The 110,540-nt window shown below is 62.9% G+C and carries 116 protein-coding genes and 2 pseudogenes (2 of these 118 only partly in view); 65 read left to right on the forward strand and 53 right to left on the reverse strand.

Going from position 1 to position 110,540, the window contains the following annotated elements:
* The 4 genes from rplI to rpsF form a co-directional block, all read right to left on the reverse strand.
* A protein-coding gene (gene rplI, locus V1293_RS03035) for a 50S ribosomal protein L9 (RefSeq protein WP_334506583.1) crosses the window boundary here: on the reverse strand, positions 1-323 show its 5' portion. The gene continues 277 nt to the left of window position 1, outside the view; 323 of the gene's 600 nt are visible here — the first part of the coding sequence; it begins with the start codon at positions 321-323; its stop codon lies beyond the left edge, outside the window.
* 52 nt (positions 324-375) lie between these two features.
* Positions 376-1,347, reverse strand: coding sequence for a hypothetical protein (locus V1293_RS03040; RefSeq protein WP_334506585.1), 972 nt, complete (start codon positions 1,345-1,347; stop codon positions 376-378).
* Positions 1,348-1,471: 124 nt separating this feature from the next.
* Positions 1,472-1,711, reverse strand: coding sequence for a 30S ribosomal protein S18 (gene rpsR, locus V1293_RS03045; protein ID WP_002711478.1), 240 nt, complete (start codon positions 1,709-1,711; stop codon positions 1,472-1,474).
* Between the two features lie 5 nt (positions 1,712-1,716).
* Complete coding sequence (gene rpsF, locus V1293_RS03050; protein WP_334506587.1) at positions 1,717-2,190, reverse strand: 30S ribosomal protein S6; 474 nt, start codon at positions 2,188-2,190, stop codon at positions 1,717-1,719.
* Between the two features lie 337 nt (positions 2,191-2,527).
* On the opposite strand from rpsF, the gene V1293_RS03055 reads away from it, so the two are divergent.
* From V1293_RS03055 to gmk, 10 genes are all read left to right on the forward strand, one after another.
* Positions 2,528-3,238, forward strand: a complete 711-nt coding sequence (locus V1293_RS03055; protein WP_334506589.1) for a TetR/AcrR family transcriptional regulator C-terminal domain-containing protein — start codon at positions 2,528-2,530, stop codon at positions 3,236-3,238.
* Complete coding sequence (locus V1293_RS03060) at positions 3,235-4,260, forward strand: fatty acid desaturase family protein (RefSeq protein WP_334506591.1); 1,026 nt, start codon at positions 3,235-3,237, stop codon at positions 4,258-4,260. The genes V1293_RS03055 and V1293_RS03060 overlap by 4 nt, the downstream gene beginning before the upstream one ends.
* Before the next feature lie 59 nt (positions 4,261-4,319).
* Complete coding sequence (locus V1293_RS03065; protein WP_334506592.1) at positions 4,320-4,946, forward strand: LysE family translocator; 627 nt, start codon at positions 4,320-4,322, stop codon at positions 4,944-4,946.
* 112 nt (positions 4,947-5,058) lie between these two features.
* Positions 5,059-6,012, forward strand: coding sequence for an ACP S-malonyltransferase (fabD, locus tag V1293_RS03070; RefSeq protein WP_334506594.1), 954 nt, complete (start codon positions 5,059-5,061; stop codon positions 6,010-6,012).
* Positions 6,013-6,033: 21 nt separating this feature from the next.
* Positions 6,034-6,771, forward strand: a complete 738-nt coding sequence (gene fabG, locus V1293_RS03075) for a 3-oxoacyl-[acyl-carrier-protein] reductase (protein ID WP_334506596.1) — start codon at positions 6,034-6,036, stop codon at positions 6,769-6,771.
* A gap of 304 nt (positions 6,772-7,075) precedes the next feature.
* Positions 7,076-7,315 carry an acyl carrier protein gene (locus V1293_RS03080; RefSeq protein WP_008969609.1) on the forward strand — a complete coding sequence of 80 codons (240 nt, stop codon included), beginning with the start codon at positions 7,076-7,078 and terminating at the stop codon, positions 7,313-7,315.
* Positions 7,316-7,412: 97 nt separating this feature from the next.
* A complete protein-coding gene (gene fabF / locus V1293_RS03085) occupies positions 7,413-8,678 on the forward strand; it encodes a beta-ketoacyl-ACP synthase II (RefSeq protein ID WP_334506598.1) in 1,266 nt (421 codons plus the stop codon).
* A gap of 126 nt (positions 8,679-8,804) precedes the next feature.
* On the forward strand, positions 8,805-10,076 hold the full coding sequence (gene mltG, locus V1293_RS03090) for an endolytic transglycosylase MltG (RefSeq protein ID WP_334506600.1): 1,272 nt from the start codon (positions 8,805-8,807) through the stop codon (positions 10,074-10,076).
* 127 nt (positions 10,077-10,203) lie between these two features.
* Positions 10,204-11,091: a YicC/YloC family endoribonuclease gene (locus V1293_RS03095; RefSeq protein WP_334506602.1), complete on the forward strand. Its 888-nt coding sequence runs from the start codon at positions 10,204-10,206 to the stop codon at positions 11,089-11,091.
* Between the two features lie 3 nt (positions 11,092-11,094).
* A complete protein-coding gene (gene gmk, locus V1293_RS03100; RefSeq protein WP_334506604.1) occupies positions 11,095-11,748 on the forward strand; it encodes a guanylate kinase in 654 nt (217 codons plus the stop codon).
* A gap of 18 nt (positions 11,749-11,766) precedes the next feature.
* On the opposite strand, the gene V1293_RS03105 is transcribed toward gmk, so the two are convergent.
* Positions 11,767-12,885, reverse strand: coding sequence for a hypothetical protein (locus tag V1293_RS03105; protein WP_334506606.1), 1,119 nt, complete (start codon positions 12,883-12,885; stop codon positions 11,767-11,769).
* Positions 12,886-14,361: 1,476 nt separating this feature from the next.
* Here V1293_RS03105 and V1293_RS03110 point away from each other — a divergent pair.
* From V1293_RS03110 to V1293_RS03125, 4 genes are all read left to right on the forward strand, one after another.
* Positions 14,362-15,156, forward strand: a complete 795-nt coding sequence (locus V1293_RS03110; protein WP_334506608.1) for an RDD family protein — start codon at positions 14,362-14,364, stop codon at positions 15,154-15,156.
* Entirely contained in the window at positions 15,075-16,139 is a 1,065-nt protein-coding gene (locus V1293_RS03115; RefSeq protein ID WP_334506609.1) for a DUF4339 domain-containing protein, read from the forward strand. Before V1293_RS03110 ends, V1293_RS03115 begins: the two co-directional genes overlap by 82 nt.
* 311 nt (positions 16,140-16,450) lie before the next feature.
* Positions 16,451-17,143 (forward strand): hypothetical protein, encoded by a 693-nt coding sequence (locus V1293_RS03120; protein ID WP_334506610.1) that lies wholly within the window; start codon positions 16,451-16,453, stop codon positions 17,141-17,143.
* Positions 17,144-17,518: 375 nt separating this feature from the next.
* The gene (locus tag V1293_RS03125) at positions 17,519-18,262 is read left to right on the forward strand and encodes an SGNH/GDSL hydrolase family protein (protein WP_334506611.1); all 744 of its coding nucleotides are present in this window, start codon (positions 17,519-17,521) and stop codon (positions 18,260-18,262) included.
* 79 nt (positions 18,263-18,341) lie between these two features.
* Here the strand turns inward: V1293_RS03125 and V1293_RS03130 are convergent, their stop codons facing one another.
* A complete protein-coding gene (locus V1293_RS03130) occupies positions 18,342-18,566 on the reverse strand; it encodes a hypothetical protein (RefSeq protein WP_334506613.1) in 225 nt (74 codons plus the stop codon).
* Positions 18,567-18,843: 277 nt separating this feature from the next.
* Here V1293_RS03130 and V1293_RS03135 point away from each other — a divergent pair, with 277 nt between their 5' ends.
* Positions 18,844-19,218 carry a hypothetical protein gene (locus V1293_RS03135; protein ID WP_334506615.1) on the forward strand — a complete coding sequence of 125 codons (375 nt, stop codon included), beginning with the start codon at positions 18,844-18,846 and terminating at the stop codon, positions 19,216-19,218.
* A gap of 141 nt (positions 19,219-19,359) precedes the next feature.
* Here V1293_RS03135 and V1293_RS03140 read toward each other — a convergent pair whose 3' ends face one another.
* The 7 genes from V1293_RS03140 to lptF all read right to left on the reverse strand — a co-directional run bounded on the left by V1293_RS03140 (position 19,360) and on the right by lptF (position 28,173).
* Positions 19,360-20,418: an alcohol dehydrogenase gene (locus V1293_RS03140; protein WP_334506617.1), complete on the reverse strand. Its 1,059-nt coding sequence runs from the start codon at positions 20,416-20,418 to the stop codon at positions 19,360-19,362.
* 29 nt (positions 20,419-20,447) lie between these two features.
* Positions 20,448-21,308: a 16S rRNA (adenine(1518)-N(6)/adenine(1519)-N(6))-dimethyltransferase RsmA gene (rsmA, locus tag V1293_RS03145; RefSeq protein WP_334506619.1), complete on the reverse strand. Its 861-nt coding sequence runs from the start codon at positions 21,306-21,308 to the stop codon at positions 20,448-20,450.
* A complete protein-coding gene (gene pdxA / locus V1293_RS03150) occupies positions 21,305-22,366 on the reverse strand; it encodes a 4-hydroxythreonine-4-phosphate dehydrogenase PdxA (RefSeq protein WP_334506621.1) in 1,062 nt (353 codons plus the stop codon). The genes rsmA and pdxA overlap by 4 nt, the downstream gene beginning before the upstream one ends.
* Positions 22,366-23,319 carry a SurA N-terminal domain-containing protein gene (locus V1293_RS03155; protein ID WP_442894329.1) on the reverse strand — a complete coding sequence of 318 codons (954 nt, stop codon included), beginning with the start codon at positions 23,317-23,319 and terminating at the stop codon, positions 22,366-22,368. The genes pdxA and V1293_RS03155 overlap by 1 nt, the downstream gene beginning before the upstream one ends.
* A gap of 95 nt (positions 23,320-23,414) precedes the next feature.
* Positions 23,415-25,910, reverse strand: a complete 2,496-nt coding sequence (locus V1293_RS03160; RefSeq protein ID WP_442894203.1) for an LPS-assembly protein LptD — start codon at positions 25,908-25,910, stop codon at positions 23,415-23,417.
* Positions 25,910-27,007, reverse strand: a complete 1,098-nt coding sequence (gene lptG, locus V1293_RS03165) for an LPS export ABC transporter permease LptG (protein ID WP_334506625.1) — start codon at positions 27,005-27,007, stop codon at positions 25,910-25,912. The genes V1293_RS03160 and lptG overlap by 1 nt, the downstream gene beginning before the upstream one ends.
* Positions 27,004-28,173, reverse strand: coding sequence for an LPS export ABC transporter permease LptF (gene lptF / locus V1293_RS03170; protein ID WP_334506627.1), 1,170 nt, complete (start codon positions 28,171-28,173; stop codon positions 27,004-27,006). Before lptF ends, lptG begins: the two co-directional genes overlap by 4 nt.
* Positions 28,174-28,522: 349 nt before the next feature.
* Between lptF and V1293_RS03175 the strand changes: the two genes are divergently transcribed.
* The 3 genes from V1293_RS03175 to V1293_RS03185 all read left to right on the forward strand — a co-directional run bounded on the left by V1293_RS03175 (position 28,523) and on the right by V1293_RS03185 (position 31,199).
* Complete coding sequence (locus V1293_RS03175) at positions 28,523-30,025, forward strand: leucyl aminopeptidase (RefSeq protein ID WP_334506629.1); 1,503 nt, start codon at positions 28,523-28,525, stop codon at positions 30,023-30,025.
* Between the two features lie 15 nt (positions 30,026-30,040).
* Positions 30,041-30,493 carry a DNA polymerase III subunit chi gene (locus V1293_RS03180; RefSeq protein WP_334506630.1) on the forward strand — a complete coding sequence of 151 codons (453 nt, stop codon included), beginning with the start codon at positions 30,041-30,043 and terminating at the stop codon, positions 30,491-30,493.
* 214 nt (positions 30,494-30,707) lie between these two features.
* On the forward strand, positions 30,708-31,199 hold the full coding sequence (locus tag V1293_RS03185; RefSeq protein WP_442894330.1) for a hypothetical protein: 492 nt from the start codon (positions 30,708-30,710) through the stop codon (positions 31,197-31,199).
* A 144-nt stretch (positions 31,200-31,343) separates the two neighbouring features.
* On the opposite strand, the gene V1293_RS03190 is transcribed toward V1293_RS03185, so the two are convergent.
* The 3 genes from V1293_RS03190 to V1293_RS03200 all read right to left on the reverse strand — a co-directional run bounded on the left by V1293_RS03190 (position 31,344) and on the right by V1293_RS03200 (position 33,938).
* Positions 31,344-33,218, reverse strand: a complete 1,875-nt coding sequence (locus V1293_RS03190; protein ID WP_334506631.1) for an ABC-F family ATP-binding cassette domain-containing protein — start codon at positions 33,216-33,218, stop codon at positions 31,344-31,346.
* A gap of 67 nt (positions 33,219-33,285) precedes the next feature.
* The gene (locus tag V1293_RS03195; RefSeq protein WP_334506633.1) at positions 33,286-33,459 is read right to left on the reverse strand and encodes a hypothetical protein; all 174 of its coding nucleotides are present in this window, start codon (positions 33,457-33,459) and stop codon (positions 33,286-33,288) included.
* 206 nt (positions 33,460-33,665) lie between these two features.
* On the reverse strand, positions 33,666-33,938 hold the full coding sequence (locus V1293_RS03200) for a sulfur globule protein precursor (protein ID WP_334506634.1): 273 nt from the start codon (positions 33,936-33,938) through the stop codon (positions 33,666-33,668).
* Between the two features lie 337 nt (positions 33,939-34,275).
* Between V1293_RS03200 and ndk the strand changes: the two genes are divergently transcribed.
* From ndk to V1293_RS03230, 6 genes are all read left to right on the forward strand, one after another.
* A complete protein-coding gene (gene ndk, locus V1293_RS03205) occupies positions 34,276-34,698 on the forward strand; it encodes a nucleoside-diphosphate kinase (protein ID WP_334506635.1) in 423 nt (140 codons plus the stop codon).
* 63 nt (positions 34,699-34,761) lie between these two features.
* A complete protein-coding gene (locus V1293_RS03210) occupies positions 34,762-35,598 on the forward strand; it encodes a TerC family protein (protein WP_334506636.1) in 837 nt (278 codons plus the stop codon).
* Positions 35,599-35,765: 167 nt separating this feature from the next.
* Positions 35,766-38,108 carry a xanthine dehydrogenase family protein molybdopterin-binding subunit gene (locus V1293_RS03215; protein ID WP_334506637.1) on the forward strand — a complete coding sequence of 781 codons (2,343 nt, stop codon included), beginning with the start codon at positions 35,766-35,768 and terminating at the stop codon, positions 38,106-38,108.
* Between the two features lie 213 nt (positions 38,109-38,321).
* Entirely contained in the window at positions 38,322-38,636 is a 315-nt protein-coding gene (locus V1293_RS03220; protein WP_065745037.1) for an ArsR/SmtB family transcription factor, read from the forward strand.
* Between the two features lie 2 nt (positions 38,637-38,638).
* Positions 38,639-39,103, forward strand: coding sequence for an SRPBCC family protein (locus V1293_RS03225; RefSeq protein ID WP_334506638.1), 465 nt, complete (start codon positions 38,639-38,641; stop codon positions 39,101-39,103).
* A 30-nt stretch (positions 39,104-39,133) separates the two neighbouring features.
* Positions 39,134-39,553 carry a GFA family protein gene (locus V1293_RS03230; RefSeq protein WP_334516606.1) on the forward strand — a complete coding sequence of 140 codons (420 nt, stop codon included), beginning with the start codon at positions 39,134-39,136 and terminating at the stop codon, positions 39,551-39,553.
* Positions 39,554-39,597: 44 nt separating this feature from the next.
* Here V1293_RS03230 and V1293_RS03235 read toward each other — a convergent pair whose 3' ends face one another.
* Together V1293_RS03235 and V1293_RS03240 are read right to left on the reverse strand one after the other, a co-directional pair.
* Positions 39,598-40,251 (reverse strand): glutathione S-transferase family protein, encoded by a 654-nt coding sequence (locus tag V1293_RS03235; RefSeq protein ID WP_334506639.1) that lies wholly within the window; start codon positions 40,249-40,251, stop codon positions 39,598-39,600.
* Between the two features lie 67 nt (positions 40,252-40,318).
* On the reverse strand, positions 40,319-41,275 hold the full coding sequence (locus tag V1293_RS03240) for a LysR family transcriptional regulator (protein ID WP_334506642.1): 957 nt from the start codon (positions 41,273-41,275) through the stop codon (positions 40,319-40,321).
* Between the two features lie 121 nt (positions 41,276-41,396).
* Here V1293_RS03240 and V1293_RS03245 point away from each other — a divergent pair, with 121 nt between their 5' ends.
* The 4 genes from V1293_RS03245 to V1293_RS03260 all read left to right on the forward strand — a co-directional run bounded on the left by V1293_RS03245 (position 41,397) and on the right by V1293_RS03260 (position 46,608).
* A complete protein-coding gene (locus tag V1293_RS03245) occupies positions 41,397-42,353 on the forward strand; it encodes a hydroxymethylglutaryl-CoA lyase (protein WP_334506644.1) in 957 nt (318 codons plus the stop codon).
* Entirely contained in the window at positions 42,350-43,567 is a 1,218-nt protein-coding gene (locus tag V1293_RS03250) for a CaiB/BaiF CoA transferase family protein (protein ID WP_334506646.1), read from the forward strand. Before V1293_RS03245 ends, V1293_RS03250 begins: the two co-directional genes overlap by 4 nt.
* 76 nt (positions 43,568-43,643) lie before the next feature.
* Positions 43,644-44,639 carry a Bug family tripartite tricarboxylate transporter substrate binding protein gene (locus V1293_RS03255; protein WP_334506648.1) on the forward strand — a complete coding sequence of 332 codons (996 nt, stop codon included), beginning with the start codon at positions 43,644-43,646 and terminating at the stop codon, positions 44,637-44,639.
* 13 nt (positions 44,640-44,652) lie between these two features.
* Complete coding sequence (locus tag V1293_RS03260) at positions 44,653-46,608, forward strand: aconitase family protein (protein WP_334506650.1); 1,956 nt, start codon at positions 44,653-44,655, stop codon at positions 46,606-46,608.
* 57 nt (positions 46,609-46,665) lie between these two features.
* Here the strand turns inward: V1293_RS03260 and V1293_RS03265 are convergent, their stop codons facing one another.
* From V1293_RS03265 to V1293_RS03285, 5 genes are read right to left on the reverse strand one after another with little or no spacing between them, the layout of a single operon-like run.
* The gene (locus V1293_RS03265; protein ID WP_334506652.1) at positions 46,666-47,115 is read right to left on the reverse strand and encodes a DUF1801 domain-containing protein; all 450 of its coding nucleotides are present in this window, start codon (positions 47,113-47,115) and stop codon (positions 46,666-46,668) included.
* 17 nt (positions 47,116-47,132) lie between these two features.
* Complete coding sequence (locus V1293_RS03270) at positions 47,133-47,591, reverse strand: DUF1801 domain-containing protein (protein WP_334506654.1); 459 nt, start codon at positions 47,589-47,591, stop codon at positions 47,133-47,135.
* Between the two features lie 10 nt (positions 47,592-47,601).
* Positions 47,602-47,823 (reverse strand): hypothetical protein, encoded by a 222-nt coding sequence (locus tag V1293_RS03275; RefSeq protein WP_334506656.1) that lies wholly within the window; start codon positions 47,821-47,823, stop codon positions 47,602-47,604.
* A gap of 46 nt (positions 47,824-47,869) precedes the next feature.
* The gene (locus V1293_RS03280) at positions 47,870-48,301 is read right to left on the reverse strand and encodes an SRPBCC family protein (RefSeq protein WP_334506659.1); all 432 of its coding nucleotides are present in this window, start codon (positions 48,299-48,301) and stop codon (positions 47,870-47,872) included.
* Positions 48,298-48,621 (reverse strand): ArsR/SmtB family transcription factor, encoded by a 324-nt coding sequence (locus V1293_RS03285; protein WP_334506661.1) that lies wholly within the window; start codon positions 48,619-48,621, stop codon positions 48,298-48,300. Before V1293_RS03285 ends, V1293_RS03280 begins: the two co-directional genes overlap by 4 nt.
* Before the next feature lie 292 nt (positions 48,622-48,913).
* Between V1293_RS03285 and V1293_RS03290 the strand changes: the two genes are divergently transcribed.
* On the forward strand, positions 48,914-49,549 hold the full coding sequence (locus V1293_RS03290) for a class I SAM-dependent methyltransferase (protein ID WP_334506663.1): 636 nt from the start codon (positions 48,914-48,916) through the stop codon (positions 49,547-49,549).
* Positions 49,550-49,565: 16 nt separating this feature from the next.
* Here V1293_RS03290 and V1293_RS03295 read toward each other — a convergent pair whose 3' ends face one another.
* On the reverse strand, positions 49,566-49,970 hold the full coding sequence (locus V1293_RS03295; protein ID WP_334506665.1) for a four-helix bundle copper-binding protein: 405 nt from the start codon (positions 49,968-49,970) through the stop codon (positions 49,566-49,568).
* Between the two features lie 201 nt (positions 49,971-50,171).
* On the opposite strand from V1293_RS03295, the gene V1293_RS03300 reads away from it, so the two are divergent.
* The 12 genes and pseudogenes from V1293_RS03300 to V1293_RS03355 all read left to right on the forward strand — a co-directional run bounded on the left by V1293_RS03300 (position 50,172) and on the right by V1293_RS03355 (position 59,694).
* Complete coding sequence (locus V1293_RS03300) at positions 50,172-50,546, forward strand: hypothetical protein (RefSeq protein WP_334506667.1); 375 nt, start codon at positions 50,172-50,174, stop codon at positions 50,544-50,546.
* A 78-nt stretch (positions 50,547-50,624) separates the two neighbouring features.
* Positions 50,625-51,032 (forward strand): FixH family protein, encoded by a 408-nt coding sequence (locus V1293_RS03305; RefSeq protein WP_334506669.1) that lies wholly within the window; start codon positions 50,625-50,627, stop codon positions 51,030-51,032.
* Positions 51,029-52,432 carry an efflux RND transporter periplasmic adaptor subunit gene (locus tag V1293_RS03310; protein ID WP_334506670.1) on the forward strand — a complete coding sequence of 468 codons (1,404 nt, stop codon included), beginning with the start codon at positions 51,029-51,031 and terminating at the stop codon, positions 52,430-52,432. Before V1293_RS03305 ends, V1293_RS03310 begins: the two co-directional genes overlap by 4 nt.
* Entirely contained in the window at positions 52,429-55,623 is a 3,195-nt protein-coding gene (locus V1293_RS03315) for an efflux RND transporter permease subunit (protein WP_334506672.1), read from the forward strand. The genes V1293_RS03310 and V1293_RS03315 overlap by 4 nt, the downstream gene beginning before the upstream one ends.
* Before the next feature lie 61 nt (positions 55,624-55,684).
* The gene (locus tag V1293_RS03320; protein WP_334506674.1) at positions 55,685-56,374 is read left to right on the forward strand and encodes a c-type cytochrome; all 690 of its coding nucleotides are present in this window, start codon (positions 55,685-55,687) and stop codon (positions 56,372-56,374) included.
* A 58-nt stretch (positions 56,375-56,432) separates the two neighbouring features.
* Positions 56,433-56,762: pseudogene (locus V1293_RS03325) on the forward strand (efflux RND transporter permease subunit); the annotation flags it as partial.
* Between the two features lie 137 nt (positions 56,763-56,899).
* Complete coding sequence (locus V1293_RS03330) at positions 56,900-57,457, forward strand: sigma-70 family RNA polymerase sigma factor (protein WP_334506676.1); 558 nt, start codon at positions 56,900-56,902, stop codon at positions 57,455-57,457.
* The gene (locus V1293_RS03335) at positions 57,454-58,098 is read left to right on the forward strand and encodes a DUF1109 domain-containing protein (RefSeq protein ID WP_334506677.1); all 645 of its coding nucleotides are present in this window, start codon (positions 57,454-57,456) and stop codon (positions 58,096-58,098) included. The genes V1293_RS03330 and V1293_RS03335 overlap by 4 nt, the downstream gene beginning before the upstream one ends.
* A gap of 113 nt (positions 58,099-58,211) precedes the next feature.
* Positions 58,212-58,469 carry a hypothetical protein gene (locus tag V1293_RS03340; protein WP_334506678.1) on the forward strand — a complete coding sequence of 86 codons (258 nt, stop codon included), beginning with the start codon at positions 58,212-58,214 and terminating at the stop codon, positions 58,467-58,469.
* 410 nt (positions 58,470-58,879) lie between these two features.
* A complete protein-coding gene (locus V1293_RS03345; protein WP_334506680.1) occupies positions 58,880-59,017 on the forward strand; it encodes a hypothetical protein in 138 nt (45 codons plus the stop codon).
* A 31-nt stretch (positions 59,018-59,048) separates the two neighbouring features.
* Positions 59,049-59,294 (forward strand): annotated as a pseudogene (locus V1293_RS03350) (efflux RND transporter permease subunit); the annotation flags it as partial.
* 232 nt (positions 59,295-59,526) lie between these two features.
* Positions 59,527-59,694 (forward strand): DUF6894 family protein, encoded by a 168-nt coding sequence (locus V1293_RS03355; protein ID WP_334506683.1) that lies wholly within the window; start codon positions 59,527-59,529, stop codon positions 59,692-59,694.
* A gap of 54 nt (positions 59,695-59,748) precedes the next feature.
* On the opposite strand, the gene V1293_RS03360 is transcribed toward V1293_RS03355, so the two are convergent.
* Complete coding sequence (locus tag V1293_RS03360; RefSeq protein ID WP_334506685.1) at positions 59,749-59,952, reverse strand: hypothetical protein; 204 nt, start codon at positions 59,950-59,952, stop codon at positions 59,749-59,751.
* Between the two features lie 57 nt (positions 59,953-60,009).
* Between V1293_RS03360 and V1293_RS03365 the strand changes: the two genes are divergently transcribed.
* From V1293_RS03365 to V1293_RS03380, 4 genes are all read left to right on the forward strand, one after another.
* A complete protein-coding gene (locus tag V1293_RS03365; RefSeq protein ID WP_334506687.1) occupies positions 60,010-60,816 on the forward strand; it encodes a Crp/Fnr family transcriptional regulator in 807 nt (268 codons plus the stop codon).
* Positions 60,817-61,037: 221 nt separating this feature from the next.
* A complete protein-coding gene (locus V1293_RS03370) occupies positions 61,038-61,253 on the forward strand; it encodes a hypothetical protein (RefSeq protein WP_334480189.1) in 216 nt (71 codons plus the stop codon).
* Positions 61,254-61,485: 232 nt separating this feature from the next.
* Complete coding sequence (locus tag V1293_RS03375) at positions 61,486-62,805, forward strand: NAD(P)/FAD-dependent oxidoreductase (protein ID WP_334506689.1); 1,320 nt, start codon at positions 61,486-61,488, stop codon at positions 62,803-62,805.
* Between the two features lie 92 nt (positions 62,806-62,897).
* Complete coding sequence (locus tag V1293_RS03380; protein WP_334506691.1) at positions 62,898-63,509, forward strand: class I SAM-dependent methyltransferase; 612 nt, start codon at positions 62,898-62,900, stop codon at positions 63,507-63,509.
* Positions 63,510-63,526: 17 nt separating this feature from the next.
* Here V1293_RS03380 and ppx read toward each other — a convergent pair whose 3' ends face one another.
* The 4 genes from ppx to V1293_RS03400 all read right to left on the reverse strand — a co-directional run bounded on the left by ppx (position 63,527) and on the right by V1293_RS03400 (position 68,646).
* Positions 63,527-65,029 carry an exopolyphosphatase gene (gene ppx, locus V1293_RS03385; protein ID WP_334506693.1) on the reverse strand — a complete coding sequence of 501 codons (1,503 nt, stop codon included), beginning with the start codon at positions 65,027-65,029 and terminating at the stop codon, positions 63,527-63,529.
* Between the two features lie 12 nt (positions 65,030-65,041).
* A complete protein-coding gene (locus V1293_RS03390; protein WP_334506695.1) occupies positions 65,042-67,240 on the reverse strand; it encodes an RNA degradosome polyphosphate kinase in 2,199 nt (732 codons plus the stop codon).
* 147 nt (positions 67,241-67,387) lie between these two features.
* Positions 67,388-68,065, reverse strand: coding sequence for a chromosomal replication initiator DnaA (locus tag V1293_RS03395; protein ID WP_334506697.1), 678 nt, complete (start codon positions 68,063-68,065; stop codon positions 67,388-67,390).
* Between the two features lie 38 nt (positions 68,066-68,103).
* Positions 68,104-68,646 carry a CDP-alcohol phosphatidyltransferase family protein gene (locus tag V1293_RS03400; RefSeq protein ID WP_028346428.1) on the reverse strand — a complete coding sequence of 181 codons (543 nt, stop codon included), beginning with the start codon at positions 68,644-68,646 and terminating at the stop codon, positions 68,104-68,106.
* Between the two features lie 148 nt (positions 68,647-68,794).
* On the opposite strand from V1293_RS03400, the gene purM reads away from it, so the two are divergent.
* The 4 genes from purM (at position 68,795) to V1293_RS03420 (ending at position 72,669) form a co-directional block, all read left to right on the forward strand.
* A complete protein-coding gene (purM, locus tag V1293_RS03405) occupies positions 68,795-69,868 on the forward strand; it encodes a phosphoribosylformylglycinamidine cyclo-ligase (protein ID WP_334506699.1) in 1,074 nt (357 codons plus the stop codon).
* Entirely contained in the window at positions 69,865-70,518 is a 654-nt protein-coding gene (gene purN / locus V1293_RS03410) for a phosphoribosylglycinamide formyltransferase (protein WP_334506700.1), read from the forward strand. The genes purM and purN overlap by 4 nt, the downstream gene beginning before the upstream one ends.
* 64 nt (positions 70,519-70,582) lie before the next feature.
* On the forward strand, positions 70,583-71,314 hold the full coding sequence (locus tag V1293_RS03415; RefSeq protein WP_334506701.1) for a glutathione S-transferase family protein: 732 nt from the start codon (positions 70,583-70,585) through the stop codon (positions 71,312-71,314).
* A gap of 395 nt (positions 71,315-71,709) precedes the next feature.
* Entirely contained in the window at positions 71,710-72,669 is a 960-nt protein-coding gene (locus V1293_RS03420; protein WP_334506702.1) for an autotransporter outer membrane beta-barrel domain-containing protein, read from the forward strand.
* A 43-nt stretch (positions 72,670-72,712) separates the two neighbouring features.
* Here V1293_RS03420 and rnd read toward each other — a convergent pair whose 3' ends face one another.
* Positions 72,713-73,861 (reverse strand): ribonuclease D, encoded by a 1,149-nt coding sequence (rnd, locus tag V1293_RS03425; RefSeq protein WP_334506703.1) that lies wholly within the window; start codon positions 73,859-73,861, stop codon positions 72,713-72,715.
* A 566-nt stretch (positions 73,862-74,427) separates the two neighbouring features.
* On the reverse strand, positions 74,428-75,900 hold the full coding sequence (locus tag V1293_RS03430) for a protein adenylyltransferase SelO (protein ID WP_334506705.1): 1,473 nt from the start codon (positions 75,898-75,900) through the stop codon (positions 74,428-74,430).
* Positions 75,901-76,092: 192 nt separating this feature from the next.
* On the opposite strand from V1293_RS03430, the gene aspS reads away from it, so the two are divergent.
* The gene (gene aspS / locus V1293_RS03435) at positions 76,093-77,868 is read left to right on the forward strand and encodes an aspartate--tRNA ligase (protein WP_334506707.1); all 1,776 of its coding nucleotides are present in this window, start codon (positions 76,093-76,095) and stop codon (positions 77,866-77,868) included.
* Positions 77,869-77,881: 13 nt separating this feature from the next.
* Here the strand turns inward: aspS and V1293_RS03440 are convergent, their stop codons facing one another.
* A complete protein-coding gene (locus V1293_RS03440) occupies positions 77,882-79,861 on the reverse strand; it encodes a hypothetical protein (RefSeq protein WP_334506708.1) in 1,980 nt (659 codons plus the stop codon).
* A gap of 259 nt (positions 79,862-80,120) precedes the next feature.
* Here V1293_RS03440 and V1293_RS03445 point away from each other — a divergent pair, with 259 nt between their 5' ends.
* Together V1293_RS03445 and V1293_RS03450 are read left to right on the forward strand one after the other, a co-directional pair.
* Complete coding sequence (locus V1293_RS03445) at positions 80,121-82,430, forward strand: NADP-dependent malic enzyme (protein ID WP_334506709.1); 2,310 nt, start codon at positions 80,121-80,123, stop codon at positions 82,428-82,430.
* A 256-nt stretch (positions 82,431-82,686) separates the two neighbouring features.
* Positions 82,687-83,139 (forward strand): DoxX family protein, encoded by a 453-nt coding sequence (locus V1293_RS03450; protein WP_334506711.1) that lies wholly within the window; start codon positions 82,687-82,689, stop codon positions 83,137-83,139.
* Positions 83,140-83,209: 70 nt separating this feature from the next.
* Here V1293_RS03450 and V1293_RS03455 read toward each other — a convergent pair whose 3' ends face one another.
* The 7 genes from V1293_RS03455 to V1293_RS03485 all read right to left on the reverse strand — a co-directional run bounded on the left by V1293_RS03455 (position 83,210) and on the right by V1293_RS03485 (position 90,621).
* Positions 83,210-84,628 carry a TRAP transporter large permease gene (locus V1293_RS03455; protein WP_334506713.1) on the reverse strand — a complete coding sequence of 473 codons (1,419 nt, stop codon included), beginning with the start codon at positions 84,626-84,628 and terminating at the stop codon, positions 83,210-83,212.
* On the reverse strand, positions 84,625-85,218 hold the full coding sequence (locus tag V1293_RS03460; RefSeq protein WP_334506715.1) for a TRAP transporter small permease subunit: 594 nt from the start codon (positions 85,216-85,218) through the stop codon (positions 84,625-84,627). Before V1293_RS03460 ends, V1293_RS03455 begins: the two co-directional genes overlap by 4 nt.
* 72 nt (positions 85,219-85,290) lie before the next feature.
* Positions 85,291-86,367, reverse strand: a complete 1,077-nt coding sequence (locus V1293_RS03465; protein WP_334506716.1) for a TRAP transporter substrate-binding protein — start codon at positions 86,365-86,367, stop codon at positions 85,291-85,293.
* Between the two features lie 173 nt (positions 86,368-86,540).
* A complete protein-coding gene (locus tag V1293_RS03470) occupies positions 86,541-87,098 on the reverse strand; it encodes a dihydrofolate reductase family protein (RefSeq protein ID WP_334506718.1) in 558 nt (185 codons plus the stop codon).
* A 19-nt stretch (positions 87,099-87,117) separates the two neighbouring features.
* Positions 87,118-88,062, reverse strand: a complete 945-nt coding sequence (locus V1293_RS03475) for a polysaccharide deacetylase family protein (RefSeq protein WP_334506720.1) — start codon at positions 88,060-88,062, stop codon at positions 87,118-87,120.
* Positions 88,063-88,219: 157 nt separating this feature from the next.
* Positions 88,220-88,792, reverse strand: a complete 573-nt coding sequence (locus V1293_RS03480; protein WP_334506722.1) for a glutathione peroxidase — start codon at positions 88,790-88,792, stop codon at positions 88,220-88,222.
* An 80-nt stretch (positions 88,793-88,872) separates the two neighbouring features.
* Positions 88,873-90,621, reverse strand: a complete 1,749-nt coding sequence (locus V1293_RS03485) for a L,D-transpeptidase (RefSeq protein WP_334506724.1) — start codon at positions 90,619-90,621, stop codon at positions 88,873-88,875.
* 350 nt (positions 90,622-90,971) lie between these two features.
* Here V1293_RS03485 and V1293_RS03490 point away from each other — a divergent pair, with 350 nt between their 5' ends.
* The gene (locus V1293_RS03490) at positions 90,972-91,520 is read left to right on the forward strand and encodes a CreA family protein (protein WP_334506726.1); all 549 of its coding nucleotides are present in this window, start codon (positions 90,972-90,974) and stop codon (positions 91,518-91,520) included.
* 58 nt (positions 91,521-91,578) lie between these two features.
* Here V1293_RS03490 and V1293_RS03495 read toward each other — a convergent pair whose 3' ends face one another.
* Positions 91,579-91,875 carry a hypothetical protein gene (locus tag V1293_RS03495; protein ID WP_334506728.1) on the reverse strand — a complete coding sequence of 99 codons (297 nt, stop codon included), beginning with the start codon at positions 91,873-91,875 and terminating at the stop codon, positions 91,579-91,581.
* Positions 91,876-92,259: 384 nt separating this feature from the next.
* Here V1293_RS03495 and V1293_RS03500 point away from each other — a divergent pair, with 384 nt between their 5' ends.
* The 3 genes from V1293_RS03500 (at position 92,260) to V1293_RS03510 (ending at position 93,541) form a co-directional block, all read left to right on the forward strand.
* Entirely contained in the window at positions 92,260-92,421 is a 162-nt protein-coding gene (locus V1293_RS03500; protein ID WP_334506730.1) for a hypothetical protein, read from the forward strand.
* Between the two features lie 80 nt (positions 92,422-92,501).
* The gene (locus V1293_RS03505; RefSeq protein ID WP_334506732.1) at positions 92,502-92,912 is read left to right on the forward strand and encodes a hypothetical protein; all 411 of its coding nucleotides are present in this window, start codon (positions 92,502-92,504) and stop codon (positions 92,910-92,912) included.
* Between the two features lie 179 nt (positions 92,913-93,091).
* Positions 93,092-93,541 (forward strand): nuclear transport factor 2 family protein, encoded by a 450-nt coding sequence (locus V1293_RS03510; RefSeq protein WP_334506734.1) that lies wholly within the window; start codon positions 93,092-93,094, stop codon positions 93,539-93,541.
* A 25-nt stretch (positions 93,542-93,566) separates the two neighbouring features.
* Here V1293_RS03510 and V1293_RS03515 read toward each other — a convergent pair whose 3' ends face one another.
* The 3 genes from V1293_RS03515 to pdxR all read right to left on the reverse strand — a co-directional run bounded on the left by V1293_RS03515 (position 93,567) and on the right by pdxR (position 95,580).
* Positions 93,567-93,821, reverse strand: a complete 255-nt coding sequence (locus tag V1293_RS03515) for a DUF6719 family protein (protein WP_334516607.1) — start codon at positions 93,819-93,821, stop codon at positions 93,567-93,569.
* A gap of 14 nt (positions 93,822-93,835) precedes the next feature.
* Positions 93,836-93,988, reverse strand: coding sequence for a hypothetical protein (locus tag V1293_RS03520; RefSeq protein ID WP_190241957.1), 153 nt, complete (start codon positions 93,986-93,988; stop codon positions 93,836-93,838).
* Positions 93,989-94,074: 86 nt separating this feature from the next.
* Positions 94,075-95,580, reverse strand: a complete 1,506-nt coding sequence (gene pdxR / locus V1293_RS03525; protein WP_334506736.1) for a MocR-like pyridoxine biosynthesis transcription factor PdxR — start codon at positions 95,578-95,580, stop codon at positions 94,075-94,077.
* Positions 95,581-95,659: 79 nt separating this feature from the next.
* Between pdxR and V1293_RS03530 the strand changes: the two genes are divergently transcribed.
* Together V1293_RS03530 and V1293_RS03535 are read left to right on the forward strand one after the other, a co-directional pair.
* On the forward strand, positions 95,660-96,382 hold the full coding sequence (locus tag V1293_RS03530; protein WP_334516608.1) for a pyridoxamine 5'-phosphate oxidase family protein: 723 nt from the start codon (positions 95,660-95,662) through the stop codon (positions 96,380-96,382).
* 52 nt (positions 96,383-96,434) lie between these two features.
* The gene (locus V1293_RS03535) at positions 96,435-97,712 is read left to right on the forward strand and encodes an ArgE/DapE family deacylase (RefSeq protein ID WP_334506738.1); all 1,278 of its coding nucleotides are present in this window, start codon (positions 96,435-96,437) and stop codon (positions 97,710-97,712) included.
* 131 nt (positions 97,713-97,843) lie between these two features.
* Here the strand turns inward: V1293_RS03535 and V1293_RS03540 are convergent, their stop codons facing one another.
* Entirely contained in the window at positions 97,844-98,635 is a 792-nt protein-coding gene (locus tag V1293_RS03540) for a cobalamin-binding protein (protein WP_334506740.1), read from the reverse strand.
* 164 nt (positions 98,636-98,799) lie between these two features.
* Between V1293_RS03540 and V1293_RS03545 the strand changes: the two genes are divergently transcribed.
* Positions 98,800-99,198 (forward strand): PaaI family thioesterase, encoded by a 399-nt coding sequence (locus V1293_RS03545; protein WP_334436272.1) that lies wholly within the window; start codon positions 98,800-98,802, stop codon positions 99,196-99,198.
* Positions 99,199-99,200: 2 nt separating this feature from the next.
* Here V1293_RS03545 and V1293_RS03550 read toward each other — a convergent pair whose 3' ends face one another.
* The 3 genes from V1293_RS03550 to V1293_RS03560 form a co-directional block, all read right to left on the reverse strand.
* On the reverse strand, positions 99,201-100,250 hold the full coding sequence (locus tag V1293_RS03550; RefSeq protein ID WP_334506742.1) for a phenylacetaldoxime dehydratase family protein: 1,050 nt from the start codon (positions 100,248-100,250) through the stop codon (positions 99,201-99,203).
* Positions 100,251-100,280: 30 nt separating this feature from the next.
* Positions 100,281-101,294: a carbon-nitrogen hydrolase family protein gene (locus V1293_RS03555; protein WP_334506743.1), complete on the reverse strand. Its 1,014-nt coding sequence runs from the start codon at positions 101,292-101,294 to the stop codon at positions 100,281-100,283.
* A 165-nt stretch (positions 101,295-101,459) separates the two neighbouring features.
* Positions 101,460-102,413 (reverse strand): helix-turn-helix domain-containing protein, encoded by a 954-nt coding sequence (locus V1293_RS03560; RefSeq protein WP_334506744.1) that lies wholly within the window; start codon positions 102,411-102,413, stop codon positions 101,460-101,462.
* Positions 102,414-102,648: 235 nt separating this feature from the next.
* On the opposite strand from V1293_RS03560, the gene V1293_RS03565 reads away from it, so the two are divergent.
* Both V1293_RS03565 and V1293_RS03570 read left to right on the forward strand, forming a co-directional pair.
* Positions 102,649-103,965, forward strand: a complete 1,317-nt coding sequence (locus V1293_RS03565; protein ID WP_334506553.1) for an ISNCY family transposase — start codon at positions 102,649-102,651, stop codon at positions 103,963-103,965.
* Positions 103,966-104,228: 263 nt separating this feature from the next.
* The gene (locus V1293_RS03570) at positions 104,229-104,849 is read left to right on the forward strand and encodes a GNAT family N-acetyltransferase (RefSeq protein WP_334506745.1); all 621 of its coding nucleotides are present in this window, start codon (positions 104,229-104,231) and stop codon (positions 104,847-104,849) included.
* Between the two features lie 121 nt (positions 104,850-104,970).
* On the opposite strand, the gene V1293_RS03575 is transcribed toward V1293_RS03570, so the two are convergent.
* The 4 genes from V1293_RS03575 to fabG (V1293_RS03590) form a co-directional block, all read right to left on the reverse strand.
* Positions 104,971-105,273: a hypothetical protein gene (locus V1293_RS03575; protein WP_334387211.1), complete on the reverse strand. Its 303-nt coding sequence runs from the start codon at positions 105,271-105,273 to the stop codon at positions 104,971-104,973.
* An 87-nt stretch (positions 105,274-105,360) separates the two neighbouring features.
* Positions 105,361-105,660, reverse strand: coding sequence for a putative quinol monooxygenase (locus V1293_RS03580; protein WP_334506746.1), 300 nt, complete (start codon positions 105,658-105,660; stop codon positions 105,361-105,363).
* 26 nt (positions 105,661-105,686) lie between these two features.
* Positions 105,687-106,373, reverse strand: coding sequence for a DUF2161 domain-containing phosphodiesterase (locus V1293_RS03585; protein ID WP_334506748.1), 687 nt, complete (start codon positions 106,371-106,373; stop codon positions 105,687-105,689).
* A gap of 155 nt (positions 106,374-106,528) precedes the next feature.
* Complete coding sequence (fabG, locus tag V1293_RS03590; RefSeq protein WP_334506750.1) at positions 106,529-107,209, reverse strand: 3-oxoacyl-ACP reductase FabG; 681 nt, start codon at positions 107,207-107,209, stop codon at positions 106,529-106,531.
* A gap of 247 nt (positions 107,210-107,456) precedes the next feature.
* On the opposite strand from fabG (V1293_RS03590), the gene V1293_RS03595 reads away from it, so the two are divergent.
* Positions 107,457-107,657: a hypothetical protein gene (locus V1293_RS03595; protein WP_057839937.1), complete on the forward strand. Its 201-nt coding sequence runs from the start codon at positions 107,457-107,459 to the stop codon at positions 107,655-107,657.
* 139 nt (positions 107,658-107,796) lie between these two features.
* Complete coding sequence (locus V1293_RS03600) at positions 107,797-107,973, forward strand: hypothetical protein (RefSeq protein WP_334506752.1); 177 nt, start codon at positions 107,797-107,799, stop codon at positions 107,971-107,973.
* A gap of 26 nt (positions 107,974-107,999) precedes the next feature.
* Here V1293_RS03600 and V1293_RS03605 read toward each other — a convergent pair whose 3' ends face one another.
* The gene (locus V1293_RS03605) at positions 108,000-108,746 is read right to left on the reverse strand and encodes a tyrosine-protein phosphatase (RefSeq protein ID WP_334506754.1); all 747 of its coding nucleotides are present in this window, start codon (positions 108,744-108,746) and stop codon (positions 108,000-108,002) included.
* A gap of 139 nt (positions 108,747-108,885) precedes the next feature.
* Between V1293_RS03605 and V1293_RS03610 the strand changes: the two genes are divergently transcribed.
* A complete protein-coding gene (locus tag V1293_RS03610; RefSeq protein WP_334506756.1) occupies positions 108,886-109,155 on the forward strand; it encodes an MliC family protein in 270 nt (89 codons plus the stop codon).
* Positions 109,156-109,248: 93 nt separating this feature from the next.
* On the opposite strand, the gene V1293_RS03615 is transcribed toward V1293_RS03610, so the two are convergent.
* Positions 109,249-109,449, reverse strand: coding sequence for a DUF2735 domain-containing protein (locus tag V1293_RS03615; RefSeq protein WP_334506757.1), 201 nt, complete (start codon positions 109,447-109,449; stop codon positions 109,249-109,251).
* Positions 109,450-110,020: 571 nt separating this feature from the next.
* On the opposite strand from V1293_RS03615, the gene V1293_RS03620 reads away from it, so the two are divergent.
* On the forward strand, positions 110,021-110,540 hold the 5' portion of the coding sequence (locus V1293_RS03620) for a glutamine synthetase beta-grasp domain-containing protein (RefSeq protein ID WP_334506759.1). Its footprint extends 518 nt past the window's final position; the window shows 520 of its 1,038 coding nt (coding positions 1-520); it begins with the start codon at positions 110,021-110,023; its stop codon lies off the right edge, out of view.

Genomic DNA, 110,540 nt, shown 5'->3' on the forward strand with positions numbered 1-110,540 from the left:
GTGACGCCGTCGGCCTCAAAGGAGGCGATGATGTCGCGCACGCTGACCGAGCCGAACAGCTGGCCGGTTTCGGAGGCCTGACGCAGCACGACCACGTTACGGCCGTTGATCTTCTCCGCGACCTTGCTCGCTTCGCCCTTGGCCTTGAGGTTGTTGGCCTCGAGCTCGGCCTTCATGCCGTCGAACTTGGCGCGGTTGTCGGCGGTGGCGCGCAGCGCCTTGCCACGCTTGAGCAGAAAATTGCGGGCAAACCCGTCCTTGACGCGGACGACTTCGCCCATCTGGCCGAGCTTGGCGACGCGTTCCAGCAAGATGACTTCCATTTTCGTTCTCCTTTTGAGTGTTCGATATGCGGTTGAATGGATGGTTGGAGTTTCAGGATGCGGGCAGAGGCGGGGGCTTGCCACGTAGATAGCGTTGGCGAATTCCGAAGACGGCGTCCGCAAGACCGAGCGCGATCATCGCCAGCACCGGCCAGCCGAACGCGACAACGATCGCGTAAGTGCAGCAGAGCCAGAAGACGCGGCTCTTGAGCGCCAGCGTCAGCGTGTGCAGCACGGCGAAGCCGGTGAGGCCGTAGGCCATCATCAGCGCTGTCGTCGTGATTTGTGCGAACATCGCGGCGAGCCCGCCGATAAAGCAAAAGGCCAGCGCGACCGACAGCGCCACCAGTGTCATCGGCGGCAATTCCGCGCTCTTCAGATCGGGCCATGGCCGGTGCAGCCGGCCGGACGTCGCCGTGATCTTGCCGGCGAGCCAGAGGTTGAGCGTCAACGTCATTATGGCGACGATCGTTGCGGCCGCTGGCGCGACGATGGCAAGCGCTGCGACCCAGCGCTCGATATCGCCCGACGACGCCGCATCGCGAGCTCTTAGAATTCGCGACAGGCCGCTGCGCAGCGAGTTGGTGATGGTCTCGGCATCAGTGCCAAGCGTCAGCATGGCCGCAATCGTGGCCAATGCGGCAAAGCCTGCGATCCAGAGCAGAATGCGGCCGACCGGATACCATTCGAATTGCGGTGCGGCCTGCGCCGAGCCATTACCGGCGGCTGCACCGGGCAGCGGCCGTCCCAGCAGCGAGAGGTGGCCGAGCCACCAGGCAGGTACCGCAACGGTAATGGCAAAGGCGATGCAGTAGGGCAGACCGAAGATCGCGCCGAGGCCGGAAGCGGCAACAATACCGCCGATCGTCGCTGCGATCGGTCCCCATCCCAAGGCCGCCACCATCAGCGGCAGCGGCGCCAGATAGAACAGCAGCAATGAGATCAGCGCGCCCGAGATGATCGAGGCGAACATCAGCGCCGACGCGCAGCCGGCGGCAAGACCAATGAGGACAATCGCGATCATCAGCTGTCCCGCTCCTTTCGAGCGGTTAGAGGTCGTGTCGACCCCAACCATCGGCGACCGGACGACCCGGAAGCCTTATGAAGAATTGTGACCGGCGGCGCGAACGCCGCCGGTCGAAGACATTTTAGCGAATGACGTAGGGCAGCAGGCCGAGGAAACGCGAGCGCTTGATGGCGCGCGCGAGCTCACGCTGCTTCTTGGCGGAGACGGCAGTGATGCGGCTCGGCACGATCTTGCCGCGCTCGGAGACGTAACGCATCAACAGCTTGGAATCCTTGTAGTCGATCTTCGGCGCATTCGGGCCCGTGAACGGGCAGGTCTTGCGGCGACGGAAAAACGGACGGCGTGCACCAGCTTCAGCCATGATTCTTACTCCTCTCCCGTCGCTTCAACAGCGTCTTCGCGCGGACGGCGCGGGCCACGGTCGCCGCGGAAGCCACCGCCTTCACGATCGCCACGGAAGCCGCCTTCGCGGTCGCCGCGGAAGCCGCCGCCGCGATCGTCGCGCTCGCGGTCACGATCGGCCTTGCGCATCATTGCCGAGGGACCTTCCTCGTGCTCTTCGACGCGGACGGTGAGGTAGCGGATGACGTCTTCTGAGATCCGCTCCTGCCGCTCGATCTCGGTGACCGCGGAGGAGGGCGCATCGATGTTCATCAGCACGAAATGCGCTTTGCGATTCTTGTTCATGCGGTAGGTGAGGGAGCGCACGCCCCAGTTCTCGGTCTTGGTGACCTTGCCGCCGAGCCCTTCGACGATGCCCGTCATCTGGGTGGTCAGCTCTTCGACCTGCTGGGTGCTCGCATCCTGACGCGCGAGAAAAACATGCTCATAAAGAGGCATGGGTGTCCTTTCCTGTGTTGGCGCGGTTCCCGGCGGCAAGCCCTTCGAGGCCTTCGGAAAGGACTCGGGTAAGCTCAGAAGGCGGAAGCACGGGACGACGGGCCAACTGGCCCTGCCACATCAACATCGCCAAAAGGTGAGATTGCTGAGACCGTCCGTTCAGCTCCCGGCCGGGATCCACGGATGGCGCGGTTTATAAGGATTTTCAGCGCGCTGGCAAGGCTTCTTGCGTCGACATGAAAGGGTTCCTCGGTCTCTCCAACGGGAGGCCGTGATGGCAGCCGACCGGGTTGACATATTTGTTTGTATATCATACAAACAATGGCGAGAGGACAAGATGGCCCCCAAGTCCATCCAGAGCGCGTCTGAAATGCCTGCCGGCGACCCCAAGCACGCCGCTCGCGCCACGCGTACGGCCGGACGCCAGATGCGCTCGCGACTGCTCGACGGCGCCAGCCGGCTGTTCAAGGAGCGAGGCCTTGCCGGAACCTCGATTTCGGACATTGCGGCGGCCGCGGACGCCTTTCCAAGCCAGATCACCTATTACTTCCGCACCAAGGAAGCGTTGTTCGTCGAAGCCGCCTGCCGCGAGATGCTCTATCTGGCGCGCGCGACCGAGCAGGCTGCGCTTCAGGCGCACACGCCGCGGGAATACACGCACGCGCTGGCGGAGACGGTGACAGCGACGGATTCGGTGGCCTTCTTCGCCGAAGCCTTGACCCTGACCAGACGTCGCCAGGACCTCGCGCCGTTGGTTGAACGAACCATAGAGCGTCTGCACAGCGAAGGCGCCCGCGCCTATGCAAGCCAGGTCGAGCGGCATGGCTGGCGCTCACTCCGCGCGCCGCAGGAAAGCTCGCGGCGGTTCTGGGCGGTCGCGATCGGCGTCATGGTCGAAGGCTATGCGATGGGGCGATCGGCCGAGGATTTATGCAGCGAAATGCTGCGCGTGCTGGGCGATCAGGCCACGCCACCGACCGGGGCCGATAGCTCCAGGCTGCGGCTGGTTGACGATCGCGACAAACCCGACGGGGAAGGATCGTCATGACCGCGCTTCGTATGCGTGCCCGCGACTTTCTGAACGAGGATCAACTGATCGCCGTACGCCAGCGCGTGACGTGGAAGGGGATGGCCCTGATCGCACATGCATGGGCGCTGATATTGGGATCGGTCGCGCTGGTCGCCTGGTGGCCCAATCCGCTGACCTTTTTGCTGGCGGTGGGCATCATCGGCTCGCGTCAGCTCGGGCTTGCGATCCTGATGCATGACGGCGCGCATGGTTGCCTGTCGGCGGACGAGAACGTCAACCTGACGCTCAGCCAATGGTTCTGCGCCTATCCGATCTTCGCCGAGACGCGGGCCTATCGCCGCTATCATCTGCAGCACCATGCACGCACGCAGCAGGAAGACGATCCCGATCTGGTGCTGTCGGCGCCGTTTCCGATCACGTCGATGAGCTATCGGCGCAAGTTCTTTCGCGACATCACCGGCCAGACCGGCTATCAGCAGCGCAAGGCGCTGTTTCTGAATGCGCTCGGGCCGAAGGAATGGCCCTTTGCGCGCCGCGCTGCGCATTTCCGGGAAAAACTTGGTCCGCAGTGTGCCGTCAATGCGGTACTGTTCACCGGCCTCGCCGCTGTCGGCGTGTGGTGGGCCTATCCGCTGCTATGGCTGTTGCCGCTGCTCACCTGGCAGATGGTCATTACCCGGATCCGCAATATCGCCGAACATGCAGTCGTTCCCGACTCCAGCGATCCCTTGCGCAACACCCGCACCACGCGCGCGAATTTCCTCGAGCGGCTGTTCATTGCGCCATACTACGTCAACTATCACCTCGAACATCATCTGTTGTTCTACGTGCCCTGCTACAACCTGCCGCGCGTTCACCGTATACTCAGTGAAAGCCGGTATGCGGATCGCATGGAGGTGCAGCCCAATTACGCCGCCGTGCTGCGGCTCGCGACCGCCAGGCCGAACCATGAGGACCGGCCGGGCAACGTCGTGAGCAGCGCACGTCGCGCCCGGGCCGGGAAAGAGGTTGGCGGCGACCAGCAAGCAGGCGGCTTTTAAAGATGAGCATCTCCTTGTCGCCCTTTCCTGGGCGGCAATCGCCGTGAAGGAGCCAGCGCATGGTCGATCTGAGCACCTTGGTTGCATATGGGGCGGTAGTGCTCGGCTTTGTATTCATTCCGGGTCCCGCCACACTCCTCACCGTTGCACGGGCAACGAGTTCGGGCACCAGGGTGGGAATCGCGACCGGCGTGGGGATCGCGGCTGGCGACATGATTCATACCATTATGGCTATCGTCGGCATCTCGGCGGTCATTGCCACTTCGGCATTGCTGTTCAGCATCATCAAATACGTTGGTGCAGCGTATCTCGTTTACCTCGGCATTCGTGCAATCCTCGAGAGAACGCCGGCAAATCTGACGGCCGGCGCACTACCAATCTCAGCCGGCAAGGCATTCAGGCAGGCTATTTTGGCCGAGGTGCTAAATCCAAAAACCGCGCTTTTCTTTCTCGCGTTCCTCCCGCAGTTCGTGGCGCCTGAAAACGGATCGGTCATGCTTCAATTGACGATCCTGGGCGTCCTTTTTGTCCTGCTGGGGCTCGTCAGTACGGTGGTTTTTGCGGTCTGCGCCGGAGGACTGGGCAACTTTCTCCGTCGAAATCCCACCGTGCAAAAATGGCAGGGCAAGGCAGTTGGTGGCATCTATTGCGCTCTAGGCGTCCGACTGGCGCTGCAAGAACGCTGAGCCTGTTCGCCCCAATTCCCGGCCTTTCCACGGAATGCGTCATACCGCAGCGCGGCTTGACATCCCCACCTCGGTCAGTGTCTTACGGCCCCATTCGAATGAGGGAGCGCCGATGACGGCTGCATTTACGTTTCCGGGGCAGGGTTCCCAGGCGGTCGGCATGGGCAAGGCCCTGGCGGAAGCCTTTCCGGCCGCGCGGGCGGTATTCGACGAGGTCGATTCGGCGCTCGGCGAGAAGCTGACCGCCATCATCTGGGACGGCCCGGCCGAAACCCTGCAGCTCACCGAAAATGCCCAGCCGGCCCTGATGGCGGTCTCGATCGCCACGCTGCGCGTGCTGGAGACCGAGGCGGGCTTTTCCGTGGGGCGGGATGCGGCCTTCGTCGCCGGCCATTCGCTCGGCGAATACTCCGCGCTGGCTGCGGCGGGCAGCCTGAGCGTCAGCGATACCGCGCGCCTGCTGCGCACCCGCGGCCTTGCGATGCAAAAAGCGGTGCCGGTCGGCGCCGGGGCCATGGCGGCACTGCTCGGGCTTGATTATGAGGCCGCGATGGCGGTTGCCGGCGAAGCCGCACAGGGGCAGATCTGCCAGGCCGCCAACGACAATGGCGGCGGACAGGTGGTGGTGTCCGGCGACAAGGCCGCCGTCGAGCGCGCGCTCGAAATCGCCAAGGCCAAGGGCGCCAAGCGTGCAATGCTGCTGCCGGTGTCCGCGCCGTTCCATTGCAAGTTGATGCAGCCCGCGGCCGATGCGATGGCGGAGGCGCTGGCCGGTGTAACGATCAAGACGCCGGCCTCGCCACTGGTGTCGAACGTGCTGGCGGCGCCGATCACCGATCCCGACGAGATTCGCCGCCGCCTGATCGAGCAGGTCACCGGCACCGTGCGCTGGCGCGAATCGGTGGCTTACATGGCCGCGCATGGCGTCACGCGGTTCTTCGAAATCGGCGCCGGCAAGGTGCTGAGCGGGCTGGTCAAGCGCATCGCCGACGGTGCGGTCGGCGTGGCGGTCGGGGGACCCAATGATATTGCCGCCGCCAAGGACGCGTTGGCGGCTTCGGCCTAAAGCTCCCGGAAGGAGACATTGATGTTCGATTTGACGGGCAGGACGGCGCTGGTGACCGGCGCGACGGGCGGCATTGGCGGGGCGATCGCGCAGGCGTTGCACGCGCAGGGCGCGACAGTGGCGATATCAGGAACGCGCCGCGAGGTGCTGGATTCGTTCGCCGGCAGGCTTGGCGACCGTGTCCACGTGTTGCCCTGCAACCTTTCCGATAGCGCTGATGTCGAGGCGCTGGTGCCCGCGGCGGAAGCCGCGATGGGGCAGGTCGACATCCTGATCGCCAATGCCGGCATCACGCGCGACAACCTGTTCGTGCAGTTGCGCGACGAGGACTGGGACGACGTCATCCAGGTCAATCTGACCGCGACCTTCCGTCTCGCCCGCGCCGCAACCAAACTGATGATGCGCAAGCGCTTCGGCCGGATCATTGCGATCACCTCGGTCGTCGGTGTGACCGGCAACCCCGGCCAGGCCAACTACACCGCTTCGAAGGCCGGAATCATCGGCCTGATCAAGACGCTGGGTGCGGAATACGCCAAGCGCAATGTGACCGCCAATTGCATCGCGCCGGGGTTTATCAAGACGCCGATGACGGACGCGCTCAACGACAAACAGCGCGAAACCATTCTGACGAAGGTTCCTGCGGCGCGGCTGGGGACGCCGGAGGACATCGCCGCGGCGGCTGTCTATCTCGCCTCGAACGAGGCGGCCTATGTCACCGGCCAGACGATTCACGTCAACGGCGGAATGGCCATGTTTTGAGCCAGTTATTGCCCTGATCGATGCGGCCAAAGGCCGTTTCGCCGGGGTGGTGGAGGTTGTAGTCAGGACTTGGGAAGTATGGTAACCGAACCCCCGACGGATGGGCAAACAAGGCCATTGCAGGATTTTGAAACCCTGTATATTGGCGTGGCGAAGCCTGCCGTTCGCCGGGGCTTTGTCGGCTACCACCGGGCCGAATCAAGACTATGCGCGATAGCGAAGGAAGTTTAACGACCACGATAGCTCGTAGCGTTTCTGAAGCGTCTTGGGGTCGGGTCCATTGGAACAAGCACGAGGTTGAACGATGAGTGAGATTGGCGAGCGGGTTAAGAAGATTGTGGTCGAACACCTCGGTGTTGAACCCGACAAGGTTGTCGACAACGCAAGTTTCATCGACGATCTCGGCGCCGACAGTCTCGACACCGTCGAGCTTGTGATGGCATTTGAAGAAGAGTTCGGTTGCGAGATCCCCGATGACGCCGCCGAGACGATTTTGACCGTCGGCGACGCCACGAAGTTTCTCGAGAAGAACGCGAAAAGCTGACGTCCCGGGCGGGTAGAGACAGAACCGGACGGGCCGTTGTCGAACGGTCCCCCGGTTTCTTGTTTTAGGCCGGCATTTTCGGGCTGGAGTTTCTGACATGAGGCGGGTTGTCGTCACGGGGCTGGGCATGGTTACGCCGCTCGGCTGCGGCGTTGACACAACGTGGACGCGTATCCTCAGCGGCCAGAGCGGCGCCAGGAAGATCGATACATTCGAAGTCGCCGATCTTGCGAGCCGGATCGCTTGCGTGATTCCGCGCGGCGACGGCAGTGATGGCACCTTCAATCCCGACCAGTGGATGGAGCCAAAGGAACAGCGCAAGGTCGACGATTTCATCATCTTTGCGATGGCTGCGGCGCGCCAGGCGCTCGACGACGCCGACTGGCATCCCTCGACCGAAGAAGACAAATGCGCCACCGGCACCCTGATCGGTTCGGGAATCGGCGGCCTGTCCGGCATCGCCGACACGGCGTTGCTGCTGAAGGAACGCGGGCCGCGCAGGGTATCGCCGTTCTTCATCCCGGGGCGGCTGATCAATCTCGCTTCCGGCTATGTCTCGATCGAGCACGGTCTCAAGGGCCCCAACCATTCCGTGGTGACCGCGTGTTCGACCGGAGCGCATGCGATCGGCGATGGCGCCAGGCTGATTGCGCTCGGCGACGCCGACGTCATGGTGGCGGGCGGGACCGAATCGCCGATCTGCCGGCTGGCGATGGCGGGATTCTGCGCGGCGCGCGCGCTCTCGACCGGCTTCAACGAGACGCCGCACAGGGCCTCGCGGCCCTATGACAGGGATCGCGATGGATTCGTCATGGGCGAGGGCGCCGGCGTCGTCGTGCTCGAGGAATATGAGCATGCGAAAAACCGCGGTGCGCGAATCTATGCCGAAGTGGTGGGCTACGGCCTGTCCGGCGACGCCTATCACATCACCTCGCCGTCGCCGGATGGCGATGGCGGCTTCCGCAGCATGAGCGCGGCGATCAAGCGCGCCGGAATCGCGGTATCCGATATCGACTACATCAACGCCCACGGCACTTCGACGCAGATCGGCGACGAGATCGAACTCGGCGCGGTGGAGCGGCTGCTCGGCAACGCCGCTTCCAAGGTGTCGATGTCGTCGACGAAATCGTCGACCGGGCACCTGCTCGGTGCAGCCGGTGCGATCGAGGCCATTTTCAGTATCCTTGCGATTCGCGATAACGTTGCTCCACCCACCATCAATTTGGAAAATCCGTCTGTGGAAACGGCGATCGATCTGGTGCCGCAGACGGCGCGCAAGCGCGAGATTAACGTCGCGCTGTCGAATTCCTTCGGTTTCGGGGGCACCAATGCCTCCCTGATCGTTCAGCGCGTGACTGACTAGCAAGTGTTTATAACGACTCCACCGTTTTGCCGTATTCGGCGATGACTTCTACATATGGGCGTATGCTATCGGCCGGGCAGGGGATTGCCGGGCCGCGATTGAACCGACAGGATTCAGGTTGCATCGATGAGTGAGAGGCCGCCCATTTCACCACGAAGCCCGCGCGCTGCGCTGGAGCCCGAGCAGGTGCCGCCGCCGCCGAAGCGGTCGGAGCGCGCCCGCAATCCTTTCGTGGTGGTCGGCAATGCCATCATCACCATCCTGATCATTCTGATGATCGGGGCAGGAACGGTGTACTATTACGGCAGGCAAATGCTGGAGACGCCGGGCCCGCTGCGGGAAGACAAGATCGTCAACATTCCCTCGCGTGCCGGCAAGCGCGACATCGCCGACGCGCTGCTGCGCGAGGGCGTGATCAACGTCAATCCCTGGGTATTCATCGGCGGCGTGTTTGCGCTGAAAGCGAGTTCCGACCTCAAGCCGGGCGAATATTCGTTCCAGAAGAACGCCAGCCTGCGCGATGTCATCGCTACCATCGTCGAGGGCAAGGTGGTGCAGCACGCCGTCACTATCCCTGAAGGCCTGACCTCCGAACAGATCGTGGCGCGGCTCATCGACAACGACATCTTCGCTGGGAGCGTGCGGGAAATGCCGCGCGAAGGCACGCTGCTGCCGGAAACCTACAAATTCCCGCGCGGCACCACGCGCGAGCAGGTGATCCACCGCTTGCAACAGAGCCAGAAGCGGGTGCTCGCGGAGATCTGGGAACGCCGCAACCCGGATGTTCTGGTCAAGTCGCCGGAGCAGCTCATCACGCTGGCTTCGATCATCGAGAAGGAAACCGGCCGGGCCGACGAGCGCAGCCGCGTGGCCGCAGTATTCACCAATCGCCTGCGGCAGAGGATCAAGCTGCAGTCCGATCCGACCATCATCTACGGCCTGGTCGGCGGCAAGGGAACGCTGGGCCGGCCGATCAAGCGCTCCGAGATCACGCAGCCGTCGCCCTACAACACCTATGTGATCGAAGGCCTGCCGCCCGGGCCGATCGCCAATCCGGGCCGCGCCTCGCTCGAAGCCGCCGCCAACCCGGCGCGCACCCGCGACCTGTTCTTCGTGGCCGACGGAACCGGTGGGCACGCCTTTACCGAGACCTACGACCAGCACCAGAAGAACGTCGCCAAGCTGCGGGCGCTCGAAAAACAGATTCAGAACGATACCGTCGAACCATCAGAGGATGCGCCGCCGCCAACGCCGGCCGGAGCGCCGGCCGATCCCAATCCAACCGCAACCACGCCACGGCCGGCGGCGCCGGCCAAAAAGCCGCCCGCCCGTCCGGCGGCGCCTGCCCGCCAGGGCGCCGCGCAGTCGACCACGACGCCGCCGGTGGTTCAGCGCTGACGCCCGGCCGGTTGAGTCTGAGTTCCGGCTACTGCCGGATCGCAATTCCACTTTGGCGTAAATCGGCTTAAGGTCGCGCCGTCCCTTTCGAGTCTCGAAATCCCTGTCTTTTGGAGAGTGTTACGCGATGGCGCTATCGAGCATGACCGGTTTTGCCCGGAGCCACGGCGCCAGCGGCCCCTATGCGTTCGAATGGGAACTGAAGTCCGTCAACGCCAAGGGCTTTGACCTGCGCTTGCGCCTGCCGCCCGGCTGGGACGAGCTGGAGGCCTTTGCCAAGAAACGCGCCGGCGAGGTGCTGTCGCGGGGCACGGTATACGCCAACCTCAGCGTCAAACGCGCCAACGCGGTCTCCACCGTGCGCATCAATGAAGACGTGCTGGCCGCGATCGTGAAGGTCGCGGGCGAGCTCGCCGGCAGGATCGACGCGGTGGCGCCCAGCATCGACGGATTGCTCGGTATCAAGGGCGTCATCGAGGTCGTCGACCCCGAAAGCGACGAGACGGAAGACAAGGCGGCGAGGGATGCGGCGGCCGCCGCCTTCGAGCAGGCGCTCGCCCATCTGGTCGAGATGCGCCGCCGCGAGGGCGTGGCGCTCGGGCAAATTCTGATCCAGCGCATGGATGAGATCGAAAGGCTGGCGAAGAAGGCCGAGGCAGCACCCGGCCGCAAGCCGGATGCGATCAGGGCACGCCTGGCCGAGCAGGTGGCGGCGCTGCTGGACACTTCGGAACGCTTCGACCCTGACAGGCTCAATCAGGAAGCGATCCTGATCGCGACCAAGGCCGATATTCGCGAAGAGCTCGACCGCATCGCCTCGCACGTCGCGCAGGCCCGCGAGATGATCGGCAAGGGCGGACCAGTCGGCCGGCGGCTCGACTTCCTCGCCCAGGAATTCAACCGCGAGGTCAACACCTGCTGCTCCAAATCGAATGATCTGGAATTGACCCAGACCGGGCTCGAAATGAAGAACGTGGTCGAGCAATTCCGCGAACAGGTCCAGAACCTGGAGTAACCGATGACGGCTGGAGGTTTCGACGGGGTTGAACGGCGAGGGCTGATGTTCGTGCTGTCGTCGCCCTCGGGCGCGGGCAAGACCACGCTGTCGCGTATGTTGCTTGAGCGCGAGCCGGGCCTGAAGATGTCCGTTTCAGCGACGACGCGCTCGATGCGACCGGGCGAGGTCGATGGTCGTGACTATTTCTTTGTCGACAAACCCAGGTTCGAGGCCATGGTCGCGCAGGGCGAATTGCTCGAATGGGCGACGGTGTTCGACAATCTTTACGGGACGCCGCGTGCGCCGGTCGAAGCGGCATTGTCGGCGGGACAGGACGTTTTGTTCGACATCGACTGGCAGGGCACCCAACAACTGCATCAGAAGGCGAGCATCGATGTCGTCCGGGTGTTCATCCTGCCGCCGTCGGCCGCCGATCTCGAGAAACGGCTGCACACGCGGGCGCAGGATTCCGACGAGGTGATTCGCGGGCGCATGAGCCGCGCCACCCACGAACTCAGTCACTGGGCGGAATACGACTACATCGTCGTCAACCACAACGTCGATGACGCGTTCGCCGAGGTGCAGTCGATCCTCAAGGCCGAACGGCTCAAGCGTGAGCGCCGCACCGGCCTGACCGAGTTCGTTCGCAAGCTGCAGCGCCAGTTGGAAAAATAGCCGCCGCGTCCGGTTCGGTTAGGTCTGCGCGCTGCGGGCGAGCCGCGCCAGCATTTCCGTAACCTGCTGGTCCCCGTCCTGCGGCATGTGTATTTGGGACATATGTCCCTGCGACACGTGTCGCCGGTCCTGGGGTGCGCGTGGCCGTTCGGGGGTGCGTGGCCGTTCCTGGGGCACGCGCGTGCGCGGTCGCTCCTTGGGCATGCGCGTCGTATGGTGCACGCCGCCGGCGCGCCGCAGCCCGGCGTCCTCGTCGTGGAACATCGGCTGTGGCGAACGCCGCTTTGTCTTTGCGGAATCCCACATCGCGCGCCGCTTGCGGCGCATGGCGCGGCGTGCCCGCATGCGGCCGATCCTGACGATTGCGCTGACCGTGAGGCCGGCCAGCGCGAGCGCAGCGGCCATCACCATCAACAGCTTCTGCAGCGATGCGGTCGGCTTTGCCGTCGCCGCTTCCGCAGCCGTGGGCGCAACCTGATCTGCCGCAGGCTGCTGCACTTCCTCGGCCTGCGCCGGCTGGTCTGCGGGCGAAGCGGCTGCCGCCGTTTGGAGATTGGTTGGCGTGGTCAAGGACCTTGTGGTCGGAGCGTCATTCCATCGCATCGACGACAGTGGCGCCGGCGCCAGCACGTTCGGCATGGTTGCGGGCTGGGCATTCTGAGTGGCGAGGGCGGGGACTGCCCCAACCGTTCGCGGCTCGGCTCTGGCGGGCGGATTTGGCTCGGCGCGGGGTTGCTGGGAGACCCATTCGGCACGCGCGTCGGCGATCGACTTGCGCGTGATCGTTGGCGGCTGCGCCGAAGCCGGTTCTGCTGCCGCCGACGACGGCGCAGGCGCTGAAGCTGGCGGCGCGGCACGTGCGAACTTGTCGTCGGCCGTGTCGCTCTCCTCCCGGAGATACCAGCATTGACGTTTGGTGACGCGATCGATGCGATAGTACCAGTGGCTGCCCGAGGGGGTCGCGCCCTTCGGCGCGGACAGGCAACTGTCGGCGGCGGCCTCGGTCGCTTGTGGTGTGGCGGCTTCCGCGGCTGTTGTTAATACCTGGGCCCGGAGATCCGTCATGGTGGCCAGATTGGCGCCTGCCACAACACCGGCAAGGAGAGCCGGGACGAATTTCACGGAACGGTTCGACATTCTGTATCCCCGGCAACGCACGCAACGCAACACTTGATGCGCCCAATCTGGTCAGAGACTTGGGTGGCAATGAGCCGCAATTTCGGAGCGGATGGGGTATAATTGCGGCTGACGCGCCGCCTCATATGAGGCGGGCTAAGCCTGGGGAAAACCGGCGCTTTTCCTACTGTTTGGCGGCGGTCCAGCGTCCGGTGCAACCATCGGATCGCACGAATGTGCCAGAGCCGCTGCGGACCGAAAAACGCCCGGAACTGTTGTTCCAGCTCAAACCCTGGACGGATCCACCGGTCCTTGTGGCGCCATTTGGGCTGACCGACCCGCGGGTAGAGCGATGTCGGTACTCCCTGCGCGTAGTTGTTTTCGATAGGTGTGGCCGGCGCTGGATACGACATTGCGATCTCGCGGCGCGTTGCGCCCGAAGTTATGCATCGACGATGCCCTCTTGAAAGGGAGGGCGCAGGGAAAGCCGGGTGCCCATGACACCCGCAGTCGTGCGCAAAAATGCACACGGCAGACCGCAGGTGCGCCGGATCACCCGGCTTTCCCTGCGCGATGGTTTTAACGGCTTATGGCGCGCTCCCCGGAGACGAATTCCTCTTGCATCCGTCGCTGACGAATTGGCGATTGATCGAAGGCCCGGTTGGGCTCGACAATCTCCATCAGCTTGACACCAGCAACGGGTGCCTGGACCACACGCTTTTGCCGTCCGCAGCTTCCTCGAGCCATACGCCTCGACCGGCCCGCATGCTGCCGGAAGAAGTTTCGACTGAGGCGTTTAAGCGCCGGTCGTCTGCGCGTCGCGTCCGCTCACGGACGAACCGCCCTGCGAACACCTCTCGCGCCCGACGCTGCCGCGTCCACCGCAACCCGTCCCAACGTTCGTGACGATGGCCAACGCCCCTCTTGCGGGACGGGATAACGGGAGTTGTAGATTTGATTTGGGTGCCGTGTTAAGCGAAAAATCTGTGCTGGTCGTGAAATAAGTTTCTTGCCACGTGGGGCAAATCAGTGACAGGGCGCCGGCGAAAATCGCGCGAGCGAACATCTACTGAGGGCACACTTAACTCTCGTTTCGGGCGATATCGCTATCAACGGCGTTTCGACTCGGACAGATTCGGCACGGCGCTGGACGGGGCGAGCGGTGGGACTCGATCAATTGAGTGCACCGTCAACGTATTTCCGTACTTCCCAGAGGGCGGCGTATGAGAGCGCCGTCCTCTGTTCTCGAAGAGACGAGGCACCGCTCTACCATGGACGATGCCTACTGAGGTTGCTATAGTTCAATCAATCAACCAAATAGCTGCTTTCCAATAGCAACATTTTGGCAAATGACATTGAAGACCTCGTTCTATGCCGGGTTATCCGCACAACACGGGACGGGACAAGACATCGATTTCAACGACACTTAGGCTCTCCCATGTCAATCGAACCCCGTTTTTGCTTTAATATTAACTGACTCCATGTGCGAGCATTAGCATGGAAAATAACTGGTATTACGCTGAAGCAAGCGACCGTTCATACGGTCCTGTGACTGTGGAGGACCTCGGACGTGTTCTCCGCGCCAAAGCTAACTCTGTTGATTTTTTGGTTTGGTGCCCGGGCATGGCTGAATGGGGAAAGGCAGGAGAGCAATTTGCTCTGAGAAGGTATTTCCAGCCTCCGCCAATTCCTTCCTATAATCATGGTGCAGCCACGGGACAATTGGTCATTGATCGTGACGACCGCCCAATCCTCGTTGAAGAGGAGCCGTCTAGCCTGCATCCTTGGCGACGATATTTCGCGCGAATGTTTGACTTATATTTTTTCTTTCTTTTCTTTTTCTTTTTCTTGGGCATCGCCCTCCCAAGATTGTTTGACAACTCCGATAAGAGCTTAGATGCGCTGTATGCGATTTTTGGAACGGGAGCCTACGCTATCTTTGAAGGACTCTGTCTGAACGTATTTGGATCGTCGCTTGGAAAGCGCCTCTATGGCATAAAGCTAACTCGGTCGGATAAGGATGGGTTTACCCTCGCTGTCTCTTTCAAAAGATCCTTTGCCGTATGGGCGCGAGGATTGGGAATTGGAATTCCTATCGTCTCTTTAGTTACGCTAATCGTAGCATATCGAACCCTAACACAAGAGAAGCAGACATCGTGGGATCGCGACTTTCAGTGCATTACGACTCATAACAAGTTGTCGGCTCTTCGATGGATTTCGATCGTATTGGTTTGGTTGTTAGTTCTGGCGATTTACATATTCTTGATCGCGCTGGCGGACGGCAAGGCGTGACGGTCGAGGCTGAACGAAGCTGGTACTTTCTTAAGGACGACCAACAAATTGGTCCAATTGCTGAAGCCACGTTCCGCGAATTCGTCAGCGAAGGACTCATAAGGGAGACTGATCTAGTCTGGAGGCAAGGTCTTCAGAATTGGGTTGCAGCCGAACATGTGCTCGAATTGAACGAGGACATGGCAACCAGACTAAAGCCGCCACCCTTGCCGAAGCATGCATTTTCGTCGCGCAGTGTTGGATTGCAACTCGTTCCCCCGCCGCTTCCGATGCACTTTGGGGTATCCAATATTGAAAAGAGCGAGTATTTCGCTGAAACGGGACGTAGCTCCTCGGTCCGCGCTTCTGCTGGAAGCACTCTTGGGCCGCTACCGAAACAATCAGCGAGCTATGGAACTGCGGGCGATTTCGGCACGAGCCCGACGACGGAACGAGAGAAAAATGGCAACTACCTCGCAAAGCATTGGCGAGGAACACTCTCGCTGCCAGTATCGTATTGGTTCAACGGATTTCTGGGCTATCTGATTGCGACAATTGCCGTAACGGCGATAGGAGCAAGTTCACAACTCAAGACCGAATTCTCTCCCAGCATCGCTTTGCTTTCAATGATTGGAATGTGGGCAATTACATTTGCGATACTTTGTTGGCAGGTCGCGGGCACCTGGAGATCGGCGACCAACTACTCAATCAGCAATGCGAAAGCTCCGTGGGCGGGCGTTGCAAAGCTATCGCTGGGTATCGCTGTCATATCGACGCTCGTTCAGTTCACTAGTCGTGGGTTTCCACAGATTCGTGAGATGTACGGCATTTATGCAGGCGATGAGGAGGTTGGAAAGTATGCATTCAGAGTTCTTCGTGATGGTTCCGAGCTAGAGTTTTCTGGTGGAATAACCTTCGGCGCGGCAAAAGAGTTCGTTCGCTTTATCGACGCTATGGGCGCAGTCGCGGTTGTTCACCTGAACTCCAAGGGGGGGAAGAATTGAAGAAGCACAACGTATCGGGGACCTGATTAAGAAGCGAGGCTTGGATACATTCGTATCGGGTTCATGCCTATCGGCATGCACGATTGTCTTTTTGAGTGGAAAGAATAGGTTCATAACCGAGAGCGCCAAGATCGGCTTTCACCAATCAAACTTTGCGGGACTCACAGATGAGGATCGAATCGGACTCGTAGAGAAAGAAGAAAGTCGATTGCAGCGTTTAGGTTTGAGTGCTCGTTTTGCGAAGCGCGCTAATCAGGTCCCCCCAGAAGAAATGTGGATCCCTCAGGTGAGTGAGTTGATCGAGGAAGGGGGTGGCAACTCGAATCGTTGATGGATCGAAGTTCGCTCTTTCGGGGATCAAGGCAGCGGATATCACGCAGGAGAATGGGGATAAAATCTTGCGTGACATTCCAATATACGCAGCAATCGAACGCATGGACGCGCCAACTTATCAAAGAATACTCAGCGAGTTTGTAAATGGTCTGCAAAGAGGGAAATCGACCGACGAGTTGACGACACAGATTTCGCCGATCCTTAATCAACTATTTGAAGAGGCGCTGCCACACGTTGCATCTACGATTCTGGTTGAGTACGTCGAGATGACGGTGAAACATATGAAGCTTCTGAATCAAGAAAGTGGGGCTGCATGCTACATGTATGCGAATCCACAGAGCGATCGCAGCGGATTGTTGGTCACTATCGGGTCAAGATTTCCTACGATAGGACAAGATCAAGGTGCCATGAAGACAAAAGTCTTTGATGCCTACCGAGGAAAGATCCCGCTCGGAGCAGATGGTGACCTAATAAGCCGATCTATTGCTGATGTCGTCAAATTCCTAGAGCGTCGGTTTGGACAAGAGGCTAACATCATGGCTAAGGACGAGGTCAACCCGAGCGAATATTCGTCGTATTGTCGCGTCGTGGCAGCCTTCTACGAAGAAACTCTGCGTCTGCCGTCTCATGTCAGAGCTGCAACTTTACGAAAGCTTTTTGGCGTAAAGTAGGGACGTGACCAAAGGAGCGTCCCGGCATATCTGTGCGCATCTTCGCGCTTTGTATGAATCGCGCCACACGTCACCGAAATTCCCGACAACGCGCAATCGGATTTTCGTACTGACGCAGTCTTCACCGCAAACCGGTCTGAATCTCGGATCAAGTCCGGGGCAGCCTTTCGCCGGAAAACGCGGTGGCTATTCGCTACTACGATGACAGCACACTCAATAGAGGCGTCGAGTATCGCCGGCAAGTTAACTGGCACCGTAATTCTGCCGTTTCTATTGCATTCGCCGTGATCCGCGCCCGCAGGCTAAGCGATCTCGCCGTGGCGCGCTATTCTTCTTCTACCCCACGTTGTCTCGGCTGCAACAAACTGGTGACCCATGGACAGCGATCCCTCACAGATTCCTGTTGAGCCGATTCCATTTGAGCACGGCCTGACGCACTTTGCGCAGAGCCTCACCACAGGACGGGCCAAGATCGTCGCGATCGGCTCGTCGACGACGGCGGGCCACGGCAATATCGAGGCCTATCCGGAGCGGCTGAAGTCGTTTCTTCAGACCGAATATCCGAAAGCTGAGATCACCATGGTCAACAAGGGAATCGGCGGCCAGGAGGCGCCGATCGAGCTTCAGCGGTTCGATACCGACGTCATCGCCGAGAGGCCCGATCTGGTGATCTGGCAGGTCGGAACGAATGCGGTCTGGCAAAGCCCGGACCAGAATCCTCCCTCCTTCAACGCAACCGCCGGGGCCATTCGCGATGGTCTAGTCAAGCTGCGCGAGGAAACGCAGGCCAACGTCATCCTGATGGACCTCCAATATGTGCCGGCTGTACTGACGCCGGCCAAGAAGGAGAAAGCGATCGCGATGGTCGAGGCGATCAGCAAACTGGCGCGGGACGCCGGCGTCAATGTGTTCCGCCGCTTCGCATTCATGAAGGGCCTGTATGAGGTCGAACAGGTTTCGTTCGACCGGATGGTCGACCCGGCGGACGAGCACAGGCTGCACGACAGCGACTGGGCCACGCATCGTGTGGCGTGGGCGATGAAGCTCGCGATCGTCAGCGGCGTCAAAAAGGCACAGTCATCGGTAGCCGTGCCTTCGCGACCATCACAGGCAAGTTAAAGCGCACTGCAACCGTAGTTCAGTCCAGCACTGTCACCGCAATTCGAAAATCGCGCTCACCGTGGATGACGGGACGATTTCACCCGCGACCGGCAAGCTCGACCGGAGTACGGTAGAGCTCGTTGCTGTCGCCGTCGGTAACGCGCACGGCACATCCTGCCGAACACAGCTCGGGACGAACGATGCAAAGCTCGGTCGCGAGGCTATCGGCCTTATCGATCGCGTAATCTGTATTTTCGAGGATCATGCCGCCCTGACTTTTGAAGTCCGCGCCGACGACGAGATCAAAATTGAAGTATGGCATTGGTGTCCCCTGCCAAGTTCCAACTGCACGGAATCTAACCTGAGTCTGGTTGGTTCCCCATTACAACTCTGCTTGTGACGTCTGATTGCGGTAGCCTGTTGCGTTTCGGTATCGCGACCGCACTATTGCGTGCGCATCCGCGGTACATGCCTTTCGTTCCATTTCACGCAGAGGTGTTGGAACTGCAGGGAACAGGGGGAACAAGCTGCTTTCGTCAGCGCTTGTTCCCGGTCCGCTTGCTCGGGCTCATCTTCATACAAGCAATGGAGTAATCCTGATGAGACGATTGTCGCTGGCCCTGGGCCTCTTGGCTGCGTGCGCCGCCACTGGCGCCTCGGCCGAAACGGTCAACCTGACCGGGACCTATCGGTGCATCCAAATGTGCCGGAACGGCATGCTCGGCGCTCCCACCTTCGTCACGCAGAACGGGGACGCCGTGAACCTCACGACGGAAACGGGTGAGTCCTACCGGGCTTGGCCCGACTGGAGCGCGCCCTACAGCCGAATCTGGATCGATGCGCGCGACGAGGGCGCTGTCTATTCGCCCGATGGCATGCGCATTCAGTTCGATGATGGCCGCGTCTGGCAGCGCGACATCGGCCTGCCGCCGGGCGTGGCGTTCCGCCGCGCGCCCGTGGTCTACAGCAGGTAGTTTCAAAGCGTGGGCACGACACTTCGCGCCGTGCCCACTTCTCAGGCCATTTCGACGAAAGCAGCTCGACGGGAAGCTATCGGAATCAAAGGACGGAGTGGGCCGAATGCTCCGTCGTTGCAGTGACGCGAGCGTATCGCCTCAGTTCTTCAGCACAATCCGCCCAACAACCTTGCCGGCCCGCAGCTCGTCGATCCATTTCTGGACGTCGGCCATCGGCTCTTCCTTCATCGGCGTTGGCTTGATCTTGCCGGCGCGGGCGAGCGCCATCAATTCCTTGGCTTCAGTGAGCGTGCCGACCATGAAGCCTTCGATGGTCATGCGCTTGTAGACCCATTGCACCATCGGCAGGCTGAAATTGCCGCCCATCAGGCCGGAGACGACGATCTTTCCGCCGCGCGCCACGGTGGCCACAGCGAACGCCATCGATTTCTCATTGCCGGCAAAATCGACGACGCCGTCGAAGCCGCCCTCGGTTTCCTTCAGGATGCGCCTGACGATTTCGGGCTCGGACGGATCGTAGGCGACCGCGGCGCCGTTCTTGAGCGCGGTCTCGCGCGCGGCGGGGCTAAGATCGGCGACCGTGATGTTCTGCTTGAACATCGCCTGCGCGAATGAAAGCCCCATCATGCCGACGCCGCCGAGGCCGATCAGCAAGAGATTGCGCTGCCGCGGACGGTCGACCAGCCGCTTCAGCGCGCCATAGGCGGTGACGCCCGAGCACATCAGGGTCGCCGCCTGGTTGACGGGAAGCGGATCGTAATCCAGCAGATATTTTGCGTCGGGCACCAGCACATGGGTGGCAAAACCGCCGTCGATGGAGACGCCGAGGAAGCGCTGCTTGACGCAGAGGTTCTCGTCGCCATTGGCGCAGTCGCGGCACTGGCCGCAGCCGATCCAGGGGAATACCGCCTGCTTCTTTCCGATCAGTTCCTTCGGGGCATCTGGCCCGACCTCATCGACCACGCCCGCGATCTCGTGCCCGAGCGTAAACGGCAGCGTCATGCCGCGGGTGGTGTCGAGCTTTTTGCCACCGCCCAAATCAGCATAGCCGTCCTGGATGTGCAGGTCGGAATGGCACAGACCGCAGCGTTCGATGCGGACGAGAACTTCGCGGCCTTGCGGCTTCGGCGTATCGACAATGGTTTCGCACAATGGCGCATCGAATTTGACCAGCGACTGGCGACGCATCAGCGCCATGGCAATATCTCCCTTGAGCTCAAATTTCTTCAGGGCGTTTGAGTGTTTCGTATATCGGTCAATTCGCGGGCCATGGCAACAAAGCCGGAAACCGGAATCGTCTCCGCCCGCCGGGTCGCATCGACCTTGGCGGCTTCCGCCAGCCGTGCCGGATCGACCGACAGCGATTTGAGGCTCTGCCGCAGCATTTTCCGGCGCTGGCCGAAGGCTGCGGCGGCCACCTGTTCGAGGGCGCGGCGGTCGCAGGGCGCAGGCGCGCTGCGCGGCACCAGCCGCACCACCGCGGAGGTCACTTTTGGTTGCGGCACGAAGGCGGCCGGCGAAATGTCGAACAGGATTTTGGTTTCAGTGCGCCAGTTGGCGAGCACCGCGAGCCGGCCATAAGCCTCGTCATTCTCGCTTGCGACGATGCGCTCGGCGACTTCGCGCTGAAACATCAGCACCATCATGTCGTACCAGGGCGGCCAGGGTTCGATCGAAAGCCAGTCCACCAAAAGCGCGGTCGCGATGTTGTAGGGCAGGTTGGCGACGATCTTTGCGCGCTCGCCGCCCAGCATCGGGCGCGGATCGAAGCGTTGCGCGTCGGCGTGCACGATCTCGAGCCGGCCAGGGTAGCGCCTGGCGATATAGTCGAGCGGCGCCAGCGCGCGCTCGTCGCGTTCGACCGCGATAACGCGCTTTGCGCCGAGCGCCAGCAGCGCGCGCGTCAGGCCGCCGGGGCCGGGACCGACCTCGATGATCGTGGCGCCTTCGAGCGGGCCCGCGGCGCGCGCGATCCGCGCGGTGAGGTTGAGGTCGAGCAGAAAATTCTGGCCGAGGGATTTGCGTGCCGACAGGGAATGTTCGCGAATGACGTCGCGCAGAGGCGGTAGATCGTCGATCGCGCTCATGAAGGCTTGGTTGCCGCCATGCGCGCGGCGAGCCGCAAGGCTGCGGCGAGACTCGACGGGTTGGCCTTGCCGGTGCCGGCAATGTCGAAGGCCGTGCCGTGGTCCGGCGAGGTGCGGATGAACGGCAGGCCAAGCGTGACGTTGACGGCGTCCTCGAACGCGATCGTCTTGATCGGGATCAGCGCCTGGTCGTGATACATGCAGATGGCGCAGTCGTAGGTTTTGCGCGCGGCGGCGTGGAACATGGTGTCCGCCGGCAAGGGGCCCCTCGCGTCGACGCCGTCGGCGCGCAGCGTCTCGACAGCGGGTGCCACGATGTCGATGTCTTCGCTGCCGAGCGAGCCGTCTTCGCCGGCATGCGGATTGAGGCCCGATATCGCAAGCCGCGGCCGGGCCAGCCCGAAATGCGCTTTCAGATCCGCGACGGCAATCCGCGCGGTCGTGACGATCAAATCGCTCGAGAGCTGGGCCAGCGCCTCGCGCAGCGAAAGATGGATGGTGACGGGAACGACGGCGAGCGCCGGCGACCACAGCATCATCACCGGCTGCGGCGCGCGGCCGCCATCAGCGGCAAGCTCGGCGAGAAATTCGGTGTGGCCGGGATGGCGGAATCCGGCGCGGTACAGCACGCTCTTGGCGATCGGATTGGTGACGACGGCGCCGGCTCTTCCGCTCCTGACATGGTCGACCGCCTGGCGAATCGAGGCCAGCGCCGCGGTCGCGCTGGTATCGTCGGGCTGTCCGGGGCGCGCGGTGGCGATTTCGCCGGTCGCGACCACGGGCAACGCCTTCGCAAATGCCGCGCTCGCTTCCTCAGGGACAGCATCGCCGAGTTCGACCTGCCATCCCAGGATTTTAGCTCGCTCCGCGAAGAATGCGCGGTCGCCGAGCAGATAGAATGGCGGGAGGTCGAGCTCCTTGCGCCGCAGCCAGGCGGCGAGGGCGATGTCGGGGCCGATGCCCGCCGGCTCGCCGGATGTCAGCGCGAGAGCCTTGATTTTTGGAGCCTCGGACGTCAGATCCCTGGACGCCAGATCCTTCGTTGGATCCTTGGCCATCAACGACATTCGATCATTGCAGCTTTGCGGATGTCGTTCAGATAAGCTTTCGACTTCGCCTCGTATTTCTGGGCGAACATCTTTTCCCGGATTTCCCGCTTCTTCGGCGTGTCGACCTTGGTCGGCTTCCGCTCGCACAACGCCACCATCTCCACGCCCTGCTTGGTGATCTCTGGCGGGGTCAAATGACCGATCTGCGTCTTGTCGAGCAGCTCACGAAGCGGTCCGGGGATGTCGGCCGAGGTCTTGGTCACGATGTCGCGAATGGCGGCGTTCTGCATCGACTTGAAGTAGCTGTTGGCCTGCTCGCAGGTCTGCACGCGCTCGCGCAAGCTTTCCGCCTCCTTGCGCCGCAGGTCGATCGCCGTCTGCGCCGAACCGCGCGGCACGATCAGCACGATCGGCTGCAGCTTGTATTCGAACGCATCGGTCTGGGTTGCCTCGCCGCTGCCCTGGGCGGCGTCGTTAACATCCTTCTCGCCGACCTGCAGGCTCTCCTTGAAGCGGCCGCGCACCAGGCTGCCCCAGACCATCTCGGCCTTGAGGCGGGACTTCAGCGTTTCCGGCCGGACGCCCTGGCTCTCCAGGGATTTGGTGAGCTGCTCGGGTGACAGCCGCATCCGCTGGCTCATGCCGCTATAGGCCTGATCGATATCGCTGGCGGAGGGATCGACGCCGAACCGCTTGGCTTCCTTGATCTTGACCTTTTCGTTGATCAACTCGTCGAGCACTTCCTGCTTGGGCATCTGTTTGCGCGTGGTCAGGAAGTTGAGCTTGGTACGTTGCTCGATATCGAGACTGGTGATGGGTTCGCCGCCGACCATGCAGGCGATAGTCTGCGCCGGCAACGGCGAAACCCCAGCGGCCAGCACAGCAAGCGCGACGGCGCCGCCGGCGGCTAGGGACCCAACATTGGACCAAAGTCGGCGGGAAAGGAGCTTGATGGTGGTCATGGTCATGTCAGACGTATCAACCAATTCGTACCGGGTTGCGCTGGGTACTCTCCCGGCACGGGCTGGGTACTCTCCCGGCACGGTCAGCCCTCACGCTACTGAATGCCCGTGCTGCCGGCCGACGAGGACGAATTCGCGATGGTTCGCAGGCCGATCTGCAGCATGAACGCGTGGCTGAGCACCGGCGGCGTCGTCCCGGCGGAGTAGCTGTAGGACGTAACGTAATTGGCCGCCAGCACGAAGCAGTCATCCACATAGCCTGCGCCGATGATGTACTGGTTCAGCTTGTTGGCTTCAAGATCCCACCGCGCCGAGCCCGACACGACCCAGTTCGACGCCACCTTGATCGAGGCGCTGCCGAGCAGGCCCTCGCGCCGGGTCAGATAGCCGAGTTCCGGCTGCGCGGCATAATTGCCGTAAATCATGCTCACCGACCAGCGGTCGAATGCGGCGCGTCCTTCGGCTTCGAAGCGGTTGATGTTCTGCGTCGCCTCGTCCATGCGCGTGCGCACGCTGAACGTATAGGTCCGGTTCGGCGAGTAGTTGATGCGGGCGACGTAGTCGGAGCGGTTGTTCTGCAGGCCGGAATTGATCGCGGTATTGGTCGCGTCCGCCACCGCGAACGAGTTCAGGCCGAACAACTGGTAGGATTGTCCGAACAGCACGTTGACGCTACCGCCGCGGTCGAACTGCGTGGTCGCCTGGACGCCGACATTGGCGCGGCCGCCGCCTTCGACGCGGTCGTAGCCCGAGAACTTGTCGACGGCGAACAGGTTGCTGGCGTCGAACACCATGCTCTGGGCGTCTTCGTTGGGCAGCTTGCCGGCGTAGGTCTCGTTGGGACGGGCGATGATCTGCGCGATCGGCTCGATCGTGGTGGTGCCCCAGGGCTGAACGTTGATGAAGGGGTAGCGATATTCGAGGCCGACCGTCGGCATCAGGCGGACCGCCTGGGTGTCGCCCACCGGAAGGAAGTTCGAAACGCCGGGCTGGTTCGAGATCGAGGCGTCGATGGCGTCGGCGCGCATGATCGCAAACGGCGTCCAGATCTGGCCCATGGGGTCAGTGAACGACTTCCGCCACTGGGCTTCCGCCGTCAGCCGCGTATAGGTGCCGGGCATGCCGCGCAGCAGGCACTGCGAGGGCAGCCGGGCCAGCGGATCGGCCGATGCGGTCAGGCACAGGCCATTGGTGTTGGCCAGCGTCGTGATCGGGTCGAACGCCGCGGTCGTCCGCGACAGGCTGGTGAAATTCGTCTTGTAGCTGACCTCACCGCCGAGGATCGGGCTGTTGAAGACGTTGGAATAGTCGATGACCGGATGAATCACCGGCACCTTGTCCTGGCTGCCGGAGAACGACAGGTAATAGATCGTGCGCGCGTCGAAGTAGCTGCGGCTGCCGACGCCGGTCAGATAAAGCTGCGAGATCGCTTCCGTCGGAAGGCTCAGGAACGAGCCCAGCGGATCCTTGTACTGGGCCAGCCGGTAGTCCGAGAAGAAGTAGTAGTCCGACAGCAGAACGCCGTCCCAGCCCCAGACCCATTTGTCGTTGAGCGCGAACTGGCCCTTGGTGTCGACGCCGCCGCGGAACTGGCGGTCGCCGGGCTGACCGGCGTAGGCGCCCTGGTCCAGCTGATCGATGCCGTAGGCGCGGATCTGGTAGGAGCCGTTGATCAGGCGCTGGCGGAATTCGCCCTGGAACAGCACGCCCTGCCGCGTGGTGAAGCGCGGATTGAAGGTCGCGTCATAGTCCGGCGCGATCGCCCAGTAGAACGGGATTTCCACGCCGTAGCCATAGCCGGTGACCGTCGTGTAGGACGGCATCAGGAAGCCGGTCTTGCGCTTGACGGTTGGATCGGGCGTCGAGAAATACGGCAGATACGCCATCGGCACGCCGAAGAACTCGAGCTGCGCGTTTTCGAAGTACAGCATCTTGTCGGTCTGGTCGTGGATGATGCGCGCACCCTTGACCTGCCACAGCGGCGGCTTCTTCGGATTGTCCTTGCAGGGCGCGCAGGCGGTGTACACGCCGTTTTCGAACACGGTGTAATTGCCGGCCGAGCGGTCGGCGCGCGTCGCCGCCATCCGCGTGGCGTCAGCGGTATCGACGCGCAGCGAATCGACGAACCCGTCACGGTAGTCGTCGCTCAGGTCCATGATGTTGGCGTAGGTGACTTTGCCTTCCGCATCCGTCAGGCGGATGTTGCCTTCCGCATGCAGCCGCTTGGTCTTCTGGTCATAGATGACCTTGTCGGCCTCCACGCTGGTGCCGTTGTAGAACATCTGCACGTTGCCGACCGCCGACACGCGCTGGTTGTTGTAGTCGTAGTCCACCTCGACCGCCTGCACCATCATCTTGCCGTCGTTGTTGGCAGGCCGTGGCGGCGGCTTGGGCGGCCGCGGATTGTAGGTGAAGCTCTGCGCCGAGGCCGGCGCCGTCAGGGCAAGCTCGATCGAGCCCGCCAAAACGAATCCGGCGAGCAGCGCAAACGTAGTGACGCCAAAGGCAGCCATGCGGGCTCGATAGCGGCGCACATCGGTGCGCCGCCTGAACGCAGGCGACCTCAACTGGCGGGCGGCGACAACGGCCACTACCCGTCCTCCTGGTACAACAAGGCCAAAAAGCCGGTGAGGCCACCCACACAGACGGGCAACCACGCCGCAGCGATCGGATGCATCAACTCAGCCTTGCTCAAATCCTCAGTAACTTTCGACAAAACGTAGAGCAGAAAGCCCGCGCCCACGCCACTCAAAACCATCTTTTGCACGCCGCCCATCCGGAAGAAGCGAAGGCTCACGGAAGCCGCCAACATCACCATCGCAGCCAGCAAAAATGGCTGTGCGATGAGCTTATGGTACTGCAAACGGTAGCCTGCGGTCGCGAAGCCCGAGCTTTCGGAAGAGCGGATATAGCCAGGCAGTTGCCAAAAAGACACGGTTTCGGGGGTGGAGAAACTGTTGCGAACCTGCGCCGGGGTGAGGGTGGTCGAGAGGTAATAGTTGTCTTGATCAACCGGAGGTTGATCAAGGGAGTATCTTCGTACCGATTTGAACGCCCAGCGGCCATCCTCGAGGGCGGCTTCGCGGGCTTCGATTCGCTCCTTGAACTGGAGATCGGTGTCGAACCGGAACACGGTCAGTCCGGTCAGCCGGACACCCTGCTGCTCGCTGCGCGCCGCATTGATGATCGACTGGCCGTCGCTGTTGATCTGGTTGAGCCAGAAGCCGGAAGCATCCTGGATGCCGCCGCCGGGCGCCGAGCCGAACAGTTCGGCCTCCATCCGCTTGGAGAGTTCGCGCAGGTTCGCCGACATCGGGTTGTAGGCAATGGTCGCTACGGTGCCGAGGATGATCGCGCTTGCCAGCGCCGGCGAGATGAACTGCCAGGCGGAAACGCCGGCCGCACGTGCGACCACCAGTTCGAGCCGCCGCGACAGTGCGAGATAGCAGGTCATCGCGCCGATCAGGACGCAGAACGGCATCAGCTTTTCGAGCAGTTGCGGCACCCGGTAAAGCGACGTCTGCGCCACCGTGATCGCGGATGCCGACACCAGTCCGGAAGTCTTGCGGACCATTTCGATGTAGTCGACCAGCACGAGGAGCACGAAAATGCTCGCAAACACGCCCACCGCCGCAACCAGGAAGCGGCCGGCAAAGTATCGCCCGAGCGTATTGGTCATCATGCTCATGCTGTGGCCGGCCGTCCAAAGAGCCGCGCCAGCCGCGCATTCGACCTGTTGATGGCCTCCATCAGCGCCGCCGGCGGCTCCACCACGATGCCGCCGATGATCATCCACAATCCGATGCCGATTGCACTGAACAGCATCAGATACTGGACGAGCGCCATGCCCGGCGTCTTCACCGTCATCACCGAACAGGCGAATCCCGCCATGCGCAGGCCGAACACCGCCAGGATCGATCCGCCGATCGAGAAATTGCGGCTCTGGCGCGTGGTGCGCGGCGAGCCCAGGAAGGCAAAGGTCAGGACTGCGAACGCGAAGGGATAGACCGGCGCCAGGAAGCGGTCATGCAACTCGGCATTGAATTGCCCGGACAATTGCTTGAAGACCGGATCGTCCTCCGAGGGCGAAACCAGCTCCCAGAGATAGCGTTCGCGAATTCCCAGTGCGACGTCGCGGCCGCGATTGGAGAATTTCGACATGTCGAAGGCATAGCGGGCGAATGCCACCAGCGCCGGATCGCGCTTTCCCGCCTCGAAACGTTCGAGGTTGCCGTCCTCCAGCACCAGATAGGAGCCGTTCTCGTTCTTCAGCACCGTGCCATGATCGGCAATGATGGTGACGCGCTCCTTGGGATCGCGGCGGTCGTCGACGAAGATACCGGCGAGCACGCCGCCTGGCTGCCGCTCCCGGATGCGAATCGTCAGGTTCTGGTCGAGTTGGGCGAAACGTCCGGGCTGCAGGATGTTGGTCAGCACGTCGGCCGTGATCTCGGCGTCCCATTGCTTGATCCGGCGCAGGCCGTCGGGAGCAAGATAGGCTGCGATGAAGATGACCAGGAGCGCCACGACACAAGTGGCGAAGAAAAATGGGCGGAACAGCCGGTATGGGGAAAAGCCGGCGGCATTCATCACGATGATTTCGGAATCGGTGGCGAGCTTGTTCAGCGTGTGGGAGATCGCGATCATCAGCGCGATCGGCGCGATGACCAGAATAAGCGCCGGAATCACCAGGCTGGTGATGCCGAGAAAGGTGATGATGGTCTGGCCCTGGCTCGTCATCAGGTCGATGCCGCGCAACGCCTGCGTAATCCAGATCACGCCGGTGAGGCTGACCAGGACCAGCGCAAACGACGCGAGCGTCGTGCGGAAAATGTACCTGTCGATCGACCCCATCGTTACCGTATGATCCCACCTTGCACGCCCAAGAAGCGGCTTCCGACCAACCCTTGTTTGAGGGTTCCCCTTGGTCGGGCCGCCAATCATCAGCCGTCTGCACTCTCACTACCATCCCTTTGATCCGTCAACAAAATGGCCGGGCCGTGGCGCGCTTCCGATATGACTAATAATTCACTTCATGTGGCCTTCCGGCCACTGCGGCGCTTGGCAGTGCCGTGGCTTGCGGGCCATAGTGCCGAAAACATCAGGTCCGAAGTGATTTGGGCCGTTACCGAAGAGAAACATTCCATCGTGCGGGCCGAATTCCGGATCCGTCAGCAGCCCTGAAATTCTGGAGGATTTACCTATGTCCGACGCCGTCAAGGTCGGCTTTGTCGCTTTTTCCGCCGCACCCCGTGGCGTTCTCGTGGTGTTTTGCGATGACGCATTGAAGTTCGGCGAGACGACGCGGAAGGCGCTGGGGAAGGCGGCCGATACCGTCAAGCGTGCGGCGGCGGCCAACCAGTTCAAGGGCAAGAGTGGATCGACGCTCGATATCCCGGCACCCGACGGAATCAAGGCGGAGCGCCTGATTGTGGTCGGTGTCGGCAAGACGGCCGACATCAAGGAGAAGGATTTTCTAAAGTTCGGCGGGGTGACGGCGGGCAAGCTCAACACTGCCAGCGAATCGGTCACCGTGATCGCCGAATTGCCTGAGGCGGCGATGCAGGGCGATGCCGCCGCCGCCATCGCGTCGGGCCTCCGGCTGCGCGCATATAAATTCGACCGCTACAAGACCAAGAAGAAAGACGGCGAGAACGGCGTGCTTCGCGCCGACGTTTCGATTGCGGTTGCGGATGTTGCCGCCGCGCGAAAGGCCTTTGCGCCGGCATCCCATGTCGTGGACGGCGTGGTGATCGCACGCGAACTCGTCAACGAGCCGCCGAACGTTCTCTATCCCGTGGAATTCGCGCGCCGCGCCAGCCAACTCAAGAAACTCGGCGTCGAGGTCGAGGTGCTCGACGTCAAGGCGATGAAGAAGCTCGGCATGGGCGCCTTGCTCGGTGTCGCACAGGGTTCGACCCAGCCCGGCCGCACCGTGATCATGCGCTGGAACGGCGGCAAGAAGGGCGATCAGCCGGTCGCTTTTGTTGGCAAGGGCGTCTGCTTCGATACCGGCGGTATCTCCATCAAGGGCGCCGCCAGCATGGAGGACATGAAAGGCGACATGGGCGGGGCGGCCTGCGTGGTCGGGCTGATGCATGCGCTGGCGGCGCGCAAGGCAAAAGTCAACGCGGTCGGCGCGATCGGCCTGGTCGAGAACATGCCCGACGGCAACGCCCAGCGCCCCGGCGATATCGTCACCTCGATGTCCGGGCAGACCATCGAAATCATCAACACCGACGCCGAGGGCCGGCTCGTGCTGGCCGACGTGCTCTGGTACGTGGCGAAGAAGTTCAAGCCCAAATTCATGGTCGATCTCGCCACACTCACCGGCGCGATCATGGTCGCGCTCGGCACCGAATATTCCGGAATGTTCTCCAACAACGACGAACTGGCGGAACGGCTGAGCAAGATCGGAACCGAAACCGGCGAACGCGTCTGGCGCATGCCGCTCGGTCCCGAATACGACAAGCAGATCGATTCGCAGTTTGCCGACATGAAGAATACCGGGGGGCGCCATGGCGGTTCGATCACCGCTGCGCAATTCCTGCAGCGTTTCGTCGACAACACGCCGTGGGCGCATCTCGACGTCGCCGGAACCGCGATGGGCGCCCCGAAAACCGACATCAACCACAGTTGGGGGTCGGGCTACGGCGTTCGCCTGCTGGACCGATTGGTCGCGGAATATTACGAAGCCACGAAGTAGTCTGGTTGCAGGTGGATGACGGAAGTCCTGTTCTATCATTTGCAGGGCATGTCGCTCGAAAGCGTATTGCCGCCGCTGCTGGAGAAGTCGCTCGAGCGCGGCTGGCGCGTGGTCGTGCAATCGACTTCGCCGGAACGCACCGAGGCGCTCGATACGCATCTGTGGACCTACAGCGACGATTCGTTCCTGCCGCATGCTACATGGCGTGCCGGCGATGCGCAGGACCAGCCCATCATTCTCTCGATCGAGGAGGGCAACCCGAATCAGGCCAATGTCAGATTCCTGATCGACAACGCGGCGTTGCCGGCGGATTGCGACAGCTACGAACGGTTGGTGCTGGTCTTCAACGGCGACGATGACGACGCGCTGGCCGCGGCGCGCGGAGCCTGGGCCGATTGCAAGTCGCGCGGGTTCGAGGTGACGTATTGGCAGGCCGATGAACGTGGACGGTGGCAGCGGCGGCAATAGCGATGCTTGGAAATTAGCATTGGAAAATTAGGATCCTTGGAATTAGCGAATCCCTTGGAACTAATGATAATCTGCGGTTTCTGAGCCGGACCTTGCGGGCAGCCATGGTGGTGCCGCAAAGTGATGGTCGGACAAATGGTTACAGTTTGGGGCGGAGCCTGGGTCTAGCGTGCGACGCGGAACGATCAATCGGAAACCACTGCTGACGTTGTTGCTGCTCGGCCCCGCGCTTGCAGGCTGCTCGGGTGCGTCCGACCTTATGTCGAAGGATGCGGACTGGTTTTCGCGTACCGGACGCGTGTTCATCCGAAACGTGTCGATCGAAACGCCTCCGCTCAGCCCGGAAAAGGCGGTTACGCCGGATGAACTGGTCAGTGCCGACGGCGGGTGTCCCGGAATGACGGCACCGGGTACTGACGCCACCGCGCTGACTAACGGTGCTGCAGGCAGTCCGCCTCCTTCGACGACGGGAAGGGTGGCGCTTGGGCACACCGAATGCGACGTCGTGCGTGGCATTGGTGCACCCGACAACGTCAATTTTTCCAATAATGCCCGCGGCGACCGCGTGGCGGTTGTCAGCTATTCACGCGGCCAGCGGGCCGGCATCTACACCTTCACCGCGGGACGCCTGACGTCGATCGAGCGTGCGCCGGAGCCGGCGGCGCCAGCAAGGGGCCCCAAGCCGAAGAAAAAGCCGGCCGCGTAATCTCGCGGCGGAAAAGTATTATAACTCAAATATTTGTATCGGAACGGAAGGTTTCTGAAGTCGAGCCAGTTCTACTTTGCATGGGGTTGTTTTCGATATTTTGTGTCTGGGCCGTCTAGTCGGTCCGACTTCAGCCCTTCCGCTCTAGCCGGCCGCTTCGTCAAACTGAGAGCTGGCTTCCAGCCAGTTTTCCTCGGCCCGGCGCAGCGCGCTTTCGGCGCCGGCGCGCGCCTTGCTGAGCTGGGCGGCCTGCTTGGGATCGCGCGTGAACAGATCGGGCAACGCAAGCGCGGTGTCGATCTTGGCGATGATGCCGTTGATGCGCTCGATTTCGGCCTCGGCCACGGCGATCCGCTGCTTCAGCGGCGATCGCCATTCGCTTTTGCCGCGCTCGGGCTTTGCGCTTTCCTTGATACGCTCGCTGCCGCGTTCGCGCGAACCGTTGCGTGCGTCGCCGATCGACAACACCATTCGCCGGTATTCGTCGAGGTCACCGTCGTAGGTGGTCACCGTCTGATTGGCGACGACCCACAATTGATCGGCGCAGGCTTCGATCAAATAGCGGTCGTGCGAGACCATGATGACGGCGCCGGGAAAATCATTGATGGCTTCGGCCAGCGCCGCGCGGCTGTCGATGTCCAGATGGTTGGTCGGCTCGTCGAGGATGATCATGTTCGGGCCGAAGAAGGTGGCGAGCCCGAGCAACAGCCGCGCCTTCTCGCCGCCCGACAGGCTCTTGACCAGGGTATCGCCGGCCTTGCCGGAAAACCCGATCGCGCCGGTGCGGCCGCGCACCTTGGTTTCCGGCGCATCGAGCATCAGCCTGCGGACGTGATCGTATGGCGAGGCGTCGAGGTTGAGTTCGTCGACCTGATGCTGCGCGAAATAGCCGACCGAGAGTTTTTCCGCCCGTGTGATCCGGCCGGAGAAGGGCTGCAGCTTGTTGGCCAACAGCTTGACCAGCGTCGATTTGCCGTTGCCGTTGGAGCCGAGCAGGGCGATGCGGTCCTCGGTGTCGATGCGCAGCGTGACGCGATTGAGCACCGGCTTTTTCGGATCGTAGCCGACCGAGACATCATCGACGGCGATGATCGGCGGCGACAGCACTTTTTCCGGTGTCGGGAACGAAATCTCGCGCACATCCTGCGTCACCAGCGCCGTGACCGGCTTCATCCGTTCCAGCATTTTCACGCGGGATTGCGCCTGGCGGGCCTTGGAAGCCTTCGCCTTGAAGCGGTCGACGAAGGCCTGCAGCCGCTTGCGCTCGTCGGCCTGGCGCTTGGCGTGCTTGGCGTCCAGCATTTCGCGCGTGGCGCGCTGTTCCTCGAACGAGGAATAGGTGCCCTTGTAGAGGGTCAGCTTGCCGCGATCGAGGTGCAGGATCTGGTCGACCGAGGTGTCGAGCAGGTCGCGGTCGTGACTGATCACGATCACGGTGCGCGGATAGTTCGCCAGATGGTCTTCCAGCCACAGCGTACCTTCGAGGTCGAGGTAGTTGGTCGGTTCGTCCAGCAGTAGAAGGTCCGGCGCCGAGAACAGCGTCGCCGCCAGCGCCACCCGCATGCGCCAGCCGCCGGAGAATTCCGAGCACGGCCGCGCCTGGTCCGCGGTGGAAAATCCGAGGCCGCTCAGAATCGCGGCCGCGCGCGCCGGCGCGGAATGCGCGTCGATGTCGACCAGCCGGGTCTGGATCTCGGCGATCCGGTGCGGATCGTCAGCGGTTTCGGCTTCATGGAGCAGCGCGTGGCGCTCCAGATCAGCCTTCAGCACGACATTAATCAGACTCTCCGGGCCGTCCGGCGCCTCCTGCGCCAGGCTGCCGATGCGCCAGCGCGGCGGTAGCGTAATGCTGCCGGATTCGACCGGCAGGTCGCCACGGATCGCGTGAAACAGCGTCGATTTGCCGACGCCGTTGCGGCCGACGAAGCCGACGCGCGCGCCAGGCACGATCTGCACCGTGCTGTCGTCGATCAGGAGCCGCCCGGCAATCCGGACCGAAATATCTGTGATGGAGAGCATGCGGGGTTGTCACCGGAGCGGCCGGCAAACGCAACCCATTTATCGGCAAATCGGCTGTCCTTGGTCCTCAATGCAACTCGTTGTCGCGGCGGCGCAGCTCATCGACGAGTTCGCGCAAGCGCGGCGGCAGTTCGTTGTCGGGACGCAGGTTTTGCTGCAGCCGTTCGCCGATGGCGTCGCAGATCGACATGCAGGTCTTGTGATCGATCCGTTCGAAACCGTTATTGATTCGGCCATCCATCGGCGTCTCTATGAGTTCCACCTCGCAGCATTCGCAAGGCTTGAGTGATACTGATGGTCAAGTCACAACGGCGAGATTGGTTTCCGTGCATGATCACATGTATTCGCCTGGAAGTAGTGGGATGCGGTCTGCGATTCGGTTCCACGGCAAAAAAAGCCCCGGCGCGGCGGCCGGGGCGTCAGTCTCAGGGGGAAGCTCACATCAGATCAGTAGCAGCGGTTCACCAGCCGCCAGCGCGGACCCCAGGGGGTCGGGACCAGACGCCGGACGTAGCAGCCGCCATAACCGCCGCCGTAATAGGCCGGGCCGCCGATGAAGACGCGGGGACCACCCCAGCCCCAGCCGTGATGATGGTGCCAGCCATGATGCCAACCGCCATGGTGCCAGCCGCCGCCCCAGGCCGAGGCCGATGTCGGCGCCAGCGCGGCCGCACCCAGCGATGCCGCGGCCACTGCAACGAGCGAGAGTTTGCGTAACATGATCGTCTCCTCAAGGTTTCGGCGCGGAATGCGCGCCATCGGTGAGATCGCCTCCCGTAACGCCCCGGGCCTCGCGGATGCGCGGCCGGTGTCCGATCATCGTTAAGTCTACGGCGGCGAAGCTGAATGGCGGCGTGACGCCGGATACAGAAGGGGTTCACCTTCGTGAAATTGTTGTAATTTGCGGCGTTCTCCGAGCAGGTGCGGGCGGTTTGCCGCGCGAAAACACCTCGAAAATGACCGGCAGGGCGCGTCACCGGGTCGCTTGCCGTCGTGAGGTGACGCCGATATAAGCCCCGCAACTCTCCAACCAGCGTGTTTTGCAAGGACGTAAACAATGGCGATTGAACGCACTTTCTCGATCATCAAACCGGACGCGACCGAGCGCAATCTGACCGGCGCCGTCAACGCGCTGATCGAGAAGGCGGGGCTGCGTATCGTGGCCCAGAAGCGCATTCGCATGACCCGCGAACAGGCGGAAACCTTCTACGCCGTTCACAAGGCGCGTCCGTTCTTCGGCGAACTGGTCGAGTTCATGACCTCCGGGCCGGTCGTGGTGCAGGTGCTGGAAGGCGAGGGCGCCGTTCTGAAATACCGCGACGTGATGGGCGCGACCGATCCGTCGAAGGCGGCGGACGGCACGATCCGCAAGGTCCATGCCAAGTCGATCGGCGAGAACTCGGTGCATGGTTCCGATGCGCCGGAGACCGCCGCGATCGAAATCGCGCAGTTCTTTTCGGGTAACGAAATCGTCGGCTGACCGATTGGAGAGCGGCAAGCAATAGCCGCGCGCAACGGCTGAAGGGCCGGGGGAGAAACGCTTGTGAACTGGCTGTGGCAAATCTTTGATCCGGCGACGATCTCGGCGTTCTTCAGCCAGTTCCAGGCCGAGTTACAACAGCCGGCTTTCTGGGTCGCGCTCGGCAAGATCATGTGGATCAACATCCTGCTGTCAGGTGACAACGCGCTTGTCATCGCGATGGCATGCCGGGGGCTGCCGCCACGGCAGCGGTTCTGGGGCATGGTCCTTGGCGCCGGCGTCGCCGTTTTCCTGCGCATCATCTTCACCGGCATCGTCGTGACGTTGATGGCGCTGCCGTACCTCAAGCTGGTCGGCGGATTGGCGCTGCTCGTGATCGCGGCAAAGCTCCTGGTGCCTGAACATGAGGACGAGAGCGACACGGAGGCGGCTGCGCATCTATGGGCCGCCGTGCAGATCGTGGCGATCGCCGATATCGTCATGAGCCTCGATAACGTCATTGCGGTTGCCGCCGCCGCAAACGGCAGCATTCCGCTGCTCGTCCTCGGACTTGCCATCAGCGTTCCCCTGATCGTCGCTGGTGCGGCGCTTATCATGGCCTTGCTGACGCGCATTCCGGCGCTGGTGTGGGCCGGTGCGGGCCTGCTGGGTTGGATCGCCGGCGAGGTGATGGCGACGGACCCCGCGGTGCAGCCGGCCTTGCATGCCTTCTTCAACGGTCCGGTCGGTGTCGGCCTCGACGGACTGCTCAAATCGATCGGCTTGGCGCCGCAGTTTGCCGACGGCGGGCATGGTGGCGAGGCGATGCTTGGAATCATCGGCATCATCATTGTGCTCGTCGCAGGGGCGATCTGGCGAAAGCGCAAGCTGCAGGGCGCCGAGCATTCCGCCACGGCGTAGCGATTAAAACTCCCGGCCCGACGGAGGGTGGCTAACAGAAGCTCCGCATTTGCGGGGCGTCTGTAGTCAGAGGCCGATATGGTGAGCCGGCCTGCGGTCGTACGTCCCGCCGGCCTTGACTGTGGCGCTACTTGCGTTCGAAGCCCTCCGGTTCCATACAGCTTCACATGACCGAGCCGCTATTGGGGCGCAGCATCGATCGCCTCGAAGACGAGCGCTTCGTGCGGGGACGCGGGCGCTACATCGCCGATCTCGTGGCGCCAAACGCGCTTCATGGCGTCGTCGTTCGCTCGGCGCATGCGCATGCGCGCATCACAGCGATCGGCGTCGATGCGGCGCGCCAGATGCCCGGAGTTGCGGCCGTGCTCACCGGAGCCGAATTGGCCGCCGACAATATTGGCCCGCTGCCGTGCGCGGTGACCCATATCCCGATGACCACGCCGCTCGTGGTGCCGCCCTGTCACGCGCTGGCGCGCGAAATTGTTCGCTATGTCGGCGAGCCGGTCGCATTCGTGGTTGCGGAAAGCGCTGAGGCCGCGCGCGATGCCGCCGAGGCTGTCGTCGTCGACTATGCGCCGCTGCCGCCGGTGGTCTCGATCGCGGATGCCGTTCTGCCGGACGCGCCATCGATCTGGCCGGAGGCGCCGGGCAACGTCGCGTTCCAGTTCAACCGTGGCGAGATCGGCCCGGTGGAGGCGGCGATCCGTGACGCCGCCCACGTCGTGGAATGCGAGCTGGTCAACAACCGCGTCGTCGCAGCTCCACTGGAGACGCGCGGTGCGGTCGCGCAGTTCGATGCCGCGAGCGGCCGCCTGCACCTGATCGCCTCGGCCGCCGGTGCGCACGCGATCCGCGACCTGCTCGCCGACGGCGTCTTTCGCATCGGCCGGGAAAAACTTCGTGTCAGCATTCCCGACGTCGGCGGCGGCTTCGGAATGAAGAACGTGCTCTATCCGGAATGGGTGCTGGTGCTGTGGGCGGCGCGCCGGCTCGGCCGTCCGGTCACGTGGATCGGGGATCGCAGCGAGGATTTTGTCGGCTCCGCCCATGGCCGCGACAGCCTGGTCCGGGCCCGCCTGGCGCTCGACCGCGATGGCCGCTTCCTCGCGCTCGAGACAAGAGTTCTCGCCAATCTGGGCGCCTATGTCTCGACGGTGGCGCCGTCCGTGCCGACCAGGGCCATGGCGAGCGCAACGGGCGGCGTCTACGACATCCCGCTGATCGCCTTTCAGTCCAGCGGCGTGTTCACCAACACGACGCCGATCGACGCCTATCGCGGCGCCGGCAAACCCGAGGCGAACTATCTGATCGAGCGCTGCATCGACATCGCAGCCGACCAGCTCGGAATCGATGCGCTGAAGCTGCGGCGCAAGAACATCTTTCGCCGGTTTCCCCATGCAAGCGCGATGGGGCTTACGGTCGAGCAGGGCAGCTTTGCGCACGCGATCGATCAGGCGGTCAAGGCCGCGGAGGGGTTCAAGGCTCGCCAGAAAAGCTCACGCAAGCGGGGCAGGCTGCGTGGCCTGGGCTACGCCTGCTTTCTCGAAACATCGCGTGGCCAGCCCAATGAAGTGGCGGAAGTGCGCGTCGGTGACGACAGCCGGATCGATCTGAAGGTCGGCACGCATTCCAGCGGCCAGGGCCACGAGACCACGTTCGCCCAGATCGCGGCCGATACGTTTGGCCTGCCGCTCACGCGCTTCCGGTTTCGACAGGGCGATACCGATGATCTCGACTCCGGCGGCGGGCATGGCGGGGCGCGCTCGATGCATCAGGGCGGCACCGCATTGCTGATGGCGGCCGAAGGCGTGATCGAGAATGCGCGGCGGCTTGCCGCGCGCCTGCTGCAGGTGGAGGCGGTTCATTACGAAGCCGGCATGTTGCGCGTGGCTGCGACCGGACAGGAGATGACCCTCGAGGAGGTGGCGCGCGCCTCGTATCAGGCGCCCGGCGACGATGTCGCGCCCGGCCTCGCGCACAAGGCGACCCACCTCTGCGACCGCTACACCTTTCCCAACGGCTGCCATATTGCCGAAGTCGAGATCGATCCCGAGACCGGCGCGGTGAGGCTCGACCGCTATGTGATCTTCGACGACTACGGCCGCCTGCTCGACCCGCGCCTGACGCTGGGGCAGGTCCATGGCGGCGTCGTGCAGGGGATCGGGCAGGCGTTGTTCGAGCAGGCGCTGTTCGATGCGGACACCGGGCAGATCCTCTCGGGCTCGCTGATGGACTACGCGCTGCCGCGCGCGGATGATCTTCCCGTCTTCGAGGGCAGCCTGACGGGCGACTTTCCAAGCCGCGCCAACCGGCTCGGCGTTAAGGGAAGCGGTCAGGCCGGCGCTATCGCAGCACCTGCCACCCTCATGAACGCGGTGATGAACGCGCTCGCGCCGCTCGGCGTGCGGCATCTCGACATGCCCGCAACGCCCTCGCGCATCTGGCACGCGATCCAGGCGGCGGACACGCGATCGGGTGCGCGGGCCGACACGACGTCCGCCGATCAATAGTCCAACGACGGATACACAGCCAGCCGATGACGGTTGTTGCGGCGGCGCTCATGGCGTCGTGCGCGCCACAGCCGTATCCGGTCGCGACCCGTCGCCAATCCAATCGTCCGTCCTGATCCGCAAGGTGACGATCACCTGATTGCGAGCTCGATTGCTGCTGCTTGACATGCAGGTATTTACCTGCATATTATGTTCCCCGTAAGAGCGAGACCGATGCAGGCCGACAAGGTTTTCAAAGCGCTGGGCGACCCGACACGCAGAAAGCTGCTTGATCTTCTTTGTGAGAAGAACGGGCAGACGCTGGGCCAGCTTTGCGAAAACCTGGATATGGCCCGGCAATCGGCCACGCAGCACCTTGAAATCCTGGAGGCGGCCAATCTGGTCAGCACGGTCAAGCGTGGCCGGGAAAAGCTGCATTTCATCAACCCGGTGCCGCTTCACGAGGTCTACGAACGGTGGGTGCGGAAATTCGAACGGCAGCGGCTCAGCCTGCTGCACGATCTGAAGAAAGAGCTTGAAGGAGAATGACGATGACCAAAGAGACGACCAGCTTTGTCTACGTGACCTATATTCGCTCGACGCCGGACAAGGTGTTCGCGGCGATCACGAAACCGGAGATCGCAAGGCGTTACTGGGGCCACGAGAACGTCTCTGACTGGAATCCCGGATCGAAATGGGAGCACGTCCGCGCCAATGATGAGCGGACCGTCGAACTCGTCGGCAAGGTCGTCGAGGTCTCGCCGCCGACCCGTCTTGTCATCACCTGGGCGAATGCGTCGCAGGCCTCCGATCCTTCCGCCTACAGCCGGGTGACGTTCGAGATCGAGGAATACGAGGACATGGTCCGGCTGACCGTCACCCATGACGAACTCGCAGCCGGCAGCGGGATGGCGAACGGCATCAGGAAGGGTTGGCCAGTGGTCCTCGCCAGCCTGAAATCCTTGCTGGAAACCGGCCAGGGCCTCGACGTTTTCGCCAAGCCGAAATCGGCTTGATCGCCGTATCAATCAGGAGCGCGAATGACCATGACCAAGTCCTATACCGGCGGATGTGCGTGCGGCGCGATCCGTTATGAAACGGGCAGCAAGCCCATCGTCGAGAGCCACTGCCAATGCAGCGATTGCCAGAAGCGAAGCGGCACGGGGCATGGCTCCTATCTGGTCTTCTCCCGGCGAGCCGACGTGAGCATTACGGGTGAAGCGAAAGACTGGCGGGTAGCGGGCGACAGTGGGAACGAAAAGATCCACGCCTTCTGCCCGACCTGCGGAACGCCGGTCTATCTGACATTCGTCGCCATGCCGGAATTGATTGCGGTCCACGCGACCAGCCTTGACGACCCTGGCCAGTTCAATCCGCAAATGGTCACGTACGGCATCCGCGGCCATGCCTGGGATACCTTGGATTCCTCGCTGCAGAAATTCGAGCGAATGCCGCCTGGAAACTGAACGAAAAACTCGGATGACGACTTCGAGCCCAGGACGGACCTTAATCAGCCGGTCGGTTGCTTGCCGGTGTTAACCGCCAATTGAGCGTCGAAGGCACGCTTATAGGCGGCCCGCGCTTCGCCGCGGGCCACATAGGCGGAGAGGTTCGGATATTCGTCCAGCAAACCCGACGCTTTCAGCCTGAGCAGCACCGACACCATCATCAGGTCGCCCGCGCTGAACGCGCCATCGAGCCAGTCGGCATCGCCAAGGCGACGGGAAAGTTGACCCAGCCGGTCACGGATGCGATCCGCGACGAGTGGCATGCGCTCTGCGGTCCAGGGTTTGTCGCCCTCGACGAGCTTGGCGGTCACGAGTTCGAGGATCGGTGGCTCCACCGTGCTGAGCGCGGCGAACATCCATGTGATCGCGCGCGCCCGGGCATTGGCATCGGCCGGCAGCAGGCCCGCATGGCGCTGCGCGATGTGGAGCACGATCGCCCCCGTCTCGAACAAGCTGAGATCGCCTTCTTCGTAGGTCGGAATCTGCCCGAAAGGATGAAGCGCCAGATGTGCGGGTTCCTTCATCGCCCTGAACGAAACAAGACGAACCTCGTAAGGTTGGCCCACTTCCTCCAGCGCCCAGCGAACCCGCGTGTCACGCGCCAGTCCCTTGCCGCCATCGGGCGACCGTTCAAAGGCGGTAATCGTGATGGTCATCGTGAGACTCCTCCATGGCCAAAATCATCTGCTGCGCGGCCGGCAAGCTGTCAAGGCAAACTGACCGCTAGGTTGTGGCGCGCTTGTTCCGCCGGCCGTTTCCTTTCGCCGGCCATCGCCCTGCACTGACCGCCGAGCGGACCACCTCGATCATGGTCTTGCGCACTTCAAGGAACGCCTTGGTCTGCGGCCGGTCCGCGAGCGAAACCAGGGCGCAGGAGCGCGTCAGCGGCGGATCGATGATGCGGCGCGCGTGATATTTCTCCGCCGCCAGGTCGGAGAGGACGGTTGCGCGGGAGAGGATCGCGCATCCCAGTCCGGCCTCGAGCGCCATTCGCAGGGCCGACAGTGAATCGACTTCGAGCGTCTCGCTCGGCGTGATCTGGTTACGAAGAACCTGGGTCTGGATGATGGCGCGCGATGCCGGCATCGGCGTCAGTCCGACCACGCTTCGTTGCGGAATGGCGGAGAAGGCGATCGGAGCGGATGACCGGCCGATCAGGCTCGGATGGCCGACGAGGTAGAGGCCTTCGTCGTGCAGCAACGCGACGTCCAGGCGGGCATCCCTCGGTGGATTATAGGCGAGCGCGAGATCGACCGTGCCTGAGAAGACGCGCTCGACCAGCGCCGGCGACAGCGCCTCGACGACCGTCAGGTGCACGCCCGGCGAGTTCTTCCGCACCGCCTTCATGACATCGAGTGCGACCATCGAGAGCGCGGTATGGCTGAGGCCGATGCAAACCGGACCGGTCGCGGCCTCGTTATAGGTCCGTACATCCTCTTCCGCCTTGCCGAGCGCCGACAGCACGGCGCTGGCGTGCTCGTAGAGCCGCCGGCCGGCCGCGGTCAGCGCGATGCCGCGCGGCCTTCGTTCGAGCAGCTTGACGCCGAGATCGGTTTCGAGCGCGGCGACGTGGTGGCTCAGCGCCGACTGCGCGACGTTGAGCGTCTCCGCCGCCCGCGACAGCACGCCGGCGTCGGCGATGGCGATGAAATACCGGAGTTGCCGCAACCCGAGCGCCACCGAAATCGCCCCTCATATCTAATAATCAGAACAGAATGATCTTCATATTATATTTGTCAGATGTCTATGGGCGCGGCAAGCTGGGGCCACAACCAGCAAGGATAATCCGGAGGAACGCGGCGTGGACCTGCCTGATAGCGTCGTCATCAGCGAGGAGGGGCCCCGCGAAGGCTTTCAGATCGAGCCGGGCCCGATCGCGACCGCTGACAAGATCGCGCTGATCGACGCGCTCTCCGCCTGCGGGCTTCGCCGGATCCAGGTCGGCTCGTTCGTCAATCCGAAGCATGTTCCGGGCTGGGCGGACGCTGAAGCTGTGATCGAAGGGTTCACCGCCCGTGAAGGCGTCGAATACTCCGCGCTGTGGTTCAATGAAAGCGGATTGCACCGCGCGCTGTCGTTCAAGGGCAAGCTGACCCTTGCCGGCTTCATCTCGCTGAGCGCCTCCGAACCGTTCGCGATCAGGAACCTCAATCGCGATCGTGCCGGACAGATCGAGGCGATGCGCCAATATGTGCGCGTGCATCGCCAAGCCGGAGTGCCGATTGCCAAAATCATCGTCATGGCCGCCTTCGGCTGCAATTTTGCCGGAGATGTCTCGCCAGCCGAAGTTGTCGCGACGGTGGCGGACGCGCGCGCCATCGCGCGCGAGGCCGGCGTGGCGTTGCAGGACGTCACGCTCGCGGACTCAATGGGCTGGGCCACGCCGAGGCGCGTCGCGGATGCCGTCGGCGCCGTTCGGGATCGTTTTGACGATGTGCCGATCGCCCTTCATCTGCACGACACGCGCGGCCAGGGCATCGCCTGCGCCTATGAGGGCCTGCGGCTCGGGGTCACCGCGTTCGACGCGGCGGTGGCGGGCCTCGGCGGCTGCCCGTTCGCCGGCCAGCCGGGGGCGCCGGGCAACATCGCTACCGAAGAACTCGCGCTGCTCTGCGAGGAGATGGGTATCTCCACGGGCCTGAACATCGAGGCGCTGATCGAGGCTGGTCGGCTTGCCGAGCGGATCGTCGGACACCGGCTGCCGAGCGCCGCATTGCGATCGGGAACGCTCGCTGCATTCAGGAGACGGGCTGCATGACGATTTCCTCCAGGCCGCTCGCGGGGCTGAAGGTGCTTGATTTCGGTCACACCATCATGGGGCCGTGCGCCGGCGTCGTATTTGCCGATCTCGGCGCCGACGTGGTGAAGATCGAGCCGGTCGACGGCGATCCGACGCGGCGGCTGCCGGGCTTCGCCGCCGGATTCTTCGCCACCTACAACCGCAACAAGCGCTCGATCGCGATCGACCTGAAACGGCCCGAGGGACAGGCAATCGTGCATCGGCTGGTCAGGGATGCCGACGTCGTGCTGGAGAACTTTGGCCCGGGCACGATCGAACGGCTGAAGTGCAGTTGGGAGGAGCTGCGCCAGATCAACCCGCGCCTCGTCTACCTCTCGATGAAAGGGTTCCTGAAGGGACCGTACGAAAACCGCGGCGCGCTCGACGAGGTGGTGCAGATGCAGTCCGGGCTCGCCTATATGACCGGGCCGCCCGGCCGGCCGTTGCGCGCCGGAGCACCGGTCATCGATATCCTCGGCGGCGTGTTCGGCGTGGTGGCCGCGCTATCAGCACTTCGCGAGCGCGACGCCACCGGCATCGGACAGAAGGTTGCGAGTTCTCTTTTCGAAAGCGCGACGTTCATGCTCGGTGCGTTGGTCGTCGGCAGTGCCGTGACCGGCGGACCGATGCCGCCGATGCCGGCCCGCAAGAATGCCTGGGGCGTATATGACGTCTTCACCGCTTCCGACGGCGGCCAGGTCTTCATCGGCTGCACGTCGGATGGACACTGGCAACGTTTCTGCGAGACCTTCGGCTTCGACGACTGGCGCGACGATCCACGGCTTGCGGGGAATTCCAGGCGGTGCGAGGCGCGCGAGTGGATGCTGCCCGAGCTCGAGCGGCGGATCACGAAATTGCCGCTCGATGAAATCCTTCAAAAGTGCGAGGCGGCGCGGGTGGCCTATTCGCGCGTCGGCCGGCCCGATGAATTGTCTATCGATCCGCATCTGCTTGCCCATGGCGGGCTGCTCGCGACCGCCGTTTCCGGACTTGGCGGCGGACCGCTGGTCGGAATCCCCGCGCTTCCGGTGGAGTTCGGCGACGGGCGCGAACGCGCAGGCCTCGACCGCCAGCCGCCGAAGATCGGCGAGCACGCGCACGAGATTCTGAGCGCAGCCGGATACTCGGAGCAGGAAATCATCGAACTGCGCGCGGCGGGTGTTCTCGGCGCGGCTGCGAGCACGCCCGCATAGCGGCGAACAAGACGAAGCGAACAAGAGCGGTCCAACCGCCTCGCGCAACGCAACTGGGTCAGGGAGGAAGCGGAGCATGATTTCCGGCAAACTGGTTCGAGCGAAAGCTCGCATTCTCGGTGTGGCGACCGCGGCGCTTGCGTTGAGTGCGATCGCGTTGCCCGCCAAGGCTCAGCCTTATCCGTCGCGATCGATCACGATCCTCGTCGGCTATTCCGCGGGAGGGCAGGCCGACGCACTGGCCCGGATCATCGGCAAGCAGCTCGGCGAGAACCTCAAAGTATCCGTCGTCATCGAGAACAAGACGGGGGCCAACGGCATGATCGCAGCCCAGGCGGCCGCGCGCGCCGAGCCTGACGGACACACCATCCTCATGGTGACCGATGCGATGGTCACCATCGATCCGCACCTTGCTACCAGCAATCACTTCGACCTTTCGACGGCGATGGAGCCGGTAATCAGCATCTCGTGGTCGCCGCTGCTGCTGGCTGCGGCCAACAATGTGCCGGTGAATTCGGTCGCCGAGCTGGTCGCGCTGGGCAGGCAAAAGACGCAGAACCTTAGCTTTGGCAGCTCGGGCAGCTCCACGCCGCACCGCCTCGCTGGCGAGATGTTGCAGAAGTACGGCGGCTTCACGATGACCCACATTCCCTACAAGGGAACGGCGGCCTCGGTGAACGATCTGCTGGGCGGGCAGATCCCGCTGCTGTTCGGCGCGCCCACGGCAGTGGAACCTCTGGCGAGCGCGGGAAAGATCAAGCTGCTCGGCGTCACGTCAGAGAAGCGATTCCCGTTGCTTCCGAACGTGCCGGCAATCAGCGAGACGTTCCCGCAATTCAAGATCATCAGCTATATCGGGTTCATGCTCCCAAAGAATACGCCAAAGCCGGTGATCGCCAGCTTGAACAAGGAAGTGAACCAGGTCCTTGCAACCGACTCGATGAGGGCCTGGCTGGACAAGCAGGGCATGGTCGCCGTCGGCGGTACGCCTGACGATTTCAAACGCCAGATCGAGGTCGACTATCAGGCGCGCGGCGAGCTTGTCCGGGCTCTCGGCATTACCGGCGAGTGAGCGAGGAAGCATTATGGCAACGGTATCAAACGAACAGGTCCGGTTTGAGGGCCGTATCTTGTTCCTGTCTGAAGACGCGGACGTGGTGGAGAGCCAGTTGCTGGGGGCGGATGTCTCGCTGGCCGATGCGTTGCCGTTGCGCAGCGACGTGTCGACCGACGAGATCACTCCGGCCTGGATCTGCTACTATTACGACGAAAAGCTCGGGGAATATCCTTATCTCGGGCTGGAATGCGGTCAGCGAACGCCGGTGTCTGCCGGCAGCGTCAAGGCTGGCGGGTTCGGCGTGACGGTGGCGGGGCGGCGCTACGGCAAGGGCTCGTCACGCGAGGCCAGCCCCTTTGCCGAGTGGTGTGCCGGCATCAGGCTGGTGATTGCCGAAAGTTTTGAACGTATCTATCGGCAAAACTGCCGTAACCTCGGCATCTACACCTCGACCGATTTCGGGTTGATCGAACGCATCCGACGCGGCGAGAGCATTCCTATCAGCGAGTTCACGCAAGGAGAGGACGAACTCACGGCCGAGCTCATTCGCCGAGGAGGGTTGTTCAAGCTGGCGCGCGCGCGAAAGGACGGATGGTCGCCGACCACGCATGCCATCGCACCGCGGCCGATGACCTATGCCGAAAAGATCATAGCACGTGCTTCCGTCGGCCATTCCGGGGCGGTTCGTGCCGGGGACGCAATTTTCGCAAGGGCGGATTGGCGCTACGCCCATGAATATGTATCGCCGATGTGCATCAGCTTTCTCCAACGCGAGATGGGCGACCAGATCACACTGCATGATCGCGCGAGTATCGTCTGCTTTGGCGATCACTTGCCCTTCATCCACCGGAGCATATCACCGGAGCGCCGCGCGCGAGGGCTGCTCGAAGCGGCTCAGGCATTGGCCAAGGTTCAAAAGCAGTTCTGCGAGACGTACGGGCTGCGGTTGCACGGCTACCTAGCGGACCGTGACGGCTCGGAAGGCATCAGCCATTCGATCATGACCGAGCGTTACGTCCGGCCTGGTCAATTGGTCGTCGGCACCGACTCCCATACGCCCCACTGCGGCGCATTGGGGGCTTTGGCCTTTGGTATCGGTACGTCCGAGATGGCGAACGCATGGGTGACGGGAGAAGTGCGCGTTGAAGTCCCTCGGACATGCCGTGTGCGGCTCAATGGCCGGCTTCCGGCAGGCGTTGAGGCGAAGGATATCGTTCTGCATTTGTTGCGTTTGCCCTATGTGCGCGAGGGAAAGGCAATCGGTCAGGTGATCGAGTACTGCGGCGAAGCCTTGTCGGGCCTGTCCACTGACGAGCGCGCGACCCTGACCAACATGGTGGCTGAGATCGGCGGCTTCAGTGGAATTGTCGTGCCTGACGAAGAGACACGCCGCTTTGTGAGGGACCGCCGTGGCACCGACTTGCAACTGGAGCCCTGGATGTGCAGCGACGAGGGCGCCGAATTGGCACACATCATCGAAGTCGAGTGCGGCAGGCTCGAGCCGATGCTGGCGAGGCCTGGCGATCCCGGTCACGGCATTGCCATATCGGAATTGGCCGAGACGGTGGGGATCGATATCGCCTATGGTGGCTCATGTACGGGCGGCAAGCGTGAAGACCTGTTGCATTACCATGCCGTGCTGGAATGGGCGGCGCAACGGGGCATGCGAATAGCTCCCGGCACACGCTTCTTTCTCCAGTTCGGCAGCCAGGATGTCCGCGACTATTGCGTCGAGAGCGGAATGTTTGACGTGTTTGAACGCATGGGCGTCGAACTGATCGAGCCGGGATGTGGCGCGTGTGTGAACGCCGGTCCCGGCGTCTCCGAGCGAGCCGAACAGGTGACAGTGAGCGCGATCAACCGCAATTTTCCGGGGCGTTCCGGGCCAGGACAGGTCTGGCTGGCGAGCCCGTCCACAGTGGCGGCCAGTGCGATTGCGGGCCGCATTGTGAGCTTTGAGCAATTGCGGGCGAAGGCGCCGTAACTTTGTAACGCCGACGCGGCTGTAATTCCTGCTTCGTCGAGTTGCCGCCGTGTCTTCTCAAGCGCTCTTTGGTTTCTTCCGGGCAGCTCGCGCCGAAATGTTCAGCGCCGCGGCCTCGCGAATGAGCGCCTTCAACGCCTTTTCATCGATCTTGTCGCCCTTATGAAAATCGATGGCGCGCCTGGTGTTGCCTTCGAGGCTGGAGTTGAAGAGGTCTGTCGGGTCGTCCAGCGCGGCGCCCCTGGCGAAGGTCATCTTCACCACGGCCTTGTAGGTCTCGCCGGTGCAGATGATGCCGTCGTGCTCCCACACCGGAACGCCCCGCCACTTCCATTCCTCGACCACGTCGGGGACGGCCTGCTTGATGATGCTCCGGATACGCGCGAGCGTCTCGCCGCGCCAATCGCCCAGCTCCTTGATTCTCGCATCGATGTGCTGAGATGGAGAGGCTGCGCTTTTTGCTTCGCTTGCGCCGCTTTTCTTCATGCCTGTTGTCGCCTTCTTCATGGCTGTTGTCGCTCCGCTCACATTCGTTCGCCGGGCAATTGGCTGGCCTGCTTCACCCAGGCGGCGAGCTGAGCTTCGTCAAGCTGCTCGTCCTCGCGAATGTCGACATAGCGCACTTCCTTGTGCTTGGACTCGCCGGGTGGGAGAGGGCGCAGCGACGTGCCGCGGAAGAACGTCACTTTGACGTACTTCGTGAAGCAGTGAAAGCTGAGGAACCAGCCGCCCTGATCCTCGGCGCCATAAAAGGGCGAGTTCCATTTGACGGCCTTGCGTACGCCGGGGACGGTGCGCACGATGAGCGCATCGAGGTGGCGGCCGACGTCGCGTTTCCAGGCCGGCATAGCCGAGATGTAGGCCTGCACGGGAGCGTCGCCGTCTCCCTTCGCGATCTGCGGATTGCCGCCTGAGAGCAGGACAGGCTTTGCGGCGGCCTTATTTGCCACCTTCGCCGACTTCGCGGACGTCTTGCCGGCCATTGCGTCCCACCTATCCGCTGATACCTCGCGCGCTACGCCATTTGGCGGCATAGGGCAGCGCGAACATGTAGAGTCCAGTGAGCAGAAGCAAGATCAGCGGGAACAGCGCCAGAAGGCCTACCCAGATCGCTTGTTTCTCCTGCACCATGGCGACGACGTTGGCGATCACGGCCACCGTGAAGGCAATGGACAGCCAGCGGTGGATTTGCCGAATAGACATATTCCAGTTCAATGAGACCTCCCTTGATTTCAACGGCCGGAGCGCGACGCGGCGGATTTCAGTCCGCCCGCGCCAATACCTCCTCCAGCTTCGCGAAGAACTGCTGCCATCCGACCTTGGCGCCGCCAAAGGCCTGCTTCTGATCCGGCCGAAAGCCCGTCTGCTCCATGCGCAGCAGCGTCCCCGCGCGCGTTGCGGTAAGCGTAAACGTCACCACGCTCTGCAGATTGAAGGCCGCATCCTCGTGCTTGAAATTCCAGGTGTAGGACAGCTCTTTGTTCGGCTCGATGGCGAGCACCTCGCAGTCCAGCACGCCGCCCCAGTCGCCGCGAAGATTGAAACGGTGGCCCACGGCCGGCTTGAAGTCGTTCTTCATCAGCCATTCCTCGATCAAATGCGGCTGCGTGAGCGCGCGCCAGAGTTTTTCAGGCGGATGAGGCATCTCGCGTTCGACGACGACGGAGCGGGTTTCGGTTGCAGTATTGGTCATTGGTCCATCCGTTTGAGTAGATCTTCGAGATCGTCGAATTTCCGCTGCCAGAACCCCGCCATCTCGCTTGTCCAGTCGATCAGCGGGGCCAGGGCGCCGAGTTGCGCGCTATAGTGCGTCTGTCGGCCTTTGTGGCGGTCGCGCACCAGCCCGGCCTGCTTGAGAACGCCGAGATGTTTTGAGACCGCCGGTTGCGAGATCCCGGCCCGCGCCGTCAGGGCCCCCACCGTCTGCTCTCCCTCGCGGCACAGCCGCTCGAAGATCGCCCGGCGGGTGGGATCGGCGAGGGTTTTGAAAAGCACATCATGGGCGTTCGGCATCTGGGATCGATAACCCCTGGGTTATTGATTGATCCATAACCGATGAGATATGAATTAGTCAAGTGACAATGCAAGGAGGCATGAAGAGACGGCATGAAATCGCCCCAAGGCGGCCACGTCTTTAGAAAGTTACCATACCTCATTGGTTATGTATAAGCGCCGGACCGGCCGCGCCGTCCCCCGCGAGCGCGGGGCTTGCGGATGCGACCACCGATGGCCTGGTCGCTGGCGCGTTGTCGGGGATGGGCGGGATGGCCATATGCCGAACATCTCGACACGAGGGGAGGGTTTTATGGGAGATGGCAGCCGTCGGGCCCATTGGGAAAATGTCTACACCACGAAGGGCGAAAATGAGGTCAGCTGGTTTCAGCAGATTCCGGCGCCTTCGCTCGAATTGATCGTGCAGGCGGGGGCCACCAGCAAGTCAGCCATCATCGATATTGGCGGCGGCGCTTCGCGGCTGGTCGACCATCTCGTCGAGCAGGGGTTTGAGGATATTACCGTGCTCGATATATCAGGCGCGGCGCTGAAGGTTGCCAAAAGCCGCCTTGAGAGCCGCGTTGGCGCCAGCGCCGGACGGGTTAGCTGGATCGTTGCGGACGCGACAACCTGGGAGCCGGCCAAGCCCTGCGACATCTGGCACGACCGGGCGGCGTTCCACTTTCTCACCGAGGCGAGCGATCGCGCCGCCTACGTCGCGTGCCTTGGGCGCGGCCTGAAAATCGGCGGGCACGCCATCATCGCCACCTTCGCGCTCGACGGCCCTGAAAAGTGCAGCGGCCTGCCGGTCGTCCGCTATGACAGCGCGAGCCTGGGGCGGACGCTCGGCACTGCGTTCAAGCTGGTGCACACGCAACGGCACGAGCACGCGACCCCGTGGGACTCCCGGCAGATCTTCCAGTTCAGCGTATTCAGGCGCGAGGGCTGATCCGGATCCAAGCGCGTTAGTGCGCCATGCCGCGTGCCACTTCCTGGCAGGCCTCCATGCAGCGGCGGCAGCTTTCCGCACAGATGCGGCAATGTTCATGCATGGCGGCGTGCGTCTGGCACTCGTCGGCGCAGAGCCGGCAGGCGGCGGCGCAGACGCTGAGCATGCGGCGCATCACTTCGTCATCGGAACCTGTCCTGCGGGTCAAGATGCGGCCGGTGATGTTGCAGATGTCGGCGCAATCCAGGTCCAGGCGAATGCACTGGGTCAACTCCTGCACCATGCGCTCCGACAGGCAGGCGTCGGCACAGGAGGTGCAGGTCTGGGCGCAGGAATAACATTCCTCGATGCAGCGGATCAGGGCGTCGTTGATCTGGCCTTGGACGGCGGGGTGGGTGCCAATCATTTCGCGGGCGTGCATGGTGGTGCTCCTCGCTGGCGGGCGGACCGCCACCTGGGCGGTCGTTATTTCAAGTCGCGGCGCTCCGGAAGGTTCGACCCGGTAACCGTGAAATCGAGCACCCCAATTCGATCCATCGCAAGGGCGGAATGTTAAGGAAGCTGGCGGATTCGTGATGGAACTTTGCTTTCCATCCAGGCAAGGCTGTGCGAAGTTGCCCTCGTGAAACGTTCGATCCATCTTTGCTGGCTGCTGGCGGTCCTCGTGATCGTCGGCCTCGTCATCGCCCCGCTCACGGCGCGGGCGAATGCGGGCGCGACGGCATCGATGGCGATGACGTCGATGTCCGGCGACGAGGCTGATATGTCCGAGGACATGCCGTGCTGCCCGGACAAGTCGGCGCCCGTCGATTGCGACCAGTGCCCGTTGATGGCGCTCTGCGTGTCGACGACGTTGCAGGCGCCGCTGCCGGCCGGCGTTGCCGAAATCCAGCCGGTCACGCTTCGGATGCTGCTTCCCGGCAGCGATCCTGAAGTGGAAAGCGTTGGATACTCACCCCCTCCAAAACCTCCCCGGTCCCTGGTCCGTTCGGCGTAACGCCGGAGTCCCGCGGCGCTTTATGGCGTCCGCGCCCATGCCGCATCTGCGGTTGACCACAAGATCGAGGATATCACTATGAAGGCCAATCAGTTTTCGCGCACCCTTTGGGTTGCGCTGACCGGCGCTGCCATGACCTGCGCCGCCACCGTCGCGCTTGCCGACATCAAGAATTACGAATTCAAACTGGTCGAACCGACCATCAAGGCCGGTCCCGACAAAACCATCACCGTGAAACTCGTCGACAAGGCGACGGGCAAGCCTGTTGCGGATGCGGTCATCTTCGCCACGCGCCTCGACATGGCTCCGGATGGAATGCAGGAGATGGCCACCAAGGTCACCCCGATGCCGGGAACGGAGCCGGGCACCTACCGGTTCAAGGCCACGTTTGGCATGGCCGGCCGGTGGCAATTGTCGCTCGGTGCGAAGGTGCAGGGCGAAACCGGCACGGTCGAAAACAAACTCGTCATCCAGGCCGACCAATGAAACGGTTAGTTCTGGTTGCGATCGTTGCCGCCGTCACGGCTGCGGCGATCGCCGGCGTCCTCTCGCGTCCATATCTCTGGCCGAGCGGAGAGACAAAGCACGCACACGTCATGGAGCAGGCGCGCGCCGAACCGGCTGCTGCTGGGATCTACTATCAGGATCCGGACGGCAAGCCTTTGTATTCGCTGACGCCGAAGAAGACGCCTGATGGCCGCGACTACCGCGCCGTCCCTGCGGGCGCCGACGTCAGTTTTAACGATCCGGCGGAAGTGGCGGCTGCACCGCCTGCCGATCGCAAGATCAAATATTACCGCAACCCGATGGGCCTGCCGGATGTTTCGCCGACGCCCAAGAAGGACTCGATGGGGATGGATTACATCCCCGTCTATGAAGGCGAGGACAGCGACGACGGATCGGTCAAGGTCTCGCCCGGAAAGATTCAACGAACCGGCGTAAGATCGGAGGCCGCGGCCCTCCGTCCGATCCGGACGGCCGTGCGCGCGCCAGGCACGATCCAGCTCGACGAGCGCCGCGTCTCGGTCATAGCGATGCGCGCGGAAACCTACCTGCAATCGGTCGCCGACATTACGACTGGCACCTTCGTCAGGAAGGGACAGCCTTTGATGCAGGTCTACAGTCCTGCCGTTTCCAGTGCGGCCGCCGAGTATGTGACGACAATTACGTCCAGGACCACGGCGGGCGAGCCGTCCTACGGACGCGGCTCGCGGCAGCGGTTGATGAACCTCGACGTGCCCGACGCGGTGATCACCGCGATCGAACGGACGCGGATCGTTCCCGTGACCATCGAGTGGTCTGCCCCGCGCGACGGCATCGTTCTGGAGCGCAACGCGGTCCAGGGAATGCGAGCTCAACCAGGCGACGTGCTCTTCCGCGTCGCTGACACGTCCCTGGTCTGGGCGATAATCGACGTGGCCGAGCGCGACCTCGGCTCGCTTGCGGTCGGACAGCCCGTAACTGTTCGGGCGCGCAGCTTCGCCGCGCGGGACTTCTCCGGAAAAATCGCGGTCGTCTATCCCCAAGTCAACCGCGAGACACGGACAGCCCGCGTTCGGGTCGAACTCGACAATGCAGACCTCGCGTTGCTGCCGGAGATGTACGTAGATGCCGACATCGAGATCGGCGGCTCGGAGCCCGTTTTGTCGGTTCCCGACAGCTCGGTGCTCGATACCGGCTCTCGGCAGGTCGTTCTGGTCGACAAGGGCGAGGGCCGGTTCGAACCTCGCGACGTCAAGATCGGCCGCCGGGGCGGCGGCCTGATCGAAATCCGCAGCGGGGTGAAGGACGGAGAGCCCGTCGTTGTTGCCGCCAATTTTCTGATTGATGCGGAGAGCAACCTGAAGGCCGCTCTCAAGGGCTTTGCCGAGGGAGCTCAGCAATGATTGCCCGCTTGATCGCTTGGTCGGCCCGTAACCTGCTGCTGGTGCTGTTCGGCACCGGTTTCGCCACTGCGGCCGGCCTCTATGCACTTATCCATCTGCCGTTGGACGCCATACCCGACCTCTCTGACACGCAGGTCATCGTTTACACGGAGTACCCCGGTCAGGCGCCGCAGGTCATCGAGGACCAGGTCACCTATCCCCTGACGACGGCGATGCTGACGGTACCGAAGTCGAAAGTCGTTCGCGGTTTCTCGTTCTTCGGCGTCTCGTTCGTCTACGTCATTTTCGAGGACGGTACCGACATTTATTGGGCGCGCTCGCGGGTGCTCGAATTCCTGAACGCCGCGACCGCGCGCATTCCCGCCGGCGTGACGCCGACCATTGGCCCGGATGCGACCGGCGTCGGGTGGGTTTACCAATATGCTGTCGTCTCGAAGGAGCTGAACCTTTCCGATACGCGCACGATTCAGGACTGGAATCTGAAGTTCGCGCTCGCCAAGGCCGAAGGTGTCGCGGAAGTGGCAAGCGTCGGCGGCTTCGTCAAACAATACAACGTGATCCTCGATCCGCAGCGCATGCGCGACCGCGGCATCACCATGCAGAAGATGCGCGAGGCGATTCGCGCCAGCAACGCCGACGTCGGCGGCCGCACCGTCGAGCTCTCCGAATTCGAATACGTGATCCGCGGCAAGGGCTACCTGAAGAGCATCAATGACCTTGGTAACGTCGTTCTGAAGGTGAACAATGGCACGCCGGTGCTGCTGCGCGACGTCGCGCGGGTCGAACTCGGACCCGACGAGCGGCGCGGCATCACCGAACTGAATGGGGAGGGCGAGGTCGCCAGCGGCATCGTGCTGCAGCGCTTCGGCGTCAACGCGCTCGACGTCATCGAGAACGTGAAGAAGCGTTTCAAGGAGATCGCCAGCAGCCTGCCGAAATCGGTCGAGATCGTGCCGGTTTACGACCGCTCGAACCTTATATACGCGGCCATCGACACGCTCAAGCACACGCTGTTCGAGGAGAGTGTCGTCGTTGCGGTGGTCTGTATCGTGTTCCTGCTGCACGTCCGTAGCGCGCTGGTCGCCATCCTGATGCTGCCCGTCGGCGTGCTGATGGCATTCGGGGCAATGAAGCTGCTGGGGCTCGGCTCCAACATCATGAGCCTCGGCGGCATCGCGATTGCGATCGGCGCCATGGTGGATGCAGCGATCGTCATGATCGAGAATGCGCACAAGCACCTCGAACGAGCGGAGCCCGGAAAGTCCCGGGTGGCCATCCTGATCGAGGCGGCCGCGCAGGTCGGCCCGGCGTTGTTCTTCAGCCTGCTGATTATCACCGTATCGTTCATGCCGATCTTCACGCTGGAGCAGCAGGAAGGACGGCTATTCAGTCCACTGGCCTTCACCAAGACCTTCGCCATGGCCGCCGCCGCGCTGCTCTCGGTGACGCTGGTGCCGGCGCTGATGGTGATCTTCGTCCGCGGCAGGATTGTTCCCGAGCACAAGAACCCGATCAACCGATTCCTGATCTGGATTTACCGGCCCGTCATCAAGGGCGTCATGCGAGCCAAGACGCTGATCGTGGTCCTCGCTCTCGCCATCCTGGCCGTGAGCGTCTGGCCCGCCCGCCAGCTCGGCACCGAGTTCATGCCGAATCTGAACGAGGGCACGCTGCTCTACATGCCGACGACGTTGCCGGGCATCTCTGTCACCAAATCCGCTGAACTGATGCAGACCCAGGATCGGATCATCCGGTCTTTTCCGGAAGTCGAATCCGTCTATGGCAAGGCAGGCCGTGCCGCGACCGCAACCGATCCGGCGCCATCGGAAATGTACGAGACCGTAGTCAATCTCAAACCGAAGCAGCAGTGGCGGGCCGGCGTGACGATCGACAGCCTGATCGCGGAGATGGACAAGGCATTGCAGTTTCCGGGCGTCTCCAACGCCTGGACCATGCCGATCAAGGCCCGCATCGACATGCTGTCGACCGGCATCCGCACCCCGATCGGGGTCAAGGTGATCGGTACCGATCTGGTCGAGATCGACAAGCTCGCGAAGCAGATCGAGCAGGTCCTGAAGGCGGTCCCTGGCACCTCTTCCGCCTACGCAGAGCGCGGCATCGGCGGTTATTATCTGGAGATCACGCCGGACCGCGAAGCGATGGCGCGCTACGGCATCATGGTTCAGGACGTCCAGGACACCATTGCAACGTCGCTTGGCGGGCAGACGGTCACGACGACAATTGAGGGTCGCCAGCGCTTCTCCGTCAACATGCGCTACCCCCGGGATTTGCGCGACAATCCGAAGGCGATTGCAAGCGACGTGCTGGTGCCGATGCCGGCCGGCGGCGCGGTCCCGCTCGGCGAAGTCGCAAAGGTCGCGCCGGCGCGCGGGCCGTCCTCGATCCGCACCGAGAACGGCCAATTGGCGACCTACATCTATGTCGACATCCGCGAACGCGACCTCGGCGGCTATGTTGCCGACGCCCAGCGCGCAGTGCAGGCCAGCATCCAGTTTCCGCCTGGATATTACGTGATGTGGAGCGGCCAGTACGAATACCTCGAGCGTGCGACGGCCCGGCTCAAGATCGTCGTTCCCGCGACGCTGCTCATTATCTTCCTGCTCCTGTACCTCAACTTCCGCTCCGTCACCGAAACCATGATCGTGATGCTGTCGCTGCCGTTCGCACTGGTCGGCGGGCTCTGGCTGATGTGGTGGCTCGGCTTCAATCTTTCGGTTGCGGTCGCGGTCGGCTTCATCGCGCTCGCGGGCGTTGCTGCCGAGACCGGCGTGGTAATGCTGATCTACCTGAACCAGGCATTGGCCGAGATCAAGGGCAAGCGCGAAGCCGAGGGCCGCGCCCTGACGCGCAGCGACCTCTATGATGCCATCATGGAGGGCGCGGTGGAGCGCGTGCGGCCGAAGATGATGACGGTGGTGGCCATCATGGCCGGGCTGCTCCCGATCATGTGGAGCGGCGGCACCGGCTCGGAGATCATGCAGCGCATCGCCGTGCCGATGATCGGCGGCATGATTTCCTCGACCTTGCTGACGCTGATCGTGATCCCGGCGATCTTCGGATTGGTGAAGGGATTTGGGCTGAAAGCCGACGACGCTTCTGCTGCAGGGCCTCCGCGTTCGACGGCGCCGTCCAGCCGGCGGAAGAAAGGCGTTCTGGAGCCGGTCCAATGAGGAGCACGGGAATTTTTCGGAGCAGATGGAAGCGAGGAGGTTGGCAATGAACAGACTCTTTGTGATCGCGCTTTCGATGGTCGCATGGTTGTCTTCTGCTGTTGCCGAGCCGGGCGACGCCGCGCGGGGCCTGCGGGGTTTCCGCATTTGCGCGCCATGCCATTCGCTTGAGGCGGACCGAAGCATGACAGGGCCGAGCCTTGCCGGTCTGTGGGAACGGCGGGCCGGATCGTTACAGAGCTTCGAACGCTACTCCGATGCTCTCAAATCGTCCGGCATCATCTGGGACGACCGTTCGCTGGACGCCTGGTTGACCGATCCCGATCGCATGGTGCCGAACAATGACATGCCGTTTAACGGCATCAAGGACCCGCAGCACCGCGCAGACCTGCTGGCCTTTCTGAAGGAAGCAACCAAGCCTGGAGCCGCGCCGCAAATGAGCGCTCAAGGGCCGATGGGAGGCATGGGCGGGATGATGGGCGGCGGCCGCGTTCCCAACCTGAAAAGTCTGGAATCGAACATGCAGGTGAAGACGATCACCTACTGTCACGACACCTATCGGGTGACCACGACTGATGGCAAGACGCGCGCCTTTTGGGAGCGCAATCTGCGCCTGAAGACCGATTCCGGAAAGGATGGTCCGCAAAGCGGCGCACCAGCCCTCGTGCCCGCGGGAATGATGGGTGACCGGGCAGACGTGATTTTTGCCGCGCCGGAAGAAATCAGCAAGGCGATCGAGGCGCGATGCTGAGAGACCCAGGCATTGGCGGTGAGCGGCTTCTACATGTCGTGGCCTGGGCAATCGCGCCGAGACCGGCGTGCTGACGCGGGCCGATCTCTACGACGCCATCATGGAAGGTGCCGTGGAACGTGTGCGTCCGAAGATGATGACGGTGGTCGCCATCATGGCCGGTCTGCTGCCGATCATGTGGAGCACCGGGTCGGAGATCATGCAGCGCATCGCGGTACCGATGATCGGCGGCATGATTTCCTCGACGCTGCTGACGCTGATCGAGATTCCGGCTGTGTTCGGCTTGGTGAAGGGCTTTCGGCTGGGAAGCGCGGACGATGCAGGTAGCCGATCGCCGCCGCCGGCAACTGAGCCCGTTGAACGTAAGCGACCAGAGGCCATCGCATAAGGGAGCGGCACCATGGCAGTTCGCGCAGACGTGGGTCGGGTCCGGATACTCGCCATGCCATCCTCGATTTTTTTCGTCGTCGTGGCAGTAGACTGTAACCAAACCAGTCGGGCCAGCGAACTCACGAGATAGCAGGCATGACGACCCTCGAAATCGAACTCAAGGCCCTGATGCTTGCGAGCCTGGACGGTAACGCGGCGTCGTACCGCTCGTTGCTCGATCAGTTGAGCCGCCGCTTGCGCGCCTATTACAAGACCAAGTTCGCAGCGCTCGGCAGAGGTACGTCGGAGGCTGAAGATCTGGTTCAAGAAGCTGTATTGGCAATCCATATCAAGCGGCATACCTACGACCCGGGAGAGCCATTGACGCCCTGGGTGCACGCCATCGCGCGCTACAAATTGATCGATTTTCTGCGTCGCAACCGTGCTTCGCTCGCCGACGTGACGATCGACGAAGCCGATGAGATCATGGCGGATGACGACCATACAGGCGCCGAAAGCACATATGATATCAGACGACTGCTGCAACGGCTGCCGGAAGGCATGCAATGTTCGATCCAGGCTGTGAAGCTTGACGGACTGAGCGTAGCTGAAGCCGCGAGAAGATGTGGCCTTTCCGAGTCGGGCGTAAAGGTAAATATCCACCGTGGGCTCAAGGCGCTAGCTGCGCTGATTGTCCGGGGAACGCGAACATGAAGACGGACGATCTCGTTGCGCTCCTGAGTACTAACCTTGAGCCGGTCGACCGCAAAACGGTCGTTCGCACACTTTATGTGGCAATTGCTGCAGGGTCTATCGTGGCGTTCGGCGTCGCCGTTGTCGGCTTGGGCTTCCGCGCCGACCTGATGACAACCCGTGCACTGATGTTTCTCGCCATAAAGCTTGCCTTTGCAATCGGGATTGTCGGCCTCGCGCTGCTTTACCTGACGAGACTGGCACGGCCGGGCGGTGAGCGGAAAATCTCCCCCGCCTTGCTTGTCGCTGTGCCGTTTCTCGTCATCATGGTCCTTGCCGGCATCAGCCTTGGATCCGCACCCCGGTCGCATTGGGAAAGTATGATCGTCGGCGATGAATGGTTGGAATGCCTTCTCTCTATTCCGATCATTGCGATCGTTCCCTTCGCTGTTTCAATTTGGGCCGTGCGAAAAGGTGCTCCCACCAATCTTTCGCGAGCCGGCGCGTTCGCAGGCCTCATCGCGGGAGGCGTCAGCGCAATGGCTTATGCACTCCATTGTACGGCCGATTCGCTGCCGTTCATTGCCGTCTGGTACGGCGGAACGATTGTGCTGTGCACTCTAGCAGGTGCCGCATTAGGGTCACGGCTGTTGCGTTGGTGACGACCATCCGGTGGCTTCACGTCGGCGTGAGCCTGTAACCGACTGACAATCGGCTCCGAACTCATGATTAGAAGCGCATATCACGGCGCTTTCAAACATCATGGAGCCGGAACATGTCAACCAAACACCTTCTGACGATCTCACTCCTGTTGCCGCTCGTAGCGATCTCCGCGAGTGCACAGGCAGGCTCGACCATTACCGATAAGAGCTATTGGCCGAACGAGGCGAGGAAGAGCTCGCCGATCAGAGCTGGCTCGCAAGCCGGTCCTTATTCTGCATTCGCCTACGATCGGGCGACGTCCAGTCAAGAGCTCAGGACGGTCGGCGGCGGATCGGGGTTCCGCTACCAGGGCGGGCCGAAGGGTCGTTGATACCCAAGGCGCTAAATTGCCGTACGGAGGTCGCCGGCCGAGGGCTGGCGTGATCTGAAACATGAGGTTTGCGGTTGTCGTCTATTCCCGCAACCCATCACATTTCCTTTCATCACAGCAACAGGCGCTCCTATGACCATAAGTCAGGACAACGACACCCCTATGGGCGTGACCTCGCTGATCACCGCTTTTGGCAATTATTTCGCTCGCTATCGGATGGCTCTGTATCTTGTCTTCGCAATGGCGGTTTCCTTGAGTGTCGCCTGGAGCTGGAATTGGCTGACAGGCGTCGAGATATTTCGCATCATGGCGTCTCTGCCGTGCACGTTCATGATGCTCATGTGCATGAAACGGCTGAGCTGCAGGCAGCCTCAAGAGGCGGTTGCTCCGCGAGATGACGGAGGGAGCCGATGATGGACAATATGATGCCTGGAATGATGTGGGGCATGGGGCTTGTCTGGTTGTTGGTCGTGATCGTCTTGATCCTGGCGGCCGCGGCGCTGATCAAATACCTCCGCACCGTGAGCAAGGAGCCACCAGCACGTTAGCGTAAACGTGCGCTATCCCCGCGACCTGCGTATCATGGCCGGACTGCTGCCCATCATGTGGAGCACCGGCACCGGTTCGGAGATCATGCAGCGCATCGCGGTGCCGATGATCGGCGGCATGATCTCCTCGACGCTGCTGACGCTGATCGTGATGCCGGCCGTGTTCGGCCTCCTCAAAGGCTTTGGATTGCCCGGCGATCCTGAACAAGGTCAGTGCGCTGCGGTGATTGTGAAGCAATCGAAGGAAGCCCTCCGTGTTGCGGAGCCCGTCGGATGAGGTGCCCCCCAAGGCGCGGCGGCCGCCGTGATCGACGGCGAGCACGCGCTCTGCTGTCCGGGCTGGAACATTTGGCAAGGTTATCGACTTCCTTACCCGTGCCGCAGCCGAGACGGGAGGATGGTGCATGGCAGTGAACAAGCCCGCCCGGCGTTAAAGGGAACGCCGACATGCCGCGTTACTTTTTCAATGTTATCACGACAGAGCGGAGCCGGACGAGGAGGGCGAGGAATTGCCCGACGCGCAAGCGGCTTGGCGTGAAGCTACGGTAACCGCGGGGCAGATCATCCAGGACCTCGACGGCAGGTTGCGCCCAGGCCAGGACTGGCGGCTGGAAGGAACCGACGAATTCGCAAATCCGCTATACGTCATCCACGTCAGCGCCGACCGGCTCAGGTAAGGCCGCGGTCCCGGCCTCAAGGTCGGGGCCGGGACTGGCGGACGGTTTGCCGGCCTATTTGGGAGTACGCAAACCCGGCGAAGAGAGCCAGCGGTCAATGACGGCCGCGGCTTCGTTTGCAACCGCCACCTCCAAGAGACGCTCTCGCTCGCTTCCCGGCGGCAGGCAAGCTGCCTTTTCGCGGGCGTGACCGGCGATCTGTCTAAGCCGCTCTTGGAGCGGAAGCGGCGGGCGGCTGCGATTGCGCTTTTTCTTCATGGTGGATCTCCTTGCTGGCCTGATCCTTTCATGTTGCGGCAGGCGCATCCTTAACCTTTGTTGGGAACCGGCTTCGGGTCGGCGCCGTTTTCATTCAGGTCAGCAAATCATCGAATGGAAGGAGACGCGGCATTGGACCGGGAGGTGGTGTTGGCGGCCATGTTGCGGCGGCTCAACACCGTTACAGGATTGGATGAGGCGGACATTGCCGCCATCCGCGCGTTGCCGATCGTCGTGCGGCAATGGGAAGCTGGACGTCCCATCGTATCCGACGGCGATCGTCCGACGGAATGCTGTCTCGTGATCGAGGGGTTTTGCGTGCGCGCCAAGACGACGGTCAGCGGTAAGCGGCAAATTCTTTCAATCCATATCCCCGGCGATATTCCGGACCTCCAGACCCTGCATCTGCGCAGGATGGATCACGATCTCATCCCGGTGGTCCCGTCCACGCTTGGCATGATCAGTCACGCCTCGTTGCGAGACTTGACGCGCGCCAGGCCGAACGTCGCCGAAAAGTTCTGGCGCGACACGCTGATCGATGCGGCGATATTCCGGCAATGGATCGTCAATGTCGGTCAGCGACCAGCGGATAGCCGGCTCGCCCACACCGTCCTGGAGATACGCCACCGCCTTGCCGTCGTCGGCCGTACGGCGGGTGATACATTTGAAATGCCGCTAACGCAGGAACAGATTGCAGAGACGCTGGGGATCACGCCGGTCCACGCCAATCGCGTCATCAGGCAACTGCGCGAGGCAAAAATCGTCGATATCAGTCGAGGGCGCGTGGTGGTGCTCAGCGAAGCGAAGCTGGCACAATTGGCGCAGTTCGACGACTGCTATCTTCACCAAGATCCAGCGCTCTGAAGCTGCATCCCGAGCGGAAAATTTGGAAAGGTTGAGGGCGCCGGCCGCCGCCTGCGTCCGGATCAATGGCGGGTGCGTGAATTTGTCGATCCTGTGGAACGATTCCTTGTCGGGAAAATTAAGCAATTGTCCAAGGAGTGGACACATTAAACTCAAGCGGCTGCCGATGCGGTCCCGCCCCCAAGGCTCATTGGGCAGCCGTTTTTTTTGCCGCCACCGCCATGAAGAATTTCGCCAACGCGTCCTTCCCGCCCGAGGTGATCTCGGTGATGGAGGAGGCGCTTGATGCGGCGGTGGCTTCGCTTCCAGAGCCCGTCCATTCCACCCACGTTCAATGCATCGCGGAAGCGATTCTGCGCGCAGCCGACAAGGGCGAGCGCGACCCGCAAATCCTGCAAAGGCTGGCATTGCTGGAGCTGCAGATCGTTCGGCGCTAGCGATTGGTCGGGCCGGCGATGATCGCTGTCAGTTTAATCTGCGCGCTGTTTGCAACCTGGTTCAGCTGAGCTCTGGTGGTGGGCTCCGAACCAAAACTTGTGATGCCGTTCACCATCGCCCCAAAAAAGATCGGATAAGATAAGCTTGGTCTACCCAGCGCAGCAGCGTCGGCTGTACGTGTCGGTTGATCCGTTTTCGATCCCGTTTGACATACTCCCCCAGGAGGAACGCATGCCAGATCTCGCAAGAAGTCATGCCGTGGTCATTGGCGCCGGCATGGCCGGACTTACGGCCGCTCAGGCGATCTCAGGGCATTGCGGGAAAGTCACGATCATCGAGCGGGACGAGCTTCCCGCCGGGGCCGCGCCACGAAGCGGCACGCCGCAGGCCCAGCATGCCCACATGCTGCTCGCAGGCGGGCTGAAGGCCCTGCAGACCCTGTTTCCGGGATTTGAGAACGATCTGGCGGAAGCGGGCGCGGTGAAGATCCGCTCGGGTAAGGATATAAGGTTTGAGCGCCCCGGGTTCGATCCTTTTCCGATTCGCGATCTCGGCATCGAAATTTTCTGCATGTCGCGCCCATTGCTCGAAGCCGTTACGCGACGACGCGTTCTGCAGACGGCGAACATCAACATCAGCGTGCGCTCCCGCGTGACCGGGCTTGTCGCATCGCGCGATGCAATGCGGATCGGGGCGGTCCGTTATGTCAGCGAAGATGGTCCTGCCGTTACGCTGGAAGCCGACTTGGTTGTTGAAGCCTCCGGCCGCTGCGGCCTGACGCTGAAGCTGCTCGAAGAGCTTTCTCTGCAGAAACCCGCGGAAACCGAAATCGGCATCGATCAGGCGTACGCGAGCACCATCGTCGAGCGGCCGCTCGATCACGACTGGCTGGGCAATATCGTGCTGCCGTCCGCACCCGCCAGCAGCCGCGGAGCGTTCCTGTTTCCGATCGAAAAGCAGCAATGGCTGCTTTCCGTCGGAGGCAATCATGGCGACGCGCCTCCGGGCGACCGCGCGGCATTCATGAATTTCGTCAAGAGCCTGCGCACCCCGACCATCTATGACGCGGTCAGGGACGCCCGACCGCTGACGGATATCGTCCGCTACCAGCTGCCTTGCAGCACACGGCGGCATTTCGAGCGCCTGGAGGCGTTCCCGACAGGGCTGCTCGCGATAGGCGATGCCCTCTGCCGCTTTAATCCAGTGTTTGGCCAGGGCATGAGCGTGGCAGCGCAGGAAGCCGTGATCCTCGGCCGGTTGTTGGCGGAAGGCGTCCCCATGGAGCGGCTGGCGTGCGACTTCTTCGCTGCCATCCAGGACACCATCGCGACGCCGTGGGGCGTTGCCGTCAGCGATTTCGTCTATCCCGCCACGCGTGGCGTCCGGCCCGCCGACCTCGCGCAGCGCCTGCAATACGGCATGGCCTTGACCAAGCTCGCCGCTGACGATCCCGAAGTGCACCGGCTGACGGTGGAAGTCTCGCAACTGCTCAAGCCGCAGGCCGCGCTGCGCGAGCCGGCGCTCGCGGCGCGCGTGATGTCGCTGATGTGACTGATAACGCGGGGAGGCCGCGGTGGACTTTGTTACCGTCGTTGCCGCTCGGCTCGAAAAGTGACAAGGTTTGCGCCCGAAGGAAATGAGCCATGGGCTTCTACAACGACATTATCCTTCCGAGGGTTTGCGATCTCGCGATGCGCAACGCTCAACTTCGGCCCTATCGCGAGCGGGTGATCGGCGCGGCGGAAGGGCTGGTCATCGAGATCGGGGTCGGCTCGGGCCGGAATTTGCCTCTCTATCGGTCCCCGGTGAGGGAGGTACTGGCGCTGGAGCCGTCTCCTCAGCTCACGGCGATGGCCCGTGGCACTCTGCATCCGGGCATGCCGGTCCGCTTCATCGAAGCTTCGGCAGAAGCCATTCCACTTCACGATCGCAGCGTTGATACCGTTGTGACCACCTGGACGTTGTGCAGCATTCCGGATGCCGCCATGGCGCTCACCGAAATGCGTCGGGTGCTTCGCCCTGGCGGCAAGCTTTTGTTCGTGGAACACGGCATGGCGCCTGACAGGAATGTGCGGCGATGGCAGGACTGGCTGACACCTGCCTGGAAACGCATTAGCGGCGGCTGTCATCTCAATCGACCTATCAGCACGATGATCGAAAGTGCGGGCTTCAGGATTGATCGGGTGGAAACCGGCTATATGCCCGGACCCAAGGCGATGACCTTCATGTACGAAGGCAGCGCCCGACGAGGCTAGATCGGTGACGATCGGCCTTATTTCCGCACGATCGAGCCGGCGCGGCCGACCAGCCGGGCCATTTGCTTGAACCGGCTGCCGACGCGGTCGGCGACGAGATCGACCATACGGTGCTCGAACACCAGCATCAGTTTGCGGCTGCCGCTGCGGAAATGCGTCGCCGGCAACACGCCGGTGCGCGCCGCCGAGATCAGATGGGCAACGCGGAACGCTGCGCCGAGAACGCGCGCGCGCTCGTCCATGGCCGGCGGCACCAGCTCGCGGATACGGGCCGGCGGCTCGTTTTCCTCGCTGAGGCCCGCGTAGCGGTAGAACACCGACAGCGCGACAAAGGCGCGGCCCTGGTGGCTGATCGAGCCGAAATTGCCATTGGTGATCAGGCTCAGCGTTTCTTCGCCGCGATGGTCGGGATGCACCCGCCATCCGATATCGGACAGCAGGCAGGCGGCGTGGCGCAGGCGGCGGTCCGCCTCGGTCTCGCGCAGCTTCACGACTCGCACCAGCCGATCGGTCCATGCGACCAGTTCCTCGGCGTGACGCGCGGAGCGCGACAGCAGCCCGTTCAGGGTTTGGGCGGCGCAGATGAAGCCGTCCTTGGCGCGCTCCTGCGGCGGCAGCATCTCGTAGAGCAGGCCTTCGCGAACCCCGAAGGTCGAGAACACGATTTCCTTCGGCCGGCCGACGCGGATGATGTATTCGAGCACGAGCGCTGCATAGGTGAGGAGCGGACGCCGCGCATCGGCGACCACTTCGATATCGGCGAGCATGTTGGCGGCCGCCAGCCGGCGCAGGCGCCGGGCGAAATCGAGCGCGTCGGCGGCGGGTATCGAATAGCCGTGCATCACCCGCAGCGGATAGCCGCTCTGGACGATGTGGATCCGCGCCAGTGCGCGCCAGGTGCCGCCGACCGCGTAGAAGGTGCGGCCGTGACCTGCCTTGAGTTGGGCCACGCCGGACAGGTCGCTGCGAACGATGCGCTCGGCGCGCTTCAGTGATTTGTGCGAGAGATCCTGCAGCGCGAGGCTTCCCAGCGGCAGCGTGACGCCGCTATGGACCCGGTTTTTCTGCACGTCGATCAGTTCGAGCGAACCGCCGCCGAGATCGCCGACGATGCCGTCGGGATCGTGGATGCCGGAGACGACGCCGAGCGCGGAAAGTTTTGCCTCGCGCGGCCCCGACAGGATTTCAATGCTGGCGCCGCAGATGCGCTCGGCCTTGGCGATGAAGTCGGCACCGTTCCTGGCGTCGCGGCAGGCCGCGGTCGCGATGGCGAAAACGCGCCCCACCTGCTGGATGCGGCACAGCGCCCGGAATCGCCGCAGCGCCGTCAGCGCCTTGGCAACCGCGTCCTCGGCTAGGAGGCCGGTGCTCTGCACCTCGCGGCCGAGCCCGCACAGCGCCTTCTCGTTGAAGATGGTGACGAGGCTGCGCGCCATCGTCTCATAGACGACGAGACGAACCGAGTTCGAACCGATGTCGATGACGGCGACGCTGGAAGCGCGCTTGCGCGGTCGCTTCACAGCCGTGGTCCCTTATGAGGATTGCTGGCGCTCGTTACGGCGCGTAAGGCGGCGCGGCGAAGATTCCTTGAGAGACTTTCCACGGCCAGACAGACTCGGATTCGTCATGAAATAGTTGTGCAGATTGAACGGCTCTTCGCCTTTCGCGGCCTTCATACGCGTTGACGATCCATCCGGCAACAACTGCCAGCTCTGCTCGGTGTCCTTCAGGTTCGCGACCATGATCTGTTCGAGAACCTGCTGATGCACCGTCGGATTTTGCAACGGACAGAGCACCTCGACGCGGCGGTCGAGGTTCCGCGGCATCATGTCGGCGGACGAGATATACACAGCCGCCCTCGGGCCGGGCAGGCCTTGACCCATACCAAAGCAGTAGATTCGGCCGTGCTCCAGGAAGCGGCCGATGATCGATTTGACCCGGATATTCTCGGAAAATCCGGGAATTCCCGGCCGCAGGCAGCAGATGCCGCGCACCACCAGCTCGATCGACACGCCCGCCTGCGAAGCCTCGTACAGCGCGTCGATGACATCAGGATCGACCAGCGAGTTCATCTTCATCCAGATCACGCCCGGCTTGCCGTGCCTGCTGTGATTGGTCTCGCCCTTGATGTGTTCGATGATGCGCTTGCGCAGCGTCAGCGGCGACACCGCCATCCGCTCGATGTCGCTCGGCTCGGCATAGCCGGTGATGTAGTTGAACACCCGCGCCGCATCGCGGCCGATGATCGGGTCCGATGTAAAGTATGAGAGGTCGGTATAGATGCGCGCGGTGACCGGATGATAATTGCCGGTGCCGGTATGCACATAGGTTGTGAGATTACCGCCCTCGCGCCGCACCACCATCGACAGCTTGGCGTGGGTCTTCAGTTCGAGAAAGCCGTAGACCACCTGCACGCCGGCGCGTTCGAGGTCGCGCGCCCAGCGGATGTTGGCTTCCTCGTCGAACCGCGCCTTCAGCTCGATCAGGGCGGTCACCGATTTGCCGGCCTCGGCTGCTTCGGCAAGCGTGCGCACGATCGGCGAATTGTTCGAGGTGCGGTACAGCGTCTGCTTGATGGCGACGACATCAGGGTCGCGGGCGGCCTGCTGCAGGAACTGCACGACGACGTCGAACGATTCGTAAGGATGATGGACGATCAGGTCCTTCTGCCGGATCGCGGCGAAAATGTCACCGGCATGGTCGCGCACCCGCTCGGGATGGCGCGGCACATAGGGCGTGAATTCGAGGTCGGGTCGGTCCAGCCTTGTGAGCTGCGAGAGCTCGTTCATCGCCAGCACGCCATCGACCAGAAACATCTCGTCATCGGCTGCGGAAAGCGCCTGCTGCACGAAGCCGCGCAGCGCTTCCGGCATCTTCGCTTCCATCTCCAGCCGGATCACCGATCCCCGCCGCCGCCGCTTCAGCGCGGTCTCGAACAGGCGGACCAGGTCCTCGGCTTCTTCCTCGATTTCGAGTTCGGAGTCCCTGATGATCCGAAAGGCACCCTGGCCCTTGACGGTATAGCCGGGGAACAGGCGGCCGATGAACAGGCCAGTAGCCTGCTCCAGCGGGATCAGGTGAACTGCGCCGTCCCCGGACGCAGGCATGCGGATGAAGCGATCGATCTTGCCGGGCATGCGAATCAGGGCGTTCATCGCCTTGCCGTCCGAGGTCCGCAACAACTGCAGGGCGATGGTGAAGCCGAGGCTGGGGATGAACGGGAACGGGTGCGCCGGATCAATCGCCAGCGGCGTCAGCAGCGGGAAGATGTTGCGGAGGAAGTGATCCTCGAGCCAGCCGCGCTCCGGCTTGGTGAAGTCGTGGCCGTCGACCAGCAAGATGCCGGCGTCCGACAGGGTGGCGCGCAGATCGCGCCAGATCGCCTGCTGGTCGGAGGCGAGCTCCGAAACCGTCTTGTTGATGAGGGTGAGCTGCTCGGACGGCGTCATGCCGTCGGGGCTGCGTTCGGCGATGCCTTCACGGACCTGCGCCTTGATGCCGGCGACGCGGACCATGAAGAACTCATCAAGGTTATTGGCGGAAATCGACAGGAACCGCACCCGTTCCAGCACGGGATGGCCGGGATTGACCGATTCCTCGAGCACCCGGCGGTTGAAATGCAGCCAGGATAGTTCGCGATTGATGAATCGTTCCGGGCTCGTGGCAATCGAGGGTGGAGCCTCGGCAACTGGCTCTTTTTCTTTTATTTCAATAACTTGTGCCGATTCCATAAGGCTTTGATCCATCTCGGGAGAGGCGCGGGGCTAGTTTAAGGGAAATGCCGCCTACACCATGTGATACGCCGATGACGTTTCAATGACATTGATGTTCCGCCCATAGTCGCCGTCAAGGCGGCAGGACGCAGCACGCACCGCCGGTCAGGCGTTGCGCAGCAGTTCCGCGGCCAGCGCCCGGGTCACCGGCCGGCCGAGCCGCAGCGCCTCGGTATCCAGCAGGTCGACCGCCTGGCGGGCAGCGGCATAGGAGCGCTCGATCCGGGTGGTGAGATAGCTCACGACCGTTTCGTCGATGCTCAATTGGCGGTCCGCGCAGAATTTGACGATCAGGCAGCGAAACAGCAAGTCGTCGGGCGGCGATAGCGATACGACGGGTGCTGCGCGCAGCCTTGACCTGAGGTCGCGCAACTCGACCTCGAACGCGACAGGCGGAACGCGCCCCGTGATCAGGACGAAGGCCTCGTCCTCGCGCGCCAGGTTCAGGAGGTGGAACATCGCGCGCTCGTCGAAATCTGCCGGTCTCAGGTCTTCAACCACCAGGGCGCCTGTGGCGAGCGCGCCGGGGACGGCTGCGGAGTTAAGCGCGTGTCCTGATATCGAGCGCGCACCGGCCTGTTCAGCCCAGATCGCGGCGAGATGGCTTTTGCCGGAGCCCTCAGGTCCCACCAGCAGCATCACGCGGTTCGGCCAGTCCGGCCAGCTTTCGATCAGCGAGAGCGCGGCTTCATTGGCCGGGCCTTCGAGGAAATTGTCGCGGGTCAGGCTTTCCGCATGCGGCAGCGCAAAGGCTAGCTGACGAGGTTGAACGCGGACTGCCACGCAAATCTCCGGACGGGATACTACAGCAAATACACGATTTAGCGCGCTTCGATCGTGCTCATGTGCCGCACCCACTCGACGAGATAGAGCGAGACGGAAACCAAAGTAAAGACCGTAACAAAACCCATCAGGATCACGTCATAGGGCGCCGGCTTGAAATTGAAACCGAGCGAAGCCAGCACCAGCGCCGCGAACGCCACCTGCGCCACCGTGTTGAGCTTCGATACCATCAGCGGTTTCATCGGGATAGGCTTGTCGAACAGCCATGAGACGATCACGGCCGTGACGATCATGATGTCGCGCGACACTACCAGGATGACGAGCCAGCGCGGAACCGCGCCCCAGATGCCAAGCGCCACGAAGATCGAAACCAGCAGCGCCTTGTCGGCGAGCGGGTCGAGCAGGGCGCCCAACTCGCTCGACATGTTGAACCGCTTGGCCAGAAAGCCGTCGACGGCGTCGCTGACCCCGGCAATGACGAAGATCGCGAACGCGATCTCCATCTGGCTGGAAACGATCGCCCAGACGATAACCGGCACCAGAATGATGCGGCCCAGCGTAATGATATTCGGAATACTCAACTCGGTCGCTTCCCGGCTCCCGGCCCAAATCCGGCCCCTGGCGGGTTCTGCCGGACCTTATCTACATAGTATATGCGAGAAGCGTTCGCGAGCCATTGCAGGATCGCGGAATTCCTCGTAACCAGCGGTCATCATACGGAAATTGGGCATGATCGACCGCAAAAACGGGCTGACTTACGCGGATTCGGGCGTCGATATCGATGCGGGCAACCGCCTGGTCGATCTCATTAAGCCGATGGTCCGCGCCACTGCCCGGGCCGGCGCCGACGCTGAAATCGGCGGATTCGGTGGCCTGTTCGATCTCAAGGCGGCGGGTTTCAAGGATCCCGTCCTGGTGGCTGCGACCGACGGCGTTGGCACCAAGGTCAAGATCGCGATCGAGACCGGCCTGCACGGCGGCATCGGCATCGACCTGGTGGCGATGTCGGTCAACGATCTCGTGGTGCAGGGCGCGGAACCGCTGTTCTTCCTCGACTATTTTGCCTGCGGCAAGCTCGACCCCGTGGCGGCCGCAGCCATCGTGGCCGGCGTCGCCGAGGGCTGCCGGGAATCCGGCTGCGCCCTGATCGGCGGCGAGACCGCCGAAATGCCGGGGCTCTACAAGGACGGTGACTACGACCTCGCGGGCTTTGCGGTGGGAGCCGCCGAGCGCGGCACGCTGCTGCCGAGCGGGGATATCGCCGTGGGCGACGCGGTGATCGGATTGGCCTCATCGGGCGTTCACTCCAACGGCTTCTCGCTGGTCCGCAAGATCGTGGCGCAATCGCGCGTCGCCTTCGACGCACCGGCGCCGTTCTCGCCGGTGATGACGCTCGGCGGCGCGCTGCTGGCGCCAACGCGGCTCTATGTGAAATCCTGCCTGCGCGCGATCCGCGAAACCGGGGCCATCAAGGGCCTCGCGCACATCACCGGCGGCGGCTTCACCGACAACATCCCGCGCGTGCTGCCAAAGCATCTCGGCGTCGGCATCGATCTGGCCCGGCTGCCGGTGCTGCCGGTGTTCAAATGGCTGGCGGCGCAGGGCGGCATCGCGGAACTCGAATTGTTGCGCACCTTCAACTGCGGCATCGGCATGATCGCCATCGTCAAGCGGGATGCGATCGAGCAGGTGACGGAAGTTTTGACCGCAAGCGGCGAGACCGTCGCCCTGCTCGGCGAGGTGATCCCGGCTGCGGGTGAACATCGCGTGGTCTACAACGGTCACCTTGATCTCGCGCAATGAAGCGCCGTGTCGCCATCCTGATTTCCGGGCGCGGCTCGAACATGGCCGCGCTGATCGATGCGGCGAAGGCTGCGGATTTTCCGGCCGAGATCGTCGCTGTCATTTCCAACCGGGCCGATGCGGCTGGGCTCGCGAAGGCAGCCGCGAGCGGCATTGCGACGACGGTCATCGAGAGCAAGCCGTTCGGCAAGGATCGCGCCGGCTTCGAAGCTGTCCTGCAGCGCGCGCTGGAGGAAAAGAAGGTCGAGCTGATCTGCCTCGGCGGGTTCATGCGGCTGTTCAGCGCCGATTTCGTGCAGCGCTGGTACGGCAAGATGCTCAACATCCATCCCTCGCTGCTGCCGTCCTTTCCCGGCCTCGATCCACACGGCCAGGCGCTGCAGGCCGGGGTCAAGATCTCGGGCGCGACCGTGCATTTTGTGATCCCCGAAACCGACGCCGGCCCGATCATCATGCAAGGCGCGGTCACGGTGGCCGACGGCGATACCGCCGAGACGCTGTCGCAGCGCATTCTCGGCATCGAGCATCGCATCTACCCCGAGGCGCTGCGTTTGCTTGCAAGCGGCAAGCTTCGCCTCGAAGGCGACATCTGCAAGGTCGCCGGCAGCGCCGACCGCGACGGCACCCTGATTTCGCCGCGGACGATCTGATATTATCTGCCGGTGCGCGCGAACGAGCGCGATAGCCGCGCTCCGTAAAATCTATCGAGGTTCCATGATCACGCTCTATAGCTCCGGGCCGAATTTCGGCCTTCCCGACGCAAGCCCGTTCGTGACCAAGGCCGAGACCTTGTTGCGGATGTCGAAACTGCCGTTCGAAAAGTCGCTGATGAGCTTTTCGAAGGCTCCCAAGGGCAAGATTCCCTACATCGAGGACGACGGCCAGTTGCTCGGCGACTCCACGCTGATCCGCTGGCACCTCGAGAAGAAATACGGCATCGATTTCGACCAGGGCCTCACCGCCGAGCAGCTCGCCATCGCCTGGGCGTTCGAGAAGATGGCGGAGGACAATCTGTACTGGGCCAGCGTGTACTTCCGCTGGATGATCGATGCCAATTTCCGCAAAGGACCGGTCAATTTCTTCAAGGGCGTGCCTGCCCCGGTCCGGCCCGTCGTGGTCTCGATGATCCGCCGCCGCCTGCGCAAGACCTTGCACGGGCAGGGGATTGGTCGTCACTCCGCCGACGAGATCACCGCGATTGGAATCCGCTCGATCGATGCGATGGCGGCCTATCTCGGCGACAAGCCGTTCTTCATGGGCAGCGCCCCCGTCGGCATCGATGCGACGATGTTTGCCTTCGCGGTCAGTGCGATTTGTCCGCTGTTCGAGTCGGATTTGCAGCGGGCGGCCGCAAGCCATGACAATTTGCGGCGGTATGTCGGTCGGATGACCGCGCGATTCTATCCGGAACTCAGCGAGATCGCGGGCTGCCAAGCCGCGGCCTGACTGCCGGTGTGGGCGTTCGCAAGGTTTCGGCGGGTGCCGGAAACGTCGTGCGGTGTCACGCGAGCTGTGGCAGCCGAACAACAATGACGCGTATTCGGCAGAATGCCGAGGGGCTAACCGATTGACCCTTCGGGCGAACTGGGGACAATCACTCGGGTTGATCGGGATTTGTGCATTTTTCGGGCCGCGCTTTTGCCTTTGGGAATGGATTGCATGCGCTGCTCACCGCGGCCTTCGCGAGCACGAAAAATCGGGACCGGTCACGCGCTCGCGCGGGTGGTCGCGATTGCGCTTGTTCTCGTCGGCATCATGCCTTCCGCGCAGGCGCAATCGCCGACGCCGACGCCCACTCCGACACCCACACCCCTTCACCGACGCCTAGTCCGACCCCGACGGTGATTAATTCGACGATGTCGTCGGGCGCGGCGGTGACCAATCTCGGCAGCAATTTCCTGGAACGGCTGGGCAACCAGTCGAGCAACGGCTTCAACCGCCTGCAGCGGACCAATCCCGGCGGCGGCGGTGCCTCCGAAAGCACGGAAGCGCCGCGCTACCGGACCTGGTTCGAAGGCTACGGGAACTACACGAAAAACGGCGCGGTCGGCGATTTCGTCGGCGACACCAGAAAGATCTGGGGCGGTGTGGCCGGGATCGGCGCGCGGGTGGCGCCGGGCATCAATATCGGCTTTTCCGTCGACCAGAGCCGCTCCGCGATCGATATTCCGCTGGCATTGCAATCGGCGACGATCGACCTGACCCAGATCGGTTTCACGGCCTCTGTCGACAGCGGGCCGTGGACCTGGGCGAGCGCGGTGGTGCACGGTTTCGGCAACATCAATTCGCGCCGCGACACGGGGCTTGGAATTGCGACCGCCGGATACAGCGCGAAGCTCGACGGCGTCCTGAGCGAGATCAGCTATTACTGGACCAGGGACCAGGGCCGCATCGTGCCCAAGGCCGCGTTCGAGTATGTCCGCGCCCAGACCGGCTCGCTGCAGGAGATCGGCGGCCTCGACCCCGTGACGGCGACCGGCGCCACCGTGCAGCGCGGGCGTCTCTTGATCGGCGCGGAGCTCGGTCACTACTGGATATTCGACGGCAAGATTTTCGACCTGTCGGGCTACGGCAAGTTCGTCGACAATGTCGTGCAGAATTTCTCCGACATCACCGTCAGCCAAGGCGTGCAGAGCATTACGTTCCAGGGGATCGGCGAAAGCCGGTACGGCGCCGACGCCGGCGCCTCGGCGTCGCTGAGCCTGACCAACACCGCGCGGCTCTACCTCAACTACGACGCCAAACTCCGCGCCGCGATGCAGTCGCACCAGGGTACGCTGGGGCTGGAGTTGAAGTGGTAGTTCGCTCCCTCGCCCCGCTCTTGCGGGGAGAGGTGAGTCCGCCCTAAGCCCGGTCGACTCTCACGACGCGGCCTTTTTCGATCGCGAGCGCCAGCCTGCCGTGTTTCAGCGCCAGCGCCGCTTCGCCGAACAATTCCCGCCGCCAGCCGTGGAGGGCGGCGACGTCGGCCTGGTCGTCGGCGGCGATCTGGTCGAGGTCGTCGACGGTGGCGATCACCTTGCTGGCGACGGCGTGCCGCTCCGACGTCATCCGCAGCAGCACTTTCAGGAGTTCGACGGTCGCGGCGCCATTCGAATTGCCGCGCGGCTTTTCGATCTTCGGCAGCGTGGCGTGGTCGCGGGCGAGGCCGCGCTGGACGGCGGCGATGATATCAGCGCCCCATTTGGAGCGGTCAAAACCCTTCGGCAGGGAGCGCAGATTGGCGAGACGCTCCAGCGAGGTCGGCGCGTGGGTGGCGATGTCGCCGACCGCATCGTCCTTCAGCACGCGCGAGCGTGGCACGTCGCGGCTTTGCGCTTCCTGCTCGCGCCAGGCCGCGACTTCCATCAGCACCGCGAGCTCCTTCGGCTTGCGCACGCGCGTCTTAAGCCGCTCCCAGGCGCGCTCAGGGTGGAAATCGTAGGTCCTGGGTGAGGTCAGGACTTCCATCTCCTCGCTGACCCAGTCGCTGCGGCCGCGCTTCTTCAGGTCGGCGTCCAGCGCTGCAAAGACGTCGCGCAGATGGGTGACGTCGGAGACCGCGTAATGCATCTGCTCCGGCGTCAGCGGCCGGCGCGACCAGTCGGTGAAGCGGTGGGTCTTGTCCGGCCGGTGGCCGGTGACGCGCTCGACGAGCTGGTCATAGGCGATGCTGTCACCATAACCCAGCACCATCGCTGCGACCTGCGTATCGAAGATCGGGTGTGGAATGGTGCCGGACTGGTGCCAGACGATTTCAATGTCCTGGCGGGCGGCGTGAAACACCTTCAGCACCGCCTCGTTGCCCATCAGGTCGAAGAACGGCTTGAGGTCGATGCCGGGCGCCAGCGTGTCGATCACGACGGCTTCCTCCGCGCTCGCCATCTGCACGACGCAGAGCAGGGGGTAGTAGGTCGTCTCCCGCAGGAACTCGGTATCGACGGTGATGACCTTGTGCTGGGCGAGCCGGGAGCAGGCGGCAGCCAGGTCGGAAGTGGTGGTAATCAGATCCATGAACAGTCCATGACGCGTCGGACAGGCGTTCTGCCGAAACCGCTGATATGTCAAGGGTGTTGGGCGGGATTTGAGCCCTGCATTTGAGCCTGAGCACGGCTTTTTTGCGTCGTTTGGCGGGCCGAGTACCCGGGATGTCATCGCCCGGCTTGACCGGGCGACCCGGTATTCCAGAGGCGATGGTGATTATCGAGAGGCTGCGGCGTACTGGATACCCGCTTTTCGCGGGTACGACGGCTGCCCCGAAAACTGATCATTCGTACCGGACGCGCCGCGACCGTCGACGGCCCGACGGGATCGCGAGCACGGCGAGACAGAGCCCAATCATCACCATTCCCATGAATTCGAAGGCAAAGGCGTCCACGGCAATTCTCCCCCAAATAAACCGATAGAATTGTTGGGAGCGCGTTGACCGTTTCTTAATTTGTGGAACCTGGCGCGATGCGCGTGCGCGGATGGTGGACGGGCGCTTAAGGAGTTCGGTTAACGGAGACGGGTCGGCGCTCGAGGGAGCGCCGCAAATCTTGCACGCTGCTCTATCAGGCTGCCTTCGTGCGGATCGGTGTTCATGTCCCGCAGAACGTCCGCAGCACGCGCTGATCGGGGAGCGGCGGCTCTGTGTAAGCCGCGAACTCCGGCTGATCCTCGTATGGTTTCGACAGCACCGTCAGCAATTCCTCGAAGGGCGCGTAGTCGTCATTCACGGCCGCCGCGATCACGGCTTCGACGCGGTGGTTGCGCGGGATGAAGGCTGGATTGACCGCGCGCATCGCGGCCTGCCGTTCGGCTGATGATTGCGGCTCGTCGGCGATACGCTTTCGCCAGCGTGTGGCCCATTCGTCATAAGCTGCGGGATCGGTAAACTGATCCCTGACCTTGTTGTCGGCGCCATCTCCGGCGGCGTCGGAAAGGCGGCGGAAGGTCAAGGTAAAGTCGGCCTGGTTCTTCGCCATGGCGTCGAGCAGATCCTGCACCAGCGCTTCGTCGCCGTCGCGGGCGGTGAACAGGCCGATCTTCTTGCGCAATCCGGCCTGATAGGCGGCGGTGAATTTTTCGGCGAATTCGCCGAGGATGAATTGCGCCTGTTCGATCGCCTTTTCCTGTTCATCGGCGAACAGCGGCAGCAGGCATTCGGCGAGCCGCGTCAGGTTCCACAGCGCGATGCGCGGCTGGTTGGCGTAGGCGTAGCGGCCCAGCTCGTCGATCGAAGAAAACACCTGCGCGGGGTTGTATTCGTCCATGAAGGCGCAGGGGCCGTAGTCGATGGTCTCGCCTGATATCGAGGTGTTGTCGGTGTTCATCACGCCATGGATGAAGCCGACCAGCAGCCAGCGCGCGACCAGATCGGCTTGCCGCGCGACGACGCCTTCGAGCAGCGCGTGATAGGGGCGCTCGGCGTTGGCGATATCTGGGTAGTGTCTGGCGATGACATGGTCGGCGAGCTGGCGCACGCCGTCGGTGTCGCCGCGCGCGGCAAAGAACTGGAAGGTGCCGACGCGAACATGGCTTGCGGCGACGCGGGTGAGCACGGCGCCAGGCAGCATGGTCTCGCGCATCACGTTCTCGCCCGAGGTGACGGCGGCGAGCGAGCGGGTGGTGGGGATGCCCAATGCAAACATCGCCTCGCTGACGATATATTCCCGCAAGACCGGGCCGAGCGCGGCGCGGCCGTCGCCCCGGCGCGAGAATGGCGTTGGTCCCGACCCCTTGAGCTGGATGTCGCGGCGGACGCCGTCCTTGTCGATGACTTCGCCGAGCAGGATGGCGCGGCCGTCGCCGAGCTGGGGCACGAACTGGCCGAACTGGTGGCCCGCATAGGCCATGGCGATCGGGTCGGCGCCGTCGGGGATGCGCTTTCCGGCGAGGATTTCGGCCCCTTCCGGGCTATCCAGAACATCGGGATCGAGGCCGAGGTGGATGGCCAGGGCCCGGTTCAGCTTGATCAGCCGCGGGGCAGCGACGGGCGTCGGGGCCACCCGGGCGAAAAAGTTTGCCGGCAGGGCCGAATAGGTGTTCTGGAATGGGAAATGGATGGTCATGACCCAAAGATAGGCGCGGGCACGGAATAGGCAAACGGTTGGGGCCGGTGCGGGCGGAAATCTCGCGTTTCGAGCGCAAAACAGGCCCCGCCATTGGTTGCCGCCCTCGGCTACGTCGGGTAAACCCTCCGCACTTCGCGCGGGCTTTGGCCCCCGATTCTGTCCTCCGACATCTGTTTTTTTGGAACTTCCATGCATCGCTACCGGTCACACACATGCGGCGCGCTCCGCGACAGCGACATCGGCCAGACCGCCCGTCTTTCCGGCTGGTGCCATCGAATCCGCGACCATGGCGGCGTGCTGTTCATCGATCTGCGCGACCATTACGGCATCACGCAATGCGTGGCGGATCCGGATTCGCCGGCGTTCAAGGAAGTGGAAAAGTTCCGCTCGGAATGGGTGGTGCGGATCGACGGCAAGGTGCGCCGGCGCCCCGAGGGCACCGACAATCCGGAACTGCCGACCGGCATGGTCGAAGTCTATGTCAGCGAGATCGAGGTGCTCGGGCCTGCGGCCGAGCTGCCGCTGCCGGTGTTCGGCGAGCAGGAATATCCTGAAGACATCAGGCTTAAGTACCGCTTCCTCGACCTGCGTCGCGAGAAGCTGCACCAGAACATCATGACCCGCGGCGCCATTGTCGACTCCATGCGCAAGCGGATGAAGGAGCAGGGCTTCTTCGAGTTCCAGACCCCGATCCTGACGGCGTCCTCGCCGGAAGGGGCTCGCGACTTCCTGGTGCCGTCACGTATTCATCCCGGAAAATTCTACGCGCTGCCGCAGGCGCCGCAGCAGTACAAGCAGCTGCTGATGATGTCGGGCTTCGACCGCTACTTCCAGATCGCGCCATGCTTCCGCGACGAGGACCCGCGCGCCGACCGCCTGCCGGGCGAGTTTTATCAGCTCGACGTCGAGATGAGCTTTGTCACGCAGGACGACGTGTTCGCGGCGATGGAGCCTGTTGTCACCGGCGTCTTCGAGGAGTTTGCCAAGGGCAAGCCGGTCACCAAATCATGGCCGCGGATTCCCTTTGCGGAAGCCTTACGCAAATACGGCACCGACAAGCCGGACCTACGCAACCCGATTCTGATGCAGGACGTCTCCGAGCACTTTCGAGGCTCCGGCTTCAAGGTGTTCGCCCGGATGCTGGAAGACCCCAAGAACCGGGTATGGGCGATCCCCGGACCCACCGGCGGCTCGCGCGCCTTCTGCGACCGCATGAACTCTTGGGCGCAGGGCGAAGGCCAGCCTGGCCTCGGCTACATCATGTGGCGCGAGGGCGGCGAGGGTGCTGGACCGCTCGCCAACAACATCGGCGCGGAGCGGACGGCCGCGATCCGTGCGCAGCTCGACATGAAGGAGGGCGATGCCGCGTTCTTCGTCGCCGGCGATCCCGACAAGTTCTGGAAGTTTTCTGGTCTCGCCCGCACCAAGGTGGCTGAGGAACTGAACCTGATCGACAAGGATCGGTTCGAACTCGCCTGGATCGTCGACTTCCCGATGTACGAGTACAACGAGGAAGACAAGAAGGTCGACTTCTCGCACAACCCGTTCTCGATGCCGCAGGGCGGCCTCGATGCGCTCAAGGGGCAGGACCCGCTGACCATCAAGGCGTTCCAGTATGACATCACCTGCAACGGCTACGAGATCGCGTCCGGCGGCATCCGCAACCACCGCCCCGAGGCGATGGTGAAGGCGTTCGAGATCGCGGGCTATGGCGAGAAGGATGTCGTCGAGCGTTTCGGCGGCATGTACCGCGCGTTTCAGTACGGCGCCCCGCCGCATGGCGGCATGGCGGCCGGCGTCGACCGCATCGTGATGCTGCTCTGCGGCACTACGAATTTGCGCGAAATCTCGCTGTTCCCGATGAACCAGCAGGCCGTCGACCTGCTGATGGGCGCGCCATCGGAGGTCACCACCAAGCAGCTCCGTGAGCTCCATATCCGGCTCAATCTGCCGGACAAGACATAGGGTTTGGGCCAACTCACAGCCCCGTCGAAGCCTCGATCCGGAACTGCGCCAGCGCGAGGAGCGGATCGGTCTTCAGCATCTGGAATAGCTGCATCGCCGGCACCTTGCCGAGCGGCGTGAGCTTGATGACCAGCGTTTGCCCCGGGCTCTCGACAAAACGTGCGAGCGCCTGCACGGCGGCCTCTGCATCGGGATTAGCCGAGGCCACGTGCTGGCTGCTGGCCATGATGTTTTCGACGATCGCCTTCCGCGCCGCGTCGCGGCTCACGTTCTGAGCGCGGGCGTATTGAACCACCCCGAGATCGACGCTGCCCAGATCGCGCAGCGTCAGCTCGATCGCGCCGGCTTCGATCTGCGCCGCTGCTCCGATCGCCTGCGCCGCGTTGGCCGAAAATACCTGCCGCGGCACGTTGGCGAGCGCGATCCGCGCGGATGCTTTCACGAGCCCGCCGATCTCGAGCTTCGGGACGTCGACAACGAAGCTGCGAGCCGCCTCGGTCCATTCCGCGCCGATATCGCCATCGGCCGAAAGCGTATCCAGCCCGGCCGCGACGAGCGTTTTCATCGAAGGATCGGTCGCATCGACCGGCGTGGTTATTTTCGCGGTCAGGCGCACCTTGCTCGGAATGGGGCCGACAAATTGTCCCCAGTTCACGTCGAAACCGTCGAGGTTGACGAACTTGCCGGTGTTCTTGAAGGGCGCCGTCACGCCCTTGATCTCGACGCCCTGGATCAGCGGAAACAGCCCTGCGATCAGTTCGGGCGAGGGCGGTTGTCCAGGGCCCGCGAACTGCGCCGAGATCCGCATGAAGTTGGCGATATCCAGCGATTTCAGCGCGAAGCGTCCGAGCTTGAGGGGTCCTTTCGGCGTGCCCGTATCAAGCCCCTCGACTGCGAACTCGCCGACCTTGCCGTCTTCCAGGTTGAACCTGATGGCCGCGAGCTTGAACGGGCCCTGGGGTGTTTCGGCCGAAAGGCCACGCATCTCGGCCGTCCCGATCCGCATGCTCTCATAGATCGTGGCCACCTTCTCCATCAGCTCGCGCGTTTGCGCAGGCGATGGCGGAGCAGTTCCGGCCGCCTGCAGCGCCGTAAGCAATGCGGGAAATTGCAGCCGCGACGGCCGTGCGCCGACTTCATCGAGCGCCATCTCGTCGACGCGCATGCGCAGGCCTAGCGCCGAAGTGACGGTGTAGGGACCGGCCGTCGTCTTGCCGTAGAGGCGGTAGTATTGACCGTCATTCGCCTTTTGTGGATCGAGAACCGCGGCGACAGCAGCCGCATCGAAATCACGCGAGGCGAGATTGAGGATTTCGCCAGTCATCTTGTCGGGCTTGCCGGCCTGCTGCGTGTTGACGGTAAAGTCGGCCCGCTCGACCTGCATGGTGGCGATCTTGCCGGCCTTGATGTCCCGCAGTGCCGTCCCCGAATAGGTGAACTCGCCCGACATGGGCGCGCCGAAGTCGATCGTTCCTGTGACGCGCGGAGCTTCGAGCGATGTCACCGAGACGGATGCGAATTGCTCCAGCGCGGACCGATACGCGTCGATGACGGATGCGGAGGCCTGGGGCCGTTGCAGGCTCGCCGGACCGGAGTAATCCTTCATGACGAGCCGCGGCACCTTGTAGGCGATATTCCCGCGTCCGGCACCCGCGATGCTGACGCCGATCTCGGTGTCCGTCGCTTCGATGCTGTCGGCCGAGAGCCGGCCCGTATCCGGCTGACCGACACCCAAGGCGACGACGCTGGCAATCTTCATGGTGACCGGCGGCTGGGTGGCCGATTCGGTCTTGATGTCGGCGATGGTGACGGTTCGGCTCTTCAGGTCGAACGACACCTTGCCGTGGCTTGCCTTGCCGCCGCCGGCTCTGAGTTGCTCGAACGCGGCCTCGACCTCGCTCGTGATCCGGTGCTGCGTGTAAAACTCGAAGCCGAAGACGCCACCCACCGCGATCACGACCGCAGCGGCCAGACCCATCAGTATCTTTACCATTAGTTGTGCTCCGGACGCCGACATTCGCGGGAGGCAAAATTGCCATATGTCGGTCAAGGGGACGGGGTAGGGAGGATAATATGCTACCGGCTTTGCCGCTTTGCGTCGATGCCTCCTGTTGATGGGACCGCTCTCGGATATTGCATCCGAGCGGTTGCCCGTGCTTCACATCCGGCTCAATCTGCCGCAAAACTAACGGTTCGAATGAAGACCGGCCTCGGCACGTAATTCGGGGTCGAGAAAGCCCGTGGGGGAGTGCATGTCGTCCTATTCTGAAGATCTCCGCTCCGCGGCGCTTGCGTATCACCGGCTGCCGCGCCCGGGTAAACTCGAGATCCAGGCGACCAAGCCGCTCGCCAACCAGCGCGACCTCGCGCTGGCCTATTCGCCCGGCGTCGCTGCGGCCTGCACCGAAATCGCCAACAATCCGGCCGAAGCGGCGTCGCTGACCTCCCGGGCCAATCTGGTCGCTGTGGTCTCCAACGGTACCGCGGTGTTGGGGCTTGGCAATATCGGCCCGCTCGCCTCCAAGCCCGTCATGGAAGGCAAGGCGGTCCTGTTCAAGAAATTCGCCGGGATTGACGTCTTCGACATCGAAATCGCCGCCGACACCATCGAGCGCGTGGTCGAGACGGTGGCGGCGCTGGAGCCGACCTTCGGCGGCATCAACCTCGAGGACATCAAGGGTCCGGAGTGCTTTGAGATCGAGGCGCAGCTCAAGGAGCGCATGAAGATCCCGGTGTTCCACGACGACCAGCATGGCACGGCCATCATCGTGGGCGCCGCCATCGTCAACGCGTTGCTGCTGAACGGCAAGAAGCTGGCGGACGTGAAGATCGTCTGTTCGGGCGCCGGTGCCGCGGCGATCGCGTGCCTCAACCTGCTGGTCTCGATGGGCGCGCAGCGCAAGAACATCTGGGTCTGCGACATCGACGGCGTGGTGCATGAGGGCCGCAACACGCTGATGGACCGCTGGAAGGCGGTCTATGCGCAGAAGACCAATGCCCGCGTGCTGGCGGACGTGATCGGCGGCGCGGATATTTTCCTGGGGGTTTCCGCGCCCAACGTGCTCAAGCCCGAGATGGTCCAGTCGATGGCGGACCAGCCGCTGGTGATGGCGCTGGCCAATCCGAACCCCGAAATCATGCCGGACGAGGCGCGAAAGGCGCGCCCCGACGCGATGATCTGCACCGGGCGTTCCGACTTCCCGAACCAGGTCAACAACGTCCTGTGCTTCCCGTTCATCTTCCGCGGCGCGCTCGACGTCGGCGCCACCGGGATCAACGAGGAAATGAAACATGCGGCCGTCGAGGCGATCGCGCAGCTCGCGCGCGATCCGCCGTCGGACGCCGTGGCCCGCGGGTTTGACAGCGGTGAGACGCAGGGGTTCGGGCCGGGCTCGCTGATTCCGAGCCCGTTCGATCCGCGGCTGATCCTGCGCATCGCACCGGCGGTGGCGAAAGCTGCGATGGAATCCGGTGTGGCGACGCGCCCGATCAAGAATTTCGACGAATATACCGCGCTCCTGGAACGCTTTGCGTTCCGTTCCGGCCTCGTCATGAAGCCGGTGTTCGCCAAGGCCAAGACCCAGCCGGTCCGCGTGATCTATGCCGAGGGTGAGGACGAGCGCGTGCTGCGCGCCACGCAGGTCGTGCTGGAGGAAAAACTGGCGCGGCCGATCCTGGTCGGCCGCCCCTCCGTCGTCGAGGCAAGGCTCAAGCGGTTCGGCCTCTCGATCAAGGCCGGGCGGGATTTCGATCTCGTCAATCCCGAGGACGATCCGCGCTATCGGTCCTATGTGCAGACCTATATCGACGTCGCCGGAAGGCGCGGCGTCACGCCTGAGGCCGCGCGCACCGTGGTCCGCACCAACAACACCGTGATCGCAGCACTTGCGGTAATGCGCGGCGAGGCCGATGCCATGATCTGCGGTGTCGAAGGCCGCTACATGAGCCATCTGCGCCATGTCCGAGAGATCATCGGCTTCCTGCCCGGCGTCAGCGATTTTGCGGCGCTGTCGATGATGATCACCAGCAAGGGTTCCTATTTCATCGCCGACACCCAGGTGCGTCCGAACCCGAGCGCCGAGGAACTCGCGGAAGTGGCGTCGCTGGCGGCAAACCATGTGCAGCGGTTCGCCATGAAGCCGCGCGTCGCCTTCGTGTCACATTCCGACTTCGGAAGTTATGATACCGACTCCTCGCGCAAGATGCGCCGCGCCACCGCGCTTCTGAATGAAAAGCATCCGGAGATCGAGGCCGATGGCGAGATGCAGGGCGATACCGCGCTCTCGGCGGCTGCGCGAAAACTCGTGCTGCCGCATTCCAACCTGGAAGGCGATGCCAACATCCTGATCATGCCGAACCTCGACACCGCCAACGTCGCCTACCAGATGATCAAGACGCTGGCGGATGCGCTGCCGGTTGGGCCGATCCTGATCGGGCCGGCGCGTCCGGCGCATATCCTCACCCCGGGGGTGACGGCGCGCGGCGTGCTCAACATGACGGCGGTGGCCGCCGTCGAAGCCCAGGAGCGCGCCGGCCGTCAGCAGCCGACCCTGTTTGGATAGAGCGGGCTCTGATTGAATCAGAACCCTTCTAGTCTTTTGTTTTGACGCGTTTTCTCTGCGCGGAATGTATCTGCGCTCGAAAACGCTATGGCCAAAAAAGGGCCTTGGTTCTGCTTCTATCAGAAGGTCAGGTTAGGTCCGCGCAGGCTCCCGCGCGGATGGTTTCGATTTGAGCGTTTGAAAAGCGGAGGCGAAACGCCCATAATCGTTTCGCGCCGCCTGCTATCTTTGCATGCCATTGAGTGAGGCCGATCCCATGCCAGCGTTAGTTACCTTCGGGCGAGTCCTGTTCGCCGTGCTCTTCATGTACACGGGAGCGACCAAGCTGTTCGCGGTTCAGCAGACGGCGGACTTCATTGCAACCAAGGTGGCCATCCCGGCGATGCTCGCGCCCTATACCTCGCAGCTCGAAACCATGACGGGCATGCCGATGCCGCAATTGCTGGCGCTCGGCGTCGGCGGCTTCGAGATCCTCGCCGGTCTGATGATCGCGGTCAATTTCGGTGCGCGGTTCTTCGCGATTCTGCTGATCTTCTTCGTCATCACGACGACCTTCTACTTCCACGATTTCTGGAACCAGCCGGCGCCCGAAAATGCCAAGACCCTGATCGACGCCCTGAAGAACCTGTCGCTCATCGGCGCGCTATTCATGATCGCAGGCTACGGCCGCGGGCCGCGGCCGAATGAACCGGCTTACGGGGACATGTAGTCCAGACGCAGGCGACGGCCACCGTCTGGGCCGCGCATTCATTTACCGCTTTACGGGACGTCTGAAGAATTCAGAAATTCCGGATCGTAATGCGTGAACCGTCGGGTGTCGCGGCCACGTTCTGCACCGGCGCGACCTGCTCGATCTGCGCGGTGCGTGCCGCTACTCTCCGCGCCTGCAGCCATTGCGGGAACCACATCGCGATGGCGGGGAAGATCAGCACCAGCGCCACGCAGACGCATTGGATCACCATGAAGTCGGCCATGCCGCGGTAGATCAGCCGCAGATTCCATTCTTTGACGACCTGCTTGAGATAATAGGCCGACATCGCGACAGGCGGGGACAGGAACGCCGTCTGCAGCACGACCGCGACGATGCAGCCGAACCAGACCATGTCGTAATCGAGGCCCTTGGCCACCGGCGCCAGCATCGGCAGGAAGATGAAGACGATGGCCGGCCATTCGAATGGCCAGCCGAGCAGGAATATCAGGGTCAGGAGCAGGGACATCGTGCCCCAGGGCGGTAGCGGCGAAGCCAGCAAGGCCTTGGTCATCCAGGTCGCCGTGCCGAGCCATGCGAAGACGGCGCCGAACACGTTGGACGCGACCGCGAGCAACAGCACCATGCTGGTCGTCGCCAGCGTGGCGTAGCAGGCGTCCAGCAGGCCGCGCCATGTGAACTTGCCATACGCCATGACGAGGATGATCGCCCCCAAAGCGCCGAACGCCGCGGCTTCCGCGGCCGTCGTGATTCCGGCGAGGATGGCGCCGAGCGTCACGATCGTCAGCACGGTCACCGGCACCAGACCGACCAGGCATTCCCACAGCACGATCCGCATCGAATCCGGCCGCTCCTCGACCGGCACCGGCGGGCCAAGCTTAGGATTGAAGTGGCAGCGGATCAGGGTGTAGGCGATAAACATCGCGGACAGCAGGAAACCCGGGCCGAAGGCTGCCGCATAGAGATCGATGATCGAGATATCGAGCACCGGCGCCATCACGACCAGCATCACGGACGGCGGGATCAGGATGCCGAGCGTGCCACCGGCGGCGATGGCGCCGGCCGACATCCGCACATCATAACCCGAGCGGATCATCATCGGCCCGGCCATGATGCCGAGCAGCGCGACGGTTGCGCCGACGGTTCCGGCGGCGATCCCGAACAGCGTCGCCGTGAGAATGACGACCACGTAGAGTGCGCCCTTGAGCGGCGCAAACAGATCGCGGAACGCCTTGAACAGCCGTTCCATGAGTCCGGCCTGATCGCAGATGAAGCCCATCAGAACGAACATCGGTACCGCGACGAGTTCGTCCTGCTTCATGAGGCCGATGGTCTGCAGGTAGGCGAGGTTGAAGACGCGCTCGCCCATGCCGGCATAGCCGAACATCAGCGCCAGGAAGAGCAGCGTGAAGCTGATCGGCAGGCCGATGAAGATCGCTCCCAGCATCACCAGGAGCATGGCAAGTCCGAGAAGCTCGAGTCCGGTCATATCTCGATCTTTTCCTTGTGTGCGAACTCACGCCCGAACCGGACCTGGTACCAGCACTTCAGCACCTCGGACACGCCCTGGATCATGAGCAGAATGGCTGCCAGAGGGATCGTGGCCCGAAACGGCCACATGATCGCGCGCCACACGCTTTCCTGCGATCGTTCGCCGGTCTCGTAGGAATGCCAGGCGTCATCCCAGCTGATCAGCATGAAAATGATCATGGCGGGATAGAAAAGGAACAGGTAGGAGACCAGGTCGACGATGCCCTTTGTCCGCTCCGAGTAATTCTCCCAATAGATGTCGGTGCGAACGTGCGCGCCCTTCAAGAGCGCGTAGCCGGCTCCCAGCATGAAGGCCGCGCCGTTGACCATGAAGCTCGATTCATAGACCCAAATGGTCGGCGCGCCGAACCCGTAGCGCATGACGACCTCGTAGGAGATGGTCACGACCAGGAACAACATCGACATGGCGATCAGCTTGCCGGTCACGTCCGTAAAGCGGTCGATCACGCGAATGATGGCGTAGAACGCGCGCGGGAATTCACCGCCCGGATGGCCCGGGACCGAAGCACTTGTAGCACCCGACGACATGATCGCTTCTCCTCAGACAGTGCTGGCGTCCGCACTGCCGGACGCCAGCAGCTCCGCTTCAGTCGAGAGAGATCACTTCTTGGTCAGGTAGATCTTGTTCTTCCAGTAATACTCGCCGGCAAAATTGTACGGCGGGAACCAGGACAGCTTGAAGGGCACGATCTGCTCAGCGTAGGCCTTCTGGCTGTCGATGACCTTCCGGTAGAAGGGGTTCTTTGCCGCGTGCTCGGCCTGGATCTTCTCCCACTCGTCGAGGAAGTTCTTCAGGATCTCGTCGGGTGTACGATGCATCTGCACGCCCGCCTTGATCAGGTCCTGGCAAGCCTGCGCCGTCTCGCGATTGAAGGCGAAGTTGCGCTGCGTCGTTGCATAGACGCTTGCCACCTTGATGATTTCCTGCAAGTCGGGCGTGAGCTTCTTCCAGACGTCGCCATTGATCATCAGCTGGCCGCCGGTGACAGGTTCATGCATGCCCGGCGTGTAGTAATGCTTGGCGACCTGGTGAAGACCGAGCTTCTTGTCTTCCTCGCAGTTGATCCACTCGGCGCCCTCGATCACGCCGCGCTCCATCGCCGGCACGATCTCGCCGCCGGGAATGGTGACGACCGACACGCCGAGCCGGCCGTAGGTTTCCGCACCGATGCCGTAGATCCGGTACTTCATGCCCTTGAGGTCGGCGAGGCTGTTGATCTCTTTCTTGAACCAGCCCAACCCTTGCGGATAGTCGGTCGGGATCGGGAAGCCGACGACGTTGAGCCTGAGGACATCGCGGTAGAATTCGTCGAGCAGCTTCATGCCGCCGCCGTCATAGTACCAGGCCCAATAATCCGAACCGTCCATGCCGAACAACGGGCCGTGAGACATCGGTATCGTCGCGGTATTGCGGCCGAGGATGTAGCCGAACGGTCCCATGCCGACATCGAGAACGTTCTTGGATGTGGCGTCGAACACCTCGAACGGCGGCACGATCGCTCCCGCCGGAAGCGTCTCGATCTTGAGGCGTCCGGCCGTCATCTTTTCGACGGTCTCCGCCCACAGCTTGAAGATGAGATGGAAGTTCGAGGAGGCGGGGTGGGTCGACTGACCCTTCAGCAGTAGCGGCTTTTCAGTGGTTTGAGCGTGAGCCGGCGCAGCAAAGACGGTGACCATTCCAAGAGTCACCGCTGCAACCATAGTTGAAGCGTACCTCAACATGTTGTGGTCCTCCCGATGATGATATGTGTCTTTTTTTCTTTTCAGGGTGGAACCGCGCCCGCGTACTGTCAAGCGACCTGTGGCCGCAGGTGGCTTACGGCTGGCCGATTGCACGAAAGGATGACGCCCTACGCGCCGCGCCGCCACGGCGTGACGCTGACTTCTTGGGCCGGATCGAGCATCTGCGGTTCGCCGGCGCTTAAGCCATGCGCGGCGAGAATTTCCTGCGGCGAGCGCGTGGGCACTCCGGGGAAGCAGGGCTCGCCGCCGGGCAGGCGGACATGCGACGCTACCGACAGCCAGAACTCGTCGTAGCGGTCCATGAACATGCCGAACACGCCGGGGCCGCCGATCACGGCGACGGTGCCGGCGTCAACGCCTGCATGATTGCAGGCGGCTTCAAACGAAGCGCCTGCGGGATTCCACAGGGTTGATTTCGGATTGGACGGATCGGGTGCGATCGCCGCAACTTTGCGCGTCAAAATGACCCGCCTGCGCCGCGGCGAGTTCGGCTGGTCTTCGTAGGAATTGCGGCCGTGCAGGATCAGGTCGGCGCGGTCGAGGGCGGCGGCGAAGAACGCCTTGTCGCCCTCGAACTTCAATTCGTCAGGCATGACGTTACGCGCATCCGCCAACATGCCGTCGGCGGAGACGATGACGTAGCCTTCGATACGCAGCGCCGGCACGGGTGCGTGTCGCGCCGCGTTATTCCGAGATCGTCTGCACCACGCTGGAAACCGGGCGCGAACTCACGGTCGGCAGCTTCAGATCCTTGACGATGTCTTCGTCATACTGGGCGATGGTCTGCACCGGCGCCTTGGCGCGCATCGCCACCACCTTGTAGCCGCCGGCCTTCAGCTTCTTCAGAAGCTCGGGCAGGGCTTCGGCGGTATGCTTCTGGAAGTCATGCATCAGGATGATGCCCTTGCCGTTCTTGTCGACCTTGCGCATCACGTTGTCGATGATGGTCTGCGCCTTGCTCGCCTTGAAGTCGAAGGAATCGAGGTCGCAGGAGAAGATCGCGATGTTGCGGCTGCCGAGATAGGTCACCATCTCCGGCGGGTGCTGCAGCGCCGGGAAACGGAAGAACGGCGCCGGCGCCTTGCCGCCCAGCGCCCATTTCACGGCGCTGAATCCCTTTTCGATTTCGTCCTTGCGCTGCTGCTCGTTCAGCTTCTTGTTGACGAGCGCCGCATGCGACCAGGTGTGCGATCCGATGGAGTGGCCAGCCGCCATCACCTGCTTGAGGATTTCGGGATAGTAGGTGGCGTGCTTGCCGATCGGGAAGAAGATGCCGGTGGTGCATTCTTCCGCCAGCGTCTTCAAGACCGAAGGCGTGTTCACCGGCCACGGGCCGTCGTCGAAGGTCAGCACCACCTCCTTGTCGCGCAAGAAGTCGAGCTCCTTGAAATGTTCGAAGCCGAAACCGGGACCGCCGGTGGTGTCGATCTCGACGGTGCGGCCGATGCCGAGCGCGTTGGGATTGTTGCAAGGCGGGCGGGTGGGCGCGGGCGCTGCCGCCGGAGCGGGGGCCGGCGCCGCCTGCGGAGGTGTGGGAGCGCCCTTGGCGGGTGGCGTCTGCGACCAAGCCGCACTTGATGCCAACAGCGAAACCGCGCCTGCAAAGATCAACCCTGCCGCAATACGCATCTTGTTTTCCTTAAATTCGAATCCCGCTCCCGGTCGCGGCGTTGCCGTCGTCCGGTCTGCCTCCAATCCCCGAAGCACATAGTAGCCTAGTTGGAGCAGGCGCGCCAACGCAACGGCTGCGGTTACGCCCAGCCGATTTGTCACCAGTCCGGTTAATTCAGGAAGCGGCCAACGCCCGCGCGATGGCGGTTTTCACCCGTGTATCTACGGGTTCGACAGACTCCGGGAAGACGTCGGCGATATAGCCGTCGCGTCCGATCAAGTATTTGTGGAAGTTCCAGCGCGGAACATCCTTCGGCCGCGCCTCCGCCGCCCATTTGTAGAACGGATGCGCGTTCGGTCCCTTGACCACGGCCTTGGCGGCGATCGGAAAGGTGACGTGGTGGTCCTGCGCGGTCGCGGTGATTTCGGCCGCGCCGCCCGGCTCCTGGCCGCCGAAATCGTTGGAGGGAACACCGATGATCATCAGGCCGCGGCCGCCAAACTCGGCCCACAATTCCTGCAGCCCGCCATATTGCGGGGTGAAGCCACAGAGCGAAGCGGTGTTGACGATGAGGATCGGCCGGCCGGCAAATTCGGAAAGCCTGATGTCGCCGCCGGCCAATCCCGGAAACGAAAACGCGTAAGCCGTGATCCGGCTCATGCCGGCCTGCGCCAGCGATTGCCTGTTCGAGATAACAGCTGCGATCGCGGCCAGCGCCGCTGTCATCACGCTTCTGCGGTCGATCATGAAAAGCCTCGACAGCGGTTCAACTGTCGAAGGATAGCGCAACGCGCGGGGACCCGCCGCTCAACAAGCCGTTATGGGGTCTACCGCAGCGGCACGATGAAGTCGGTGCCTTCGCCGGTTTCGCCGCCCTGGTTGATGCCGTGATCGGACACGATGATTGAGGCGCCGGTGGTTAGCAGCTCGGCGATCCGCGTCATCGCCTCGGGCGCAATTGTGATGCGGTCCAGCGCCTCGGCGGGGGTGTTCGGCAAAGGCGGCTTGGCCCCGGCGGGGGCACCGCCGGCCATCTTGCGGCGCCGAGCAGCGCTGTCGTCCTCGTCCGTCCGGGCCGCATTGCGGGCCGTGACCGGCAGCGAGACCACCGACCAGCGCAGCAGGTTGGGATCGTTTTTGTCGGCCTCGGCGGTAAAGACGTGCGTGCCCAGCGGCCGGTCGCTCGGCGCGATCGTTATCGGAACGTCGAACTGCGGCCTGAAGTTTTCGCGGACATACAGCTTGGAATCCTTGCGGCTCACGAACACCGCGATCTGGCCGGGACGCCTCGGCGGCTCGGCTTTCGCAGCCTTTTCCGCGCCGGGCAGACGCGCCGCATCCTTCTTCACGTCGGGTGCAACTGCCGGTGCGGCGGGCGCATCGGCGATTGTCTTGACGGGCTCGGTGGGCTTGGCGTCGGTGGCTTCGGAAGTCTTGGCTTCGGGAGTCTTGGCTTCGAAAGTCTTGGCTTCGAAAGTCTTGGCTTCCTCGACCTTCGGCGCTTCCGTCCTGGCAGGCTCCGCATTGGCGATTGCCGCCGTGGGAGCCTCGGGGTTCACCTCGTCGGGTTTCGTTTCCGAGCTGACTTCGACTTTCGCTTCGACCGGCTTATCCTCGGCTTTCGCGCTCTCGCTTGCGGAAGCGTCGGTCTTCGTGAGTTCGCCGGTATCAGCCGCATCGGCCGGCGCCTCGGATTTCGGCGTGCCCGCTTTCGCATCCACGTTCGACGCATCGCTGGCAGGCTGAACCTTGGTTGCAGACGGCCTAGCATCAGACATGGTCACGACGGCGTTGATCGCCGGCAGCGCGCTGCGGGCATCCGCGGTGTGGGTCTGTTCGCGCAACGGCGCCGTGTGTCCGAAGGTCGATCGGAGATCCAGGCTCGCCTCCGAATTCGCAGGCTTGGCTGCCTGACCTGCGTCCGCCCCCTTGTCGCTCTTCACGGCGGGCGCGTCGGTCGCCGGATCGTTGGCGATGAGGGGCTGCGGCACCACTTTCTGCGCCACCAGCAATGGATGCGAGAAGCTGGCCGGCGTGATCGGGCCGGGCGTGACGATGACGCGCGCGCCCATCCTGGTCCAGTTCCACATCTTCACGGCAAAGGCCATCGGCATGCGGATGCAGCCGTGCGACGCCGGATAGCCGGGCAATACGCCGGCATGCATCGCAACGCCCGACCAGGTGATGCGCTGCATGTAAGGCATCGGCGCGTCGCTGTAGATGTTGGAGCGGTGCATCTTGTGCTTCTGGATGACGCTGAACACGCCCATCGGAGTCGAATGCCCCTTCATGCCCGTCGACACCGGGCTTTCGGCAAACAAGCCGTTGCTGTCGTAGATGCGAACTTTCTGCTGCTCGATCGAGACCGCGATGATCAGCGGCCCATGCGGCTTGGCGTTGGCTTCCTTGATGGCGGCCCCGGCCTTGGCGGAAGGCCGGCGGGCTTTCGGCTTGTGCGGCTGCGCCACGGGTGCCGGCCGGTAATAGCCTGGATCGGAGTCCTGCCAGTAGAACATGGTGGCGGCATCTGCCTGGGGCGCGGCGACCAGGGTACCGGCCGCCGTCAACATCGCCATCTGCCAAAATCGCCGTTTGGAAATCGTTGCGCCCGCAATACTCGCACTGAAAACTCGATGCCCGCTCACGCGCTTGATCCTCAATTCCAGTTACTCGAATCCACTTCTTCCGATAATTATTTGTTGTCGCAGAGGCAAAACGCGTTCACCAGCGTAAGCCTTCTAATTTCAAGTGCTTTTCGCCCCAATCGTAGCAAAAAAGCCTCACATTCCGTTAAACGGGCGCCGGCCGAACATCGCGCCGGGATTGCCGCGTCACGGCCCCTTTGCGCCCCGTCAAATCCGCCTGCGGCCTTCCTGTGCGACATTCCGGCACTACATAGGCGGCGAGCCCTTCAGCGGAGATATCAATGACATCCAAGGCCATCGTTAAGTGTGACAAGAAGTGGAGAAGTCTGGCCTTGGTGGTGTTGGCGCTGACGTTCTGGCAGGCAGGCCCGGCGTCGGCCGCGGATGAACCCGACCTGATTTTTCGCCGTTCGACCGTGTTCAAGTGGCTGAGCCCCAACGATAAGCTCGCGACCTATGCCGTCGACGACCCCGAAGTCGACGGGGTGGCCTGTCACTTCACGGTGCCGGAGAAGGGCGGCTTCAAGGGCTGGCTTGGCCTTGCCGAGGAGGTCTCGGATATTTCGCTGGCGTGCCGTCAGATCGGCCCCATCAAGTTCCAGCATAAGCTCGAGCAGGGCGACGACATGTTCCGGCGGCGCCGGTCGCTGTTCTTCAAGAAGATGCAGATCGTTCGCGGCTGCGATGCCAAACGCAACGTGCTGGTTTACATGGTCTATTCGGACAGGCTGATCGAGGGTTCCCCCAAAAACTCGACGTCCTCGGTGCCGATTATGCCCTGGGGGGCCGCCGACGCCGCGATTCAGAAATGCGGTGAATTCTTTCAGTAGTCCGATGCCACCCGGGGATCCGGGATCCGAGGTCGGATTCGGGATGAGGGCTTCGGGCTTACCGTTTGAGCGGTTTGGAATATTGGCGGGCCTCCGGGCCGAACCCGGCCTTGCGGTCACGGCAGCCGACCAGATGCACTAGTTGTTGCGGCGCCGATACATTGCCGCGAAATTCGCTGTTTTGCTGGGACATCGCGCCACAAAGGCCCGCAGCTGAGGCTTTTCCTTGAGCCTTTTCTTGGCGCTCTGGCTTCAGGGAAGGATCGATCCGCGGTCCGGAGCCATTTTCAACCGCCGGCTGGCCGGGTTTGCGGGTCGGGGTGTCATTGCCAACATTGATGTTGCCACTGCCCACGACGGCTATCCTTTGTTGAGGAAGAGGTCACCAACGCATCAGCACACGGAAAGTTGCACGGTGTTCGTTGAGTCGGCCGGATCGCGGCTTCGGTTCATCCGGTCAGCCAGTGAACGAGGCGTCCTCCTCCACGCGAGGAGGGCCAAAGCGACCCCAATGACCGGCTTCCGATGTTCAGCCTGATCATCTCAAGTCAGGGCGTCGCGGCTGAATTCATTGAATTTTTCCGGCCATTGTTTCGTCCGCTCGAACCGACGAAACAATTCTCCTGGGCGACGAAACCATTTTGCGTTTTTGGCGCAGATGTCCGGAAACAGCCGACGGTTATCAGGTGGCCAACGAGACGGCGGGCACTGCCGGCCACGGACTACCGGAGACAGTCAGATGCGGACCACCAGCTTCATCCTCGCCTTCGCCTTCATCCTGGCTGGTCCCTCGATGGCTGGTTCGTCGGACCAGAACCTGCCAGGCGTCGGCACCTTCGCCTATCATGGCTCGCCGGTTGCGACCCCCGCGTCCCAGCCGATGGTCGTGGCCGCCAAGTGAGCGCGACGGAACCTTTGCAAAAAGGTCGCGTTTGCAAAAAGGTCGCCGATAGCAAAAAAGATCGCCGGTAAAGGCCCTGTATGTTCGTACGCATCTGCTCAGCCGTAATCCTGTCGTTCTTCGTTCTCGTCGGCGCGCCGCAGGCCCAGGCTCAAGTCCAGGTCCAGTTTCAGCCGCCGCAGACCTCGTTCCGTTCCCTCTTCAAGGTGCCCGATCCGCGTGGCGAGTTCGTGCGGCTCTGCGCGCCCCATATGGTCGGCCGCTGGGCGCATCCCGAAGCCGTTTGCGGCTGCCTGCACGATTATGCCGCCGCGACCGTGGAAGATGCCGATTTGCGCGAAGCGCTGCTGCGCGGCATCAGCGAGACCGGGGTGCCGACGATCGAGACCGCGTGGGTGCCGGCGTCGAAGCAGTCCGAGATCGGCCCGACCTTCACCAAGATCGCCAAGCCGACATTGCAATGCATGTTCGAGCCGGCGACGAACCAGTAAATTCAACGCGGCTTAGCTCCGACCTACTTTCCTTGCAGGCTCGATACGCCGGATCACGGCCATTGTAGGCAATGGACCGGTTGACGATCTGCGCGACGCGCCCTGGCGCGGAGTCGTCGGTCGATACGGAAGCTGGTACGTAGGTTCGTCCTCGGGACAGGCTGTATGAAGGAGCTGCCATGCGATCTCTTGTTATCGGCCTGATCGGCCTGTTGTCGTTGGTCACATCTTCGGCGTTCGCTGCCGACGCGGCAACACAGGAAGCCAACAAGAAGGCCGTACTCGAATTCTACGATGCGGCGCTCAACCGGAAGGACTTTGACGCCGCCGCGAAGTTTTTCGGGCCGCACTACATCCAGCACAATCCGACGGCGCCGGACGGTATCGAAGGCTTCAAGGCCTTCCTCGGCTTCCTGCGTGAAAAGTTTCCAGACTCCCGCAGCGAGATCAAGCGCGCCTTCGCTGACGGCGACTACGTGATCCTGCACGTTCACAGCGTGCGCGAGAAGGGCGCGCGTGGCCGCGCCATCGTTGACATTTTCAGGCTCGCGAACGGCAAGATTGTCGAACACTGGGATGTCGTGCAGGACATTCCCGAGAAGGCCGCCAACGGCAACGGCATGTTCTAGGCTGAGGCGATCGCGGCGATCGCCGCTATCGCTTCTTCGTTCCCAGCCGTGGGATGCACTTGCGGGTGCGTAGCACGCCTGAAGTCGTCATCTGCGAGCCCTGGACTTCCTTGATTTGTCCGGCCGGGCACGATCCATCGTCGACCAGGACCCGCTGGCCGAGCCGCAGGTCGGCAATGTCTTGCTCGCGTGAGAACGCTTGCGCGAAGGCCGCCGTTGCGATCAGGCACAAGGCAAGGCCGGCGGGCAGGGCAAGGCATCGGGCAGCCTTTGTCGTCATCATTCCGGCCTCGCTCACTTGGTCTTGATCTTCAGCCCATCGGGGCCGACATTGATCTGCAGGCCCTCGGGTTCTTGCTTGGCTTTGTAGAGATTGTAGCTGAGCACGCCGACCGCGACGATCAACACGCCGATGACGAGGTACAGAACGTTGCGATTGCCGGGCATCCGGTGCTTCCGCCGTGATATTGAATCAGGCGTCGAGCTTAGTGACGCGGCGGCGATTCTGATAGGGCGCCGGCCGACCAGAGCGGTCAGGTCGCGGCCTTCGGCCGTTTGACTTTGCCGGTTCCACCCTTGTTCGGCTTGCGACTTGCCTGCAAGGCGGCGAGCGATGACTTCGCCAGTCGTTCGGCCGATGCGATCAGTTGCGGCAGCGGATGGCCTGCAAAGCCGAGGACGAAACCGGGAAGGGGGCGCGCGCGAAAACAGGTTTCCGCCAGCAGCCAGCCCGCGACGCCGGCCTCCGTCTTTGCCTTGGCGGCAACCAGCGGATCGGTCGATGGATCGAACCGCGCGACCAGATGCAGGCCCTGCGAGGGCACCGGCACCGATAGAAGGCCGTCCGATGCCGCCGACAAGGTCGAGGCCAGCACGTCACGCGCTTCGCGATAGATCCCGCGCACCTTGCGCAGGTTGGCCGCGAACGCGCCGGAATTGAGCATGTCCGCCACCGCGCCTTCGAGCAGCGTGCCGGGAAAGCGGTCGAGCGCGGCACGGGCCGTCGTCACCGGTCCGACCAGCCGCTCGGGCAGCGCGCAGTAGCCGATGCGCAATCCAGGAAACAATGTCTTTGCAAATGTGCCCATGTAGATGACGCGCGAGAGGTGATCGATGCCGGCGAGCGACAGCAAGGGCGCACCGTCGTATCGAAACTCGCTGTCGTAATCGTCCTCGATCACGAAGGCGCCGGCGTCCCTGGCCCAGTCGAGCAATTCCAGCCGCCGCGTCATCGACATCTGCACGCCGAGCGGAAACTGGTGCGACGGCGTCACGTAGGCCGCGCCCGCCGACGGCGCAAGCGTTCGGCCCCTGACCACGATCATGCCTGAGGCGTCGACCGGCACGGAGACGGGGCGCAGGCCATAATGCCCGATCGCCCGTCTCGCCGCGGGATAGCCCGGATCCTCGCACCAGATTTGATCGCCGGGCTTGAGGATCGCGCCCAGCACGATCCGCAATGCATGCTGCGTTCCCGACGCCAGCATGATCTGGTCCGGATCGCAGCGCAGTCCGCGCGCCGACAGCAAATGATCGGCAATCGCAGCGCGCAGCTCGCGGCTGCCCCTGGGGTCGCCGTATTGCAGGTGCTCGGTACCGAAAGCGCGCATGCGCCGGCCGACAAACGACCTGAAGCGCTGCAGCGCCCTTTCATCGATATGCGTGCAGCCGAGCGCGAGCGCGCCTTGCTGCGGCGCCTCGATCGCGATCGTCGTTTTGCGGGCGTCGTTTATGCGCGCGGGGATGCGTGCGGCGACGAAGGTGCCGGAGCCGACGGTCGCCATCGCAAACCCGTCCGCGATCAGCCGCTCATAGGCCGAGGTGACGGCGTTGCGGCGAAAACCGGTCTGTTTGGCCAGCGTTCGCTGCGGCGGCAGCGGCTCGCCGGGTTTGGCGATCCCGCCTGTTATGGCGTGGCAGAGCGCCTGGTAGAGCCGGTGCTGCGAGGCGGCACCCGGTGTCACATGCGGCCCGTCAAGGTCGAGCGGAAGCTCGGCCTTGAGCCGCGTCGTCAGAGAATTGGTCGGAATTTTTCGCATGGAATTGGCACTATCGCAGACCAAATTTGCCGGTACAACTCCCCTGACCGGGCCAATCCCGAGAGGAGCTACCGTGACGATCGAAGGCGAAACCACCAATTCCTATCCGTTGTCGCCGCGCAATCAGGTCAAGCGCCTGCATGAGCGTGGCTCCTATGATCGGGCGAAGATTCACGGCCTGCTCGACGCCTCGATGCTGTGCCACGTTTCCTATGTGGTCGATGGCCAGCCCTACTGCACGCCGACCTTCTTCTGGCGCGAGGGAAGCAAATTGTACTGGCACGGCAGCAGCGCCAGCCGCATGCTGAGAAACCAGTCCGGCGGCCAGCCTGTCTGCCTCGCGGTTGCGCACCTCGACAGTCTCGTGCTGGCGCGCTGCGGCTTCAATCATTCGGCGGATTACCGCGCGGTGATGGCCTTCGGCACCGCCCACCTCGTCACCGACCAAGCCGAGAAAGAGCGCGCGCTGGTCGCCATGGTCGACCGCTTCTTCCCCGATCGCACCGCCAGCCTGCGGCAAAGCACGGCGCAGGAGATCAAGGCGACGTCGGTGATTGCGATGGAGATCGAGCAGGCGTCGGCGAAGATTCGCGCCAAGGGCGTTGGCGACGACGAGGAGGACTACGAATTGCCTGTTTATGCCGAGCGCATTCCGGTGCGCACCGTGCTGGGCGCACCCGAACCGTGCCCGCGGCTTCTGGACGGCGTCGAACGCCCGGCGTCGCTGCGCGGCTATTCGGAAGGCCGCCTGCTCGAAGATGCATTGCGGGATGCGCATTTTGCGCATTACGCCGGCGGCTGAGATCGGGGTAGGGTGCGCGCTCCCGACCTTAATTCTCGACCGGAGCTGCCGCATGACGACCGATACGCAACAAAAAATCCTCGACGCCGTCGATGCCGGCTTTGATGCGCAACTGGCGACGACGCGGGATTTCGTTGCGATCCCCTCGACCCGCGGCGCCGAAGGGCCGTGCCAGGACATGATCGGCGACCTTCTGCGCCAGCGCGGCTACGAGGTCGACGACTGGCATATCGCCGTCGAGGACCTGAAGGATCTGCGCGGCTTCGGTCCGATCGAGCATGATTTTTCCAGGGCGCGCACGGTGGTCGGCACCTACCGGCCGGCGAACAATGCCGGCAAATCGCTGATCCTGCAGGGCCACTGCGACGTGGTGCCGGCAGGACCCCTCGATATGTGGGAGACGCCGCCGTTCTCGCCGGTCATCAAGGACGGCAGGATGTACGGCCGCGGCGCCTGCGACATGAAGTCCGGCACCATCGGCGCGCTCTATGCACTGGATGCGATCAGGGCCGCCGGCCTGCGCCCCACGGCGCGCATTCACTTCCAGTCCGTGATCGAGGAAGAGTCCACCGGAGTCGGCGCGCTCTCGACCTTGCAGCGCGGTTACCGCGCGGACGCCTGCTTCATCCCGGAGCCCACCGGCGAGACGATGGTGCGCTCGCAGGTCGGCGTGATCTGGTTTCGCCTGAAGGTGCGCGGTTTTCCCGTGCATGTGTTTGAGGCCGGCGCCGGCGCCAACGCCATCATGGCGGCGTATCATCTGATCCATTCGTTGCAGAAGCTCGAAGCCGAGTGGAACGAGCGCGCCAAGAAGGATCGGCACTTCAACGCGGTCGCCCATCCGCTCAACTTCAACCCCGGCATCATCAAGGGCGGCGACTGGGCCTCCAGCGTGCCGGCCTGGTGCGACGTCGATTGCCGGATCGCGGTGCTGCCGGGCTGGTCGATCGCCGAATGCCAGAAGGAGATTCTGGCCTGTGTGTCGGCGGCCGCATGCGACCATCGTTTTCTCTCCAACAACCCGCCGCAGGTGGAATGGTCGGGCTTCTTGTCGGAGGGCTATGAATTGACCAATTCCGCTGAACCGGAGGCTGCTTTTGCAAAAGCGTTTGGCGCAGTCTATGGCGGCACGGTGCCGGACCGCGCCTTCACCGCTCTGACGGATACGCGGTTCTACGGGTTGAACTACAACATCCCGAGCCTGTGTTTCGGCGCGACCGGGGCGGCGATGCACGGCTTCAACGAATATGTCGAACTGGAGTCGCTGCGGAAGTCGACGAAAGCGACCGCGCTGTTCATCGCGGAATGGTGCGGGGTGGAGAAGGTGTAGCTCGTTCTCCCGTCGCCCCTGCGAAAGCAGGGACCCATAACCACCGGCGCTGATTGGAGCGGAAGATGACTGCTAAGTCGCGTCATTGATGGGCCGCGGCGTATGGGTCCCTGCGTCCGCAGGGACGACGGCTAGACTGCTGGCTTCCCCCACAACGCCTTCACGATCGCATCCAGCCCATCCGTCAGCGCCGCCGGCCCCGGCTGCAAAATCAACGGCGACTTGATCTCGACAATGCGGTTGTTCTTCACCGCCGGGATATCGTTCCAGCCCGGACGCTGCCTGATCCGATCCGGCACGACCTTCTTGCCGCACCAGGAGGCGAGGATCACGTCGGGCGCCGTGTCGCGCACCATATCGGGCGAAATGATCCGGTCCTTGGCGGCCTGCTCAAACCGCAACTTCGGCAGCGCGTCCTCGCCGCCGGCGATCTCGATCAGTTCGGATACCCAGCCGATGCCGGAGATCAACGGATCGTCCCACTCCTCGAAATAGACTTTTGGCTTGGGCTGTGGCCGGGGCGTCGCCGCGATCCGCGCCAGGCGCGCTTCAAGATCGCTCGCGAGCCGATCGGCGCGCTCCGCCACGCCAACGATGGCGCCGAGCGTGCGGATCATCGCGAGGATGCCGGCAATGTCGCGTTGATTGAAGACATGGACGGCGACGCCCGCGCGCACCAGATCGGCGACAATATTCGCCTGCAGGTCGGAGAAGGCCAGCACGAGATCGGGCTCGAGCGCCAGAATCTTCGGAATGTCCGCGGAGATGAAGGCCGAAACCCGCGGCTTCTCGCGGCGAACCTGCGGCGGTCGTACCGCATAGCCGGAGACGCCGACGATGCGGTCCTGCTCGCCGAGCAGATACAGCGTCTCGACGGTCTCTTCGGTCAGGCAAACGATCCGGCGGGGCGGGAACTGGCGCATGGCGACGGTATGCCGAATTACGGAGGCGATGTCACGGCAGCCATTACCTGCGACGTCATTGCCGGGCTTGACCCGGCAATCCATCCTATCAAAAACATCTCTTTGGAAGATGGATACGCGGGTCAAGCCCGCGTATGACAGATCATAGAACCGCCGGAGGACCAATGACGCCGCTCGAAAAGATCCAATCGATGAAGATGCCGTTTGCCGAATTGAAAGGCGTAACCTTCACCGAAGCCGGAATGGATCGGGTGGTGGCGAAGATGCTGGTGCGGCCGGATCTCTGCACGTTGCGGAACACGATTCACGGCGGTGCCATCATGGCATTTGCCGACTCGGTCGGCGCGGCGGCAACCGTCATCAACCTGCCTGCGGACGCCAAGGGCACCACCACGATCGAGAGCAAGACCAATTTCATCGGCGGCGCCAAAGAGGGCTCGACCGTGATCGCCACCGCGACCCCGGTGCATCGGGGTCGCCGCACCCAGGTTTGGCAGACGCGGCTGGAGACCGAGGACGGCAAGCTGGTGGCGATCGTCACCCAAACGCAGATGGTGCTGTAGCTTCAGGCCATCTCCACCGTCTGCACGGCGTTCAGCATTCCGGTCTGCGGGTGACAATCCACATATTCGAAAAGCTGTTCGTCGGCGCGGGCGACGGTGACCTCGTGGTAGAGTCGCAATTTTGCGGCCGGCCCAAGCGTCGACAGGTACTTCATGGCGGCGCCGAATATCCTGACGTGGGTCGGGTGCGATTCAGCCCAGCGTTCGAGCGCCGACAGGCTTTTCCACCAGCTCATGCCGTAGGACTTTTCGGTCGTCGCGCCGTCGGGGCCGACGACGGTCATGTAGCGGTTGGCGTAGCAGCCGATCGAACGTCCCTGGTCGCGCAGAAAATCCATGCCTTCGCGCAGCACCGGCTCGACATCGCCGAGGTACATCTTGCGTTCGGCGGCTTCCGTGTCGCCCCAATCCTGGCCCGACCGGATCAGGCAGAGGTTGTCATGCGGGATAATCCGGATACGTGCGCCGTCGCGGATCGCGCGGGCAGCGCCTGAAGCCGCCAACTCACTGGTTTGGGAAAGCGGGATGCGGTCGCGCATGCCGCCCCAATAGGCGTGCTCCAGAACTTCGCCGCTCATGCCATCAGCGAGAACGGCGACACCTTCGGGGCGGTCGAGGGATGAGAACAGCGTCTCATGGCCTTCCACGGAGGGGTAAAGCGCCTCGATGAAGGTCCCGAACCCGTTGTTGGTCCGCTGCTCGCCGGTCCAGCGCTCGCGCGCGGCCGGAAACCAGCGATCGAATGTTTGAGGGTCGTCCCAATAAGCCACCGTGACGACGTTGGTGAAACTGGCCTCGTCGACATAGCTCGCGCGGTCCCAATGCGATGGACCATCGGCGGTTGCGAAATCCGACGCGAGCCGGATCAACGCCTGTTCCGCGTCGACCGGCAGCGCGCCGCGGGTCTGGATGCCGAAATAGGCCATCACCACCCGCGTCACGCTTGGTTTGTGCCGCGCCACGAAGGACGGGTAGGGCGGCGCATAATCATCGCCGACCCGGCGGTGATGCGTTCGTGCGGTTTGCAGATGCGAGGGGATTGCGGATTCCATCGGCCTGCTCCTTGTCTGAATTGAAGCGCGTCAGGCCTGCAGCCTGATTTCGCTCATGATCTCGGCATCGACGGGAAGCGAGAAGTGCTCGACGCGGTTGGCGCGCGTGGTGTTGAGCAACAGCCGCGTGACGTCCGGCCGCGAATAATGCCCGGCCGGATCGGCGGCGTTCTTTGCCACCCCGATCATGCCGAGATCGATATCGGCGTACAAAATGCCTTCCTGGTCGGGCGGCAGTTTCTCGGCCAGCGGACTGCCGTCCGGCCCGTAGATTACCGCGTGGCCGCCGCCGGCATGCAGGAAGGCGTGCTTTTCGGGGGAGTCGCAGAGCTCGTCGATCATCGCCTGCGAGACGACGGCGCAGGGGCCGAGGAAGAAGCACGAGCCTTCGACCGCATAGACCTTGCTGGCGGCGTTGTTGACCTCATGGCCAAGCGCATGCGCGAACGGGTCGTACAGCGAAAAGCTCGGCCAGGCGCCGACATGCACCTGCTCGTTCTGGGCATACATCGCGTATTTCGACAGCGGCTGCAGGTGCTCCCAGCAGCACAGCGCGCCGAGCCGTCCGACGTCGGCGCGATCGTGAACCGCGAGATCGCTGCCGTCGCCTTCGCCGAACACGGTGCGTTCGGCATGGGTCGGCCGCAGCTTTCTGCGCTTGGCGATGGTCTCGCCGTCGGGCCCGATCAGCCATTGCGCGATATAGAGACTGCCGCCGTCGCGTTCCGACAGTCCGAGCACCGCGGTCAGCTTGGCGCGTTTCACGGCTTGGCGGATCTTTTCCGCCTGTGGGCTTTCGAAGGCGAGCGAATTGTCGAAATAGCGCTGCACAAAGCCGCGGCCGATCGCCCAGGCGGGCGCGCCGAGCCAGATCTGCCACGGATATCCGGGAATGAAGGTTTCGGGAAACGCGATCAGCTTGGCGCCCTTCGCCGAAGCTTCCTCGATCAGCGCGATGGTCTTGTCCACGGTGGCATCGAGATCGAGAAAGACCGGCGCCGCCTGAACCACCGCCACCTTGTATTTCTGATGAACCAGACCCATCGCATCGTCCCTTTCGCGTGGAAAGCCGATAATCGCTGGGTTGCAAGCCTACAGCCAAGGCAACGCGCGCCGCTTGTCCGCAGCGGAACGAAAACTTGTCTTAACGCGCAGATCGACGCCGGATGCCCGTGGCGCGGCAGGAAGGAGGGGACCGGGCCGAAGGCGTTATTGGCGTGGCTGCTCGCGCCATTCGCGCGGCGAAACGCCAAACCGCTGCTTGAAGATGCGGCTGAAATGGGCGAGGTCGTTAAAACCCCACGCGAAGGCGATCTCGCCGATGTGCCGGGCCTGGTAGGCGGGATCGGCAAGATCGCGCTTGCAGCGCTCCAGCCGCTGTGTCTGCACGTAGCCGCGGAACGAGGTCTGTTCGGCGGCCATCAGATCGCTGGCGTAGCGCGGCGAAATTCCTGTCGCCGCCGCAGCGCGCGGCAGCGATAGCTCGGGATCGGCGAGATGCGTCAGGATATGATTCTTGAGGCGATAGAGCAGCGCCGAGCGGTGGACCGACTGATCCGGCAGGCGCGCGTGCAGCCGGTCGGCCAGCGTCATCGCGAGCAGGTCGAGCGCCTGGTCGAGCAGGCGGCTTGCGGCCGCGGGATCGACCAGCTCGATCGTCCTGCTCACATTGCGCGCGAAATCATAGGTCAGCCGTTCGAGCGGGCGATCGCCTGCAAAGGTCGTCGCCGTCAAACCATCGAACGAGCCGACGCGCTGTTGCAGCAGCTTGCGCGGCATCTGGAAGATGGTCTGCGAAAAGCTGTCGTCGAAGCGCAGCTCATAGGGGCGGGTGGTGTCGTAGATGACGAATTGTCCCGCGGAGACGATCGCCTCGCGGCCGTCCTGGAAGACGCCGTTCACGCCGTGGTTGCCCAGCGCCATCAGCACGTAATCTTCGCTGGCGCGGGCGATGCGCGATGGCGTGCGGAACACCCGCTGGGCGGTGGAATCGACCTGCGTGAGCGCCACCGGTCCGATTCTGCATTGCGAAACCGCGCCCCAGAACGCGCCGCGCATGTCGGATTTGCAGTCGAGGCCGACGAAAGTGTCGCAGACGATGTCCTGCCACACCGCAAGCCGGCGTTCCGGAAGGCAAGAACTGGTGTCGAGCACGACGGCCACGACGGACCTCCACGAACCATCCGGGTGTGTTGTTTAAAGCCTGCTGCGCTCAAAAATAAGCAATCCCCGTGCCCAGTCTGCGCCGGGTGCCCAGCCTTCACAATTGGTTAATAGAGATGTGTCAGTAGCGCGTGATCTGTCGTGTGTTTGTAGCTCGTGAAGTGTCGTGTTTTTGGTGCCCTGGAACAAAGGGGGCACGATGGGCACGGCATCCATTCACGAGGGTGTACGACGGATGCGGTTTTCGGATTTGCTGGATCGGACGGAGGCGAAGGAACTGACGCAGGTGGCCGCGGCTGAGCTTCTCGGGATCAACGTGCGGACGTTTCAACGTTGGGCGGAACGCTATGAGGCGGAGGGCGATGACGGGCTTGTCGACCTCCGTATGGGGCGGCGATCGCCGCGGCGCGCGCCGGAGGAAGAGCTTGAGCGGATGCTGGGGCTGTTCCGGGACAGGTACGCGGACTTCACGGTGAAGCACTTCCACGAGCAGCTGCAAAAGCGGCATGGCTATGTGCTTGGCTACACGGTGACGAAGCTGGCCTTGCACGCGGCGGGCTTGGTGCGGAAGGCGCCGAAGCGTTCGGCGCACCGCAAGAAGCGTCCGCGCCGGCCGCTTCCGGGCATGCTGCTGCATCAGGACGGGTCGCGCCACGCCTGGATCGAAGGTCTGCCGGCGATGGACCTGATCGTCACGCTGGACGATGCGACGAGCGAGATCTACTCGATGTTTCTGGTCGAGGAAGAAGGCACGGCGTCGACGTTCCAGGCCTTGGGCGAAGTGATTGGCGGGCGCGGCCTGTTCTGCGCGCTCTACACCGATCGCGGCAGCCATTATTTCTACACCCCGAAGGCTGGCGAGAAGGTCTCGAAGACGCAACAAACCCAGGTGGGACGGGCTTTATCGCATCTTGGGATCGAGCATATCGCAGCCTATTCGCCGGAGGCGCGCGGGCGCTCCGAGCGGATGTTCGGCACGCTGCAGGGCCGGCTGCCGAAGGACCTGCGGCTCGCCGGGATCAGGACGGTCGAAGCCGCCAATGCGTGGCTGAGGGCGCATTACATGGCCGAGCATAACGCGGCGTTTGCGATCAAGGCCGAACAGCCGGGCACGGCGTTCGTCGCCGATCGCCACGAGGCTTGGCGCGAAGCGCTGTGCGTGATCGAAGACCGAACCGTCGCCAACGACAATACGATCGCATGGAACGGTCGGCGGCTGCAGCTGCCGGAGAGCCGGCTCAGGCCCCACTTCGTCAAAGCCCTGGTGCGGGTCCATGAGTATCCCGATGGCACCGCGAGCGTGTTCCTTGGCCCGCACCGATTGGCGACGTTTGCCGCCGACGGACACCAGATCAGCCCCGACGCGCCTCAGCCTGGCAGCGTGCTCGGAGCCGTCAAGGACAAGCCCTTGCGGGCGCGCAAGCGCGCGTCCTTGACCGCCCCTGCGCGCGCCGCCGTCGAGATAGCGCGGGTCGGGGCGGAGAAACGGGCTTCAAGTCGAACAAAGAAACCGACCAGGAGGGCTAACCCGGCAGCAATATCCGTGGCATGACCAACCCGGAGGAAACCGTCCACGCCTTCCGGCTCCTCCGAAACTCAACAACGAAGGCGACAGATCACGAGCTACAAAAATACGACAACTTCACCCGCTACGGACATTGGTTAATAGAGATGTCACTAAGCCGCTGGAATGATTGCCATTATTTAAGGCAGTATACGGACAGTCCGGGCTTGAATTTCATGCTGCGATGCACAATATGGATGGTCTAGGGATTCGACGCCTCCTCGAGGGCCTCTCTCAGAGGAGTTCAGGATATGTACCTCATCCATATCGCGGCAGCGCTCGCCAATAGTAGCGTGCGCACGCTGAGCCAGCAGGAAGAATTGCCGCTGTTGCGCGATCACCTGCTGCGGCTTGACCGCACCAGCCGCCGCGACCGCTTCCATGGCTTCATGGATGACAGCTTCATCGAGCGCTACGCCGAGAAATGCGCCGATGACGGCACGACCATCATCGCTTTCTTTGAAAACGGCGTGGTTCGGGGCGCAGCCGAGCTGCATCCGCCGGACCAGTCACCGGATTCGCTCCCCGAGATCGCGTTCAGCGTCGAAGCGTCGGTGCGTCGGCGGGGCGTCGGCAGCATCCTGTTCCGCAAGCTGATCACGGTGGCGCGCGCCAAGGGCTACAAGAGCCTGCGGATCACCACCGGTGCGCAGAACGAGCCGATGCGGGCGCTCGCCAACAAGTTCGGCGCGCAGCTCGTGTTCCGCCACGGCGAATCCACCGGCACCATCGACCTGACGAAACAGGATCAGACGGAGCTCGCGACCACCTGGGCGGACAGCACGCTGAATGCCGCGCGCACGGTCGCGAATTTCAACCGTGCCTATTGGCGGATGCTGCTTCGGATGTATGGCTGGGGCCGCGCGGCCTGAGCGGCGCGTTCAATCACGGCAATTCGCTGACGTCAGATCCAGCGAATTGCCCAAAACCTTCAGAGCCCGGTCCTGATTGAATCAGAACCGGGCTCTGGTCTTTTCAAAACCGCTACAGGCTTCAGGTGCCGGTGCGCTTGTCGTTGCCGAATCGCCTGACGACGCGGCGCTCGACCACGACCGCGCGCTGGGCGCCTTGCTCGCCCGCGATGATGCGGGTGGCCGATCGCGCTACTGCGCGGCCGGTCTTCTTCACTTCAGCCAGCACTTCCTCGTAGGGCAGGCCCATCAGCGCGGCGGCGATTTCCGCCTGCTGCTGCTGATCATCGGTGATCCCCACCGCGGCGAAGATTGCCTCCTCCAGCGTCGGCGGATCCCGCCGGACGCGCCGTGTGCCGTATTTCGTGTTCCAGTCTTCGCTCATAGGGGCCTCGCATCTGATTGCGGAGATACCTAGTTGCCCTTATGTTGCATTGCAATACGAATTTCACATGGCAATACAGCCATGCATCTACAATTTCTCCAGCCTGGTAGCGTCATACAGTTCGATCGTGGTGGCGCCTTCCGCAAGCCCCTGCAGCGATCGGACGAAATCGCGCGAGGCGGGGACCGCAAAATGCGCCAGCAGGGCGGCGCGATCGGCCCATTGCTCGAAAAACACCAACCGCAGCGGATTCTCGCAATCGACATGGACGGCATGCGAAATGCAGCCGGGCTCGGTGCGTGAGCGATGGACGTGCTCGAGGCTCAATTTGCGTACCTCGTCAAAACTCTCCGCGCGCGCGGTCACGCCGCCGGTCACCACGATCATGTTGTCCTCTCGTTTTTTCGCAGCTCTTATGGCGCGGAATTGCCGGCGGCGCTCAGGTCAAGTGGCTGCTGCGGCCAGCGTTTCAGCGCGGCATGTCCGGCGTCGGTCAGCACGTAAATGCCGCGCTCGGCGCGGTCGAACCAGCCATAGACATTATGCAGCAGGATCTTGCCGGCGTCGGGAATATCGGCCCGCAAATCCTTCACACGTCGCGGCCCGCCCGACAGCGCCGAGGCGCAGGCCAGCGCCTGCTGCCGATAGGCCGTCATGATCGGCGCGCGCGTCGAGCCGCCCAGCGCAGGATCGCCCTTGCGCTTCTGATGCTCGGCGACCAGCCGCGAGCGTTTTTTTGGATTGCGGCGAGGGGCTGCCGTCGCGGGCTGGACGATCACCTCGACATCGCCCGTGCTGGTGACCGCCAGCATGCCGAAGCCTAAGCGGCGGCAGAGATTGCGATACCGCGCGTCGCTCTCGCGGCCCTTGCCACGGGCAGATAATTTGGCTGCGAGCCAGACCTCGTCGGCGGCGCCGGCGCGATCGACCGCTTGCAGGATCAGTTCCAGGTTGAAGGAAAGCTTCAGTTCGCCGATCACCACAATCGGCGGATCGTCGCCGCTCAGCGCCACCAGATCGCAGCCTCCGACCTCGCCCTTGACGGTGAAGCCGAGCTTTTCGAGGAAGCGTTTGACGGGAAGATAAAGCGCGGTTTCCAAAACTTGCTCCGGCGGCGCGTGGGCCGCGACTCAACGTCCGGACTCTAGCCGAATTCCGGCAAGGCAATCGCGCAATGGCTTCTTGAAGATCCTCAACGGTTGTCATTGCTGGAATATAACACCGATGGACGAAGCGAAAAGGGCGCGTCGCTCTCCTAAACCCTCCCGTTCACCGGCAGCAGCGCGCCGGTGACGGCGCTGGCCGCGTCGCTGGCGAGGAACAGGATCACGTCGGCCAATTCCTTCGGCGTCACCCATTTGGCGAAATCGGCTTTGGGCATGCTGGCGCGATTGGCCGCGGTGTCGATGATCGAGGGCAGCACGGCGTTGACCGTAATCTTGCCCTTGAGTTCGGCGGCGAGCGCATCGGTGAGGCGATGCACGCCGGCCTTGGAGGCGGCGTAGGCGCCCATGCCACTGCCTGCCTGCAGCGCGCCCATCGCGCCGATATTGACGATACGGCCGGCCCCCGACGAGATGAGATGCGGGATCGCCGCGCGTGACGCGTTGAGCGCAGTCATGACGTTGAGCGCGTACATCCGTTGCCAGGTCCCGGGATCGCCGTCTGCCACTGTTTCGAAGGCGAAGCCGCCGGCGGTGTTGATAAGCGCATCGAGCTTGCCGAAATGCGACGCGGCGGCGTCGATTGCTTTCCTGGCCTGGGCCGCATCGGTGAGGTCGACGCCGCCGAGTTCGAATAGATCCGCGGTGGCCGGTACCTGCGTCGGAGCATGGTCGACGCTTGCAATCCTGGCGCCTCGCGCCAGCGCCTCCTCCGCAACGACGCTGCCGAGAGCACCCAGCGCGCCTGTCACGACCATAACTTTCCCGTCCATGATGGGCCTCCGCCGGCGAATGGGAGCACATCCTATCAGGAGTTTTTCAATCGCAACGCGGCGAATTTCTGCATGAATGGCCGGTCTCGCGAGCCCAAATTGCCACGGCGGCCCCTGCGTGGCGGCCGTCAGCAACGTAGGACTACGGGATGGGGCGGAATCGATAAAATTTGCCGGAGTTCTGTAAGCCGTTTTCAGAATCCGTTCGGTACAACCGGATACCAACAAAAAGGCAGGGGGATTTGTCATGGGTTTGCCGGATCATGGTTTACCGCTTGTTCAGCTTAAGGAGCAGCGGCGCGACCTTGTCGTCGCGTTGCAAAATCGCAGCGGTCCGGTCTCGAGCTGGGAATTGATGCAGATCGCTGCGATCCAGCAGGCGATCTCGGCGTTCGAGGACGTCATCGCCGATCTCGATGCCGAAATGGAAATGGAAGCCGCGGCCTGAGCCGATAGCCCGCGGACCGCCACGGGCCTGCTTTACGGCTTGCGCGTGGCGGATAAGATCGCGGCATGCGCCACGCTCTCGCATTTCCACTCATTCTCATCGCACTATATGTGCAGCAAGCGGCTGCCATGCATGCGGCGTGCGTGAGGATCTGCCGGTGACGCTCGATGCGCGCGGCCGCGTGCGCTTTAACGCGATGCTCTATGTGCCCAAGGGCAAAACCAGCAACGACTATAAAGTGCAGGTCAACGTCAGGACGACAGGCGACAAGCCGTCCGCGCAGGTCGTGTCGATGCGGCGGGTGAAGTCAGATTAGGTCAGCCTGCAGATCAGTCTCGCAGATCAGTCTTGCAGGTAGCGCGCTTCGAGGCTGGCGCGCTCGGCGGTACCGAGACCGAGGCCATCGCGAAGATAGCTTTCGAGATCGCCGTAGTCGGCGTCGATCGCCTCGAACGCGGCGGCGAGGAACGATGCCTGCACCGAGCCGAGCACCTGCTTGACGTCGTCGGGCAGGTCGCTGCTGTGATTGGGATCCCGGCGGTAGAAGCGGTTGGTCAGGAGATAGTCTTCCGAGATGATGTCCTCGGAGACGCCGAGCGCATGCAGGATCAGCGCGCAGGCAAAACCGGTGCGGTCCTTGCCGGCGGTGCAGTGGATCACCAGCGGCGCGCGATCTTCCAGCAGATGTGAAAACAGCGTGCGGAAGTGCTGCGTGTTTTTCTGCACATAGCTGCGGTAGGAGTCGCGCATCACTTCGACGGCGTGGTCCGTCGACAGCGGCGTGCCTGCGGCCGCGATGGCGCGCAGCGCCGCGACCACGGTCGGTTCGACCGGCAGCGAATGGACGGTGATTTCAGGCATGCCGCACAGGGCGGCGGCGCGCTCCTCGGTGCCGCGAAAGTCGAACGCGCTGCGGACGCCCAGCTCCCGCAGCACGGAGGCATCGTCATCGGTGAGGTGGCCAAGATGGTTGGAGCGGAAGATCTGCCGCCAGCGCACAGTCCGGCCGTCGGCTGTCGGATAGCCGCCGAGATCGCGGAAATTGCTGGCGCCGGAGAGATTGAGATGGCGGGCGGGGAAGGCAGACATTGGCTGGTTCGGATGATCTTGAGTGGCGGAGGGGGAAGGGCATGTCGTCCGCTCCCGTCTCGTCTATACTGAACCCTGCAGGGGGTGAAACATGAATTGTCGCAGGAGTACGATTTTTAGCGCTGCGCTATGTGCCGCGGTGATAGTAACCGCGCCGTCGGCCGCGTTCGCGCAGTCGACTTTCCGGAACTATCGCTGCGCTGACGGGGCGCAGTTCATTGTCGGGTTTTTCCAGTACGATTCCCGCGCCCATCTGCAGCTCGACGGCAAGGCGCTGACTCTGCCCAAGCGCGTGGCGCTGTCGGGATCGCGTTATCAGGCGAAGGGTGTGACCCTGAGGATCACCAGGGCCGGGGTCGCAACACTCAAGCATGCCAAGCGGCCGGTCACCACATGCGAGCAGACATGAAAAAGGGCCGAAACGGCGTTGTTCCGACCCTTTTTTAGTTCGCCGACCGCGCCTCACTTGTTGGGCGCGTCCCTGTCAAACACCTCCCGGACATCAGTGGTCGCGCCCGTTCTTTTCGTCCTCGATGGCGGCGGCGTGGTACCAGCTGTCGCTGCAATCCGCGAGGTTGGCCGGCGGCGGGGCGGCAAACTCGGTCTTGGCTTCGCCATAGCGGCGTCCCCCGAGAGCCGCGCGGCCCCCGGTCGGGAATTGGTAGATCCTTGCGGACCCCTGATTCACACCCGTATTCATCATCACAGTCTCTCCTTTTGCCGTGGCGCGAGCCTCCATGGTGCGCCCGACTCGTTCTCTACTGGTTACATAAGTCGATATTGTCGGTGCCCCGGGCGGGTGCAAGGTGACCAAGAGAGCGTCACTTTCTGTCTAATTCGTAGGCATTTTTGGCGTTGCTTCCTCCAAGGCACCGGGCGGATGACCAACGCGTGAGCCGATGGCATGGTTGCGCGGATGGCTCGGCATCCGCCGCGGATGCGTTGAACGGGTGCCGCAGCTTTAATCGCCGAGCGGCACGGAAGCGAAAGTGCCGGAGAAATGGGCTGGATTCCGGCTGTAAACCTGACGCAGAGCCGCCCGATTTACGGGCCTGCCGCGCTTCTATGTCGCAGCTTTTATTTTAGCCCGCAGCCAAGGTGTCCTGTGGATAGCCTCTTCCGCAGTGCAGCGACTGGCACGTTAAATGCTTGGTGGAGAGTGGCCTGACGTGGCCGGGTACACGTATGCGGAGACCTCCAGGGGGCTGGGCGTCAAAATCCAGATTTCAAGGCTTCGGTCTTCCGCATTCCACTAGCAACTCAAGAGAGGCTCAATGACCAAGTACAAGCTCGAGTATATTTGGCTCGACGGCTATACGCCGACGCCGAGTTTGCGCGGCAAAACGCAGATCAAGGAATTCGACAAGTTTCCGACGCTGGAACAGCTTCCGCTGTGGGGCTTCGACGGCTCCTCGACCATGCAGGCCGAAGGCCACAGCTCCGATTGCGTGCTGAAGCCGGTCGCGGTCTATCCGGATGCCGCGCGGGAAAACGGCGCGCTCGTCATGTGCGAAGTCATGATGCCCGACGGCAAGACCCCGCACGCCTCGAACAAGCGCGCGACCATCCTCGATGACGAAGGCGCCTGGTTCGGCTTCGAGCAGGAATATTTCTTCTACAAGGACGGCCGTCCGCTGGGCTTCCCGTCCGACGGCTATCCGGCGCCGCAGGGCCCGTACTACACCGGCGTCGGTTACTCGAACGTCGGTAGCGTCGCCCGCAAGATCGTCGAAGAGCACCTCAACCTCTGCCTCGCCGCCGGCATCAACCACGAAGGCATCAACGCCGAAGTGG

The organism is Bradyrhizobium sp. AZCC 1693 (assembly GCF_036924745.1).
Taxonomy (GTDB): domain Bacteria; phylum Pseudomonadota; class Alphaproteobacteria; order Rhizobiales; family Xanthobacteraceae; genus Bradyrhizobium.

Bases quoted from the DNA above. Each gene is read 5' to 3' on its own strand.
- V1293_RS03040 (WP_334506585.1), bottom strand. From the start codon at position 1,347: ATGATCGCGATTGTCCTCATTGGTCTTGCCGCCGGCTGCGCGTCGGCG.
- rpsR (WP_002711478.1), bottom strand. From the start codon at position 1,711: ATGGCTGAAGCTGGTGCACGCCGTCCGTTTTTCCGTCGCCGCAAGACC.
- rpsF (WP_334506587.1), bottom strand. From the start codon at position 2,190: ATGCCTCTTTATGAGCATGTTTTTCTCGCGCGTCAGGATGCGAGCACC.
- V1293_RS03055 (WP_334506589.1), top strand. From the start codon at position 2,528: ATGGCCCCCAAGTCCATCCAGAGCGCGTCTGAAATGCCTGCCGGCGAC.
- V1293_RS03060 (WP_334506591.1), top strand. From the start codon at position 3,235: ATGACCGCGCTTCGTATGCGTGCCCGCGACTTTCTGAACGAGGATCAA.
- V1293_RS03065 (WP_334506592.1), top strand. From the start codon at position 4,320: ATGGTCGATCTGAGCACCTTGGTTGCATATGGGGCGGTAGTGCTCGGC.
- fabD (WP_334506594.1), top strand. From the start codon at position 5,059: ATGACGGCTGCATTTACGTTTCCGGGGCAGGGTTCCCAGGCGGTCGGC.
- fabG (WP_334506596.1), top strand. From the start codon at position 6,034: ATGTTCGATTTGACGGGCAGGACGGCGCTGGTGACCGGCGCGACGGGC.
- V1293_RS03080 (WP_008969609.1), top strand. From the start codon at position 7,076: ATGAGTGAGATTGGCGAGCGGGTTAAGAAGATTGTGGTCGAACACCTC.
- fabF (WP_334506598.1), top strand. From the start codon at position 7,413: ATGAGGCGGGTTGTCGTCACGGGGCTGGGCATGGTTACGCCGCTCGGC.
- mltG (WP_334506600.1), top strand. From the start codon at position 8,805: ATGAGTGAGAGGCCGCCCATTTCACCACGAAGCCCGCGCGCTGCGCTG.
- V1293_RS03095 (WP_334506602.1), top strand. From the start codon at position 10,204: ATGGCGCTATCGAGCATGACCGGTTTTGCCCGGAGCCACGGCGCCAGC.
- gmk (WP_334506604.1), top strand. From the start codon at position 11,095: ATGACGGCTGGAGGTTTCGACGGGGTTGAACGGCGAGGGCTGATGTTC.
- V1293_RS03105 (WP_334506606.1), bottom strand. From the start codon at position 12,885: ATGTCGAACCGTTCCGTGAAATTCGTCCCGGCTCTCCTTGCCGGTGTT.
- V1293_RS03110 (WP_334506608.1), top strand. From the start codon at position 14,362: ATGGAAAATAACTGGTATTACGCTGAAGCAAGCGACCGTTCATACGGT.
- V1293_RS03115 (WP_334506609.1), top strand. From the start codon at position 15,075: ATGGATTTCGATCGTATTGGTTTGGTTGTTAGTTCTGGCGATTTACAT.
- V1293_RS03125 (WP_334506611.1), top strand. From the start codon at position 17,519: ATGGACAGCGATCCCTCACAGATTCCTGTTGAGCCGATTCCATTTGAG.
- V1293_RS03130 (WP_334506613.1), bottom strand. From the start codon at position 18,566: ATGCCATACTTCAATTTTGATCTCGTCGTCGGCGCGGACTTCAAAAGT.
- V1293_RS03135 (WP_334506615.1), top strand. From the start codon at position 18,844: ATGAGACGATTGTCGCTGGCCCTGGGCCTCTTGGCTGCGTGCGCCGCC.
- V1293_RS03140 (WP_334506617.1), bottom strand. From the start codon at position 20,418: ATGGCGCTGATGCGTCGCCAGTCGCTGGTCAAATTCGATGCGCCATTG.
- rsmA (WP_334506619.1), bottom strand. From the start codon at position 21,308: ATGAGCGCGATCGACGATCTACCGCCTCTGCGCGACGTCATTCGCGAA.
- pdxA (WP_334506621.1), bottom strand. From the start codon at position 22,366: ATGGCCAAGGATCCAACGAAGGATCTGGCGTCCAGGGATCTGACGTCC.
- V1293_RS03155 (WP_442894329.1), bottom strand. From the start codon at position 23,319: ATGACCACCATCAAGCTCCTTTCCCGCCGACTTTGGTCCAATGTTGGG.
- lptG (WP_334506625.1), bottom strand. From the start codon at position 27,007: ATGAGCATGATGACCAATACGCTCGGGCGATACTTTGCCGGCCGCTTC.
- lptF (WP_334506627.1), bottom strand. From the start codon at position 28,173: ATGGGGTCGATCGACAGGTACATTTTCCGCACGACGCTCGCGTCGTTT.
- V1293_RS03175 (WP_334506629.1), top strand. From the start codon at position 28,523: ATGTCCGACGCCGTCAAGGTCGGCTTTGTCGCTTTTTCCGCCGCACCC.
- V1293_RS03180 (WP_334506630.1), top strand. From the start codon at position 30,041: ATGACGGAAGTCCTGTTCTATCATTTGCAGGGCATGTCGCTCGAAAGC.
- V1293_RS03190 (WP_334506631.1), bottom strand. From the start codon at position 33,218: ATGCTCTCCATCACAGATATTTCGGTCCGGATTGCCGGGCGGCTCCTG.
- V1293_RS03195 (WP_334506633.1), bottom strand. From the start codon at position 33,459: ATGGATGGCCGAATCAATAACGGTTTCGAACGGATCGATCACAAGACC.
- V1293_RS03200 (WP_334506634.1), bottom strand. From the start codon at position 33,938: ATGTTACGCAAACTCTCGCTCGTTGCAGTGGCCGCGGCATCGCTGGGT.
- ndk (WP_334506635.1), top strand. From the start codon at position 34,276: ATGGCGATTGAACGCACTTTCTCGATCATCAAACCGGACGCGACCGAG.
- V1293_RS03215 (WP_334506637.1), top strand. From the start codon at position 35,766: ATGACCGAGCCGCTATTGGGGCGCAGCATCGATCGCCTCGAAGACGAG.
- V1293_RS03220 (WP_065745037.1), top strand. From the start codon at position 38,322: ATGCAGGCCGACAAGGTTTTCAAAGCGCTGGGCGACCCGACACGCAGA.
- V1293_RS03225 (WP_334506638.1), top strand. From the start codon at position 38,639: ATGACCAAAGAGACGACCAGCTTTGTCTACGTGACCTATATTCGCTCG.
- V1293_RS03230 (WP_334516606.1), top strand. From the start codon at position 39,134: ATGACCAAGTCCTATACCGGCGGATGTGCGTGCGGCGCGATCCGTTAT.
- V1293_RS03235 (WP_334506639.1), bottom strand. From the start codon at position 40,251: ATGACCATCACGATTACCGCCTTTGAACGGTCGCCCGATGGCGGCAAG.
- V1293_RS03250 (WP_334506646.1), top strand. From the start codon at position 42,350: ATGACGATTTCCTCCAGGCCGCTCGCGGGGCTGAAGGTGCTTGATTTC.
- V1293_RS03255 (WP_334506648.1), top strand. From the start codon at position 43,644: ATGATTTCCGGCAAACTGGTTCGAGCGAAAGCTCGCATTCTCGGTGTG.
- V1293_RS03260 (WP_334506650.1), top strand. From the start codon at position 44,653: ATGGCAACGGTATCAAACGAACAGGTCCGGTTTGAGGGCCGTATCTTG.
- V1293_RS03265 (WP_334506652.1), bottom strand. From the start codon at position 47,115: ATGAAGAAGGCGACAACAGGCATGAAGAAAAGCGGCGCAAGCGAAGCA.
- V1293_RS03270 (WP_334506654.1), bottom strand. From the start codon at position 47,591: ATGGCCGGCAAGACGTCCGCGAAGTCGGCGAAGGTGGCAAATAAGGCC.
- V1293_RS03280 (WP_334506659.1), bottom strand. From the start codon at position 48,301: ATGACCAATACTGCAACCGAAACCCGCTCCGTCGTCGTCGAACGCGAG.
- V1293_RS03285 (WP_334506661.1), bottom strand. From the start codon at position 48,621: ATGCCGAACGCCCATGATGTGCTTTTCAAAACCCTCGCCGATCCCACC.
- V1293_RS03290 (WP_334506663.1), top strand. From the start codon at position 48,914: ATGGGAGATGGCAGCCGTCGGGCCCATTGGGAAAATGTCTACACCACG.
- V1293_RS03295 (WP_334506665.1), bottom strand. From the start codon at position 49,970: ATGCACGCCCGCGAAATGATTGGCACCCACCCCGCCGTCCAAGGCCAG.
- V1293_RS03305 (WP_334506669.1), top strand. From the start codon at position 50,625: ATGAAGGCCAATCAGTTTTCGCGCACCCTTTGGGTTGCGCTGACCGGC.
- V1293_RS03310 (WP_334506670.1), top strand. From the start codon at position 51,029: ATGAAACGGTTAGTTCTGGTTGCGATCGTTGCCGCCGTCACGGCTGCG.
- V1293_RS03315 (WP_334506672.1), top strand. From the start codon at position 52,429: ATGATTGCCCGCTTGATCGCTTGGTCGGCCCGTAACCTGCTGCTGGTG.
- V1293_RS03330 (WP_334506676.1), top strand. From the start codon at position 56,900: ATGACGACCCTCGAAATCGAACTCAAGGCCCTGATGCTTGCGAGCCTG.
- V1293_RS03335 (WP_334506677.1), top strand. From the start codon at position 57,454: ATGAAGACGGACGATCTCGTTGCGCTCCTGAGTACTAACCTTGAGCCG.
- V1293_RS03340 (WP_334506678.1), top strand. From the start codon at position 58,212: ATGTCAACCAAACACCTTCTGACGATCTCACTCCTGTTGCCGCTCGTA.
- V1293_RS03345 (WP_334506680.1), top strand. From the start codon at position 58,880: ATGATGGACAATATGATGCCTGGAATGATGTGGGGCATGGGGCTTGTC.
- V1293_RS03360 (WP_334506685.1), bottom strand. From the start codon at position 59,952: ATGAAGAAAAAGCGCAATCGCAGCCGCCCGCCGCTTCCGCTCCAAGAG.
- V1293_RS03370 (WP_334480189.1), top strand. From the start codon at position 61,038: ATGAAGAATTTCGCCAACGCGTCCTTCCCGCCCGAGGTGATCTCGGTG.
- V1293_RS03375 (WP_334506689.1), top strand. From the start codon at position 61,486: ATGCCAGATCTCGCAAGAAGTCATGCCGTGGTCATTGGCGCCGGCATG.
- V1293_RS03380 (WP_334506691.1), top strand. From the start codon at position 62,898: ATGGGCTTCTACAACGACATTATCCTTCCGAGGGTTTGCGATCTCGCG.
- V1293_RS03390 (WP_334506695.1), bottom strand. From the start codon at position 67,240: ATGGAATCGGCACAAGTTATTGAAATAAAAGAAAAAGAGCCAGTTGCC.
- purM (WP_334506699.1), top strand. From the start codon at position 68,795: ATGATCGACCGCAAAAACGGGCTGACTTACGCGGATTCGGGCGTCGAT.
- purN (WP_334506700.1), top strand. From the start codon at position 69,865: ATGAAGCGCCGTGTCGCCATCCTGATTTCCGGGCGCGGCTCGAACATG.
- V1293_RS03415 (WP_334506701.1), top strand. From the start codon at position 70,583: ATGATCACGCTCTATAGCTCCGGGCCGAATTTCGGCCTTCCCGACGCA.
- rnd (WP_334506703.1), bottom strand. From the start codon at position 73,861: ATGGATCTGATTACCACCACTTCCGACCTGGCTGCCGCCTGCTCCCGG.
- V1293_RS03430 (WP_334506705.1), bottom strand. From the start codon at position 75,900: ATGACCATCCATTTCCCATTCCAGAACACCTATTCGGCCCTGCCGGCA.
- aspS (WP_334506707.1), top strand. From the start codon at position 76,093: ATGCATCGCTACCGGTCACACACATGCGGCGCGCTCCGCGACAGCGAC.
- V1293_RS03440 (WP_334506708.1), bottom strand. From the start codon at position 79,861: ATGGTAAAGATACTGATGGGTCTGGCCGCTGCGGTCGTGATCGCGGTG.
- V1293_RS03445 (WP_334506709.1), top strand. From the start codon at position 80,121: ATGTCGTCCTATTCTGAAGATCTCCGCTCCGCGGCGCTTGCGTATCAC.
- V1293_RS03450 (WP_334506711.1), top strand. From the start codon at position 82,687: ATGCCAGCGTTAGTTACCTTCGGGCGAGTCCTGTTCGCCGTGCTCTTC.
- V1293_RS03455 (WP_334506713.1), bottom strand. From the start codon at position 84,628: ATGACCGGACTCGAGCTTCTCGGACTTGCCATGCTCCTGGTGATGCTG.
- V1293_RS03460 (WP_334506715.1), bottom strand. From the start codon at position 85,218: ATGTCGTCGGGTGCTACAAGTGCTTCGGTCCCGGGCCATCCGGGCGGT.
- V1293_RS03465 (WP_334506716.1), bottom strand. From the start codon at position 86,367: ATGGTCACCGTCTTTGCTGCGCCGGCTCACGCTCAAACCACTGAAAAG.
- V1293_RS03475 (WP_334506720.1), bottom strand. From the start codon at position 88,062: ATGCGTATTGCGGCAGGGTTGATCTTTGCAGGCGCGGTTTCGCTGTTG.
- V1293_RS03480 (WP_334506722.1), bottom strand. From the start codon at position 88,792: ATGATCGACCGCAGAAGCGTGATGACAGCGGCGCTGGCCGCGATCGCA.
- V1293_RS03485 (WP_334506724.1), bottom strand. From the start codon at position 90,621: ATGGCGATGTTGACGGCGGCCGGTACCCTGGTCGCCGCGCCCCAGGCA.
- V1293_RS03490 (WP_334506726.1), top strand. From the start codon at position 90,972: ATGACATCCAAGGCCATCGTTAAGTGTGACAAGAAGTGGAGAAGTCTG.
- V1293_RS03500 (WP_334506730.1), top strand. From the start codon at position 92,260: ATGCGGACCACCAGCTTCATCCTCGCCTTCGCCTTCATCCTGGCTGGT.
- V1293_RS03505 (WP_334506732.1), top strand. From the start codon at position 92,502: ATGTTCGTACGCATCTGCTCAGCCGTAATCCTGTCGTTCTTCGTTCTC.
- V1293_RS03510 (WP_334506734.1), top strand. From the start codon at position 93,092: ATGCGATCTCTTGTTATCGGCCTGATCGGCCTGTTGTCGTTGGTCACA.
- V1293_RS03515 (WP_334516607.1), bottom strand. From the start codon at position 93,821: ATGACGACAAAGGCTGCCCGATGCCTTGCCCTGCCCGCCGGCCTTGCC.
- V1293_RS03520 (WP_190241957.1), bottom strand. From the start codon at position 93,988: ATGCCCGGCAATCGCAACGTTCTGTACCTCGTCATCGGCGTGTTGATC.
- pdxR (WP_334506736.1), bottom strand. From the start codon at position 95,580: ATGCGAAAAATTCCGACCAATTCTCTGACGACGCGGCTCAAGGCCGAG.
- V1293_RS03535 (WP_334506738.1), top strand. From the start codon at position 96,435: ATGACGACCGATACGCAACAAAAAATCCTCGACGCCGTCGATGCCGGC.
- V1293_RS03540 (WP_334506740.1), bottom strand. From the start codon at position 98,635: ATGCGCCAGTTCCCGCCCCGCCGGATCGTTTGCCTGACCGAAGAGACC.
- V1293_RS03545 (WP_334436272.1), top strand. From the start codon at position 98,800: ATGACGCCGCTCGAAAAGATCCAATCGATGAAGATGCCGTTTGCCGAA.
- V1293_RS03550 (WP_334506742.1), bottom strand. From the start codon at position 100,250: ATGGAATCCGCAATCCCCTCGCATCTGCAAACCGCACGAACGCATCAC.
- V1293_RS03555 (WP_334506743.1), bottom strand. From the start codon at position 101,294: ATGGGTCTGGTTCATCAGAAATACAAGGTGGCGGTGGTTCAGGCGGCG.
- V1293_RS03565 (WP_334506553.1), top strand. From the start codon at position 102,649: ATGCGGTTTTCGGATTTGCTGGATCGGACGGAGGCGAAGGAACTGACG.
- V1293_RS03570 (WP_334506745.1), top strand. From the start codon at position 104,229: ATGTACCTCATCCATATCGCGGCAGCGCTCGCCAATAGTAGCGTGCGC.
- V1293_RS03575 (WP_334387211.1), bottom strand. From the start codon at position 105,273: ATGAGCGAAGACTGGAACACGAAATACGGCACACGGCGCGTCCGGCGG.
- V1293_RS03580 (WP_334506746.1), bottom strand. From the start codon at position 105,660: ATGATCGTGGTGACCGGCGGCGTGACCGCGCGCGCGGAGAGTTTTGAC.
- fabG (WP_334506750.1), bottom strand. From the start codon at position 107,209: ATGGACGGGAAAGTTATGGTCGTGACAGGCGCGCTGGGTGCTCTCGGC.
- V1293_RS03595 (WP_057839937.1), top strand. From the start codon at position 107,457: ATGGGTTTGCCGGATCATGGTTTACCGCTTGTTCAGCTTAAGGAGCAG.
- V1293_RS03605 (WP_334506754.1), bottom strand. From the start codon at position 108,746: ATGTCTGCCTTCCCCGCCCGCCATCTCAATCTCTCCGGCGCCAGCAAT.
- V1293_RS03615 (WP_334506757.1), bottom strand. From the start codon at position 109,449: ATGATGAATACGGGTGTGAATCAGGGGTCCGCAAGGATCTACCAATTC.